This window comes from Arenimonas sp., assembly GCF_035721105.1.
Classification (GTDB): Bacteria; Pseudomonadota; Gammaproteobacteria; order Xanthomonadales; family Xanthomonadaceae; genus Arenimonas.
This window is the reverse complement of sequence record NZ_DASTNG010000017.1, coordinates 1-112,293: the sequence shown is the minus strand read 5'-3', so window position 1 is coordinate 112,293 and position 112,293 is coordinate 1. Positions and strand designations below refer to the sequence as shown.

Annotated in this window: 103 protein-coding genes, 1 pseudogene and 1 riboswitch; of the genes and pseudogenes, 53 read left to right on the top strand and 51 right to left on the bottom strand. The window is 69.9% G+C overall.

All coding sequences use genetic code 11. From position 1 onward, the window contains the following. Window positions 1-148: pseudogene (locus VFQ84_RS02090) on the bottom strand (response regulator); the annotation flags it as partial. A 185-nt stretch (window positions 149-333) separates the two neighbouring features. Here VFQ84_RS02090 and gshB point away from each other — a divergent pair. Then, window positions 334-1,290 carry a glutathione synthase gene (gene gshB / locus VFQ84_RS02085; protein ID WP_325128715.1) on the top strand — a complete coding sequence of 319 codons (957 nt, stop codon included), beginning with the start codon at window positions 334-336 and terminating at the stop codon, window positions 1,288-1,290. 1 nt (window position 1,291) lies between these two features. Beyond that, window positions 1,292-2,152 (top strand): energy transducer TonB, encoded by an 861-nt coding sequence (locus tag VFQ84_RS02080; RefSeq protein ID WP_325128713.1) that lies wholly within the window; start codon window positions 1,292-1,294, stop codon window positions 2,150-2,152. A 36-nt stretch (window positions 2,153-2,188) separates the two neighbouring features. Here VFQ84_RS02080 and VFQ84_RS02075 read toward each other — a convergent pair whose 3' ends face one another. The 5 genes from VFQ84_RS02075 to VFQ84_RS02055 all read right to left on the bottom strand — a co-directional run bounded on the left by VFQ84_RS02075 (window position 2,189) and on the right by VFQ84_RS02055 (window position 6,501). Further along, complete coding sequence (locus VFQ84_RS02075) at window positions 2,189-3,139, bottom strand: aspartate carbamoyltransferase catalytic subunit (RefSeq protein WP_325128711.1); 951 nt, start codon at window positions 3,137-3,139, stop codon at window positions 2,189-2,191. Then, complete coding sequence (gene ruvX / locus VFQ84_RS02070; protein ID WP_325128709.1) at window positions 3,136-3,603, bottom strand: Holliday junction resolvase RuvX; 468 nt, start codon at window positions 3,601-3,603, stop codon at window positions 3,136-3,138. Before ruvX ends, VFQ84_RS02075 begins: the two co-directional genes overlap by 4 nt. Continuing rightward, window positions 3,600-4,163 carry a YqgE/AlgH family protein gene (locus tag VFQ84_RS02065; RefSeq protein WP_325128707.1) on the bottom strand — a complete coding sequence of 188 codons (564 nt, stop codon included), beginning with the start codon at window positions 4,161-4,163 and terminating at the stop codon, window positions 3,600-3,602. Before VFQ84_RS02065 ends, ruvX begins: the two co-directional genes overlap by 4 nt. A gap of 85 nt (window positions 4,164-4,248) precedes the next feature. Then, window positions 4,249-5,379, bottom strand: a complete 1,131-nt coding sequence (locus VFQ84_RS02060; protein WP_325128705.1) for a PilT/PilU family type 4a pilus ATPase — start codon at window positions 5,377-5,379, stop codon at window positions 4,249-4,251. Between the two features lie 84 nt (window positions 5,380-5,463). Next, window positions 5,464-6,501, bottom strand: coding sequence for a type IV pilus twitching motility protein PilT (locus VFQ84_RS02055; protein ID WP_325128703.1), 1,038 nt, complete (start codon window positions 6,499-6,501; stop codon window positions 5,464-5,466). Window positions 6,502-6,599: 98 nt separating this feature from the next. Here VFQ84_RS02055 and VFQ84_RS02050 point away from each other — a divergent pair, with 98 nt between their 5' ends. From VFQ84_RS02050 to VFQ84_RS02025, 6 genes are all read left to right on the top strand, one after another. Continuing rightward, window positions 6,600-7,274 (top strand): YggS family pyridoxal phosphate-dependent enzyme, encoded by a 675-nt coding sequence (locus tag VFQ84_RS02050; RefSeq protein WP_414636986.1) that lies wholly within the window; start codon window positions 6,600-6,602, stop codon window positions 7,272-7,274. A gap of 25 nt (window positions 7,275-7,299) precedes the next feature. Beyond that, on the top strand, window positions 7,300-8,115 hold the full coding sequence (gene proC, locus VFQ84_RS02045) for a pyrroline-5-carboxylate reductase (protein ID WP_325128699.1): 816 nt from the start codon (window positions 7,300-7,302) through the stop codon (window positions 8,113-8,115). Window positions 8,116-8,211: 96 nt separating this feature from the next. Then, the gene (locus VFQ84_RS02040) at window positions 8,212-8,649 is read left to right on the top strand and encodes a DUF4426 domain-containing protein (protein ID WP_325128697.1); all 438 of its coding nucleotides are present in this window, start codon (window positions 8,212-8,214) and stop codon (window positions 8,647-8,649) included. Further along, window positions 8,646-9,329, top strand: coding sequence for a histidine phosphatase family protein (locus VFQ84_RS02035; protein WP_325128695.1), 684 nt, complete (start codon window positions 8,646-8,648; stop codon window positions 9,327-9,329). The genes VFQ84_RS02040 and VFQ84_RS02035 overlap by 4 nt, the downstream gene beginning before the upstream one ends. A 2-nt stretch (window positions 9,330-9,331) precedes the next feature. After that, the gene (locus VFQ84_RS02030; protein ID WP_325128693.1) at window positions 9,332-9,832 is read left to right on the top strand and encodes a metal-dependent hydrolase; all 501 of its coding nucleotides are present in this window, start codon (window positions 9,332-9,334) and stop codon (window positions 9,830-9,832) included. Then, a complete protein-coding gene (locus VFQ84_RS02025; protein ID WP_325128691.1) occupies window positions 9,829-10,872 on the top strand; it encodes a phosphotransferase family protein in 1,044 nt (347 codons plus the stop codon). The genes VFQ84_RS02030 and VFQ84_RS02025 overlap by 4 nt, the downstream gene beginning before the upstream one ends. A 194-nt stretch (window positions 10,873-11,066) precedes the next feature. Here the strand turns inward: VFQ84_RS02025 and VFQ84_RS02020 are convergent, their stop codons facing one another. From VFQ84_RS02020 to VFQ84_RS02005, 4 genes are read right to left on the bottom strand one after another with little or no spacing between them, the layout of a single operon-like run. Further along, complete coding sequence (locus VFQ84_RS02020) at window positions 11,067-11,861, bottom strand: cobalamin-binding protein (RefSeq protein ID WP_325128689.1); 795 nt, start codon at window positions 11,859-11,861, stop codon at window positions 11,067-11,069. Beyond that, on the bottom strand, window positions 11,858-12,451 hold the full coding sequence (pdxH, locus tag VFQ84_RS02015; protein WP_325128687.1) for a pyridoxamine 5'-phosphate oxidase: 594 nt from the start codon (window positions 12,449-12,451) through the stop codon (window positions 11,858-11,860). Before pdxH ends, VFQ84_RS02020 begins: the two co-directional genes overlap by 4 nt. Window positions 12,452-12,509: 58 nt before the next feature. Continuing rightward, window positions 12,510-12,716: a dodecin family protein gene (locus VFQ84_RS02010; protein ID WP_325128685.1), complete on the bottom strand. Its 207-nt coding sequence runs from the start codon at window positions 12,714-12,716 to the stop codon at window positions 12,510-12,512. 37 nt (window positions 12,717-12,753) lie between these two features. Continuing rightward, window positions 12,754-13,569: an NAD-dependent epimerase/dehydratase family protein gene (locus tag VFQ84_RS02005; RefSeq protein WP_325128683.1), complete on the bottom strand. Its 816-nt coding sequence runs from the start codon at window positions 13,567-13,569 to the stop codon at window positions 12,754-12,756. Window positions 13,570-13,649: 80 nt separating this feature from the next. Here VFQ84_RS02005 and VFQ84_RS02000 point away from each other — a divergent pair, with 80 nt between their 5' ends. The 4 genes from VFQ84_RS02000 (at window position 13,650) to hemE (ending at window position 17,021) form a co-directional block, all read left to right on the top strand. Further along, the gene (locus VFQ84_RS02000) at window positions 13,650-14,189 is read left to right on the top strand and encodes a shikimate kinase (RefSeq protein WP_325128681.1); all 540 of its coding nucleotides are present in this window, start codon (window positions 13,650-13,652) and stop codon (window positions 14,187-14,189) included. After that, the gene (gene aroB, locus VFQ84_RS01995) at window positions 14,189-15,265 is read left to right on the top strand and encodes a 3-dehydroquinate synthase (protein ID WP_325128679.1); all 1,077 of its coding nucleotides are present in this window, start codon (window positions 14,189-14,191) and stop codon (window positions 15,263-15,265) included. Before VFQ84_RS02000 ends, aroB begins: the two co-directional genes overlap by 1 nt. 419 nt (window positions 15,266-15,684) lie before the next feature. Next, entirely contained in the window at window positions 15,685-15,939 is a 255-nt protein-coding gene (locus VFQ84_RS01990; protein ID WP_325128676.1) for a WGR domain-containing protein, read from the top strand. An 11-nt stretch (window positions 15,940-15,950) separates the two neighbouring features. Next, a complete protein-coding gene (gene hemE / locus VFQ84_RS01985) occupies window positions 15,951-17,021 on the top strand; it encodes a uroporphyrinogen decarboxylase (protein WP_325128674.1) in 1,071 nt (356 codons plus the stop codon). On the opposite strand, the gene VFQ84_RS01980 is transcribed toward hemE, so the two are convergent. Beyond that, window positions 17,005-18,792: an ATP-binding protein gene (locus VFQ84_RS01980; RefSeq protein WP_325128672.1), complete on the bottom strand. Its 1,788-nt coding sequence runs from the start codon at window positions 18,790-18,792 to the stop codon at window positions 17,005-17,007. The genes hemE and VFQ84_RS01980 overlap by 17 nt on opposite strands. 68 nt (window positions 18,793-18,860) lie before the next feature. Between VFQ84_RS01980 and VFQ84_RS01975 the strand changes: the two genes are divergently transcribed. From VFQ84_RS01975 to VFQ84_RS01965, 3 genes are read left to right on the top strand one after another with little or no spacing between them, the layout of a single operon-like run. Continuing rightward, window positions 18,861-19,544, top strand: coding sequence for a YceI family protein (locus tag VFQ84_RS01975; RefSeq protein ID WP_325128670.1), 684 nt, complete (start codon window positions 18,861-18,863; stop codon window positions 19,542-19,544). Further along, window positions 19,528-20,118, top strand: a complete 591-nt coding sequence (locus tag VFQ84_RS01970) for a cytochrome b (RefSeq protein ID WP_325128667.1) — start codon at window positions 19,528-19,530, stop codon at window positions 20,116-20,118. Before VFQ84_RS01975 ends, VFQ84_RS01970 begins: the two co-directional genes overlap by 17 nt. Window positions 20,119-20,120: 2 nt before the next feature. Then, window positions 20,121-20,666, top strand: a complete 546-nt coding sequence (locus VFQ84_RS01965; RefSeq protein ID WP_325128665.1) for a YceI family protein — start codon at window positions 20,121-20,123, stop codon at window positions 20,664-20,666. 79 nt (window positions 20,667-20,745) lie between these two features. Here the strand turns inward: VFQ84_RS01965 and VFQ84_RS01960 are convergent, their stop codons facing one another. After that, window positions 20,746-20,973, bottom strand: coding sequence for a glutaredoxin family protein (locus tag VFQ84_RS01960; RefSeq protein WP_325128663.1), 228 nt, complete (start codon window positions 20,971-20,973; stop codon window positions 20,746-20,748). 85 nt (window positions 20,974-21,058) lie between these two features. Here VFQ84_RS01960 and VFQ84_RS01955 point away from each other — a divergent pair, with 85 nt between their 5' ends. The 4 genes from VFQ84_RS01955 to VFQ84_RS01940 all read left to right on the top strand — a co-directional run bounded on the left by VFQ84_RS01955 (window position 21,059) and on the right by VFQ84_RS01940 (window position 28,627). Beyond that, the gene (locus VFQ84_RS01955) at window positions 21,059-22,441 is read left to right on the top strand and encodes an L-serine ammonia-lyase (RefSeq protein WP_325128661.1); all 1,383 of its coding nucleotides are present in this window, start codon (window positions 21,059-21,061) and stop codon (window positions 22,439-22,441) included. Between the two features lie 106 nt (window positions 22,442-22,547). After that, window positions 22,548-25,604: a diguanylate cyclase gene (locus tag VFQ84_RS01950; RefSeq protein WP_325128659.1), complete on the top strand. Its 3,057-nt coding sequence runs from the start codon at window positions 22,548-22,550 to the stop codon at window positions 25,602-25,604. A gap of 33 nt (window positions 25,605-25,637) precedes the next feature. Beyond that, on the top strand, window positions 25,638-27,845 hold the full coding sequence (locus VFQ84_RS01945; protein WP_325128657.1) for a putative bifunctional diguanylate cyclase/phosphodiesterase: 2,208 nt from the start codon (window positions 25,638-25,640) through the stop codon (window positions 27,843-27,845). Continuing rightward, entirely contained in the window at window positions 27,842-28,627 is a 786-nt protein-coding gene (locus VFQ84_RS01940; RefSeq protein ID WP_325128655.1) for a M23 family metallopeptidase, read from the top strand. The genes VFQ84_RS01945 and VFQ84_RS01940 overlap by 4 nt, the downstream gene beginning before the upstream one ends. A gap of 173 nt (window positions 28,628-28,800) precedes the next feature. On the opposite strand, the gene VFQ84_RS01935 is transcribed toward VFQ84_RS01940, so the two are convergent. Next, window positions 28,801-31,131 carry a TonB-dependent receptor plug domain-containing protein gene (locus tag VFQ84_RS01935; protein WP_325128653.1) on the bottom strand — a complete coding sequence of 777 codons (2,331 nt, stop codon included), beginning with the start codon at window positions 31,129-31,131 and terminating at the stop codon, window positions 28,801-28,803. A 138-nt stretch (window positions 31,132-31,269) separates the two neighbouring features. Here VFQ84_RS01935 and VFQ84_RS01930 point away from each other — a divergent pair, with 138 nt between their 5' ends. After that, window positions 31,270-32,433, top strand: a complete 1,164-nt coding sequence (locus VFQ84_RS01930; protein ID WP_325128652.1) for a phytase — start codon at window positions 31,270-31,272, stop codon at window positions 32,431-32,433. Window positions 32,434-32,650: 217 nt separating this feature from the next. Here VFQ84_RS01930 and VFQ84_RS01925 read toward each other — a convergent pair whose 3' ends face one another. Genes VFQ84_RS01925 through metX form a run of 3 tightly spaced genes read right to left on the bottom strand, consistent with a single transcriptional unit; the run spans window position 32,651 to window position 36,101 of the window. Continuing rightward, window positions 32,651-33,787 carry a homoserine dehydrogenase gene (locus VFQ84_RS01925; RefSeq protein ID WP_325128650.1) on the bottom strand — a complete coding sequence of 379 codons (1,137 nt, stop codon included), beginning with the start codon at window positions 33,785-33,787 and terminating at the stop codon, window positions 32,651-32,653. Further along, window positions 33,784-34,968 carry a cystathionine gamma-synthase gene (metB, locus tag VFQ84_RS01920; protein ID WP_325128648.1) on the bottom strand — a complete coding sequence of 395 codons (1,185 nt, stop codon included), beginning with the start codon at window positions 34,966-34,968 and terminating at the stop codon, window positions 33,784-33,786. Before metB ends, VFQ84_RS01925 begins: the two co-directional genes overlap by 4 nt. Then, complete coding sequence (gene metX, locus VFQ84_RS01915) at window positions 34,965-36,101, bottom strand: homoserine O-succinyltransferase MetX (protein WP_325128646.1); 1,137 nt, start codon at window positions 36,099-36,101, stop codon at window positions 34,965-34,967. Before metX ends, metB begins: the two co-directional genes overlap by 4 nt. Before the next feature lie 86 nt (window positions 36,102-36,187). Then, a riboswitch (SAM riboswitch) is annotated at window positions 36,188-36,305 on the bottom strand. Between the two features lie 116 nt (window positions 36,306-36,421). Here metX and VFQ84_RS01910 point away from each other — a divergent pair. Next, entirely contained in the window at window positions 36,422-37,537 is a 1,116-nt protein-coding gene (locus tag VFQ84_RS01910) for a phytase (protein WP_325128644.1), read from the top strand. A gap of 559 nt (window positions 37,538-38,096) precedes the next feature. Here VFQ84_RS01910 and VFQ84_RS01905 read toward each other — a convergent pair. Further along, complete coding sequence (locus VFQ84_RS01905; protein ID WP_325128642.1) at window positions 38,097-41,360, bottom strand: autotransporter domain-containing protein; 3,264 nt, start codon at window positions 41,358-41,360, stop codon at window positions 38,097-38,099. A gap of 292 nt (window positions 41,361-41,652) precedes the next feature. Between VFQ84_RS01905 and VFQ84_RS01900 the strand changes: the two genes are divergently transcribed. Next, a complete protein-coding gene (locus VFQ84_RS01900; protein WP_325128640.1) occupies window positions 41,653-43,257 on the top strand; it encodes a peptide chain release factor 3 in 1,605 nt (534 codons plus the stop codon). Continuing rightward, entirely contained in the window at window positions 43,254-43,904 is a 651-nt protein-coding gene (gene trhA, locus VFQ84_RS01895) for a PAQR family membrane homeostasis protein TrhA (protein ID WP_325128638.1), read from the top strand. Before VFQ84_RS01900 ends, trhA begins: the two co-directional genes overlap by 4 nt. A gap of 188 nt (window positions 43,905-44,092) precedes the next feature. Here the strand turns inward: trhA and VFQ84_RS01890 are convergent, their stop codons facing one another. The 3 genes from VFQ84_RS01890 to mtgA all read right to left on the bottom strand — a co-directional run bounded on the left by VFQ84_RS01890 (window position 44,093) and on the right by mtgA (window position 46,393). Next, the gene (locus VFQ84_RS01890; protein WP_325128636.1) at window positions 44,093-44,521 is read right to left on the bottom strand and encodes a CBS domain-containing protein; all 429 of its coding nucleotides are present in this window, start codon (window positions 44,519-44,521) and stop codon (window positions 44,093-44,095) included. 81 nt (window positions 44,522-44,602) lie between these two features. Beyond that, window positions 44,603-45,598 carry a glycosyltransferase family 2 protein gene (locus VFQ84_RS01885; RefSeq protein ID WP_325128634.1) on the bottom strand — a complete coding sequence of 332 codons (996 nt, stop codon included), beginning with the start codon at window positions 45,596-45,598 and terminating at the stop codon, window positions 44,603-44,605. Window positions 45,599-45,682: 84 nt separating this feature from the next. Continuing rightward, window positions 45,683-46,393, bottom strand: coding sequence for a monofunctional biosynthetic peptidoglycan transglycosylase (gene mtgA / locus VFQ84_RS01880; RefSeq protein WP_325128632.1), 711 nt, complete (start codon window positions 46,391-46,393; stop codon window positions 45,683-45,685). Window positions 46,394-46,623: 230 nt separating this feature from the next. Between mtgA and VFQ84_RS01875 the strand changes: the two genes are divergently transcribed. Together VFQ84_RS01875 and VFQ84_RS01870 are read left to right on the top strand one after the other, a co-directional pair. Then, entirely contained in the window at window positions 46,624-47,517 is an 894-nt protein-coding gene (locus VFQ84_RS01875; protein WP_325128630.1) for an Hsp33 family molecular chaperone HslO, read from the top strand. Between the two features lie 244 nt (window positions 47,518-47,761). Next, window positions 47,762-48,748, top strand: a complete 987-nt coding sequence (locus tag VFQ84_RS01870; protein WP_325128628.1) for a hypothetical protein — start codon at window positions 47,762-47,764, stop codon at window positions 48,746-48,748. Window positions 48,749-48,769: 21 nt separating this feature from the next. Here VFQ84_RS01870 and VFQ84_RS01865 read toward each other — a convergent pair whose 3' ends face one another. Beyond that, window positions 48,770-50,155, bottom strand: a complete 1,386-nt coding sequence (locus VFQ84_RS01865; protein ID WP_325128627.1) for an FAD-binding oxidoreductase — start codon at window positions 50,153-50,155, stop codon at window positions 48,770-48,772. Between the two features lie 94 nt (window positions 50,156-50,249). Between VFQ84_RS01865 and serA the strand changes: the two genes are divergently transcribed. Beyond that, window positions 50,250-51,491: a phosphoglycerate dehydrogenase gene (serA, locus tag VFQ84_RS01860; RefSeq protein ID WP_325128625.1), complete on the top strand. Its 1,242-nt coding sequence runs from the start codon at window positions 50,250-50,252 to the stop codon at window positions 51,489-51,491. 82 nt (window positions 51,492-51,573) lie between these two features. Here serA and VFQ84_RS01855 read toward each other — a convergent pair whose 3' ends face one another. From VFQ84_RS01855 to VFQ84_RS01810, 10 genes are all read right to left on the bottom strand, one after another. Further along, window positions 51,574-51,819 (bottom strand): hypothetical protein, encoded by a 246-nt coding sequence (locus VFQ84_RS01855; RefSeq protein WP_325128623.1) that lies wholly within the window; start codon window positions 51,817-51,819, stop codon window positions 51,574-51,576. 79 nt (window positions 51,820-51,898) lie between these two features. Beyond that, complete coding sequence (locus VFQ84_RS01850; protein WP_325128621.1) at window positions 51,899-53,017, bottom strand: glycosyltransferase family 4 protein; 1,119 nt, start codon at window positions 53,015-53,017, stop codon at window positions 51,899-51,901. 28 nt (window positions 53,018-53,045) lie between these two features. After that, window positions 53,046-53,924, bottom strand: a complete 879-nt coding sequence (locus VFQ84_RS01845; RefSeq protein ID WP_325128619.1) for a carbohydrate deacetylase — start codon at window positions 53,922-53,924, stop codon at window positions 53,046-53,048. Continuing rightward, window positions 53,921-55,090 carry an ATP-grasp domain-containing protein gene (locus VFQ84_RS01840; protein ID WP_325128617.1) on the bottom strand — a complete coding sequence of 390 codons (1,170 nt, stop codon included), beginning with the start codon at window positions 55,088-55,090 and terminating at the stop codon, window positions 53,921-53,923. The genes VFQ84_RS01845 and VFQ84_RS01840 overlap by 4 nt, the downstream gene beginning before the upstream one ends. Window positions 55,091-55,107: 17 nt before the next feature. Then, window positions 55,108-56,157 (bottom strand): EpsG family protein, encoded by a 1,050-nt coding sequence (locus tag VFQ84_RS01835; RefSeq protein ID WP_325128615.1) that lies wholly within the window; start codon window positions 56,155-56,157, stop codon window positions 55,108-55,110. Between the two features lie 9 nt (window positions 56,158-56,166). Further along, window positions 56,167-57,276, bottom strand: coding sequence for a glycosyltransferase family 4 protein (locus tag VFQ84_RS01830; protein ID WP_325128613.1), 1,110 nt, complete (start codon window positions 57,274-57,276; stop codon window positions 56,167-56,169). Next, window positions 57,273-58,466 (bottom strand): glycosyltransferase, encoded by a 1,194-nt coding sequence (locus VFQ84_RS01825; RefSeq protein WP_325128611.1) that lies wholly within the window; start codon window positions 58,464-58,466, stop codon window positions 57,273-57,275. Before VFQ84_RS01825 ends, VFQ84_RS01830 begins: the two co-directional genes overlap by 4 nt. Further along, a complete protein-coding gene (locus VFQ84_RS01820) occupies window positions 58,463-59,593 on the bottom strand; it encodes a glycosyltransferase (protein ID WP_325128609.1) in 1,131 nt (376 codons plus the stop codon). The genes VFQ84_RS01825 and VFQ84_RS01820 overlap by 4 nt, the downstream gene beginning before the upstream one ends. 208 nt (window positions 59,594-59,801) lie before the next feature. After that, complete coding sequence (locus VFQ84_RS01815) at window positions 59,802-61,238, bottom strand: oligosaccharide flippase family protein (protein WP_325128608.1); 1,437 nt, start codon at window positions 61,236-61,238, stop codon at window positions 59,802-59,804. 54 nt (window positions 61,239-61,292) lie between these two features. After that, entirely contained in the window at window positions 61,293-63,233 is a 1,941-nt protein-coding gene (locus tag VFQ84_RS01810) for an acyltransferase family protein (RefSeq protein ID WP_325128606.1), read from the bottom strand. A gap of 198 nt (window positions 63,234-63,431) precedes the next feature. Between VFQ84_RS01810 and rfbF the strand changes: the two genes are divergently transcribed. From rfbF to VFQ84_RS01780, 6 genes are read left to right on the top strand one after another with little or no spacing between them, the layout of a single operon-like run. Continuing rightward, window positions 63,432-64,211: a glucose-1-phosphate cytidylyltransferase gene (gene rfbF / locus VFQ84_RS01805; protein WP_325128604.1), complete on the top strand. Its 780-nt coding sequence runs from the start codon at window positions 63,432-63,434 to the stop codon at window positions 64,209-64,211. After that, window positions 64,187-65,299, top strand: coding sequence for a CDP-glucose 4,6-dehydratase (rfbG, locus tag VFQ84_RS01800; protein ID WP_325128601.1), 1,113 nt, complete (start codon window positions 64,187-64,189; stop codon window positions 65,297-65,299). The genes rfbF and rfbG overlap by 25 nt, the downstream gene beginning before the upstream one ends. Further along, window positions 65,280-65,840, top strand: a complete 561-nt coding sequence (rfbC, locus tag VFQ84_RS01795; RefSeq protein WP_325128599.1) for a dTDP-4-dehydrorhamnose 3,5-epimerase — start codon at window positions 65,280-65,282, stop codon at window positions 65,838-65,840. Before rfbG ends, rfbC begins: the two co-directional genes overlap by 20 nt. Window positions 65,841-65,896: 56 nt before the next feature. Beyond that, the gene (locus VFQ84_RS01790; RefSeq protein ID WP_325128597.1) at window positions 65,897-67,030 is read left to right on the top strand and encodes a DegT/DnrJ/EryC1/StrS family aminotransferase; all 1,134 of its coding nucleotides are present in this window, start codon (window positions 65,897-65,899) and stop codon (window positions 67,028-67,030) included. Further along, window positions 67,023-67,709 carry an acetyltransferase gene (locus VFQ84_RS01785; RefSeq protein WP_325128595.1) on the top strand — a complete coding sequence of 229 codons (687 nt, stop codon included), beginning with the start codon at window positions 67,023-67,025 and terminating at the stop codon, window positions 67,707-67,709. The genes VFQ84_RS01790 and VFQ84_RS01785 overlap by 8 nt, the downstream gene beginning before the upstream one ends. Next, window positions 67,706-68,899 (top strand): glycosyltransferase, encoded by a 1,194-nt coding sequence (locus tag VFQ84_RS01780; protein ID WP_325128594.1) that lies wholly within the window; start codon window positions 67,706-67,708, stop codon window positions 68,897-68,899. The genes VFQ84_RS01785 and VFQ84_RS01780 overlap by 4 nt, the downstream gene beginning before the upstream one ends. 112 nt (window positions 68,900-69,011) lie before the next feature. Here VFQ84_RS01780 and VFQ84_RS01775 read toward each other — a convergent pair whose 3' ends face one another. The 11 genes from VFQ84_RS01775 to VFQ84_RS01725 form a co-directional block, all read right to left on the bottom strand. Continuing rightward, window positions 69,012-70,022 (bottom strand): NAD-dependent epimerase, encoded by a 1,011-nt coding sequence (locus tag VFQ84_RS01775; protein ID WP_325128593.1) that lies wholly within the window; start codon window positions 70,020-70,022, stop codon window positions 69,012-69,014. Between the two features lie 2 nt (window positions 70,023-70,024). Next, window positions 70,025-71,302, bottom strand: a complete 1,278-nt coding sequence (tviB, locus tag VFQ84_RS01770; protein WP_325128591.1) for a Vi polysaccharide biosynthesis UDP-N-acetylglucosamine C-6 dehydrogenase TviB — start codon at window positions 71,300-71,302, stop codon at window positions 70,025-70,027. Beyond that, a complete protein-coding gene (locus tag VFQ84_RS01765) occupies window positions 71,289-72,662 on the bottom strand; it encodes an O-antigen ligase family protein (protein ID WP_325128589.1) in 1,374 nt (457 codons plus the stop codon). Before VFQ84_RS01765 ends, tviB begins: the two co-directional genes overlap by 14 nt. Before the next feature lie 165 nt (window positions 72,663-72,827). After that, window positions 72,828-73,277: a hypothetical protein gene (locus VFQ84_RS01760; RefSeq protein ID WP_325128587.1), complete on the bottom strand. Its 450-nt coding sequence runs from the start codon at window positions 73,275-73,277 to the stop codon at window positions 72,828-72,830. A 124-nt stretch (window positions 73,278-73,401) separates the two neighbouring features. After that, window positions 73,402-74,667: a hypothetical protein gene (locus VFQ84_RS01755; protein WP_325128585.1), complete on the bottom strand. Its 1,266-nt coding sequence runs from the start codon at window positions 74,665-74,667 to the stop codon at window positions 73,402-73,404. Continuing rightward, complete coding sequence (locus tag VFQ84_RS01750) at window positions 74,660-76,102, bottom strand: J domain-containing protein (protein ID WP_325128584.1); 1,443 nt, start codon at window positions 76,100-76,102, stop codon at window positions 74,660-74,662. Before VFQ84_RS01750 ends, VFQ84_RS01755 begins: the two co-directional genes overlap by 8 nt. Then, window positions 76,102-78,387, bottom strand: coding sequence for a GumC family protein (locus tag VFQ84_RS01745; RefSeq protein WP_325128582.1), 2,286 nt, complete (start codon window positions 78,385-78,387; stop codon window positions 76,102-76,104). The genes VFQ84_RS01750 and VFQ84_RS01745 overlap by 1 nt, the downstream gene beginning before the upstream one ends. A gap of 27 nt (window positions 78,388-78,414) precedes the next feature. Beyond that, window positions 78,415-79,140, bottom strand: a complete 726-nt coding sequence (locus tag VFQ84_RS01740; protein WP_325128580.1) for a polysaccharide biosynthesis/export family protein — start codon at window positions 79,138-79,140, stop codon at window positions 78,415-78,417. Between the two features lie 28 nt (window positions 79,141-79,168). Further along, window positions 79,169-79,966 (bottom strand): tyrosine-protein phosphatase, encoded by a 798-nt coding sequence (locus VFQ84_RS01735; RefSeq protein WP_325128578.1) that lies wholly within the window; start codon window positions 79,964-79,966, stop codon window positions 79,169-79,171. 13 nt (window positions 79,967-79,979) lie between these two features. Further along, window positions 79,980-81,116: an MraY family glycosyltransferase gene (locus VFQ84_RS01730; RefSeq protein WP_325128576.1), complete on the bottom strand. Its 1,137-nt coding sequence runs from the start codon at window positions 81,114-81,116 to the stop codon at window positions 79,980-79,982. Between the two features lie 86 nt (window positions 81,117-81,202). Then, window positions 81,203-82,717: a mannose-1-phosphate guanylyltransferase/mannose-6-phosphate isomerase gene (locus tag VFQ84_RS01725; RefSeq protein WP_325128574.1), complete on the bottom strand. Its 1,515-nt coding sequence runs from the start codon at window positions 82,715-82,717 to the stop codon at window positions 81,203-81,205. Between the two features lie 393 nt (window positions 82,718-83,110). Between VFQ84_RS01725 and VFQ84_RS01720 the strand changes: the two genes are divergently transcribed. The 3 genes from VFQ84_RS01720 (at window position 83,111) to VFQ84_RS01710 (ending at window position 86,067) form a co-directional block, all read left to right on the top strand. After that, window positions 83,111-84,112, top strand: coding sequence for an aminoglycoside phosphotransferase family protein (locus VFQ84_RS01720; RefSeq protein WP_325128572.1), 1,002 nt, complete (start codon window positions 83,111-83,113; stop codon window positions 84,110-84,112). Next, a complete protein-coding gene (murU, locus tag VFQ84_RS01715; protein ID WP_325128570.1) occupies window positions 84,109-84,813 on the top strand; it encodes an N-acetylmuramate alpha-1-phosphate uridylyltransferase MurU in 705 nt (234 codons plus the stop codon). The genes VFQ84_RS01720 and murU overlap by 4 nt, the downstream gene beginning before the upstream one ends. A gap of 117 nt (window positions 84,814-84,930) precedes the next feature. Then, window positions 84,931-86,067 carry a GGDEF domain-containing protein gene (locus VFQ84_RS01710; protein WP_325128568.1) on the top strand — a complete coding sequence of 379 codons (1,137 nt, stop codon included), beginning with the start codon at window positions 84,931-84,933 and terminating at the stop codon, window positions 86,065-86,067. On the opposite strand, the gene hda is transcribed toward VFQ84_RS01710, so the two are convergent. Genes hda through VFQ84_RS01695 form a run of 3 tightly spaced genes read right to left on the bottom strand, consistent with a single transcriptional unit; the run spans window position 86,064 to window position 89,124 of the window. After that, a complete protein-coding gene (gene hda, locus VFQ84_RS01705; RefSeq protein WP_325128566.1) occupies window positions 86,064-86,762 on the bottom strand; it encodes a DnaA regulatory inactivator Hda in 699 nt (232 codons plus the stop codon). The genes VFQ84_RS01710 and hda overlap by 4 nt on opposite strands. After that, entirely contained in the window at window positions 86,759-87,976 is a 1,218-nt protein-coding gene (locus tag VFQ84_RS01700; protein WP_325128564.1) for an AI-2E family transporter, read from the bottom strand. The genes hda and VFQ84_RS01700 overlap by 4 nt, the downstream gene beginning before the upstream one ends. Continuing rightward, complete coding sequence (locus VFQ84_RS01695; protein WP_325128562.1) at window positions 87,973-89,124, bottom strand: DUF2066 domain-containing protein; 1,152 nt, start codon at window positions 89,122-89,124, stop codon at window positions 87,973-87,975. Before VFQ84_RS01695 ends, VFQ84_RS01700 begins: the two co-directional genes overlap by 4 nt. Window positions 89,125-89,281: 157 nt before the next feature. Here VFQ84_RS01695 and purM point away from each other — a divergent pair, with 157 nt between their 5' ends. The 3 genes from purM to VFQ84_RS01680 all read left to right on the top strand — a co-directional run bounded on the left by purM (window position 89,282) and on the right by VFQ84_RS01680 (window position 91,946). Beyond that, on the top strand, window positions 89,282-90,325 hold the full coding sequence (gene purM / locus VFQ84_RS01690; protein ID WP_325128560.1) for a phosphoribosylformylglycinamidine cyclo-ligase: 1,044 nt from the start codon (window positions 89,282-89,284) through the stop codon (window positions 90,323-90,325). 214 nt (window positions 90,326-90,539) lie between these two features. Continuing rightward, the gene (gene purN, locus VFQ84_RS01685) at window positions 90,540-91,226 is read left to right on the top strand and encodes a phosphoribosylglycinamide formyltransferase (RefSeq protein WP_325128558.1); all 687 of its coding nucleotides are present in this window, start codon (window positions 90,540-90,542) and stop codon (window positions 91,224-91,226) included. 3 nt (window positions 91,227-91,229) lie between these two features. Continuing rightward, on the top strand, window positions 91,230-91,946 hold the full coding sequence (locus VFQ84_RS01680; RefSeq protein ID WP_325128556.1) for a DUF3108 domain-containing protein: 717 nt from the start codon (window positions 91,230-91,232) through the stop codon (window positions 91,944-91,946). A gap of 101 nt (window positions 91,947-92,047) precedes the next feature. Here the strand turns inward: VFQ84_RS01680 and murA are convergent, their stop codons facing one another. Next, complete coding sequence (gene murA, locus VFQ84_RS01675) at window positions 92,048-93,307, bottom strand: UDP-N-acetylglucosamine 1-carboxyvinyltransferase (RefSeq protein WP_325128554.1); 1,260 nt, start codon at window positions 93,305-93,307, stop codon at window positions 92,048-92,050. 4 nt (window positions 93,308-93,311) lie between these two features. Beyond that, a complete protein-coding gene (locus VFQ84_RS01670; RefSeq protein WP_325128552.1) occupies window positions 93,312-93,542 on the bottom strand; it encodes a BolA family protein in 231 nt (76 codons plus the stop codon). A 71-nt stretch (window positions 93,543-93,613) separates the two neighbouring features. On the opposite strand from VFQ84_RS01670, the gene VFQ84_RS01665 reads away from it, so the two are divergent. The 13 genes from VFQ84_RS01665 to ptsP all read left to right on the top strand — a co-directional run bounded on the left by VFQ84_RS01665 (window position 93,614) and on the right by ptsP (window position 103,728). Beyond that, a complete protein-coding gene (locus tag VFQ84_RS01665; RefSeq protein WP_325128550.1) occupies window positions 93,614-94,615 on the top strand; it encodes a KpsF/GutQ family sugar-phosphate isomerase in 1,002 nt (333 codons plus the stop codon). Between the two features lie 7 nt (window positions 94,616-94,622). Then, on the top strand, window positions 94,623-95,162 hold the full coding sequence (locus VFQ84_RS01660) for a KdsC family phosphatase (protein WP_325128548.1): 540 nt from the start codon (window positions 94,623-94,625) through the stop codon (window positions 95,160-95,162). After that, window positions 95,159-95,722, top strand: coding sequence for an LPS export ABC transporter periplasmic protein LptC (lptC, locus tag VFQ84_RS01655; RefSeq protein WP_325128547.1), 564 nt, complete (start codon window positions 95,159-95,161; stop codon window positions 95,720-95,722). Before VFQ84_RS01660 ends, lptC begins: the two co-directional genes overlap by 4 nt. Further along, window positions 95,703-96,197: a lipopolysaccharide transport periplasmic protein LptA gene (lptA, locus tag VFQ84_RS01650; protein ID WP_325128545.1), complete on the top strand. Its 495-nt coding sequence runs from the start codon at window positions 95,703-95,705 to the stop codon at window positions 96,195-96,197. Before lptC ends, lptA begins: the two co-directional genes overlap by 20 nt. Continuing rightward, complete coding sequence (gene lptB, locus VFQ84_RS01645) at window positions 96,197-96,916, top strand: LPS export ABC transporter ATP-binding protein (protein WP_325128543.1); 720 nt, start codon at window positions 96,197-96,199, stop codon at window positions 96,914-96,916. The genes lptA and lptB overlap by 1 nt, the downstream gene beginning before the upstream one ends. Window positions 96,917-96,949: 33 nt before the next feature. Continuing rightward, on the top strand, window positions 96,950-98,383 hold the full coding sequence (locus VFQ84_RS01640) for an RNA polymerase factor sigma-54 (protein WP_325128541.1): 1,434 nt from the start codon (window positions 96,950-96,952) through the stop codon (window positions 98,381-98,383). 132 nt (window positions 98,384-98,515) lie between these two features. Further along, window positions 98,516-98,842: a ribosome hibernation-promoting factor, HPF/YfiA family gene (gene hpf, locus VFQ84_RS01635; protein ID WP_325128539.1), complete on the top strand. Its 327-nt coding sequence runs from the start codon at window positions 98,516-98,518 to the stop codon at window positions 98,840-98,842. Window positions 98,843-98,849: 7 nt separating this feature from the next. Beyond that, complete coding sequence (locus VFQ84_RS01630; RefSeq protein WP_325128537.1) at window positions 98,850-99,323, top strand: PTS sugar transporter subunit IIA; 474 nt, start codon at window positions 98,850-98,852, stop codon at window positions 99,321-99,323. Between the two features lies 1 nt (window position 99,324). After that, window positions 99,325-100,275 (top strand): HPr(Ser) kinase/phosphatase, encoded by a 951-nt coding sequence (gene hprK / locus VFQ84_RS01625; protein ID WP_325128535.1) that lies wholly within the window; start codon window positions 99,325-99,327, stop codon window positions 100,273-100,275. Between the two features lie 23 nt (window positions 100,276-100,298). Further along, the gene (gene rapZ / locus VFQ84_RS01620) at window positions 100,299-101,147 is read left to right on the top strand and encodes an RNase adapter RapZ (RefSeq protein ID WP_325128718.1); all 849 of its coding nucleotides are present in this window, start codon (window positions 100,299-100,301) and stop codon (window positions 101,145-101,147) included. Window positions 101,148-101,361: 214 nt separating this feature from the next. Beyond that, complete coding sequence (locus VFQ84_RS01615) at window positions 101,362-101,754, top strand: PTS sugar transporter subunit IIA (protein ID WP_325128533.1); 393 nt, start codon at window positions 101,362-101,364, stop codon at window positions 101,752-101,754. Continuing rightward, a complete protein-coding gene (locus VFQ84_RS01610; protein ID WP_325128530.1) occupies window positions 101,747-102,016 on the top strand; it encodes an HPr family phosphocarrier protein in 270 nt (89 codons plus the stop codon). Before VFQ84_RS01615 ends, VFQ84_RS01610 begins: the two co-directional genes overlap by 8 nt. Continuing rightward, complete coding sequence (ptsP, locus tag VFQ84_RS01605; RefSeq protein WP_325128528.1) at window positions 102,016-103,728, top strand: phosphoenolpyruvate--protein phosphotransferase; 1,713 nt, start codon at window positions 102,016-102,018, stop codon at window positions 103,726-103,728. Before VFQ84_RS01610 ends, ptsP begins: the two co-directional genes overlap by 1 nt. A gap of 241 nt (window positions 103,729-103,969) precedes the next feature. On the opposite strand, the gene VFQ84_RS01600 is transcribed toward ptsP, so the two are convergent. The 4 genes from VFQ84_RS01600 to VFQ84_RS01585 form a co-directional block, all read right to left on the bottom strand. Continuing rightward, window positions 103,970-104,746 (bottom strand): dienelactone hydrolase family protein, encoded by a 777-nt coding sequence (locus tag VFQ84_RS01600; protein WP_325128526.1) that lies wholly within the window; start codon window positions 104,744-104,746, stop codon window positions 103,970-103,972. Between the two features lie 72 nt (window positions 104,747-104,818). Then, on the bottom strand, window positions 104,819-106,198 hold the full coding sequence (gene murD / locus VFQ84_RS01595; protein WP_325128716.1) for a UDP-N-acetylmuramoyl-L-alanine--D-glutamate ligase: 1,380 nt from the start codon (window positions 106,196-106,198) through the stop codon (window positions 104,819-104,821). Continuing rightward, entirely contained in the window at window positions 106,179-107,615 is a 1,437-nt protein-coding gene (gene murL, locus VFQ84_RS01590) for a UDP-N-acetyl-alpha-D-muramoyl-L-alanyl-L-glutamate epimerase (protein WP_325128524.1), read from the bottom strand. Before murL ends, murD begins: the two co-directional genes overlap by 20 nt. Then, the gene (locus VFQ84_RS01585; RefSeq protein WP_325128522.1) at window positions 107,608-110,229 is read right to left on the bottom strand and encodes a bifunctional aspartate kinase/diaminopimelate decarboxylase; all 2,622 of its coding nucleotides are present in this window, start codon (window positions 110,227-110,229) and stop codon (window positions 107,608-107,610) included. Before VFQ84_RS01585 ends, murL begins: the two co-directional genes overlap by 8 nt. A 117-nt stretch (window positions 110,230-110,346) precedes the next feature. Between VFQ84_RS01585 and VFQ84_RS01580 the strand changes: the two genes are divergently transcribed. Then, window positions 110,347-111,225 carry a PhzF family phenazine biosynthesis protein gene (locus tag VFQ84_RS01580; RefSeq protein ID WP_325128520.1) on the top strand — a complete coding sequence of 293 codons (879 nt, stop codon included), beginning with the start codon at window positions 110,347-110,349 and terminating at the stop codon, window positions 111,223-111,225. Window positions 111,226-111,256: 31 nt separating this feature from the next. Beyond that, on the top strand, window positions 111,257-112,132 hold the full coding sequence (locus tag VFQ84_RS01575) for a PhzF family phenazine biosynthesis protein (protein WP_325128518.1): 876 nt from the start codon (window positions 111,257-111,259) through the stop codon (window positions 112,130-112,132). The last annotated feature ends 161 nt before the right edge of the window (window positions 112,133-112,293 follow it).

Genomic DNA, 112,293 nt, shown 5'->3' with positions numbered 1-112,293 from the left:
CGGCGATCTTGGCCAGGGCCTCGAAGCCGTCCGTCGCCGTCACCACGTCGCAGCCCTCCTTCTTGAGAAGGGTCTCGGCGGTGCGCCGGATGGTCTTGGAATCGTCGATGACCATGACCCGCAAGCCGGCCAGGTGGTTGTCTTCCATCTCACTCCCCATTGCGATGCTTTCCCTGGCAGTGCGCGGCCCCTAGCGGGTTCCGCACATTATTAGCTTATATCCCAGCCGAGGCGGAATGTGTCAAGCACGGCACGGTTCCGGTGTGACCGACCTCACCCTCCCCGGGATGCCCTGATAGTCTAAGGCTCCGCGAGGATGGAGATGCAGCGCCGATGGCACTGGACGTGGCCGTGGTGATGGATCCGATCGGCAGTATCAAGATCGGCAAGGATACAAGCTTTGCGATGATGCTCGAGGCCCGGCGTCGCGGGCACCGGCTGCATTACGTCGCGCCCGGCGGCCTGTCGCTGGACGGCGAGCGGGCCATGGCCCGGATGGCGGCGGCCGAGGTCCGGGACGACCCGGCCGACTGGGTCACCCTGGGCCCGGTCGAGCGCCGCCCGCTGGCGGCCATGGACGTGGTGCTGGTCCGGACCGACCCCCCGTTCGACGCCAACTACTTATATGACACCCACATCCTGGGCCTGGCCCAGGCCGAGGGGGTGCTGGTGGTCAACGACCCCCGGGGCCTGCGGGACCTGAACGAGAAGCTGGGCGCCCTGCTCTTCCCGCAGTGCTGCCCCCCGACCCGGGTCTCCCGGGACGCGGCCGAGCTGCGGGCCTTCGTGGCCGAGCACGGGGACGCCGTGCTCAAGCCGCTGGACGGCATGGGCGGCCGCTCGATCTTCCGGGTCCGCACCGGCGACACCAACCTGAACGTGATCCTGGAAACCCTGACCGACAACGGCCGCAACCTGGCCCTGGCCCAGCGCTACCTGCCGGAGATCAAGGACGGCGACAAGCGCATCCTGCTGGTCGACGGCGAGCCGGTGCCCTACTGCCTGGCCCGCATCCCCCAGGGCGACGAGTTCCGCGGCAACCTGGCCGCCGGCGGCCGCGGCGAGGGCCGTCCGCTGTCGGACCGCGACCGCTGGATCGCCGCCCAGGTCGGCCCCGAGCTCAAGCGCCGGGGCATGCTGTTCGTAGGCCTGGACGTGATCGGCGACTACCTCACCGAGGTCAACGTCACCAGTCCGACCTGCGTGCGCGAGCTCGACGCCCAGTTCGGGCTCAACATCGCCGGCCAGCTGTTCGACGCCATCGAGGCCCGCCGGGCCGGCCGCGGCTGAGATGGCGGCGCCCGTCATCGGCCCGGCCGAGCGGCTCAGCGCCACCCTGGCGCTGAGCCTGGTCGTGTTCGGGGTGCTGGTCCTGGGCGTGGGCTTCGCCCGAGACGCCGCGGCCCCGATCACCCCGACCCTGGACGTGATCCTGACCGAGACCCGCAGCGACGCCGCCCCCGAGGACGCCGACTTCATCGCCCAGGCCAACAACCAGGGCGGCGGCGACAGCGACGTGGCCGAGCGCCCGCGCGAGGAGCAGCTGGCGCCGGTGCCCAAGCCCGAGCCCGGCCTGGCCCCGGAAACCCTGGTCGCCCAGGCCCCGCCGCCCGAGCCCGAGCCGACCCCGCGCGTGCTCACCACGACGGCCGACAGCGACTTCGCCCTGCCCGTCCCCAAGGACCAGCGCGAGACCGAGCCCAGCGCGCTGGCCCCCGGCCGCGAGCTGATCGAGCAAAGCCTGGAGATGGCCCGCCTGGCGGCGGAGATCGAGCGCAAGCAGGAGCTGCGCGCCAAGCGACCCAAGCGCAAGTTCGTCTCGGCCAGCACCCAGGAATACGAGTACGCCAGCTACCTGCGCGCCTGGGTGGTGAAGGTCGAGCGCGTCGGCAACCTCAACTACCCCGACGAGGCCCGCCGCCGCGGCCTGGGCGGCCGGCTGGTGATGACGGTGGCGGTGCGCCGCGACGGCAGCATCGAGGAAATCCTGCTCAACCGCAGCTCCGGGCTGGGCGTGCTGGACCAGGCCGCGATGCGCATCGTGCGCCTGTCCGAACCCTTCCCGCCGCTGCCGCGCACCGACGAGAACATCGACGTGCTGCACATCACCCGCACCTGGCAGTTCCGCAACGGCAGCGTCGCCAGCGAGTAGCCCGCCCGGCCGCGCGTCGGGGCGACGCGCGGGGCCTCAGCTCAGCAGCGCGTCGATCACGGCCATGCGCACCGGCAGGCCGTTGGCCACCTGGGCCAGCACCCGCGACTGCGGGCCATCGGCCACCGCGCCGTCGATCTCGATGCCGCGGTTCATCGGGCCCGGGTGCATCACGATGGCGTCGGGCGCGGCCAGCGCCAGCCGCCGCGGGTCCAGGCCGTAGTCGCGGAAGTAGTCCTCGAGCGAGGCCACCAGGCCCTGCTCCATCCGCTCGCGCTGCAGGCGCAGCATGATCGCGACGTCGACGCCGGCGACCGCATCGTCGAAACGTTCGACCACGCGGCAGCCGCGCAGAGTGTGCGCATCGGGCAGCAGGTTGGCCGGACCGCAGACGCGGATCTCGCCGCAGCCCAGCGCGCGCAGCGCGTGCAGGTCGGAGCGGGCCACGCGCGAATGCAGCAGGTCGCCGGCCACCAGCACCTTCAGCGCGGACAGGTCATGGCCCTTGGCCTGGCGCAGCGTCAGCATGTCCAGCAGGCCCTGGGTCGGGTGCGAGGCGCGGCCGTCGCCGGCGTTGATCACGTGGGTGCCGGGGTTGGCGCCGGCGGCCAGCTCGGCCACCGCGCCATCGCTGGCGTGGCGGATCACGAAGACGTCGACGCCCATCGCTTCGATCGTCTTGAGGGTGTCGAGCGGACTCTCGCCCTTCTTGGTCGACGAGGTGGCGACGTCGAAGTTCAGCACGTCCATGCCCAGGCGGGTCGCCGCCAGCTGGAAGCTGCTGCGGGTGCGGGTGCTGGCTTCGAAGAACAGCGTGCACAGCGTGCGCCCGGCGTGCCGGCCGCGCAGGGCGGTGCCGGCGTGGGCGTGCGGCAGCATCTGGCCGGCGCGCTCGAGCAGGTCGTCGAGCCGGGCGGCCGGAAGGCCGTCGAGGGTCAGCAGGTGGTGGAAGCGGCCGTCGGGCGTGGTCTGCAGGGCGTGGCTCATGGGGTGGCGTCACCGGGTTCGAGGGGCGTGCGGGTGGTCGGGTCGGCCAGCCAGCGTTCGAGGATCACCACGGCGGCGACGGCGTCGAGCTGGTCGGCCTGCGAGCGCTTGCGGGCGCCGGCGGCGCGGCCGGCGGCGAAGCGCTGCGCGGCCTCGATCGAGCTGCGGCCTTCGTCCACCTGCTGCACCGGCAGCGCGTAGCGGCGCGCGAGCTCGCGGGCAAAGCCGCGGGCGCGCTGGCGGGCGGGCTGGTCGCCACCGTCGGCCGGGATCGGGTCGCCGACCACCAGCGCGTCCGGGCGCCAGTCGCGCATCCAGCGGTCGAGCCGGGGCCAGTCCGGGCCGCCGGCGTGCACGTCGAGCACGCCCACCTCGCGGGCGCTGAGCGACACGGTGTTGCCGACGGCCACGCCGATGCGCCTGGCGCCGACGTCGAAGCCAAGCAGGGTGACGGGGCCGGTCATGCGTGGCCCGAGTAGTCGGCCAGGGTGGACAGGTCGACGCCCAGCCGGCGGGCGGCGGCGTGCCAGCGCTCGCCCAGCGGGGTCTCGAACACGATGGCCTGGTCGGCCGGCACGGTCAGCCAGCTGTTCTGGGCCAGCTCGGCCTCGAGCTGGCCGGCCTCCCAGCCGGCGTAACCCAGCGCCACCAGCACCTGGCGCGGACCGCCGCCGCGGGCCAGGGCCTCGAGGATGTCGCGCGAGGTGGTGACCGACAGGCCCGGGGCCACGTGCAGGGTCGACGCCCATTCGCTGTCGTCGCCGTGCAGGACGAAGCCGCGGTCGGGGAACACGGGACCGCCGGCGACGATGGCGCGGTCCGCGAGCGCGCGGTCCCCGGTCGGCAGCTTGAGCTGGTCGAGCAGTTCGCCGACCGTGTAGTCGGCCAGCCGGTTGATGACGATGCCCATGGCGCCGTCGGCGTCGTGCTGGCAGACCAGGGTCACGGACCGCTGGAAATTCGGATCGTCCAGCGCCGGCATCGCTACCAGGAAGTGATCGGCCAGGGACGGGATGCCATGCATGCCGCCATTCTACCGCGCGCAAAAAGGGGTCAGAGTAAATATTTGTTTGAAACAAATATTTACTCTGACCCCTTTTCCGGGCGGGTTACTTGGCTTCGGAGAGCTCGACGCCGTCCAGGCCCTGGGACAGGGTGCGGGCGTCGCCGCCCTGGGCGAGCTTGATCTTGAGGCGGACCTCGTTGGCCGAGTCGGCGAAGCGCAGGGCGTCCTCGTAGCTGATCTCGCCGGCCTGGTAGAGCTCGAACAGCGCCTGGTCGAAGGTCTTCATGCCCAGGTTGGTCGACTCCTTCATGACGTCCTTGATCTTGTGGATCTCGCCGTCGCGGATGTAGTCCTGCACCAGCGGCGTGCCGAGCAGGATCTCCATCGCCACGCGGCGCGACTTGCCGTCCGGGGTCGGGATCAGCTGCTGCGCGACCACGCCCTTGAGGTTCATCGAAAGGTCCATCAGCAGCTGGCTGCGGCGGTCTTCCGGGAAGAAGTTGATGATGCGGTCCATCGCCTGGTTGGCGTTGTTGGCGTGCAGCGTGCACAGCACCAGGTGGCCGGTTTCGGCGAAGGCGATGGCGTGGTCCATGCCCTCGCGGGTGCGCACCTCGCCGATCATGATCACGTCGGGCGCCTGGCGCAGGGTGTTCTTGAGCGCCGCGTCCCAGCTGTCGGTGTCGATGCCGACTTCACGCTGGGTGATGATGCAGCCCTCGTGCTTGTGCACGAACTCGATCGGGTCCTCGATGGTGATGATGTGGCCCGAGGAGTTCATGTTGCGGTAGCCGATCATGGCCGCCAGCGAGGTCGACTTGCCGGTGCCGGTGGCGCCGACGAACAGGATGATGCCGCGCTTGGTCATCGCCAGCGTCTTGATGACGGCCGGCAGGCTCAGCTCTTCGACGGTCGGGATGCGGGTCTCGATGCGACGGAGCACCATGCCGACCTGGTTGCGCTGGTAGAAGCAGGACACGCGGAAGCGGCCGACGCCGGACACGCCGATGGCGAAGTTGCACTCGTGGGTCTTTTCGAACTCCTCGCGCTGCGAGGGGTTCATGACGTTGAGCACCAGGTCGCGCGACTGCTGCGGGGTCAGCGGATTCTGGGTGATGGGCGACAGCTTGCCGTTGACCTTCATCGACGGCGGCACGCCGGCCGTGATGAACAGGTCCGAGGCCTTCTTGTGCGCCATCAGCTTCAGGAAGGAGGTGAAGTCGATGCTGCTCATGCGTGCTCCTGTTCTGCCACCGTGGCCTTGGCCCGGTGGCGGTGCTCATGTGGCGTCCTGCCAGCCCCCCGACCGGCAGCGGCGTCAGTCGAAAAGCTTCTTTTCCTTGGCGTATTCCTTGGCCTGCAGCTTGGTCACCAGGCCGCGCTTGACCATGTCCTGGAGGCACTGGTCGAGGGTCTGCATGCCGTACTGCTGGCCGGTCTGGATCGCCGAGTACATCTGCGCCACCTTGTCCTCGCGGATCAGGTTACGGATGGCGGGGGTGGCGATCATGATCTCGTGCGCCGCGACGCGGCCGCCACCGACCTTCTTGAGCAGCGACTGCGAAATGACCGCGCGCAGCGACTCGGAAAGCATGGAGCGGACCATCGGCTTTTCGCCGGCCGGGAACACGTCGATGATGCGGTCGATGGTCTTGGCCGCCGACGAGGTGTGCAGGGTCGCGAACACCAGGTGGCCGGTCTCCGCGGCGGTCAGCGCCAGGCGGATGGTTTCCAGGTCGCGCATCTCGCCGACCAGGATGTAGTCGGGGTCTTCGCGCAGCGCCGAGCGCAGGGCCTCGTTGAAGCCATGGGTGTCGCGGTGCACTTCGCGCTGGTTGACCAGGCACTTCTGCGAGGTGTGCACGAACTCGATCGGATCCTCGACGGTGAGGATGTGGCCGAATTCGTTCTTGTTCACGCTGTCGACCATGGCCGCCAGGGTGGTGGACTTGCCCGAACCGGTCGGACCGGTCACCAGCACCAGGCCCTGGGGCTGCTGCACCAGTTCACCGAAGATCTTGGGCGCGGCCAGCTCCTCGAGCGTGAGGATCTGGCTGGGAATGGTCCGGAACACGGCGCCGGCGCCGCGGTTCTGGTTGAAGGCGTTGACGCGGAAGCGCGCCAGGCCCGGGATTTCGAAGGAGAAGTCGACCTCGAGGAAGTCCTCGTAGTCGCGGCGCTGCTTGTCCGACATGATGTCGTACACCAGCGCGTGGACCTGCTTGTGGTCCAGGGCCGGGATGTTGATTCGGCGGACGTCACCGTCGACGCGGATCATGGGCGGCAACCCGGCCGACAGATGGAGGTCGGAGGCCTTGTTCTTGACCGAGAATGCCAACAGTTCGGCGATGTCCATTTTCTTGTGTCCCCTCAGCGCATCAAACGGATAGGCGACCGCGCGTCCCCGGGGCAGTATAGCCCTATCCACGAAGGTGAATACCCCCCATGGCAGCGCTGCACCCGACTCTTCACGACGTCCTGCAAACCATTGAAAACGCGGCCTTGCTGGCAGGCCGGCCACGGCAGGTGCAGCTACTGGCCGTGTCCAAGACCCGGCCCGCCCCGGCGGTGCGCGCGCTCGCCGCGGCCGGCCAGCGCGCCTTCGGCGAGAACTACGTCCAGGAAGGCGTCGCCAAGGCCCGCGAGCTGCACGACCTGGGGCTGGAATGGCACCTGATCGGCCACCTGCAGTCGAACAAGTGCCGGGAGGCGGCCGAGTGGTTCGACTGGGTGCAGTCGGTCGACCGCATGAAGCTGGTGGCGGCCCTGGACCAGGCCCGCCCCGCCGACCGCCCACCGCTGAACGTGCTGCTGCAGGTGAACGTGGACGGCGAGGCCGGCAAGTCCGGCTGCCGCCCGGACGAGGTGATGGCCCTGGCGGACGCCGTGGCCGCCGCGCCGCGCCTGCGCCTGCGCGGCCTGATGGCCATCCCGGAGCCGCATCCCGACCCGGCGCACCGCCGCGCCAGCTTCCACCGGCTCCGGCAGCTGCAGGACGCGGTCGCCGCCCGCCACGCCGGCGTCGACACCCTGTCGATGGGCATGAGCGACGACTTCGCGCTGGCCATCGCCGAGGGCGCCACGCTGGTCCGGATCGGCACTGCCCTGTTCGGCCCGCGCGCCCCGTGAACCCCTTACCCGACGGATCTTCCCAATGAACAACCACGCGATCGCATTCATCGGCGGCGGCAACATGGCCCGCAGCCTCATCGGCGGCCTGCTGGCCCAGGGCCGCGCGCCCGAGACCCTGCGCGTGGCCGAGCCGGTCGCGGCCCTGCGCGAGGCGCTGGCCGCCGACTTCGGCGTGCGGGTCCGCGACACCGGCCCCGAAGCCGCCGACGGCGCCGCCACCTGGGTGCTGGCGGTCAAGCCGCAGGTGATGCGCGAGGTCTGTGAAGGCCTGGCCACCCTGGCGCAGATCCATCGCCCGCTGGTGGTGTCGATCGCCGCGGGCATCCCCACCGCAAGGATCGACCAGTGGCTGGGCGGCGGCCAGGCCGTGGTCCGCGCCATGCCCAACACCCCGGCGCTGCTGGGCGCCGGCGCGACCGGTCTGTTCGCCAACGCCACGGTCGGCGCGGGCCAGCGTGAAGAAGCGAACGCGCTGATGCAGGCCGCCGGACTCACCGCCTGGATCGACGACGAGGCGCTGATGGACGCCGTGACCGCCGTCTCCGGCAGCGGCCCGGCCTACGTGTTCCTGCTCGCCGAGGCGATGCAGGCCGCCGGCGAGGCGCAGGGCCTCGCGCCCGACACCGCCCGCACCCTGGTGCTGCAGACCCTGTTGGGCGCGGCGCGCATGCTCAGCGAATCCGGCGAACCGGCCGCCGTGCTGCGCCAGCGCGTCACCTCGCCCGGCGGCACCACCCAGGCCGCGATCGAATCCTTCGAGGCCAACGGGTTCCGCGATCTCGTCGCCCGGGCCATCTCCGCCGCCACCCACCGCGGTCGCCAGCTCGCCGCCGGTTGAGCCAGGTTTCGACGCGGGTGGCGGCCGGGCCGTCCGGAGATGGACGGAGGAGAGGGCGGGCGCGATGATGGGCGCCCACCCCCAGGAGGACTGGCCATGCGCCCGATGACTGCCGTGATCGCCCTGTTTGCGCTGCTGGCCGCCGTGCCGGCGCTGGCCGAGAACTCCCTGCGTGCCGGCGACATCACCGTCCACTTCAACGCCCTGCCCTCGACCACGCTCACGCCGGAAGTGGCGCGCGCGAACGGCATCACCCGCTCCGCCAACCGGGCGCTGGTGAACATCGCCGTGCGCCAGGGCGAGCCCGGGGCCGACCGCGCCGTCCCCGCGACGGTGACGGTGTCGGCCACCAACCTCAACGGCCAGCGGGTCGACCTGCGCATGCGCGAGGTCCGCGAGGGTGAGGCCATCTACTACCTGGGCGAAGCGCGCACCTCGGGCCACGAGACGCTCACCTTCGACCTGTCGGTGACGCCGGAAGGCGCCGACAAGCCGATCCGCACCGTGTTCCGCCAGGAGTTCTTCGGCCAGTGAGCCTGCTGCTGGTACGCCACGGCCAGGCGAGCTACGGCGCCGCCGACTACGACAACCTGTCCGAACGCGGCCACCTGCAGGCGCGCCGCCTGGGCGAGTGGCTGGCGCGCGGCGGCCATCGCTTCCAAGCCGTGGTGGTCGGCGGCATGCGCCGGCACCGCCAGACCGCCGACGGCGTGATCGAGGCCTTCGCCGCGCAGGGGCTGGCGCTGCCCGAACCGGTCGCCGACCCGGGTTTCGCCGAGTTCGACCACGAGGCGGTGTTCAGCACCTGGCTGCGCGAGAACGCGACCCACCCGGTCGCGATCGCCAGCCGCAGCGGCCTGCCGCGCGACGTCGGCGCCATGCTGCAGGCAGCGCTGCTGGCCTGGGCCCGGGACGAACTGCCCGGCCTGCCGGAAAGCTGGGCCGCCTTCGGCGCGCGCGTGCATTCGGCCGGCGAGCGGCTCGAGGCGCTGGCCGGCGATGGCGAGGCGCTGGTGCTCAGCTCCGGCGGGGTGATCTCGCGGCTGGCGCAGATCGCGCTGGACGTGCCCGACCACCGCGCGGTCGAACTCAACCTGGCGCTGCGCAACAGCGCCCTGAGCGAATTCCACCCGCACGCCGGCCGCCTGCGCCTGGGCAGCTGGAACGCGCTGCCGCACCTGCACGGCGCGCGCGAGCTCTGGACCTACTACTGAGCATGCCGTTCACGCCCCTCCACCTCGGGCCGGGCCTGGTCTTCAAGGCGATCGGAGGCCGGCATTTCAGCTTCATGGTGTTCGGCGGCGCGCAGGTGTTGATGGACATCGAGCCGCTGCTGGGCATCGTCAACGGCTGGCCCAGCCTGCACGGCACCACCCACAACCTGGCCGGCGCACTGCTGATCGGCACGCTCGCCGGCGCCATCGGCCGCCCCGTCAGCGAACGCGTGCTGCGCTGGCTGCGCATCGCGCATGCACCGTTCACCTGGCGCGCCTCGTTCCTCGCGGCCTACGCCGGCACTTTTTCACACATCGCACTCGATGCGCTGATGCACGCCGACATGGCGCCGCTCTGGCCACTTCGCGACGGCAACGCCTGGCTCGGCGCGCTGTCGCTCGAGCACCTGCACCTGGCCTGCCTGGCCACGGCGCTGCTGGGCGGCGCGGTGCTTGCCGTGCGCGCCCTCCTCGCCCGTCCGAAAAGCGACCCCCGCCGATGACCGACACCCCACCCCCGGCCGCCACCGACGCGCTGGCCCTGCCCGAAGCCGCGCTCGCCGACTACCTGCAGGCGCAGCTGCCCGGGTTCCGCGGACCGCTCACGGCCACCAAGTTCAAGGGCGGGCAGTCCAACCCGACCTACCGCATCGACGCCGCCAGCGGCACGTACGTGTTGCGCCGCAAGCCGCCCGGCGTGCTGCTGCCGTCGGCGCACGCGGTGGACCGCGAGTTCCGCGTGCTGCAGGCCCTGCACGGCGGCCCGGCGCCGGTGGCGCGGCCGCTGCACCTGTGCACCGACGCGTCGGTGATCGGCGCGATGTTCTACCTGATGGACTTCGTCGACGGCCGCATCTTCTGGGACCCGTCGCTGCCGGACCTGGCGCCCGCCGGGCGCGGCGCGCTCTACGCCGGCATCATCGACGCGATGGCCGCGCTGCACACGATCGACCCGGCGGCGGTGGGCCTGGCCGACTTCGGCAAGCCCGGCAACTACTTCGCCCGCCAGCTGCACCGCTGGACCGAGCAGTACCGCGCCAGCGAGACCGGGCCTATCCCGGCGATGGACGCCCTGATCGCCGCCCTGCCCGCCCGCTGCCCGGCCGACGACGGCAGCGTGGCCCTGGTGCACGGCGACTTCCGCATCGACAACCTGATGTTCGATCCGGTGCAGCCGAAGGTGATCGCCATCGTCGACTGGGAGTTGTCCACGCTGGGCCACCCGCTCGCCGACCTGGGTTACTTCTGCATGGCCCTGCGCCTGCCGCGCAACCCGGCCCTGCCCGGCCTGGCCGGCCTGGACCGCACGGCGCTGGGCATCCCGGACGAGGCGGCGCTGCTGGCGCGCTATTCCGGCCTCACCGGCCGCCCGATCCCGGCCGACTGGCCCTTCGTCCTCGCCTTCAGCTTCTTCCGCCTGGCGGCCATCGCCCAGGGGGTCGCCAAACGCGCCCAACAGGGCAACGCCTCCAGCGACCAGGCGGTCCAGGCGGGGCGCATGACCGCCCTGCTGGCGCAGCTTGGCGTGGACGTCTTGGGCTGACGGGGGGTGGGGGTTTTTAAAATTTGAACGCGGATCAAAGCGGAAACTTCGGATAAGAGCGGATAAAGCGAAATGGGTTTAGTGCGCGCCGAGACTGGAGTCATTGGCCTCGACGCCCACCGTCGCGAAATCGGCGCGCCAAATTAAAAATTCCGCTTTTATCCGAAGTTTCCGCTTTGATCCGCGTTCAAATTTTAAAATCCCGCCCACCCGCGAATCACGGCCGCCATGGCGCGCACGCCGTCGGTGAGGGCGGCGGGGCCGGGTTGGAGGATGAGGGGGGATTTGATTTCGTGCAGGTCGCCGGTGCGGACGGCGGGCACGGTGTCCCAGCCCAGGCGTGAGGCCACCTTCGCGGGCTGGAATTTCTTGCCGCACCAGGAGCCGAACACGATGTCGGGGGCGCGGGCGATGATCTCGTCGTCGTTGGCCAGGATGCGGTGCCTGGCCAGCGACTGCGCCGCCAGTTCGGGGAAGATGTCGTCGCCGCCGGCGATGCGCACCAGTTCGGCCACCCACTGGATGCCGCTGATGCGCGGCTCGTCCCACTCTTCGAAGTAGACCTTCGGGCGGCGCGGCAGGGTCGCGGCTTCGGCGGCGATCACGTCGAGGCCACGACGCAGTGCATCGGAGTAGTCATTCGCCGGGCCGGCGGCGCCCACCAGCGCGCCCAGGCGGCGCACGTAATCGATGATGCCGTCGACGCTGCGGTGGTTGCTGATCCACACCTCGACGCCGCGCCGCACCAGCTCGGCGGCGATGTCGGCCTGGATGTCGGAGAAGCCGACCACGAAGTCGGGCCGCAGCGCCAGGATCTCGTCGATCTTGGCCGACGTGAAGGCGCTGACCTTGGGCTTTTCCTTGCGCGCCTTCGCCGGCCGCACCGTGAAGCCGGAAATCCCGACGATGCGGTCCTGCTCGCCCAGCGCGTACAGGACTTCGGTGGGCTCTTCGGTCAGGCAGACGATGCGGCGCGGGCCGTGGCTCACGGGAACAGCAGCCGCCGGGTCCAATGGCCGTCGACGCGCGCGTAGCTTTGGCGCTCGTGCAGGCGGTACTTGGCGCCGTACCAGAACTCGATGCGCTCGGGCACGACCCGGAACCCGGACCAGTGCGGCGGCCGCGGCACCTCGCCGCCGGCGAACTTCTTCTCGAAGGCGTCGATGCGCGCCTCGAACAGCTCGCGCGAATCGAGCACCTGCGACTGCAGCGAGGCCCAGGCGCCGATCTGGCTGGCGCGCGGCCGCGAGGCGAAGTAGGCGTCGGCCTCGGCCAGGTCCACCGGCTCGACCGTGCCTTCGACCTTCACCTGCACCTGCTCGCGCAGCTGCTTCCACAGGAACAGCAGCGCGGCCTGCGGGTTGGCCGCCAGCTGCTGGCCCTTGCGGCTGTCGTAGTTGGTGTAGAACACGAAGCCGCGGGCATCGAAGGCCTTGAGCAGCACCGTGCGCGCGGAAGGCCGCCCCTGCGCGTCGCAGGTGGCGACCGTCATCGCGGTCGGTTCCGGGTCACCCCCGGCGGTGGCCTCCGCCAGCAGGGTGGCGAAGGTGTCCAGGGCTTCGGCGTACAGGTCGGTCATGCGGGGATCCTCGTTTGCGACATTGTCGCTCCGAAGGCACCCCGCCTGCATCCGCCGGTCAGCTGACGATGAAGCTGACGCGCATGTTCACGCGCCATTCGCTCACCGCGCCGTCGGCGCCGCAGACGACCTTGATGTCGTTGACCCAGGCGCCCTGGATGTTCTTGACGCTCTTGCCGACCTTCTTCAGGCCGGCCTGCACGGCATCCTCGATGCCTTTCTTGGACGAGGAGGACACTTCGATCACCTTGGTGACGGTAGCCATGACGCTCTCCATTCCTGCCCGGTGGCGGGCCGGTCGACTATACGCCCGCCCCGCCGGGGAGGCTGGCGTAGCCGGCGCGGTAGTCGGGGAAGGCCGGGGTCCAGCCGGTGGCGCGCAGGCGGCCGTTGGCCACGCGGCGGCCGGTGGCGGGCCCCGCCGCCCCGGCGGCCAGCGGCGGCAGGCCGTCGCGGGCGCGCAACCAGGCCAGCACGTCCTGCTCCAGGGCCGGCAGGTCGTCATTGCCCAGCAGCAGGCGCGGCGGCGCGGCCAGGTCGAGCAGGTGCGACAGCGCCGCGGCGGCGTCGTCGGCATGGATGCGGTTGGTCCAGCGGCGCGCGCCGGGCTGGTCGCCGCGGGCCTTGCGCAGCAGGGCGCCGCGGCCGGGGCCGTAGATGCCCGAGCAGCGCAGCGTGGTCGCGCCCGGATGCCCGGCCAGCGACTGCTCGGCCTCCAGCAGCACGCGACCGTTGAAGGCCGGTGGCCGCGCCGGCGTGTCCTCGTCGACCCACTCGCCGGCGTCCTCGGCGTAGACGGCGGTGGAGGACACGAACACGACGCGCGCAGGGCGGCAGGCGTCGATCGCCCGGCGCAGGCCGTCGAGGTACAGGGCGCGATAGGCGGCCTCGTCGCGGACGTCGGGCGCGGCGCAAAACACCAGCGCCGCCACGCCGTGCGGCAGGGCCGCCAGGCCGTCGCCGGTGGCCAGGTCGGCGCGCTGCCAGCGAAGCCCGGGCAGCGCCTCGCCGACGCCGCGGCGCAGCGCGACCACCTCGTCGCCGCGCGCGATCCGGCGCCGCGCCAGGCGCAGCCCGACGTCACCCGCGCCGGCGACCACCACCGGTCCGGCGCTCATCGCGGCACCCGCGGCGCAGGGTGGAACGCGGGCATCGGGTTCGACGAAGCATTCATGCCGGGATGCTAGCATCGCGTCCCATGAATCCCGCTCCCAACCTCGTCCTGGTCGGCCCGATGGGCGCCGGCAAGACCTCGATCGGCAAGCGCCTCGCGGTGCGGCTGGGCCTGGTCTTCGTCGACTGCGACCACCGCCTGGAGGAAGTCACCGGCGCCGCGGTGCCGCTGATCTTCGAGTGCGAGGGCGAGGCCGGCTTCCGCGCCCGCGAGACGGCGCTGATCGCCGACCTGATGCGCGGCCAGGGCCAGCTGATCGCCACCGGCGGCGGTGCGGTGCTGGCCGAGGCCAACCGCAAGCGGCTCAGCGAACGCGGCTTCGTGGTCAACCTGCAGGTCAGCGTGGCCCAGCAGATCGAGCGCCTGGGCCGCGACCGCAGCCGGCCGCTGCTGGCGGTGGGCGACAAGCGCGCCAAGCTTGAATCGCTGGCGGTCGAGCGCGGCCCGATCTACCGCGACCTCGCCGACCTGGCCTTCGACGCCGACGGCCTGAGCGTCGCCATCGCCGCCGAGCGCCTGGGCGCCCTGGTCGAACAGCGCTGGCAGCGCACGGAAGCCGCCTGATGGCCGTGCACGAGCTACAAGTCGAACTGGGCGCACGCGCCTACCCGATCCGCATCGGCCGCGGCCTGCTGGATGCGCCCGAGGCGCTGGCCGCGCTGGTCACGGGCCGCCACGCGCTGGTCGTCACCGACGGCAACGTCGCGCCGCACTACCTGGCGCGGGTGCAGGCGGCGCTGGCCGGCAAGACGCTGCAGGTGAAGGTGCTGCCGCCGGGCGAACAGGAGAAGACGCTGGCGCGCTTCAACGAGCTGATCGCCACGCTGGCCGCGATGGGCGCCAGCCGCGACACCACCGTCATCGCCCTGGGCGGCGGCGTGGTCGGCGACCTGGCCGGCTTCGCCGCGGCCTGCTGGATGCGCGGGGTGCGCTTCGTGCAGCTGCCCACCACGCTGCTGGCGATGGTCGATTCCTCGGTCGGCGGCAAGACCGCGGTCGACCTGCCGCAGGGCAAGAACCTGGTCGGCGCCTTCCACCAGCCGGCGGCCGTGCTGGCCGACACCGCCACCCTCGACACCCTGCCCGAGCGCGAGCTCAGCGCCGGGCTGGCCGAGGTGGTGAAGTACGGCGCGATCGCCGATGCCGGGTTCTTCGCCTGGCTCGAGGACAACGCCGAGGCGCTGATGGCGCGCAACCCGGATGCGCTGGCCCACGCCATCGCCACCAGCTGCCGGCACAAGGCCGGCATCGTCGCCCGCGACGAGACCGAGCAGGGCGAGCGGATGCTGCTCAACTTCGGCCACACCTTCGGCCACGCGATCGAGACCGAACAGGCTTACGGCGGCCTGCTCCACGGCGAGGCGATCGCGGTGGGCATGGTGCTGGCGGCGCGACTGTCGGCCGACCGCGGCCGCGCGCCTTGGTCCGACACGGCGCGGCTGGCGGCCCTGCTTGAGCGCTTCGACCTGCCGGTGGCGCTGCCCGCCGGCCTCTCGGCCCAGGCGCTGTTGGCGCACATGGCGCTGGACAAGAAGGCCGTCTCCGGCCGGATCCGCCTGATCCTCTGGGCCGGCCTGGGCCAGGCCGAAGTCGTCCCCGACGTCCCGGCCGCCGAAATCCTCCCCGTCCTCGAAGCCTGACCCCCTCCCCCTCCGCCTCCCCTGTAGGAGCGCCTTCAGGCGCGAATCTTTTGATTCTTTGGCGCCGGACCCGCCTGTCGCGAAGGTCCGCCGTACGCGAGGGTCCTTTCCCGGGCACGCCGTGAACCCATCCATGGGGGCTCATCGAAAACGTCCGTGTTTTCGATGTCCCGGGAAAGGACCCTCGCGCACGGCGGACCGCGTGCCATCCGGGCCGGGCTGTCGAGTACGAAACACGCGCGAGCCCGCGGCCTCCACCCAGTGGAGCAGCGCCTGGAACTTGCCGGACTCCTGGACGTTCATCCCGGCCCGGCGGGCGATCGCCGGGAACGGGCCCGGAGCCAGGAACCGGGAACCAGCGAAGAGCTTCGCGCCTGAAGGCGCTCCTACAGGGGGGCTGCGGGGTAGAATGGGGCCTTATGCGCCTATTGATGCAGCAGAAACCCCTTGCCGGCGAAGCGCCGAAGTACGTCCAGCTGATGCTCCAGCAGGACCTGCTCGGCGGCTGGACGCTGCTGCGCGAAACCGGCCAGATCGGCGGCAAGGCCTCGCTCAAGCGCGAGCAGTACCTCGAGCGCGGCGCCGCCCTGTCCGCGTTCGAGAAAGCCCGCGATGCCCAGGTCCGCAAGGGCTTCCTGGTGATGTTCGCCCAAGGCGCCGACGCGCCCCGTTGACTGGATTTGCCGTGACCCTGAAGAACGATCGTTTCCTGCGCGCGCTGCGGCGCGAACCCGTGGACTGCACGCCCGTGTGGCTGATGCGCCAGGCCGGCCGCTACCTGCCGGAGTACCGCGCCACCCGCGCCCAGGCCGGCAGCTTCATGGGCCTGGCCACGAATCCGGAGCTGGCCTGCGAGGTCACGCTGCAGCCGCTGCGCCGCTACGCGCTCGACGCCGCGATCCTGTTCTCCGACATCCTCACGGTGCCCGATGCGATGGGCCTGGGGCTGTACTTCGCCGATGGCGAGGGTCCGAAGTTCGAGCGCCCGGTGCGCACGCCGGCCGACATCGCCAGGCTCGCGGTGCCCGACATGGGCAGCTCGCTGCGCTACGTCATGGACGCCGTGGCCCTGATCCGCCGCGAGCTCGACGGCAGCGTGCCGCTGATCGGCTTCTCCGGCAGCCCCTGGACGCTGGCCTGCTACATGGTCGAAGGCGGCGGCAGCAAGGATTTCGCCCGCATCAAGTCGATGGCGCTCAACGAGCCCGCCGCACTGCACCGCCTGCTCGAAGTCACCACCGACGCCGTCATCGCCTACCTCGCCGCGCAGCGCGCCGCGGGTGCGCAGGCGCTGCAGGTGTTTGATACCTGGGGCGGCGTGCTGGCCCCGCACGTTTACCGCGAGTTCTCGCTGCGCTACCTGCAGCGCATCGCCGCCGAGCTCCCGCGCGGCGACGGCGCCGAGCGCACGCCGCTGATCCTGTTCGGCAAGGGCAACGCGCCCTACCTCGAGGACCTGGCCGCGACCGGCACCGAAGGCCTGGGCGTGGACTGGACCGTGTCGCTGGGCGAGGCGCGCCGCCGCACCGGCGGCCGCGTCGCCCTGCAGGGCAACCTGGACCCGGCGACGCTGTACGCCTCGCCCGAGGGCATCCGCGCGGAAGTGAAGCGCGCGCTCGACGACTACGCCGCGGCCAACGGGGGCTCGTGCGCGGGCCACGTGTTCAACCTGGGCCACGGCATGTCGCCGGACATGGACCCGGCGCACGTGGGCGTGCTGGTCGACGCGGTGCACGACTTCAGCCGCCAGGCCTGAGCTCCGGCGGTCGCGCCGGGCCCAGCCCGGCAATGGCCAGCGCCAGCAGTTCGCCGGTGACCGGCTTGCGCAGGAAGCCATGCATGCCCGCCGCCCGGGCCTCGGGCTCGGCCTGGGGATCGGCGCGTGCGGTGAGCGCGAGCAGCGGCAGGGTTTCGCCGCGGGTGCGCAGCAGCCGCGCCAGCTGCAGGCCATCGAGGCCGGGCAGGTCCAGGTCGAGCACCGCCACGTCGTAGTGATCCGTCGCCAGTTCGGCCAGCGCGCCCAGCGCGTGCGGCACGTGGCGCACGCGGTGTCCCTGCTGCTGCAGCAGCGCGGCCACGACTTCGGCCACCACCGCATCATCCTCCACCAGCAGCAGGCGCCGGGGCGGCCCCGCGGCAGGCGGCAGCGCGCAGCCTGTCGCCGGTGCCGCGACCGCCGGCAGCGGCAGGCTGACCTGGAAATGCGCGCCCTGCCCCGGCGCGCTGTGCACCGAAATGCCGCCGCCCATCGCCACCGCCAACTCGCGGCAGATCGCCAGCCCCAGCCCGGTGCCGCCGCTGCCGCTGCCGGCGCCGCCCTGCTCGAAGCGCCGGAACAGCCGCGCCTGCTCCTCCGGCCCAAGGCCCGGGCCGTCGTCGTGCACGGACAGCACCAGGCCCTCGGGCTGCCGCGGCTCGACCCGCAGGCGCACCCCGCCCACGTCGCAGAACTTGATGGCGTTGTGACCGAGGTTGAACAGGATCTGCCGCAGCCGGGTGGCGTCGCCGAGCAGCGCCACCGGCAGCCCCGGCGCACAGGCCAGTTCGAAGCGCAGCCCCTTGGCTTCGGCCAGCGGGCGCAGCAGGTCGGCCACTTCGTCCAGCAGCGGCCGCAGCGTGAACGGGGCCAGCGCCAGCTCCAGCCGGCCGGCCTCGATGCGGGCCAGGTCGAGCGCGTCGTTCACCAGCCGCAGCAGGTGCTGGCCGGCGCGCTGGATGGCGGCGACCTGGCCGCGCTGGCGCGGATCCAGCGCCCCGCCCTGCAGCAGCTCGGCCATGCCCAGCACGCCGGTCATCGGCGTGCGGATCTCGTGGCCCAGGGTGGCCAGGAAGCGACTCTTGGCCTCGGAGTGCTGTTCGGCCAGCTGCTGCCGGGCCCGGGTCAGGCGCCAGGCCTCGCGGCGACGATGGCGCGCGCGCAGCTCGCGGCTGGCCAACGCCGCCAGCACCAGCGCCAGCAGGCCGAACAGGGCCAGCGCGTACTGGCCCTGCCACCACGGCGGCTCGACCCAGACCGCGAGGCCCGGCCGCTCGCGCCACGTGCCATCGCGGCCGGCCCAGGCGATGCGCAGCCGGTAGCTGCCGGGCGCCAGGCGCTGGAACAGGCGCTCGCCGAGGGGCTCGGGCTCGATCCAGCCGGGATCGTGGCCCTCGAGCCAGAAGCGGATGCGCGGCGACGTGGGCGACGACGATGGCACCAGCCGCACGCGAACGCGCAGCGCGTCGTCGTCCGGGGCCAGCCGCAGCAGCCGGGCATCGACCGGCAGCGCGTGGACCTTGCCGTCGACCAGCCTCTCCAGCGCGACCACCGCCAGCGCCGCGGGTTCGCGCGCCGCAGATAACGCCGGGGCCACCCCGGGCGCGCGCGGCAACGACGCATCCGGCATCACCGAGGGCGGCACCTCCGTCGCGAGCGCCATCGCCGCGGCCAGCATCGACGCCCCTGCCAGCGCCCGGACGCATCGCACGACGCCGCAGGGCTGCCCGCGACCCGCCTCGCCCTGCGCAACATTGGGTTTCGGGCCCATGCACCCTCCAGTCACCGCGTCGGCCTAGACTACGGCGAGGCCCGCGTCCGGGCTGTAGGAGAACGCCCATGGCGATCGGATCACGATGGCTGCCCGGTGTGCTGATGCTGGCCCTCGCCGGCCCGGCCGGTGCCGCCGCGCGCGAGTACCAGCTGGACCCGGTGCACACGCGCATCGCCTTCCAGGTCGACCACGCCGGACTGTCGCGGGCGATCGGCACGTTTTCCGGCGCCACGGGCACGCTGGTGTTCGACGAGGACGACTGGACCAGCGCCACGCTCGAGGTCGCCATCCCGCTCGAGAGCCTCGACCTCGGCGACGCGCAGTGGCGCGAGCGCGTGCTCGACCGCACCTTCCTCGACGCCGGCGGGCAGCCGGTGGCGCGCTTCGTGTCGACCCGGGTGGAGCCGACCGGCGAGGACCGCGCCCGCGTTTACGGCGACCTGAGCCTGCGCGGACAGACCCACGAGGTCACGCTGGACGTGACGCTGAACGCCCTCAAGCGGCATCCCCTCACCTTCAAGCGCACGGCCGGTTTTTCCGCCACCGGCACGCTGGTGCGCCAGGATTTCGGCATGACATCCTGGGCCCGCCTGGTCGGCGCCGAGGTCACGCTGCAGATCGAAGCCGAAGCCATCCGCGGCCGCGCCGACACCGACACCGACACCGACACCGACGACGACGACGCGACCCGGGCCGACACGCCCGATTCCACCCCCGCACGGGAGAACGACGATGCCGATCAAGAATGACGCCGACCGCTGGGGCTGGATCAGCCTGGGCATCCACTGGCTGACGGTGGTGATGGTGCTGGGCCTGGTGGTGGTCGGTTTCCTGATGCAGGAAATGCCGAACTCGCCGGCCAAGTTCAACCTCTATTCGATGCACAAGATGTTCGGCCTCACGGTGCTGGGGCTGACCGTGCTGCGGCTGCTTTGGCGGCTGTTCGCCGGGACGCCGGCGCCGGTGGCCGGCACGCCGCGCTGGCAGGCGGCCGCGGCCAGCCTCGCCCACGGCGCGCTCTACCTGATCCTGCTGGCGATGCCGGTCAGCGGCTGGCTCTACCACTCGGCCTCGGGCTATCCGCCGCGCAACCTCAGCTGGTTCGGCCTGTTCAAGCTGCCCAGCCTGAGCGATCGCGACGAAGGCCTGCGCGACGCCGCGCTGGCCGCGCACGAGTGGCTGTTCATCGCGCTGGCGGTCATCGTCACGGTGCATGCACTGGCCGCGCTGAAGCATCACTACGTCGATCGCGATCGCACCCTGGCGCGCATGCTGCCCCTGGCCAAGCCCGCGCCCAAACCCCAAGACCCGCCCGGAGCCTGACCATGCGCCTTCCCGTCTTCCTCGCCCTGCTGCTGGCCGCCGCCGGCGCCCACGCCGCCGACTACACCGCCCAGGCCGGTTCGACGCTGGGCTTCGAAGCCCAGTACCAGGGCGAAGCCATCGCCGGCAAATTCGCCCGGTTCACGCCGGCGATCCGCTTCGATCCGGCCAACCTGGCGACCTCGCGCTTCGACGTGCGCATCGACCTGGCCAGCGCCACCACCGGCAACCCCGACTACGACGGCGAACTGCGCGGCCAGTCCTTCCTCGACAGCGTCACCCGGCCCGAGGCCCGCTACGTCGCCACCCGTTTCCGCGCGCTCGGCGGCAACCGCTTCGTGGCCGAAGGCGAACTGACGCTGCGCGGCGTGACCCAGCCCGCGCCGCTCACCTTCACCTGGACCGCCGGCGCCCAGCCGGTGCTGGCGGGCGAAGCGGTGCTCAAGCGCCTGGCCTTCGAGGTCGGCGCCGGCGAGTGGAGCGATCCCGAGGTGATCCGCGACGAAGTGAAGGTCACCACGCGACTGGTGCTCGCGCCTTCGAACTGATTCACGGCCAGTACGCTTCGGGCCTGAAGGCCCTCCTGCAGATGCACCTCTGTAGGAGGGCCTCCAGGCCCGAAGCTTTTCAATCCGCCAGGAACGCGCGCACCGCCTCCGCGCCAAACGGCCACGCCAGCTCCCGGCCCGAATCCTCCCGCCGCAGCACCGGGATGCGTTCGCCGTAGCGCACTTCCAGCGCGGCATCGCCGTCGATCCACACCGATTCGAAGTCGGCCACGCCGGCGGCGGCCAGTGCGTCCCAGGCCAGGTCGCAAAGATGGCAGTCGTCGCGCTGGATCAGGGTCAATCGCATGGCGTGGCCGGCAGTTCGCCGGCGTACAGTCGCTTCGGCGGGATGGCGCATAGAATACGGTCCTTCCCAAGGAACCCGCATCCCCATGGCCGTCAGCGTCTTCGACCTCTTCAAGATCGGCATCGGGCCCTCGTCCTCGCACACGGTCGGGCCGATGCGCGCCGCGGCGCGCTTCACGCGCCACTGGCTGGAGGAAGGCGGGCTGCTGGCGCGCACGACGCGCGTGCGCGCCGAGGTGTTCGGCTCGCTGGCCCTCACCGGCCGCGGCCACGGCACCGACAAGGCCGTGCTGATGGGCCTCGAGGGCCACTGGCCGAACGAGATCGACCCCGACGTCATCCCCGCCGCGCTCGAGCGCATCCGCAAGCAAAAGAAGCTGCAGCTGCTCGGCCGGCACGAGATCGCCTTCGACGAAAAGCACGACCTGGTGATGAACAAACGCCAGAAGCTGCCCTTCCACACCAACGGCATGCGCTTCACCGCCTACGACGCCGCCGGCGACATCCTGGCCACGCGCGACTACTACTCGGTCGGCGGTGGCTTCGTGGTCAACACCGACGAGGCCGCCGAAGACCGCATCGTCGCCGACACCACCGAACTGCCCTACCCGTTCCACTCCGGCGACGAGCTGCTGCAGCGCTGCACCGACAGCGGCCTGGACATGGCCGGCATCATGCTGGCCAATGAAAAGGCCTGGCGCAGCGAGGACGAGATCACCGCCGGCCTGCGCGAGCTGTGGCAGGCCATGCAGGACTGCACCGCGCGCGGCATCCGCGAGAAAGGCACCCTGCCCGGCGGCCTGCACGTGGCGCGCCGCGCGCCGTCGCTGCACGCCGAGCTGGCGTCCAAGCCCGAGGCCGGCATGCGCGACCCGCTCACCGTGCTCGACTGGGTGAACCTGTACGCGCTGGCCGTGAACGAAGAGAACGCCGCCGGCGGCCGCGTCGTCACCGCGCCCACCAACGGCGCCGCCGGCATCATCCCGGCCGTGCTGCACTACTACGACCGTTTCTGCCCGGGCTCGAACGAGAAGGGCGTGTTCACCTTCCTGCTCACCGCCGCGGCCATCGGCATCCTCTACAAGGAAAACGCCTCGATCTCCGGCGCCGAGGTCGGCTGCCAGGGCGAAGTGGGCGTGGCCTGCTCGATGGCCGCCGCCGGCCTGGCCGCCGCCCTCGGCGGCAGCCCGGGCCAGGTCGAGAACGCCGCCGAGATCGGCATGGAGCACAACCTGGGCCTGACCTGCGACCCGATCGGCGGCCTGGTCCAGATCCCCTGCATCGAGCGCAATGCGATGGGCGCGGTGAAGGCCATCAACGCCTCGCGCATGGCCCTGCGCGGCGACGGCAAGCACAAGGTCTCGCTGGACAAGGTCATCAAGACCATGCGCGACACCGGCCGCGACATGCAGGACAAGTACAAGGAAACCAGCCGCGGCGGACTGGCGGTCAACGTCATCGAGTGCTGAGCGACCCGGCCGGAGGGGGACCGGGGTCACGGTGCAGGACATCCGTGCTTGCCGGTGGCGGGGGGTTGGCGCGATAGTCAAAGCCAGCCTGCCGCGGAGTGCCCCCGTGCCGATCTCGCGCCTAGTCCGACCCTGGCTCCTTTGCCTGCTGGCGCTGCTGGCCGCGGGGCGGGCGGTTGCGCTGGACCCCGACAAGGCCTTCCACCACTACGTCCGCAACACCTGGAGCATCGAACAGGGGCTGCCGCAGATCAGCGCCCTGGCCATCGCCCAGGACCGCCAGGGCTACGTGTGGGTGGGCACCCAGTCCGGCCTGGCCCGCTTCGACGGGGTCCGCTTCACCGTCTACACGCCCGACAGCGCGCCCGGCCTGCCCGGCCTGTGGATCCATGACCTGCTGGTGGACCCGGAAAACCGGCTCTGGGTCTCGACCTACCGCGGCGTGGCCGTGCACGAGGCCGGCCGGTTCCGCACCCTCCCGCTGGCGGGGGCCGAGCCCGGCGGCTTCACCGACACCCGCGACCTGGTCCTTACCGATCGCGGCGAACTGCTGGTAGCGGCCCAGACGGGCGTGCTGCGCGTGCAGGACGACACGCTGGTGCTGGCCTATCCGCTGCCGCGCCCGGCCACCGCCCTGCTGGCCAGCGGCGACGACCTGTGGGTCGGGCAGCGCGGCCGGGTGGTGAGGCTGGCGGGCGGCGCCAGCGAGATCATGCCGCTGCCCGCGGGCGACGAGGACACCGTGGTCACCGAGCTGCTGCAGGCCCAGGGCCGGCTGTGGGCGGGCACCAGCGGCGGCCTGTTCTATCGCGAAGGCGACCAGTGGAAGCGGCATGAAGGTGGCGCGCCGCTGTCGCGCGCGCCGATCGAGGCGATGTTCGAGGACCGCGACGGCAACCTGTGGGTCGGCATGGTCGAGGACCTGGCGCGCCTGCGCAACGGCCGCGTGCGCGAGCTGGTCACCGGCGAGGTCGACGCTGCGGCGGTGCGCGCGATGTTCGAGGACCGCGAGGGCAATCTCTGGTTCGGCGGCCAGTGGGAGGGCCTGACCCGCGTGTGGAACGGCTGGACCCGCCGCTACGGCAGCCGCGAAGGCCTCGAAGACCCGGTGCTATGGTCGGTGGCGCGCGGCCCCGACGGCCGGCTCTGGGCCGGCAGCAATTCCGGGCTGAGCGTGATGGAGGGCGGCCGCTTCCGCGAGGTGGTGAGCGGCGACCAGCTGCCGCACCCCAATGCCTACACCCTGCTGCCCGAGGAGGATGCGGTCTGGATCGGCACCCGCCGCGGCCTGGCGGTGCTGCGCGGCGAGCGCCTGGAGCGGCCGAAGGCCTTCAACGCCTTCCGCGGCGCGCAGGTGAACGGCATCCTGCGCGACCACCGCGGCGCGCTGTGGTTCGCCACCAGCCAGGGCCTGTACCGGCAGGCCCGCGACGAGCTGCGCGGCTTCGGCGCGGCCGACGGCCTGCGCGACCCGCGCACCCGCCTGCTGCACGAGACCCGCGACGGCCGCCTGGTGCTGGGCACGCAAAGCGGCCTGTACGAAGTGATCGGCGACCGCATCAAGCCCCTCGGCCTCGACACCGGCCTGGGCCCCGACGTCGACGTCACCGCCATCCACGAACTGGCCGACGGCGAGCTGGTCGTCGGCACGCTGTCCGAGGAAGTCTTCCTGTCGCGCAAGGGCCGCTGGACCCGCTTCGGCGTCGAGCAGGGCATGCCGGTGAACGCGGCCTTCTTCATCACCCACGACCGCCAGGGCTACCTGTGGGTCGCCGGCATCCGCGGCATCCAGCGCATCCGCCTGCGCGAGATGTTCGCCGTGGCCGACGGCGAGGCCGAGCGCGTGCAGGGCGAGATGCTGCTCAACGAGCGCGGCGATCGCCGCGGCGGCCAGAAGGGCGACTGCTGCAACGGCGCCGGCAATGCCAAGGGCTTCCTGTTCGGCGGCGAGCTGTACCTGCCGACCCGCAGCGGCCTGGTGGTGATGTCGACCGAGGGCATCATCAAGAGCGAAGTGGCGCCGCGCACCCTGATCGAGCGCGTGCGGGTCGGGGACGCGTGGCGCGTGGCCGATCCCACCGCCCCGTGGCGACTGGGCCAGGACGACCGCGACCTGAGCTTCGACTTCACCGTGCTCAGCTTCCAGGATCCCAAGAGCGTGGAGCTGCGCTACCGCCTGGTCGGCTACGACGACGACTGGCGCGATCTCGAGGACGTCACCCGCCGCAGCGTGAACTACACCAACCTGCCGCCCGGCTCCTACGTCTTCGAGGCCTACGGCGCCAACAGCGCCGGGGTCTGGAGCCCGGCGCCGGCCCAGCTGGGCTTCCACATCCAGCCGCGCTTCCACGAGACCGGGCTGTTCCAGCTGCTGGTGGCCGGCGTGCTGGCCAGCCTGGTCTACGCCGGCTACCGGCGCCAACAGGGCGCGCACCAGCGCCAGCGCGAATCGCTCGAAGCCCTGGTCAGCCAGCGCACCGAGGCGCTGGAGGTGGCCAACTTCCGGCTCGAGGAGGCCAGCCAGACCGACCCGCTGACCGGCCTGCGCAACCGCCGCTACCTGGCCAACCAGATCCCGGCCGACATCGCCTACTACGACCGCGAAGTCGTGCGCCGCGCCACCCCGGGCGAAGTGATGGTGTTCGCCCTGGTCGACGTGGACCACTTCAAGGCCGTCAACGACCGCTACGGCCACGCCGCCGGCGACCGCGTGCTGCAGCAGTTCGCCCAGGTCCTGGGCCACCTGGTGCGCACCGGCGACTACATCGCGCGCTGGGGCGGCGAGGAGTTCCTGGTCGTGTTCCGACCCATGCCGAACCGGCACCTGCCGATCCTGGGCGAGCGCATCCGCCAGGCCATCGCCAGCCACCGCTTCGACGTCGGCACGGACGAGCCGATCTCGCTCACCTGCTCGATCGGCTTCATCGAATGCCCGCTGTTCCGGGACGCCCGCGGCAGCCTGGGCTGGGAGCAGATGGTGGAGCTGGCCGACCGCGCCCTGTACCACGTGAAGGCCCACGGCCGGAACGGCTGGGCCGCCTACCGGCCCCTGCCCCACGCCGACCTGCCCGGGCTGCTGGCCGCCCTTCAGAACGGCGAGGCCGACCTGCTGGCCTCGGGCAAGTTCGAGCTGCTGGGCTCGGACGGGGTGCGCGCCCCCTAGTCGGGGGCGGGTCCCGCGGCCTATCCTCGGGGCATGCAACAGCACACCCGCCGGATCGGACTGTTCGCCCTCTTGGTGGCGCTGTACGTGGCCGGCGGCGCCTATTCCCACGCACTGATCGACGGCACCGACGAGGTCACGCTGTTCTGGCCCGCCTCGGGCGTGGCGCTGGCGGGCGTGATGCGGTTCGGCGTGCGCTGGGCGGTGTTCGTGCCGATCGGCGGGCTGCTGGTGCACCTGCTGTTCGCGCCGGTGCCGCTCGGTTTCCTGCCCTGGTCGCTGGCCAGCAATTTCATCGGCGTGCTGGTGGGGGCGTCGCTGCTCAAGCGCGCCCAGGGCAACGACCCGCTGACGGTCGACTTCGGCCTGCGGGCGCTGGCCGGCGGCATGGCGATGGCGCTCACCAGCGCCGCCATCGGCACGGTGGGCATGGTGCAGGCCGGCCTGATCCCCCTGGCGGGGCTGCCGGCCGCGGTGGCCACCTGGTTCCTGGGCGACCTGCTGGGCGTGGCCAGCGTGGCGCCGGCGGTGCTGCTGGCGCTGGCCCGCCGCGAACGCCGCCGGGTCGGCGACGGCACCGGCTACGCGGCCGAGCCCGAGCAGCTGCTGTGGAACGTGGTGATGGCCGCCAGCTACCTGCTGATGGCCTGGGTCGGCAGCCTGGGCGGCAACTATGCGCTCGGCCTGGTGGCGCTGCCGCTGGGCGTGCTGGTGTGGAGCGCGCTGCGCTTCCCGCCGCTGCACACGGCGCTGGCGATCGCCGTGACCATGCTGCTGGTGGCCGGCATGGCCGGCATGGCGCTGGCGGGCTACCCGGCGCCGGCGCACACCCGCGACAGCATCAGCCTGCTGTCCTTCCTGATCGCGGTGGCGGCGCTGCCGATGATCCTCTCGTTCGCGATGCACCAGCAGCGCACCGGCGCCGCCCACCTGATCCAGCGCGCCAACACCGACCCGCTGACCGGCCTGGCCAACCGCAACGCCTTCGAGGAGCAGGTGCGCGCCGCACTGGCCGAGCTCGGCGCGCCGCAGATGGCGCTGGCCTACCTGGACCTGGACCACTTCAAGCTGATCAACGACACCGCCAGCCACGTCGCCGGCGACAGCATGATCCGCGGCGTGGCCGGGGTGATCGAGGCGCACCGCCACCGCGGCGACCTGCTGGCCCGCACCGGCGGCGACGAGTTCGCGCTGCTGCTGCGCAACTGCACGCCGATGGTGGCCGAGGACCGCGCCCGCGCCCTGCTGCGCGCCATCGAGGGCTATCGCTGCGGCTGGGACGGGCAGATGCTGGCCACCACCGCCAGCGTCGGCCTGGTGTCCTGCCAGCCCGGCCAGTGCGACTACGCGCAGCTGCTGTCGCAGGCCGATGCCGCCTGCTTCACCGCCAAGGAACAGGGCGGCAACCGGGTCTGCCTGGCCAGCCTCGACGGCGGCGAGCTGCTCGACCGCACCGCCGCGATGAAGTGGGTGGTACGCATCCGCGAGTCGCTCGAGCACCACGCGCTGGAGCTGCACTGCCAGAGCATCGTGCCGCTGCGCGAGGGCCTGCAGGAGGGCCGCCACTTCGAGGTGCTGCTGCGACTGCGCGACCCGCGCACGGGCGAGCTGATGATGCCGGGGCGCTTCATGCCCGCGGCCGAGCGCTTCCACCTGGGCACGCGCATCGACCGCGAGGTGATCGGCCGGACCCTGGACTGGATGGCCACCAACCCGGACGCCGCCGCCACCGTGCATACCTGCGCCATCAACCTCTCGGGCGATGCGCTGATCGACGACGGCTTCATCGGCTACGTGGCCGAACGCCTGCGGCGCGGGAATTTCCCGGGCAGCAAGCTGTGCTTCGAGGTCACCGAAACCAGCGCGGTGCGCGACCTGGCCCGGGCCCAGCGCTTCATCACCGAGATGCGCTCGCTGGGCTGCCGCTTCGCCCTCGATGACTTCGGCACCGGCTTCTGCTCGTTCAACTACGTGCAGGCGCTGGACGTGGACTACTTCAAGATCGACGGCAGCTTCGTGCGCGACATGGACACCTCGCCGCTGTCGCTGGCGGTGGTGCGCTCGATCAACGAGATCGCGCACGTGCTGGGCAAGCACAGCATCGCCGAGCACACCGAGTCCGAAGCCCAGCGCAAGGCGCTGGCCGCGATGGGCGTGGACTATGCGCAGGGCCACGCGGTGGACCGGCCGCTGCCGATCGGCACCTATTTCGCGGCGCCGGCGCGGGGCTTCTGGGAGTGAAGGCCTGGCGCTGGCTGGCCTGCGCCCTGCTGGGCGTCGTCGGCCCCGCCGTCGCGGATGACGACAGCCCGGCCGAGCTGGTGATCGAGCGCCGCGGCCAGGACGTGGTCGCCTACGCCGTGAACCGGCTGGCCGGCCCGGTGGAAGTCGAGCTCAACGCGCTGGAGCTGGTCGACATGGCCAACGACACCGCCCTGCCCCTGCGCCAGGTGCTGCCGCCGCGGGCGCGGGTGCGGCTGGTCCGGCTGACGGCGCTGTCGGCCAATGCCCGGCAGTCGCTGCGCCTGGACGCCACCGCCGGCGAACCGGGCCAGGTCGCGCGCGACGTGGTCTATTCGCTGCCGGTGGACGAGCGCCGCTTCGAGCTGGGCCAGGGCTTCCACGGTGGCTTCAGCCACCAGGACCGCGCCAACCGCTACGCCGTCGACCTGATCGTGCCCGAGGGCACGCCGGTGCTGGCCGCCCGCGCCGGCGTGGTGATGCAGGCCGAGGGCAACTTCCGCGAAGGCGGGGTTGACCCGGCCCTGGCCAACCGCGCCAACCTCATCCGGGTCCTGCACGAGGACGGCAGCATGGCGCTGTACGCCCACCTGCAGCCGGACGGGGTCTTCGTCCGCCCGGGCGACACGGTGTCGCTGGGGCAGGTCATCGGTCGCACCGGCAACACGGGCTACTCCAGCGGGCCGCATCTGCATTTCGCGGTCCAGGTCAATGCTGGGCTGGCCTTGGCCGCCATTCCTTTTCGCATGGTCGGGCCGGCTGGCTTCCTGCCGTTGGAGTAAGAGCGGTTTACACGGATCAGAGCGGAAAAGGCGGATAAGAGCCGATAAGGCTTGAGTGGTTTTCGGCGGTTTTTGGGTGCTGGCGTGGATCAGACCATCTTTTGCTCTATCCGCGTTTATCCGTGTTTATCCGCTTTTATCCGCGTTGAATCAGGCCAGGCACCGCTTCGCGCTCAGAACGAGTAGCGGGCGATCAGCTGGTACACCGGGCCGGCGGATTCGGTCTCGAGTTCGTATTCGTCGTAGTCGCGGTTGGCCTGGTCGATGCCGTTGTCGAACTTGTCGAAGACCTCGTCCTTGCTGGCGTCCAGCAGGTTGGAGCCGGTCAGGCGGACGGAGAGCTTGTCGCCGAAGCGCTTTTCGATGAAGACCTCTAGGTCGGCGCCGTAGGACGTGCGGACTTCCTCGGCCAGGATGCGCAGCTCGGCGTCGCCCTGCTTGCGGTAGCTGGCGCCGAAGGAGGCCGCCAGCGACGGCATGTCGTGGATGAAGCCGAGGTTGTAGACGTAGCGGGCCTGGTTGTTGAAGCGGCGCTCACCGAACGCATCGTCGACCGAGCTGTCGAGCCAGGAATAGTTCACGAACACGCCCGTGTTGGGCAGGCCCAGCGCGGTCAGCGGCGTCGAGGCGTCGAACTCGATGCCGTACACGTAGCCGTCGCCGACGTTGGCCGCGGTGTAGACGAAGCTCTGCGGGTCGAACACCGGATAGCCCGGCGTGGTCTCGTCGGCGCCCGGGTTCTCGTCCAGGAAGTCCTCGACGTCGTCGGCATAGTCATCGAGCGCGGTTTCGTTCGGCACGCCCGTGTTCACCACCTCGATCAGGTCGGTGATGTCGCGGTAGAACAGGTTCACGCCGACGATGCCCTTGCGGCCCAGGCGGCGCTCGAAGCCCAGGTCGATGCCCCAGGCCGTCTCGGGATCGAGCTGCGGGTTGCCCAGGAAATCGTTGTCGCCGTACTCCTCCTCCAGCAGCAGCGGCAGCACGAAGTCGAAGCCCGGGCGGCGCACCGTGCGGCCCAGCGACAGGCTCAGGCGGTCGTCTTCGCCCAGGTTCCAGCGCAGGCTGGCCGAGGGCAGCAGCACCGCATAGTCGTTGTCCTCGCGGTCGCCGTCGGCCGCCACGGCCACGTCGGTGGTTTCGTAGCGCAGGCCGGCCTGCCATTCCAGCACGTCGCCGCCCGAGACCATCAGGTAGGGATCGAGCCGGCGCTCATCGATGCGGCTGGTGCGGCGGTCGAAGTCGGTGAGCGGCGGCAGCGGCTCGCCCTCGACGTCGGTGGCGGATTCGGCGATGCGGATGTCGGCGTCGCGGGACTTGTCCATCGCGTCCAGGCCGAACTCGAAGCGGCTGCCCGCCAGGTCGCGCACGTGCGCCAGCTTCAGCGAGGACTCGGTGTCCTCGACGTCGGTCAGGGTGCGCTCGCCCTCGAACTCGTCGAAGGACGGCGGCGTGTCGTCATCGTCGTAGCCGGTCTCGACCTCGGTGTCGAACTGCTCGTCTTTGAACGCCGCGTACCCGAAGTCGATCTCGGTGCGGCCACCGGCCATGTCGAACTCATAGGCGGCGCCCAGCGCGAGGTTGGTCTGGTCGATCTCGACCACCTGGCGGTTCACGGACAGCAGGTTGTCGCGGGAGGTGCCGGTCGGCGCGTTGTACTCGATGGAGTCCTCGGTCTGGGTACGGTCGGTGAGCACGTACAGGCCGGTGAGCTTGAGCTCGCCGCTGCCGACCTCGCGGGTGTAGGACACGTTGCCCGAGTAGTCGGTGCCGTCGCGGACGTCGGTCTGGTCCTCGCGATTGTCGAAGTCGCCGCCCGGCTCGCTCAGCCGGGTGCTGAACTTGGCCTTCGGATTGTAGCGGCCCTGCACGTTGATGCCGCCCAGCAGCCGCCCGCCGCCGACATCGCCGCTGGCCACGGCGCCGTAGGTCGGCTTCACTTCGCCGTCGTCGAAGCGCAGCGCACCGGCGCGCACGTAGGCACCGTCGAACTCGAAGGCGTCACGCAGCACGATGTTGAGCGCACCGGCGACCGCATCGCCGGAGCGGTTGGCGCTGGGCGCGCGCACGATCTCGATGCGCTCGACCAGCTCGGCCGGGATGCGGTCGACGAAGAAGCTGCGGTCGGCGCCGGCGCCCGGCACCTTCTTGCCGTTGATCAGGATCTGAGTGTAGCCCGGATCCAGGCCGCGCAGCTGGGCGCCGTCGTATTCAAGTACGTCGGAAACGAAGGCCACGCTCGGCACGCGCTTGAGCATGTCGCCCACGGTCAGCGGCTCGAAGCGCTGGAAATACTCGAGGTCGTAGCTCAGGGTCGGGGCGATGTCGGCGCTGCGGTCGCGGTAGATGATCTCGCCCTGCACCACGATGGCGTCGAGTTCGCGCACCGCGCCGTCCGGCGAGAGCGCCGGAGCCGGCGACTGCGCGGCGGCGAGGCCTGCGCTGGCCAGCAGGGCGCCGGCGATGGCCAGCGAGAGTCGGGACGCGATCGGTCGGTTCGTCATTGCCATGGGTTCCCCTGGGATGGATGCGGGGATTTCTACGTGGCGCACGTGGCCGAAATATGACGGATGACGCTGTCATGTCCCTGCCTTGTGACTGCGATACAAGCGTCACCGAACCCTTCCCTTCCCGGAGTCCCGATGCGCCCCGCCCTGCTCCCGCTCGCCCTGCTGCCCCTGCTGATCGCCGCCGCCTGCTCGGCGCCGACGCCCGACGCCGTGCCCACCACCGACGCGGTGCGCGACCGCGAGCCGGACGAGAACGGCGAGGTCGATCCGCTGCTGGCCGGGTCCGGCATCGCCCACGCGGTGGTGCCCGAAGCTTTCCTGAGCGCGATGGTCCCGGCCGACAACATCGACTCTCCGGCCGCGTGGACCGCGCCTGACGGCAGCACCTGGGTGATCGCCACCGCCAAGGAAGGCGACAAGGGCCTGGTGGTCTACGACGGCGACACCGGCGCGACCCTGCGCAGCGTCGGCACCGTCGGGCCGGCGCTGGGACAGTTCAACCGGCCCAACGGCGTGGCGGTCGTGGGCGACCTGCTGTTCGTGGTCGAGCGCGACAACGCCCGGGTGCAGGTGCTGTCCCTGCCCGGCTTCGAGCCGCGGCTGGGCTTCGGCCAGGACGCACTGCAAAAGCCCTACGGGCTGTGGGTACGCGCCCATGCGCCGGACGACCTGGAGGTGCTGGTCAGCGACGCCTACATGGCCGGCCAGGACGCCGGCGACGAAGACATCCTGCCGCCGATGGCCGAGCTGGACCACCGCATCCATCGCTACCGCGTGCGCGGCGACGCCGCCGCCCTGACGGCCGAGCCGACCGGCCCGTTCGGCGCCACCAGCGTGCTGGGCGCGATCCGCATCCCCGAATCGCTGTGGGGCGACGTCGCCAACGACCGCCTGCTGATCGCCGAGGAAGACGTCGCCACCGGCACCGGCTACCGCGAGTACGCGCTGGACGGCCAGTTCAAGGGCCGCTCGATCGGCGTTGGCCGTTTCAAGGCGCAGGCCGAAGGCGTGACGCTCTGGGCCTGCGACGACGGCAGCGGTTACTGGATCGCCACCGACCAGTTCAAGGACCACAGCCTGTTCCACGTCTTCGACCGCGTCACCCTGGACCCGCTGGGCGCCTTCGCCGGCAACACCATCGCCAACACCGACGGCGTGTGGCTGCACCAGGCCGGCACCCGCCGCTTCCCCGCCGGCGTCTTCTATGCCGTACACGACGACATGGGCATCGGCGCCTTCGACTGGCGCGACATCGCCGCCGCCCTCGGACTACAGGAGCAGTGCACGGCGCCTTGATGGCGTAGTGCCGCACTGAACCGAACCTCAGCACACATGAGGTGAAAAGATTTGAACGCGGATAAGAGCGGAAACATCAGATAAGAGCGGATAAAACTCAAGTGGTCCAACGCGCGATCAATCGTCTCGCGCAGGCCCCCTTATTTTCTGCTCTATCGGCCCTTATCCGCCTTTTCCGCTTTGATCCGTGTAACCCGCTCTTCCCCCAATCGAAGCCTCAGCCCACCACCCGCAACAAATCATCCAACAGCGCAGCCGCCGTAACCCCAGCCCCCGCACCGGGCCCCTGGATCTGCAGCGGACGCTCCCGATAGCGGCTGCTCCAAACCGCGACGCGATTGTCGCAGCCGCGACCGACGGCGATCGGATCGTCCGGCGCCAGCGACTCCAGGCCGATCCGGGCGCCGGCGGCGTCGAAGCGCGCGACGTAGCGCAGCACGCGACCGTCGCCGCGGGCCCGGGCGGCGCGTTCGCCGAGTGGACCGTCGAGTCCGCGCAGGGCGGCGTCGACCTCGCCCGCGGCCGCGGCCTGCAGCGCCGGGGTCAGCAGCGAATCCACCCGCACCTCCTCGGACTCCAGCGGGTAGCCGGCCGTGCGCGCCAGGATCAGCAGCTTGCGGCGCACGTCTTCGCCCGAGAGATCGACGCGCGGATCCGGCTCGGCATAGCCCTGGGCCACCGCCGCGCGCACGCGGTCGGAGAAGGCCTCGCGGCCGTCGTAGCCGTCGAACAGCCAGGCCAGCGTGCCCGACAGCACGCCGACGATGGCGCCGATGCGGTCGCCGCCGGCGCGCAGTTGGCGCAGGGTCGCCAGCAGCGGCAGCCCGGCGCCGACGGTGGCGGCGTCGCCGTAGCGGCGCTCGGCGTTCACCAGCTGCGCGATCTCGTGCTGGCGCAGCAGCGGACCGCCCAGGCCCAGCTTGTTCGCACTGACCACGTGCAGGCCCTGGCGCAGCCAGCGCGGATGCCAGGCCGCAAGCTCGGCCGATGCCGTCGCGTCGACGACGATGTCGCCCGGACCGAAGTGCGCGGGCAAGGCGCCGCCGCCGTCGTGGGGTTCGCAGACCGGCAGGGCGGCGGCGCCCGTCGACGACGCGAGGGACGGCGGTGCCGCGCGGGGCCCGTCGCTGCGCGCCAGCGCCTCGGCGCAGGCCGCGGCGGCCAGGCCCGCGGTCGCCTGCAGGCGGCGGCGCGAGGTCGCCACGAACTGCAGCGACAGGCGCGGATCGTTGCGTTCGGCCAGTCGCGCCAGCAGCGCGCGGCCGACGGTACCCACGCCCAGCAGCGCCACGCGTGCCGGCGTCGCTGCCGTGCCGGGTACGGCCGGTGCCAGGGCCTCCCGCGGCCGGTTCACGACAGCACCGCCGGGGACGACACGCGCGCCGCGCGCGCCAGCGCCGCCCCGAGGTCGGCCTCCAGGTCTTCCAGCGCCTCGATGCCGACGGACAGGCGCAAGAGGCCCTCGCCGATGCCGGCGTTCCGGCGCGCCTCGGCCGACATCGCCGCGTGCGTCATCGTGGCCGGATGGGCCACCAGGCTCTCCACGCCGCCCAGCGATTCGGCCAGGGTGACGTGGCGCAAGCCGTCGAGGAAGGCGCGCACCGCCGGCACGCCGCCCGCGAGCTCCAGCGACAGCATCGCGCCGAAGCCGCGCTGCTGTCGCGCGGCCAGCGCGTGGCCCGGGTGCGTGGCCAGGCCGGGATAGTGCACGGCGGCGCAGGCCGGGTGCCGCTGCAGGCGCTCGGCCAGCGCGGCGGCGTTTTCCTGGTGCACGCGCAGGCGCGCGTCCAGGGTGCGCAGGCCGCGCAGGGTCAGGAAACTGTCGAAGGGCGAGCCGGTGAGGCCTAGGGCATTCGCCCACCAGGCCAGGGACTCGTGCCGCGCCGCGTCGCGCGCGACCACCGCGCCACCGACCACGTCGCTGTGGCCGTTGATGTACTTGGTGGTCGAGTGCAGCACGTAGTCGGCGCCGAACTCGATCGGACGCTGCAGCGCCGGCGACAGGAAGGTGTTGTCCACCAGCGCCAGCGCCCCGGCCGCGTGGGCGGCGGCGATGACGGCCTGCAGGTCGGTGATGCGCAGCAGCGGATTCGACGGCGTCTCGATCCAGACCAGCGCGGTTGGCGTCGCCAGTGCGGCGGCCAGCGCCCGCGGGTCGGCCAGGTCGACCAGGGCCAGCGTGAAGCGGCCCTTGCGCGCGAGCGCATCGAACAGCCGCCAGCTGCCGCCGTAGCAGTCATGCGTCACCACCAGCCGGTCGCCCGGCTGCAGCACCGCTTCCAGCACCAGCGTGATCGCGGCCAGGCCGGTGGCGGTGACCACGGCATTGGCGCCGCCCTCGAGCTCGGCCAGCGCCTCGGCCAGCTGGTCGCGGGTCGGGTTGCCGCTGCGGGTGTAGTCGTAGCGGCGCTTGCGGTCGAAGCCGGCGAAACTGAAGTTGCTCGACAGCACCAAGGGCGGCGTGACCGCACCGAAGGCCGTGTCGGCGTCGATGCCGGCGCGCACCGCGACGGTGGCGGGACAGCGCGCGCTCACGCCGCACCGCCTTCGGCCGCGGCCAGGGCTTCGCGCAGCAGCCGCGCGATCGCGGCCTCCTCCTTCAGGAACGCGTCGTGGCCAAAGCGCGAGCGCAACGGCCGCAGCGTGGCCGGCGCACCGAGCGTCTCGACCAGCTGCTGCAGGTCGGCCAGCGGCACCAGGCGGTCATCCTCGACCGCGACCACGGTCGTCGGCACCCGCACGCCGGCGGGATCGACGCGGTGCAGGTCGATCGATTCGGACAGGCGCAGGAAGGCGGTGCTGGTCCAGCGCGCGGCGTAGCGCTGGCCGCAGTGCGCCAGGTAGTCCTCGGCGGCGCAGCGGGCGACGTTGCCCTGCAGCGCGGCCGGTGCATCGAAGCGTTCGCCGAATTCCTCGGGCGTGCGATAGCTGAGCATCGCGAACTGCCGGGCCAGGGCCAGGCCGCGCGACACGCTGCCCTCGCTGCGCCCCAGCGCCACGCACTGGCGCTGCAGCGCGCGCCAGGCGCTGGCGTAGGGATGGGCGCGATGGGCGCCGGAGATTGCGACGAGGCGATCGAGGCGATCGCCGTGCCGCGCCGCGAACTGCAGCCCGACCATCGCCCCGTACGAGGCGCCGACGAAGGCGCGTACCCGGCGCAGTCCGAAGTGATCGAGCACCGCGGCGAAAGCATCGGCCTGGTCAGCACTGTCGATGGGGGCGTCCAGCGCGCCGTCGGCGCCCAGCCAGTCGAGGGCCAGCACGCGGAAGCGGCGGGTATCGATGGCGCGGCCGGGGCCGACCTGCGCGTCCCACCAGCCCGGGGACGCCGCGCCCGCGACGACCTGGCGACCGGCCGAAATGCCGCCCGCCACCACGACCACCGGCGCGCCGGGCGCCCCGTGCCATTCGCCGCGGATCACGACGTGGCGCGGGCCGGCGTGGCGCAGGGGTAGTTCGCAGGGCAGCGTGAAGCCCGTGGCGCCCTGCAGGAGGGGCGTCAGGCCCGAAGCGGTTTCGACGGACGGCTTCGTCGTCAGGGTCGCGGCGAAGAGATTCGGGCCTGAAGGCCCTCCTACAGGGAGGGCCGCGGCGGGGGCGGTGATGGCGCGGACCGCCGGGATGGCGGAAACGGCCGGGGCGCGGCTGGGGGCGGGGTGGACACTCATCGCGGGGCTCCTGGGTGGGTCGGGCACCCAGGGAGGTTCTTGCGGGAAAGCGGCGTCACGTGCCCCGCCGGGGCGGGGAAGCACATGACCCATCTCTCGGCGGACGCGCGGTCCCCGCAGGAATTGGCACCTTCATGCGCGATTGCTCGTGCATGGGTTGCCCCGGCGTCTTCGGGCCTACCCCTCAGCCGGTCTCGATGGGTGTTGCGGGGTGGACTTTGCGCCTCCCTCGCGACCATGTCAATCCCTTCATGCGGATGAAGCGATGGATACGGGGCGGGATGGCCAGCCCGCCGGGGCCCGCCGCATAATCGGTGCCCATGACCACTCCGAACCGCTGGCGCCTCGCCGCCCTGCCCCTGGCCCTGCTCGTCGCCGGCTGCGCCGGCCCCGGGGCCCGTCCCGACAGCTCGTCCGGCCCGCTGCCGGACAAGACCCCGCCGCCGATGGCGCACGTGGCCGAAAGCTTCCTCACCGCGCCGATGCCCGAGCACGAGATCGATTCGGTCGCGGCCTGGAACCTGCCCGACGGCAGCACCTGGCTGATCGCCACCGGCAAGGAAACCAACCAGCTGGTGGTCTACGACGGCAACACCGGCGCGATGCTGCGCACGATCGGCGGCAAGGGCGATGCGCCCGGACAGTTCCTGCGCCCCAACGGCATCGCCGTGTTCGGCGACATCCTGTTCGTGGTCGAGCGCGACAACCACCGCGTGCAGCTGCTGGAGCTGCCCAGCTTCCGGCCGCTGCTGGCCTTCGGCGCCGATGAGCTCAAGAGCCCCTACGGGCTGTGGCTGCACGAGCTCGCCCCGCGGGAGCTGGAGCTGTTCGTCACCGACAGCTTCATGGCCGACTACCGCATCGAGCTGGCGCCGCCGCTGGACCAGCTCGACCAGCGGGTGAAGCGCTACCACGTCGACCTGCGTGGCGCCACGCCGCGCGCCACCCTGGTCGAGCAGTTCGGCGACACCAGCGAGAAAGGCGCGCTGCGCATGGTCGAATCGATCGCCGGTGATCCGGTGAACGACCGCCTGTTGATCGCGGAGGAAGACATCCGCATCGGCACCACCCTGCGCGAGTACCGGATGGACGGCACCTACACCGGCCGCAGCCTGCCGCCCGAGCGCTTCCAGGCCCAGGCCGAAGGCGTCGCGCTGTGGGCCTGCGCCGACGGCAGCGGCTACTGGATCACCGCCGACCAGAATCCCGAGCGCACCGCCTTCCACGTCTTCGACCGGCAGAGCCTGGTGTTCAAGGGCAGCTTCGCCGGCAACCAGGTCGCGGTGACCGACGGCATCTGGCTGCACGCGGTGGGCACCCGGGCGTTCCCCAACGGCGTGCTGTACGTCTCGCACAACGACGAAGGCGCCGGCGCCTTCGACTGGCGCGACATCGCCAAGGCCCTGGCCCTGCGCACCGACTGCACCACGCCCTGAGCCCCGCATAAAACGGTCCCTCACCCCGGTGAAGAGCCGTGGCTTGGCGTCGTTCCTACACCGGCACCACGTCGCAGCGCAGGCCGTTCGATGCCGGATGTCGCACCGACGCTTGCCTCGAACCCACACCCGCCGCCGGGCGGCGAGGACCCCCGATCTGGCCACCTTCCAGGCTCGCGCCGCAGCCACATCCAGTGTCCGAAGGGACACGCAGGCGCTGACGTGCTGGGTCTACGCGCCTCGGCCCGCTTAACCCACCGGATCAGCAGGAAAGATGCCCGGCCTTGGTCCTGATCCCGCACGCGTAAGCATCGGAGCGCGCGGCTGCGGGCCTTCCGTCACGCGCCGGAACCGCTACGCACCGGCGGCGCCGTGGAAGCGAGGGTCACCTCCCGCGAAATAAAGGCTTCACTGAGTGGGAGGTGACCCTCGCTTCCACGGTGACGACGGCGCGAGTCCCGGACTTCGATGCAGCGCCCTTGTTGCGGACCGCGTTGGCGGCCGCCACGAAAAAGGCCCCGGCGGATGCCGGGGCCTTTCTGGTTTGCTTGCGGGGTACTTAGCGGGTGCCGGTGCGGGTCGTGCCCATCGCCGGCGCCGCGGCCGCCGCATCGGAGGCTTCCGACGCCTCGGCCGTCACCGGCGCCGACGGCTGACCGCCGCGCCAGCTCAGCTGCAGGCCCACGCTGTAGCTGCTGCCCACGCCCGAGACGTTCTCGCCGCGGTACAGCAGGCCCAGGCCCCAGCGCGGACCCAGGTCCATATCCACGCCGCCGCCCCAGACCACGGCGTCATCGGCGTAGCTGCGCAGGCGCAGCAGGTAGTCGCTGGCGTTGGGCAGCACCACGTAGTTGATGCCCACGTCGCTCTGGTCCTTGAGCGACTTGCGGTACTCGACCAGCCAGTACGGCCGGATCATGCCCGCGCGGGTGGCCCAGGCGTTGCCACCCTCGGCGCCGATCGACATCGTGCGGCTGTCCACGCGCTGGTCGCTGTAGCTCAGGTCGTAGATGCCCAGGCCGGATTCGCGGTAGGCGTCCAGGTCGGTGCGGCTGGCGTCGAAGCGGCCGTAGCCGGCGACCCGCATCGACTCACCCTGGGCCTCGTGGCCCACGGTCAGCGACACGAAGCGCTGGTCGCCCTCGCGGTCGGCCACGCCGTAGTCGTTCACCAGCGCGCTGTAGCGGCGGATGTCGAAGTCCAGGCGGCCCGCACCCAGCACGCCGTCGACGAAGAAGCGGTCGTTGCGCCACAGGCCGTACACCGACAGCGACTTGTACTTGCCGCCCAGCGACGAGTTGTCGGCATCGAAATCGGCATCGCTGAAGCCGTTGCCGAGCGCAACGCCCATCAGCGCGTTGTCACCGACGCGGCGATCGAGGCCGAAGCTCAGGCCATCGGACTGGAAGCCGAAGGCACTGCTGCCCAGCGACGCGTCGCGGTCACCGAAGGTGATCGCACCGGCGGTCCACCAGCCCCAGCCTTCCGGCAGCGGCAGCGCGTCGCCACCCAGCGCCTGGCCGGCGTTGAGCGACAGGCCCGGGCCGAAGCCATTGCCCATGTTCAGGGCCAGCGCATTGCTCGAGGCATTGTTGCCCGAGCGCACCTGGCGCAGGCGGTCGCGGATGTTGGTCTGCTGGGCGTTGGCGAAGCGCACGCTGGCGTCCACCTGGGCCTGAAGGCCGGCCACCACGCCCGGGTCACGGGTCGGGTCCGGACGCGAATCCACGCGCAGGGTGGTCGTCACCGACGCCGCCGCGTAGTTGGCGGTCTCGGCCTGCGACGCGGTCAGCACGGTGTTGCCCGAACCGGTGATGGTGACGGTGCGGCCGCTCACCGTCGCCACCGCGGCATTCGCGCTGGTGAAGGTGAAGGCACCCGGGCTGGCGCTGGTCGGATCGGCCAGGTCGAAATCGGCCTCGCCGTAGGTCTTGAAGATGTCGTCGATCCACGCCAGGTTCGGCGCGGCCTTGCCCACGGTCAGCACGGTGCTGGCGCTGCCCGCGTTGTAGTTGGCGTCAGCGGCCTGGTTGGCGGTGATCGTGGCCGTACCGGCCGCGACGATGGTGACCGTGTTGCCGCTGACCGTGGCGACGGCCGGGTTCGAGCTGGTGTAGGTGAAGGCACCGGTGCTGTTGCTGGTCGGCGCCGGCAGCGCGAACGCGGCATCGCCGAAGGTGCGGTTGAGCGACGCCACCCAGCCGATGGCCGGCTCGGCCTTGGCGACCGTGAGCGTGGCGGTGGTGCTGCTGGCGGCGTAGTTGCCGTCGGCGGCCTGGTTGGCGGTGAGCGTGGTGACGCCCGCGCCGACCAGGGTCACGGTGTCACCGGCGACGGTGGCCACGGCCGGGTTGGAGCTGGTGTAGGTGAACGCACCGGCGCTGGCCGAAGCCGGCGGCGAGAGCGTGAACGCCGGCTCGCCGAACACGCGGTTGAGGTCGGCGAAGCCCGACAGGCCCGGATCCGCAGTGGCGACGGTGAGCGAGACCGTGGCCGAACCGGCCAGGTGGTTCGCGCCCTCGGGCTGGCTGGCCGTCAGGATCGCGCTGCCGGCACCGGTGATGGTGACGGTGTTGCCGCTGATCGTGGCCACGGCCGGGTTGTTCGAGCTGTAGGTGAAGGCGGCCGGGCTGCTGCTGGTCGGCGCCGGCAGGCTGAAGTCGGCATCGCCAAAGGTCTGGCTGAGCGGCGCGATCCAGGTCACCACCGGCACGGCCTTGGCGACCGTGAGCGTGGCGGTGGTCGAGCCGGCGGTGAAGCCGCCGTCCGCCGCCTGGTTGGCGGTGAGGGTGGTGGTGCCGGCACCCACGAGGGTGACGGTGTCGCCGCTGACCGTGGCCACGGCCGGGTTCGAGCTGGTGTAGCTGAAGGCACCGGCGCTGTCGCTGGTCGGCGGCACCAGCGCGAAGTCGGCATCGCCGAAGGTGCGGTTGATGTCGTTGAAGTTGGACAGGGTCGGCGGACCGACCGGCACGACCGCGTTCGACGGCAGCGACGGCAGGCTGTCGCCGACCGCGTTGATGGCGACGACCGTGAAGGTGTAGCTGGTGCCGTTGGTCAGGCCGGTCACCAGGATCGGGCTGGTGCCGCCGGTGGCGACGACGTTGTCCGGGCTGGAGGTGACGCGGTAGCCGGTGATGGCGGCGCCGCCGTCGGTGGCCGGCGCGGTGAAGCTGACGGTGGCCTGGGTGTTGCCCGCGACCGCGCTGGCGGCGGTTGGCGCGCCCGGCACGGTGGCACCGGCCACGGCGCCGTCGGCGTGGAAGAAGATCCGGCGGAAGGCGTAGATCCCGGAGCCGTTGTTGCCGGTGGTGGAGCCGCAGCGCCAGCCGTTGCTGGTGCTGTTGGCGCCGGTATGGATGCACATGCGCATCGGGTCGGGGTTGACCGAGAAGGTCGGGTCATCGCCGCCGTCGCAGGAGCTGCGGTTGAGCGTGGCGCCGCCCGGCGCGAAGCCCCAGGACCAGGAGCCGTTGAAGTACCAGGCGCTGCCGTTGGCCTCGCGCGCCACGTTGCCGGTGCCGGTGTCGAACATCACGTCCGCCTTGGGCGCCTGCGCCAGCAGCTGGATCGTGTTGTCGTCGTTGGTGCAGGCCATCATCATCTGCGCCTTGTTGCAGGCGGCCGAAATGGTGGCGATCGGGGTGTTGGTGGCGAAGGTCTCGCGGTGGCACTCGGTCCAGCCGCCCCCGGTGATGGTGGTCAGCGGGACATTGTTCTGGGGCCCGACGGGCGCGTAGGTGGCGACCTGGGCGGAGGCGGCTCCGGCCAACAGGAGCCAGGCGGCCAGCAGCCATGGCAAGGCGGTCAATCTAGTGAGCATCGGGGGTCCCCTGGTTTTGATTGGTTTTCGTGGGCCCGGTGCAAGCCGGGCGGGAGGTGCCCATGCAATTGCCGTGCCATCTGGCACCCCCGGCTCGCACCCCCCGAAATCCCCCGGCGAAATCCACTAACGGCGATAGCCCTCGTCACCCGTCCCGGCCCGCACGCCCGCCCGGCATGAACGAGAGTGACCAAAACTGTCACAAATGCCCGGCCCGCCCGGGCCGGGGTGGGCGGCCGGGTATAATCGCGGCCTTCCCTCTTCCAGCCTGCGCCCCGCGCGCGGCCACCCCATGTCCGAACACCTGCGCGAAACCCACCGCCGCCGCACCTTCGCCATCGTCAGCCACCCCGACGCCGGCAAGACCACCCTGACCGAGAAACTGCTGCTGTTCGGCGGCGCGATCCAGATGGCCGGCTCGGTGAAGGGCCGCAAGGCCGCCCGCCACGCCACCTCGGACTGGATGGCGCTGGAGAAGGAGCGCGGCATCTCGGTCACGTCCTCGGTGATGCAGTTCCCCTACGAGGGCCACATCGTAAACCTGCTCGACACCCCCGGCCACGCCGACTTCGGCGAGGACACCTACCGGGTGCTGACCGCGGTGGACAGCGCGCTGATGGTCATCGACGTCGCCAAGGGCGTCGAGGAGCGCACGATCAAGCTGATGGAGGTCTGCCGCCTGCGCGACACGCCGATCATGGGCTTCATCAACAAGCTCGACCGCGAGGGCAAGGAGCCGATCGAGCTGCTGGACGAAATCGAAAGCGTGCTGGGCATCCAGTGCGCGCCCATCACCTGGCCGATCGGCATGGGCCAGCGCCTCAAGGGCGTCGTGCACCTGGTGACGGGCGAAGTGCACCTGTTCGAGCAGGGCCGCAACTTCACCCGCCAGGACTCCACCATCTTCCCGTCCATCGACGCGCCCGGCCTGGCCGAGCGGATCGGCGCGCAGATGCTGGCCGACCTGAAGGACGAGCTGGCGCTGGTGCAGGGCGCTTCGCATCCCTTCGACAAGGCCGACTACCTGGCCGGCAAGCAGGCGCCGGTGTTCTTCGGCTCGGCGGTGAACAACTTCGGCGTGCAGCCGCTGCTCGACTTCTTCGTCGAGCACGCGCCGGGCCCGCAGCCGCGCGCGACCACCTCGCGCGAGATCGCGCCGGAGGAAGAAACCTTCTCCGGCTTCGTGTTCAAGATCCAGGCCAACATGGACCCGCAGCACCGCGACCGCGTCGCCTTCCTGCGCGTGTGCTCGGGCAAGTACGAGGCCGGCATGAAGGCCTTCCACGTGCGCCTGGGCAAGGACGTGAAGCTGGCGAACGCGCTGACCTTCATGGCCAGCGACCGCGAGATCGTCGAGACCGCCTACCCGGGCGACGTGATCGGCCTGCACAACCACGGCACCATTTCGATCGGCGACACCTTCAGCGCGGGCGAGACGCTGGCCTTCACCGGCATCCCCAACTTCGCGCCGGAGCTGTTCCGCCGCGCCCGCCTGCGCGACCCGCTCAAGCTCAAGCAGCTGCAGAAGGGCCTGGCCCAGCTGTCCGAGGAAGGCGCCACCCAGTTCTTCCGGCCGCTGATGAGCAACGACCTGATCCTGGGCGCGGTCGGCACGCTGCAGTTCGACGTGGTGGCCTACCGGCTCAAGGACGAGTATTCGGTGGACGCCAGCTTCGAGCCGATCACCATCACCACCGCGCGCTGGGTGAAGGGCGGCACGCCGAAGAAGCTCGAGGAGTTCCGCGAGAAGAACGCGATGAACCTGGGCCTGGACGCCGCCGGCCAGCTGGTCTACCTGGCGCCCTCGCGCGTGAACCTGCAGCTGACCATGGAGCGCTGGCCCGACCTGGAATTCGCCGCCACCCGCGAACACGCCCAGACCCTCGCCCTCGAATGACCGACTACGAGCACGACCACGAATCGCCGCGCGAGGAGCGCGCCAACGCCATCACCCACGGCATCGGCGCGCTGGCGTCGCTGGTCGGCGGCACGGTGCTCATCACGCTGTCGGCGGCCTTCGGCAACGGCTGGCAGCTGGCCGGCGCCATCGTCTTCAGCATCGCGCTGGTGCTGCTGTATTCGGCCTCGACGCTCTACCACGCCAGCCACGACCGCATCATCAAGGGCCGCTTCAAGGTCTTCGACCACTGCGCGATCTACGTGCTGATCGCTGGCACGTACACGCCCTTCACCCTGGTGGGCCTGCGCGAGGACGGCGGCTGGTGGCTGTTCGCCGCCATCTGGACCTTCGCGGTGGCGGGCGTGGTGTTCAAGCTGTTCTTCACCGGCCGCTTCAAGGGCCTGTCCACCCTGATCTACCTGGGCATGGGCTGGATGGTGGTGCTGGCGATCAAGCCGTTCCTGCGCCAGATCCCGATGGACACCCTGGGCTGGCTGCTCGGCGGCGGCCTGGCCTACACCCTGGGCACGGTCTTCTACATGAGCCGCCGCATCCCCTTCGCCCACGCCATCTGGCACGCCTTCGTCCTGATCGGCAGCGCCTGCCATTTCGTGGCCGTTACCCACCAGGTGGTGGGGGGCTGAGGGGGGCGGGTGGGAAAGGGCTTTTGGACACGGATCAAAGCGGAAAGAGCGGATAAGAGCGGATAAAGCGATAACGATTAAGAAGCCCAGAGCAAAATCCAAAAGGCTTTTGCTCTATCCGCCTTTATCCGCTCTTTCCGCTTTGATCCGTGTCCAAAAGCCCTTTCTACCCCCAACGCCGCGACACCTCAGCTGGCGATGTACTGCTGGAGCTGGGCGATTTCCTGCTGTTGGTCTTCGATGACGGCCTTGACCAGGTCGCCGATGGAAACCATGCCGACCAGGCGGCCGTCGTCGAGGACGGGCAAGTGGCGGATCTTGCGGGCGGTCATGATCTGCATGCAGGTCTGGGCGGTGTCGGTGGGGAGCACCGAGACGACCGGGCTGGACATGATGGCGCCGACCGGCGTTTCAGCCGAGGAGCGGCCCTGCAGGATGACCTTGCGGGCGTAGTCGCGTTCGGTGGCGATGCCGATCAGTTCCTGGCCCTGCATCACCAGGACCGAGCCGATGTGGTTTTCGGCCATCAGGCGGATGACCTCGAGCACCGGCGCTTCGCGCGGCACGGCGATGACGCCGCTACCCTTGTTCTCGAGGATCTGGTTCACGTTGCGCATGGGGCTGCCCTCCGTTGACCTTGCCCCGATCATAGACCCGCCGCCGCCCGCCTGCACCCCACCACCCCTGTAGGAGGGCCTTCAGGCCCGAAGCTCTCCGCCGAAAAGCTTCGGGCCTGAAGGCCCTCCTGCCGGCGCGGCGGCGAAGGGCCGGACATCGCGCACCAGGTAAAGCGGCCGCTGCTTCGCCTCCATGTACAGCCGCCCCAGGTATTCCCCGATGATCCCCAGCGCCACCAGCTGCAGCCCGCCCAGGAACAGCACCACGGTCATCAGGGACGGCCAGCCCTGCACCGGGTCGTCCCAGACCAGGGTGCGGATGATGATCCACACGCCCCAGCCGAAGGCCGCCAGCGCGGTGAACACGCCGATGTAGGTGGCCAGGCGCAGCGGCACCGTGGAGAAGCTGGTGATGCCTTCGAGCGCCAGGTTCCACAGCTTCCAGTAGTTGAACGTGGTGCGGCCGGCCAGGCGCGGCGCGCGCTCATAGGGGAAGGCGACCTGGCGGAAGCCGACCCAGGTGAACAGGCCTTTCATGAAGCGCTGGCGCTCGCGCAGGCCGCGCAGGGCGTCGAGCACCGGGCGCGACATCAGGCGGAAGTCGCCGGTGTCGCGCGGGATGTCGGTGCGCGACAGCCAGGCCATGACCCGGTAGAAGCCGGCGGCGGTGAAGCGCTTGAACCAGGACTCGCCGTCGCGGCGGGTGCGGGTGCCGTAGACCACGTCATGGCCTTCGCGCCACTTCGCCACCAGGGCCGGGATGAGCTCCGGCGGGTCCTGGCCGTCGGCGTCGAGCACCACGGCCGCGTCGGTGTCGACGTGGTCGAGGCCGGCGGTGAGCGCCAGCTCCTTGCCGAAGTTGCGGGCCAGGCGGATCAGGCCCACGCGCGGGTCGGCCGCGGCGAAGGCTTCGAGCAGGGTCCAGGTGTCGTCGCGGCTGCCGTCGTCGACATAGAGCACGCGCGCCGACAGATCGAGGCCGTCGAGCACCTGCAGCAGGCGCGGATGGAACACCGGCAGGGCCGCGTCCTCGTTGTAGGCGGCGATGACGACGGTGAGGGTCTGGGGGGAGCTCATGGCCGCATCATAATCCGCGCGCGCTTGTAGGAGCGCCTTCAGGCGCGAAGCTTTTGGCGAAAAGATTCGCGCCTGAAGGCGCTCCTACAGGGTGGGGTCAAGGTAGGCGGGGCCGCCGAGGTTGCGGGCGTTGCGCTGGATCCAGGCGGCGCGGCGCTGCACGTAGGGTCCCGGGCTGCGCGCGCTGTAGCGCTTGGGGTTGGGCAGCACCGCGGCCAGGCGGGCGCATTCGGCCGCGGTGAGCGCGCTGGCCGGCTTGTTGAAGAAGGCCTGCGCCGCCGCTTCCGCGCCGTACACGCCGTCCCCGAACTCGGCGATGTTCACGTACACCTCCAGGATGCGCTGCTTGGGCCAGGTCAGCTCGATCAGCACCGTGTACCAGGCCTCGAGCGCCTTGCGGAAATAGCCGCCGCCGCTCCAGAGGTAGAGGTTCTTGGCCACCTGCTGGCTGATGGTGCTGCCGCCGCGGACCCGGCCGCCCTCGGCGTTCGACGCGAGCGCCTTGTCGATCGCCTCGAGGTCGAAGCCGTGGTGCTGGGGGAATTTTTGATCCTCGGCCGCCACCACGGATATCGGCAGGTAGGCCGAGATTTCGTCGTAGTCGCGCCATTCCTGCCGTAGGGAAAAGCCCTCCTCGCCCAGGCCATCCACCTGCCGCCACAGCATGAAGGCGCTCGTGGGCGGATCGACGAAGCGCAGCGGCGCCACCTGCAGGAAGGTGACGGACACGAAGACGACAGGCAGCCAGAGCAGGCGGCGCAGCCAGCGGCGAAAGCGGGAAGGTTCGGGAGTCATCGGCCGCGAAGCATGCCATACCCCCGCCCCCCGCCCCGCGAACCTGGCCACCCGCCCCCGCCAACCTCCCCCGCCAACCTCCCCCGCCAACCTCCCCTGCCACCCTCGCCTGCCAACCCTCCCTGTAGGAGCGCCTTCAGGCGCGAAGCTCTTCGCGAAAAGATTCGCGCCTGAAGGCGCTCCTACAAGGGGCAAGGCGTTATTGGGGGTGGCGGGGTAAAATCGCGGTCATGGAAAACCATCCCGACCGCGACACCCTCACCCGCTTCCTGCTCGAACGCTCCGGCATCCGCGGGGTCGTGGTGCACCTGGACCAGGCCTGGACCGAGATCGCCGGCCGCGCCGAATACCCGCCGGCCATCGCCGCCCGGCTGGGCGAGACCTGCGCCGCCGCCGCGCTGTTCACCGGCCACGCCAAGATCGACGGCCGCCTGAGCGTGCAGCTGCGCGGCACCGGCTGCCTGCGCACCCTGTTCGCCGAGTGCACCGCGGCCGGCACCCTGCGCGGCATCGCCCACTTCGAAACCCCCGTGCCCAGCCCGCTGACCCCGCGCGCTTTCGGCCCGGGCTCGCTGATGGCCATCACCATCGAATCCACCCCGCCCGGCGCCCGCGACATGACCCGCTACCAGGGCCTGGTGAGCCTGGACGCCGACAGCCTGGCCGAGGCCTTCGAGGGCTACTTCCAGCAGTCCGAGCAGCTGCCCACCCGGATGCTGCTGGCCACCCAGGCCGAGCGCGCCGCCGGCCTGATCCTGCAGAAGCTGCCCGGCGCCGAGGGCGACATGGACGGCTGGGACCGGGTGAACGCCCTGTTCGAAACCCTTGGCCCGGACGAGCTGGCCAGCCTGCCGGTGGAAACCCTGCTCTGGCGCCTCTTCCACGAGGAAGGCGTGCAGCTGCTCGACCGCCGCCCCCTGGCCTTCGCCTGCAGCTGCTCGCGCGAGCGGGTGGAGGACATGCTGCGCGGCCTGGGCGCCGACGAAGCCCGCGCCAGCCTGGAGGACGGCGTGGCCGAGGTGCACTGCGACTTCTGCGGCCGCGGCTATCGCTTCGAGGCTGAACAGATCGAGGCGTTGTTCAGCTTGGCGGTCCCTGCGCCGGGTTCCACGCGCCTGCAATAGCCCCGCGTCCTGGATAACCCCGCACCCCCACAACGCCTCGCCCTCATCAACGCCGCGCCCCTGTAGGAGCGCCTTCAGGCGCGAAGCTTTTTGGCGAAAAGATTCGCGCCTGAAGGCGCTCCTACAGAGGGGGCTTCCCAGCTGGGGGACGCAAGCGTTAAATTCCTGTAAAATCCGCGTGCCACCCCCCACCCGGGAACTTCCCGGACTGGCAAGGCTCCAAGAGAGCCACCGAGGAATGAACATGAATCCGCTGCTGCGTTCCGCCATCGCCGGTCTGCTCGCCCTGTCGGGCGCGGTCGCGTTTGCGCAGTCGCCCGCGCCGCTGGTGGTTCCCGACCAGGACGACGGCACCACCGCGCTGCCGATCATCCGCAACAACCAGGTCGAAGGCTTCCTGCTGATCGAATCGGGCGCGACCGCCGCCAACCCGGCGCGCAATTCGCTCGACCGCCTGCTGGGCCGCAACGCCACGCCCAGCCTGGGCGCCGGCATGACCTTCCCGCTGGCCAACGGCCGCCGCGTCGGCACCAACCTCTCGCTGGAAACCAATCCCACCGTCGGCCTGCTGTGCAACGGCAACGCGGTGTCGCGCAGCTTCGGCGCGCTGGCCCAGCACTGCATGGTCGCCAACCTGGCGCCCAACCCGACCGCGCCGCTGGCCCTGGCCCGCCCGGGCGTGCGCATGGAAACGCGGCTGGAAGGCAACGACGGCGCCCTCAGCGCCAGCCTCGGCCTGAACCGCTTCAGCCTGCAGTCGCCGCTGGCCCTGCCCGGCACCGCGGCGCTGGACGACGGCAGCGAAAGCCCGCTGATGCTTTCCCTGCGCAGCGCCGACTACCAGCAGGAAGACATCGGCCTGCTGGGCGAACTCAAGATCGGTGAATCCGGCTGGGTCAGCATCGGCGGCACCCTCGCCCGCGCCCGCATCGTGCCGGCCGCGCAGCTGCCCGGCGGCCTGCCGCCCGAGTGGAACACCGGCACGCTCACGATCAGTGGGGGGGTTGGCAACTTCGGTGGGGAAGTGATCGGCCGCGTCATCGAACTGCCGGGCACCAACACCCGCTACAGCGACATGGGCGTCGGCGTCACCTGGCGCGCCCCGTGGCGCGGCCGCCTCAGCCTGGGCGCCGCCAACCTGGCCCCCAGCGGCCAGAACCCGTTCAGCGCTGCCGACGAAGACAACGAAGAAACGCGCGTCCCCTACATCCGCTACGAGCAAGACCTCTGAGCGGCGCCGCCCGCGGGCGGCTCAGTCGAACAGCTTTCCCGGGTTGAGAATGCCGGCCGGATCCATCACGGCCCGGATCCCCCGCATCAGCGCGACCTCCGCCGGCGAACGCGTGCTGCCCAGGTAATCCTTCTTCGCCAGGCCGATGCCGTGCTCGGCCGAGATGCTGCCGCCGTGCGCCTGCAGCAGGTCGGCCAGCAGGCCGGTGACCTGCCCGCACTGGGCCACGAAGTCGGCGTCGGCCACGCCGGCGGGCTGCAGCACGTTGATGTGCAGGTTGCCGTCGCCGATGTGGCCGAACCACACCACCTCGAACTGCGGATAGGCCTCGGCCAGCAGCGCCTGCGCCTGGGCCAGGAAGGCCGGCAGCACGGCGATGCGCACCGAGATGTCGTTCTTGTAGGGCCGGTACGGCGCCAGCGACTCGGTCAGCCCCTCGCGCAGCCGCCACAGCTGCTTCGCCTGCGCCTCGCTGGCCGCCTGCACGCCGTCCACCACCCAGCCCTGCGCCAGGCAGTGTTCGAACGCGGCCAGGCCCGCGGCCTGCTGCGCCTCGTCGGCGGCATCGTATTCGGTGAGCACGTAGTAGGGGTGCACCGCGTCGAAGGGATAGCTGGCGCCGTGCGCGCGCACGTGCCGCAGCCCGACGTCGGTGAGGAATTCGAAGGCCTGCAGGTCCACCCGGGTGCGGAAATGCGCGAACACCTGCATCAGCGCCTCGAACGAAGGCAGCGCCAGCAGCAGGGTCTGCGCCGGCGGCAGCGGCCGGGTGAGCCGCAGCGTGGCTTCCACCACCACGCCCAGCGTGCCCTCGGCGCCGATGGCCAGGTGGCGCAGGTCGTAGCCGCTGGAGTTCTTGACCAGGCCGCGGCCCAGGTCCAGCAGCTCGCCGGTGCCGGTGACCAGCTTCAGGCCGGCCACCCATTCGCGGGTGTTGCCGAAGCGAATGACCCGGATGCCGCCGGCATTGGTGGCGATATTGCCGCCGATGCTGCAGCTGCCGCGCGAGCCGAAGTCGACCGGATAGAGCAGGCCCTGCGCCTGCGCCGCCTCCTGCACCGCCTGCAGCGGCGTGCCGGCCTGCACCGTGAGCTGGCCGTCGACCGGGTCGAAGCCCAGCACCTTGTTCATGCGCTCGAGGCTGAGCACCAGCTCGCCGCGCGCCGCCACCGCGCCGCCCGACAGCCCCGTGCGGCCGCCCGAGGGCACCACCGCCACGCCCTGGGCGCTGGCCCAGCGCATCACCGCCTGCACCTGGGCCACGTCGGCCGGGAAGGCGATGGCCAGCGGCGCCGGCGTCCAGCGCCGGGTCCAGTCGCGGCCGTAGTGCTCCAGGTCGCCGGGCTCGGTGCTGAGCCGCAGGCCGGGCACGGCGGTTTGCAGGGACGTCAGGCGCGGATCGGTCATGGCGGGCAGATCAGGCAGTGAAAGGGATGTTGCGGCGCAGCGAGTCGGGACAGCATAGTGCACCAAGGAATCTTCCTCTGCCCCCTCCCCTCCCATGGCCGCCCTGAAAACCTCATTCCCCCGGCAGGACATCCGCATCCTGCTGCTTGAAGGCGTCAGCCAGACCGCCGTAGACCAACTGCGTGCCGCCGGCTACACCAACATCGACTACCGCGCGAAGTCGCTGCCCGACGCCGAGCTGCGCGCCGCGATCGCCGACGCCCACCTGGTGGGCATCCGCTCGCGCACCCAGCTCAGCGCCGGGGTGCTGGCCGAGGCCCGCCGCCTGATCGCCGTGGGCTGCTTCTGCATCGGCACCAACCAGGTGGACCTGGACGCAGCCCAGGCGGCCGGCATCCCGGTGTTCAACGCGCCCTATTCCAACACCCGCAGCGTGGCCGAGCTGGTGATCGCCGAGGCGATCCTGCTGATGCGCGGCATCCCGCGCAAGAACGCCGAATGCCACCGCGGCGGCTGGAGCAAGACCGCCGAAGGCAGCCACGAAGTGCGCGGCAAGACCCTGGGCATCGTCGGCTACGGCCACATCGGCACCCAGGTGGGCCTGCTGGCGGAAAGCCTGGGCATGCAGGTGGTCTTCCACGACATCGAGACCAAGCTGTCCCTGGGCAACGCCCGCCCCGCCGCCGGCCTGCACGACCTGCTGGCGCAGAGCGACGTGGTGAGCCTGCACGTGCCGGAAACCCCGGCCACCCAGAACCTGATCGGCGCCGACCAGCTGGCGCGCATGAAGCCCGGCGCGCACCTGATCAACGCCTCGCGCGGCACCGTGGTCGAGATCGAGGCCCTGGCCGCGGCCCTGCGCAGCGGCCAGATCGGCGGCGCCGCGGTGGACGTGTTCCCGGTCGAGCCCAAGGGCAGCGACGAGGAATTCGCCTCGCCCCTGCGCGGCATGGACAACGTGATCCTGACCCCGCACGTGGGCGGCAGCACCCTGGAGGCCCAGGACAACATCGGCACCGAAGTGGCGGCCAAGCTGATCCGCTACAGCGACAACGGCAGCACCCTGTCGGCGGTGAACTTCCCCGAAGTGTCCCTGCCCGGCCACGCCGGCAGCCGCCGCATCCTGCACATCCACCGCAACGTGCCGGGCGTGCTGTCGCTGGCCAACGACATCTTCCGCGACCAGGGCATCAACATCGACGGCCAGTACCTGCGCACCGACGCCAAGGTGGGCTACGTGGTGATGGACGTGACGGCGAGCGAACAACAGTCCGACGTCCTGCGAAAGGCCCTCTCGGAAATCCCCGGCACCCTCCGCGTCCGCGTCCTCTACTAACCCCCCCCTGTAGGAGGGCCTTCAGGCCCGAATCTTTTCTCCACAGCCCATCGGGCCTCATGACCTTCCTACAACAACGCCCCTAGCCAACCAACCGCACCCGAAACCCCTGCGCCGCCAACTGCCCCACCAGGTCAACAAACACCGGATCATCCACCCGCACCACGCCGCCAACCTGCAGCGCGGCGAAGTACTCGATCGCCTTGCCCGGGAAGAAGACCTGCAGCGCCTGCAGCGTGCGCCCGGGCTGGTCGGCCAAGTCGTAGTGGTCGAGCAACTCCACCGCCACCGGTGAAGCCGCCGCCGGTGTATCCCCGTAGTCGTCCATGCCGTCGCACCCCTTTCAGGGCGCCAGTCTAGGCACCCCGCACCTCCGGGCCATGAGAAAGATTCACGCCCGTTCCGAGTCAACCTAGCAACTCGCGATAAACAGCCAATGTCGCTTGGCAAACCACACGCTCATCAAATACAGCAATGGCTTTTTCGCGCGCAGCTGCACCCAACGCTTTACCCAACGCAGGGTCGTCTTGAATGCGAGCAATCGCGTTGGCAAGGTGAACTGAGTTCCGGGCAGGAACCAACAAACCATCCAATCCATCAGTGACGACCTCGCGACACCCCGGTACGTCGGTTGTCACGAGGGGCAACGCGCAAGCCGCGGCCTCGATCAAGCTTTTTGGCAAGCCTTCCCGGTAACTCGGTAACACTACGACGTCAACGCTAGAGAAAAGGCCTGGCATGTCGTCGACGTGACCCAGCCACACCAGTAGACCGTCCGAGACCCACGCCCGCACTGTCTCCTCAGGGACCGCCGCGGGGTTTCCCGGATCAGGTGTGCCGGCCAGGAAGAATGTCAGCTCCCTGCCCTGTGATCGCAACAGTCGAATCGCATCAACGAACTCCGCCAAGCCCTTGTCCCACAGCAAACGGGCTGCCACTAGGACCGTCATCGCGGAGCCGGGCTCCCTCGTTCGAACTGACGGGACAAACCGCCGCAGGTCGACCCCCGAGCCGGGAATCAGTCGCACCTGATCGTCGGCAACCAGACTTGCCCGCCTGAACATGGCCACATCATCGGGGTTTTGCAGAACCAACCTCGCGCTAGGTCCACCCAATGCAAGCCGGAGCAAAATGCGCACGGGCAATCGCAGCAGCCTGGCCTTGAGGTCGGTGCTGGTGAACACGTAGCCCATGCCGGCTACCGCATTGACCCGGGCCGGGACGCCCGCCAGCCGGGCCGCCAGGGACCCATAGACCGCGCACTTGATGGTGAAGCTGTGCACCAGCGCGGGGCGCTCGCGGCGGAGCAGCCTGACTAGGTAGACCAACAGCGCGGCCTCCCGTAGAGGATTGAGGCTGCGTCGGTCCATCGGGACGGCCTCCCAGCGGAAGCCCCGGGCGATGAGCTTCTCGCCATAGGGGCCGGGCGGCGAGAGCAGCAGGACGTCGTAGCCGGCGGCCCTCAGGGCTTGCGCCAGGGAGCAGCGGAAGTTGTAGAGGTACCAGTCTGTGTTGGCGAACAGCACTACCTTCCGGTTCGCCCTTGGGGTGACCTCAGGCTGCACCGTCGACTCCCCGCGCACTGGGCCCGAAGGCACTCGCGAAGTTGGCCATGCGAAAGCCGAGCCCGGCGGCCAGCTGATCCAGCCCGGGCTTCGACAGCACCTGCCATTCGGCCGCGCTGACGTGACCGATGCGGGTGAGGCCGCGCACGGCCTCGGCCTCAGGAACGGGGTGCACCATAAGTTCGAACACGCCCTCGCCCGCTGCTTCCAACACGCAGCGGTAGTCGCCCAGCGTCGGCTGCGCCGGGATGGCGCCCAAGTCGAACAGGCTGCCCATGCCCGCGTTCCACTGCACGCGCCCCTGCCACTGACGCACGTTGCGGCGGAGCATGCGGCCCAGCAGCCACTGCCGAAGGGCACGGCCGGCGCTGGGGCGGCTGCCGCCCAGCTTGAGCAGCCAGGGCATGCGGGTGGGAATGCCCTGCGCCTCGCACAGCGCGGCGATGGCGTCGAACACCGCCGGGAAGCCGTGTACGTGCTGGTGGCTGTCGACATGCGTGGGGCGAATGCCCAGCGCCAGGTAGGCCTGGTGCTGGGCGTCGAGCTCGCGCACGAGGTGTTCGCGGCGCACACGACCGGTGAACAGCCCTCGCGCCAACGCGCTCCGCTCGTGGAAATTTCCGTCGGGACCCACCAGGCTGGGCACCGACGACGCGCCTGCCAGCGGCTTGCCCAGCGTGAGGTTGAAATGCAGACCGACGCCCAGTGCCGGATGCGCCTTGGCGATGGCGGCTGCCTCGGCGGCGGCGGGCATGTTCACCATCAGCGTGGTGCTGGTGACCGACCCGGCAAGGTGGGCGTCCAGGATGCCCTGGTTCACGGCCGGGGCCAGCCCGAAATCATCGGCGTTCACGATCAGCGTCTTCATGCAAACCTCTTGAACGCCTTGACCACGTAATGAATCGGCTCCAACAGCGCGGGCTTCGGATCAGCCGCATCGAACACCGGCCAGCAGCGGGCGCGCGTGGGCCCGGCGGCCGCCAGGTCGGGCGCGGGGAACAGGAAGCCGCGACCCTTGAAGGCGTAAAAGGCGGCCGAGACCCAGTCCTTGAGGGCGTAGCGCCACAGCACCCCATTGGACTGGGGCAGATCCGGCGGTGCGGACTGCCCCGTCAGGTCGTTGGCCGCGGCAAGCACAACTCGCTTGCCCGCCGCGTGGCTCAGGTGGAACCACAGGGTGGGCCGCGGGTTGATCTCGATGATCTTGAGCCGACCGTCGCGCGGGTCGCGCTTGAACTCCACGCCGCAGATGCCGCGATAGCCAATGGCCGGCAGGAAACGTTCGCAGATTTCGCGGGTATCGGCGTTGTCTTCGCTGATGACCAGCGACGCCGAGCCGAAGCCAGCCGGGTACTGGCGCAGCTTCCGCGCCGTGAAGCCTTGCCGCAGGCCACCTGCGGAATCCACGTAGCCGGCGAAAAGCGTAATGGACGACTCCGGCCCCGGAATGATCTCCTGGACAAACCATGCGCCCGACTCGTCCGGGATGGCTGCGACGTATTCCTGATATTGCTCGCGCGAGCGCGCCACCAGCACCTTGTGGCCCTTCAGGAAGGCCTTGGCGCGATGGATCAGCACGGGCTTGAGGATGCAGGGAAACGGGATCTCGCCGGCCAGCGCCTGCAGCTTGGCTCGGTCGGCGGCCTGCCAGATGCCCGGCGTTTCCACCCCGTGGCGGGCGCAGAGTGCATGGAAGCGGACTTTGTCGAGAAGGTCCGGCGCGGCCGCCTCGTAGCCGGCGGGGAAGATGAAGGCCGTGCGCAAGACGGCCGAGTTGTCGATCATCCACTCAATGAAGACATCGCTGGTGGCAATCAGCAAGGGCGGCTGCCCGGCGCCAGCCGCATGCGCCAGCAGCCGCGGCAGGAGGTCCTTAAGGTCCTCGATGCGCCAGGTTCCGTCGCGGTTGAAGTGAACGGATGAACGCGCCGTGGCCGGACCGAAATCCACGCCAAGCAGGCGTGCGCCTGCTTTCCCCAGCTCCCTCGCGACATACAGGCCCGTCGGGGACAGGCCCAGGATAACTGCGTGCAAGGCAGAATTTTGCACCATCAGAACAACCAAGAGTCGTAGGGGTTGTAACAAAGGGTGGCATGGCGTGACAGCGTCAGCCAAGACGCGAAGTAGAGGCCATAAATCAGGAACGGCGATGCCATGACCAAGCCGATCGTTCTCCTCCCCGAGATGACGCGGGAAAGACAGATCAAAGCCAGAATGCTCATCGGCATCACGTAGAACACCATGCGGTGCAGCGCCACGCTAGACAGTGCGCCCACCAGGACCAGCGAGAACGTGATCAGGGAGAACAGACGGAGGAGCGGGTAAATCTTGGGATAAGCGGCTTCGATGAGTGCGCGCTTCCACTCGAACAGGAGGAAGGGCAATAGCACCAGATAGTAGCGGAACCACGCCCCCGAGGAAGAATTCTCGCCGTAGATCTGCTGGACATAACGGTCACTGTAGACACTCAGGCGATCTCCAATGAGCCAGGCGACCACGGGCCCCAGAACAATCAGCGCGGCGATCAGGCGCGGCAGGGACACCGCCCTTCCGATCAAGTAGACCAAGGGCAGGAAGATGATTGCCGACGTATGGAACTGTGAGGCAACCAGAATCCAGATAGCCATGGCCAGACGCCTCTTGTCGGCGAACGCTGCGAATGCCAGCAGCAGGAAGCCCAAGGCCAGCGCCTGGCGGATGCCGGACATCCCCAGCTGGATCACGAGTACGGGGAAGCACAATGCGAGGAAGGTCAGCGGCCGCTCTGTCAGCTTGGAAAAACGTGCAAGGCAGAATATGTATATCAGGCCACTAAAGAACAGCAGACCCGTGTAGGGCAGCCCCAGATTCAGAACGAGCAGGCTCAAGAGATGGAATCCCGCCTCGCCCTGCCCGAATATCTCACCCCAGTCGAGGTGGTCCTGCAGCTGCAGGAATCGATTCTCGTAGCCGGTGAAGTCGCATCCCACTTCGTAGCGAGTGGATACAAAAATTGCGAGCGTTAGTGCAAACAAAATGGCCAGCGCACGATGGGAGGACGCCTTCTTGGCACCGAAGGCGAAGAGCGAAGCGATGGCGAAAATCAATATGTAGGGATACATCGACTGGGACTATTCCTTCGATCCACGCTGCAGCGTTTCGAAAATGCCAACCAGTCGTCGCGCCTGGGTGACGGGCGAGAATCTGGACTCGACCTCCGCACGCGCAGCAACGGCGATACGTTGTCGCAACCCGGCGTCGGCAGCCAACATTTCTATTTCGCGGCGCCAATCATCCAAGCTGGAACAAAGAACCCCGGTCCGGCCTGGGTCAATCAGTTCAAGGTTATATCCAATCGCCGAGCAGACGGGCACGACCCCCGCCGCCATGTAGGTCCGGGCTTTGCCCCCAGACTTTCCTTTCGCCCAGTCCTCGGACGGCAAGGGCATCAGGCCAATGTCGAAGCGTTTCAGAGCCTCCAGCTCGCCTTGCAGCGACCAAGGCGCCAGGACCCAAGGTACTCCCTCCATCCTGAAGTCACCGCCACCCATGATCTCGAAGCGCAGCAATGGGTTACGGGCGGCCAGATCGACCAGTACAGGCTCGATAAGCCGCAGGTACTTCACCGTGGAACTGGAGCCGAGCCAACCGATAGTGACCGGCCGGTCGTTGGTGTGCGGCGCGTGGGGCTGGATTCGCACCGTGTCCTCAGCCACCTCGACGGTCACGGCCCGGGCGCCTGACTGCCTGGCCTCGTCGCGGAGCCAGTCGTTGCCGGCGATCACGCAGTGCACGATACCGAACAACTGGCGCACTTTGTCCGCGGAGCGCACCAGGCTGGCCAGCGGGTTGTAGCGGCTGGGCTTGTGGATAAACAGCGCGTCGTCGTAGTCGAACACCAGCGTGGCGCCGCGCCAGCGCAGGAAGCGCTCAATTATCGGCGGACCGAACGGCAGCAGTTCGCGCTGCATGTAGATGATGTCGTATCGGCCATATCCCGCCAGCACGGCCAGCCGCCGCAACACGGCCTTGCCGGTTTCCCACATCTTGCGCAGCGAACGACCCTTCGAAAAACTCAGCTGGTACATGGCCTGCGTCATAAAGCTCTGCACTTGGCAATGCACGCCCAGCGCCTCGAGGTGCGGCAGGTATTGGTAAACGCGGTAGCGGCTGGAAGCGCCCTCCACCGGATAGCGGGTCAGGAATAGCACCCTCAGTCGGCGCAGAGTCTGGCCGCTCATCGGCTCACCTCTAGGCTGCGGTACACCGCCTGGTAGCGGCGGACCCCCTCGTCGAGAGAGAAGTGCACGTGCGCGGAAGCCACGCAACGCGCCGATGCTTCTGGGTCAGCCACCAGCTCAAGCAGGCGGGCCATGCCGGCACGGATGCTTGCCGGGTCGAAATCGGAGATGGCCACGCCCACGCGGTCGGCTTCCAGGATCCCGGCCATGTCGCCCACGCCGGCGTTGGCCAGGCAGGGGATGCCGCAACCCATGAACTCACCCAGCTTGGTGGGCGCGGAAGCCTGCTTGGAGAACACCGGCTTGATGAAGAAGATGCCCGCGTGCATGCGGGCCATCTGCGCGGGGACCTCGGCATGGGTGGCGCCGCGGATTTCCACCGCGTCGAGTGGAACGCCCCCGGCCTGCAGAAGTTCGCGGACGTACGCGTGGTCATTGCGGTTGATGACCAGCAACCTGGCGTCCGGCCGAAGCTCGCGAAGCTGGCGGAAGGCGGTCACCACTTCGTCGAACAAGTACCAGGTGCCGACCGAACCCACGTAGCCGAGCGTCAGCGCGCCCTGCGGTGCGCCCTGCGGCTTGAATCGGGACAGGTCGGCACAGGTGGGGATGACGCTCGCCGGCGGCATGCGCTCGTGCAGGTAGCTGAATTTCGCCAGTTCGTTGAGCCCGGCCTGCGTCAGCGAAACCACGTGGTCGGCCGCCAGCAGGAAGCGGCGCTCGAACCACTTCGCGCCGCGATAAACGCGCCCGTCGCGCGACCAGATGCCGCCATCCACTCGCTCGTCCACCCAAAACCCGCGCATGTCGAACACGTAGCGCACACCCGTCAGGCGTTTGATTATCAGCGCCATCATGGAAGGCACGTAGCTACGGGCGTGCACGACGCCCAGGCCGTGCTTGCGCACCAGACACCAGCCCACGAACGCGCCGCAGAGGATGTCCCAGAACGTGGCCACCAGCGAAAAACGCTTGTGGTAGCGCAGCGGGTGCCAGTGGATGCCGGCGTTGGCCATGCGATTGGCGATGGCTTCGCGCTGGGCAACGTTCGCCCAATCCCCTGGCCGCTCGAAGCTGAGGATGTGCACTGGATGGCCGGCGGCCAGGCGCTCCTGGTAGGCGAGCACCTGGGACTGGCCGAGGGGCTCGAGCATGCCGCTGTAGGAAAGGTAAAGCACCCCGGCGGTCATGCCACGACCTCGGAACGCCAGCCTGGGATCAATATGTCGAGATAGCGCTCTGCAACCACTTCCAGTCCGAAGTCACGGGCACGGGCTCGCAGGGCCTCCCTGTCGATCGGCGCCACCAGCGCCCCCTGCATCGCCTCGGACAACGCCTCGGCGTCACCCACGGGCACCAGCGTTCCGTACCTGCCGCCCTCGAGAATTTCAGAGGGGCCCGCGACACAGTCGGTGCTGACGATGGGAAGCCCGTACTCCATGGCTTCGACAATGACATTGCCAAATCCCTCGTACTCTGACGACAGGATGAACAAATCCGCAGAGGCATACCAAGGGCCGGGATCCTCCACGAATCCGGGCATCAGCACAGCTTCGCCCAAGCCAAGCGCCTGTACCTGGGCCGCCAACGCACCACGTTCGGGACCATCACCTAGGATGCACAGCGTCCCTCGTCCGTGAGCGGCCAACCTGGCGAAAGCATCGATGAGGACGTCTTGCCGCTTCACCCGCTTGAGCGTGCCAACGGTCAAGAATATGGGGCGTGCCGCCGAAACCAGTTGGGGTGGGACGTCCGTTCGCACGCCGGCGTTGCCCAACGCTGCAGGATTGTGAAGCACCGTGAACACCTTCCTCGGCAGGCCCGACGTCAGAGCGAGGTCATCCGCGACGCCTGCCGATACTCCAATTGCGGCATCCAACCGCGGATAAGCCCAACGCTGGCTCGCCGACAGGAACCAGCGATGCAATGCCCCGCGCCGTGCATACGCCAAGGACAGAGGTGAGTGCTCACTACAGATCACGCGGCCACGATAACCCCCAAGGCGCGCGGACAAAGCAGCGACTGCAGTCAACGGCCACATGGCCGCCAGCAGCACACGGGGCGGAGTTGAGCGCAAATACCGCGCGAGCGGCAGTATCGACCTGCGAACCCGGCCGGCATTCAAACTGAACACTGACGCACCTAGGGGCAGTTCCGCCATCAACTCGCCCCGCGCCTGCCTCAATACGAATTCGACCTCGAACCCGCGTGCGATCCAGGCACGGGCCAGACTCACGTGCAGCCTCTCGGCGCCTCCGGGGCGGAGATCGGGAAGCAGGATGGCGATCCTGCGGGAAGGCCGCGCAGCGGGGTTCATTGGGCTGTGCTCAACGTCCGATGGTACAGCCAAGCCGAGAAGCCAGCGGCATGCGTGTTCAGGTCCTCAACGGTCTTCATGGCACCTTCCACGACTGAATCCCAATTATGGCTGCAGCACACGGAAAAATCGCGATCTTCAGGCTATTCACCCAAGGTAAAAATCCGCTATGGGGCCCGGAGCGGACACTATTTGCACTGGGCAGCCCCTACTTTCTGCGACGCAATACAATGTCGATGGATTTCCTCGCATGTGCCGCGAACTGCGGATCAAAACTGCTGACCACCGCCCAGCCGGCGAGTGCAACTACACCGATGGCGATCTTGATCGGCCAATAATCCACCCCGTAGACAGCGAATGCGGTCACCCCGACCAGTGCGAAGCCCCTGATGGCAAAAAGAGTACTGCTTATGCGAGGCAGGTACCCCAGGACGATTCTTCCCGCGACCAGAAACGCGACCATCAGCCCGGCGTGGCTCACCAGATAGGCCAACGCGATACCGATCAGCCCGTAGCGCGCCATGAGGATCTTCACGAGGACCATGTAGCACACGGTCCAGGCAAGCATGATTCCCGCAGACAGGACGAAGTGCTTTCGAGCCAGTATCGCCTGGCCAATGGTCTCGGCCACCAGGCGCAGCACATCCCCGGGCAACAGCACCAAAAGAATGGTCGCCACAGGCAGAAACTCCGCACTGAACAGGATCCGGACGATCAGGTCGCCACCTGCCATCAAGCCGACGATGATCGGCGGCACGATGACCATGTAGAGCGCGATGGCCTTGTCGATCTGGTCGGCAAGCTCTTCCGGCGTCTGCGCCCGGGCGATGGAGGCGAAATAGTATCCGCTCGCGGCGGCGTAAAGACCCCCCAGGTAGACCGACGTCACCTTGAGCGCGACGCTGAACAGCCCGCTTTCCGCGATGCCGAAGTCCGTGATGATCCAGCGTGACACAAGCAATGTCGAAAAGATGGTGAGGACGGCGATGACAAGGCCGTGGATCCCAAAACCCATGTTCATTCGCACTGCCTGCCAGCGAAACGCGGCCAGCCTCGGACGACTCAGGGCCCCGATAGCCACCCGGGCACCCCAGGAGATGAGGACCAGGTACAGGAGATGTAGCGACACCAGCCCGAGCGCTGCGCCGGGGATGCCGAAGGGAACAACCAGGGCGGCGAAGACCGCAACGCTCAGCACATCGGCGGCCATGCGCGCGAACGTCAGCTGCTTAACTGACCGTGTCCCGTTGAGAAGCGATCGATACACAAGACCGGCCACGCCGACGGGAACACCCAGCAGGACCAGCACGACCAGATTGGCCCGCCCGCCCCCGTCGTCAAAGAGCATGTCCGATATCAGCGGCGACAGCAGCATGCCCAGGCCGCTGAAGCCCAGAGAAACAGCCGCGAGAAAGATGAAGGACGACGACAGCTGCGCCCGAATAGCTTCCTCGTCCTCTTCCCGCTGGTGGACGGCAATGTTGCGCGCTATACCATTGGGAACGCCCAGGCTGCTTGCGGTCAAGAACAAGCTGAAGCAGAGCGTCAGCTGATTGACGACACCGACGCCAGCCGGCCCCAGCACCAGCGCCGAGATCTTTCCCTTCAGCACCTGCGTCAGCGAGCCAAGGATGGAGGAGCCCATGAAGGCAGCCAGAGCATGCCCAAATCCGCGCTTCATCAAAGTTGCCCCGTCATGTCAGCGCCGATCCGCGAGGCCGAGGTCTTTCATGAACTCTTTGCCAGCGGGACTGTCGAAAAGCAATGCAGAGCCCTGCGGCGTGAGGTGGCCGTTGTCGCGATAGAGGACCGTATCATTTTGGAACGGGGCGCATTGGCCGTCCGGGCAGATCTGCTGCGCAAGCGATAAGAAGGGCAGATCCAGGGTACGTGCCAGGTCGGCCAGCCGCCGGTCTTCCACCCCAGCTTCGGGGTGGAGCGCGAATTCGCAGCGATCCGGGGCGCCGCCAAAGGCCGCGACACGCAGGAGACACTGGCCGGGATCAAAATCTGCCGGCGGAGGCGGCCCGACGAGGCCGACACGCAGCCCGCTGGCGCGCAGTTCGGCGATCGTGGCGTCAAGATCCGTCAAGACCGCGTCCCGATCTACGCGGGCTTCCCTCGGCATCCGCCGTATCGCTCCCGCGCGGACTCCGAGATCCCGCGAGGTGATGATCACCGTCTCCAGCCGTCCAGCGGCTACCTCTTGTTTCACCCAGGCCGTCACCGCGGCGTTGAACGCGGCGCACTCGACCTCGTAACGGCCCTTCGGGCCGGATTTTGGGCGCATGCGAGGGAAACACGACGGCAGCGCCGCCTGCCGGAACGCGACTTGCGTCGCCTCGAGGCCGTAGGCGAGATGCATCGCATAGCTGTCACCCCATAGCAGAGTCCGGGGGGTATCGCCGGTGGTGCAGTCGGCACTTGTATCCCAGTCGGTCTGACACGTGGGAGACAGGCCATAAGTACCGGCGGCCAAAGTGTCCGAAAGCGCAACGACCTGCGGTGGAAAACGGGTCGGTAGCGGCGACAGCCGAAGTGTCAGCACTACTGCCGTCAGGATGAGGGTGGCCAGGCCGGCCAGTCGGAAGACCCCCGTCCTGGTCAGGTGCGCCCGGTCCCGGAAGGGTTGTTCGACGAACCGCCAGCTGAGCCAACCCAACCCGAAGGACAGGATCGCCAGGACCCAAGCAAGTTCAAGCGTCAGACCCTCGGGCAACCGCAACCGGGCAAAGGTGAACAGCGGCTGGTGGTAAAGATAAGTGGAATAACTGATCAAGCCGACCCCGACCACCGGCCGCCAGGCAAGGCCGCGGCCAACCCAGGTGCCATGGCCCACCGCAATCAGCAACGCGGATCCCGCGACGACCGTCAGCATGTAAGGAAAGGCCGTCTCCACCGACAGCGGATCGTAGAGGACCATCGCGCCCAGGATCAGCGCTGAGGCGATCAGAGCACCTGCCTCCCTGACGGGGCGCGCAATGCCAGTCAGGTAAACCGGACTGATCGTGGCCACCAGCACACCGGCCAGCAGTTCCCATACGCGGAACGGCGTCAGATAGAACGCGGCGGAGCGCATGTGCGTGGACCCCCACGCCATCAGCGCGGCCGACAAGACCAGCGCGATCACGGACATCCACAAAAAGCAGCGCCGCCCGGTCCATCTGTGTGCGAACGCCAGGAAGAGCGGGAAGACCAGGTAATACTGTTCTTCGACCGCCAGACTCCAGAAGTGAATGAAAGGTTTTTGCTCGGCTGCCGCAGCGAAATAGCCAGTTTCTTGGTAGAAAAAGATGTTGGCTACGAAAAAGAGGGCGGCAAGGGCGGAATCGAAAAAGGACTTCAGTTCGCCTTCGAACATCCACGTCAGCGCAAAGGGCACGCACAGCGCGCAAACCACGAACATCGCCGGAAAGATGCGTCGGATGCGGCGTTCGTAGAACCGGGCGATCGAAACGTGCCCGGTCCGGTCGAATTCCGACAGCAGTAGCCTGCAGATCAGGTAGCCCGAGATCACGAAGAAGACGTCTACCCCCAGGAACCCGCCCGGAAGCGCGATTTCGCCATGGAACAGGACAACGGAAACGACGGCGATTGCCCGCAGGCCATCGATGTCCGCACGGTACGCGGTGTCAGCCATGGCACCCCGGACGCGGCGAGGACAGCTTGGAAGGCAAAGGAAGTAGAGCCAATTGGAAGTCCTCAACCCCGAGAAAATATCTAATGAAAGCCACGGCTTGCAATCTTAACCTCAAGCGTCGAACGGCGATAGTTCAGCTAGAATAGGGGGCGGGAAGGTACTCATGGCCAACGCGAACGGTTTCTAAGGAAAGTTACTATGAAAGCAGTCATTCTTGCGGGCGGTCTCGGTACGCGCCTGTCCGAAGAGACCCATCTGAAACCGAAGCCGATGGTTGAGATCGGCAGCCAGCCCATCCTGTGGCACATCATGAAGATGTATTCGCATCACGGGATAAATGACTTCGTCATCTGCTGCGGCTACAAGAGCTACATAATCAAGGAATACTTCATCAATTACGCGGCCCACTTGTCTGATCTGACTGTGGACCTGTCAACCAATGCCGTGACGGTGCATCAGAACATGGCCGAACCCTGGCGTATCACCCTGGTGGAAACCGGGGCCAATACGTTGACCGGTGGCCGGCTGAAGCGCGTGAAGGATCATGTGGGCGACGCGGATGACTTCTGCTTCACCTATGGAGACGGCGTGTCCGACATCGATATCGGCAAGCTGATCGCCTTCCACCGCGCCCACGGCAAACTTGCCACCGTGACGGCCGTCGAGCCGGCAGGCCGCTACGGTGCGCTTCAGTTGGACGGGAGCGCAGTGTCGCGGTTCACCGAAAAGCCCGCCGAGGGCTCCGGCTGGATTAACGGCGGCTTCTTCGTGCTGTCGCCCAAGGTCTTCGACTACATCGAAGGCGACCAGACCAGTTGGGAAGTCGGCCCTCTCGACCGCATCGCCGAGGAAGGCCAGCTCGAAGCCTACAAGCACAAGGGCTTCTGGCAGCCCATGGACACGCTGCGCGACAAGACCATGCTGGAAGGCCTCTGGAACAGCAACCGCGCGCCATGGAAAATCTGGGACAAGCCCTGATGACTGCCTCACCCAGCGAAGGCTTCTGGTCCGGTCGGCGCGTCGTCGTTACCGGGCACACCGGATTCAAGGGGTCATGGCTGTCGCTGTGGCTTCTGACGGCAGGCGCTCGGGTCACAGGCATAGCGCTGGAACCCGAAGGTCGACCGGCCCTGTTCGACCAGCTGGCACTGGCCGATGACATGGACAGCCGGATCGCCGACATCCGCGACCGGGACCGAATGCGGGCCCTGATGGCCGAAGCCGCCCCGGAAGTGGTGTTCCATTTGGCCGCCCAGCCCTTGGTCCTGAAAAGTTATCGCGATCCGCTGGAAACCTGGTCCACCAACGTCATGGGAACCGCCCATGTCTTGGAGGCGGTCCGGCATCTCGAGGCGCCCTGCACCGTAGTCGTCGTGACCACAGACAAGGTCTATGCCAACAGCGAATGGGAATTCGGCTACCGCGAGAACGACCCGCTGGGTGGTCACGATCCCTACAGCGCCTCCAAGGCGGGCACCGAGCTCGCCGCACAAAGCTGGCGCAAGAGCTTCTTCGCCCCGGGCGGCCACGTCAGGCTGGCCACGGCCAGGGCCGGCAACGTGATCGGCGGCGGCGACTGGTCGGAAGACCGGATCGTGCCCGACATCATGCGGGCCCTGGCGCGCAACGAGGACGTCGTGCTGCGCAACCCGGGCGCGGTGCGTCCCTGGCAGCATGTCCTTGATCCGCTCTGGGGGTATCTGTTGCTGGCACAGACCCTGCATCAGGATGCCGCTGCGATCTATCAGGATGCCTTCAATTTCGGTCCCGACCCAGAGGCTGCGCAGACCGTCCAGCGCCTGGTCGAGACAGCCTTGTCTCGCTGGCCCGGCCGCTGGAGTCCGCTGGACCCGTACGCACCGAGACTGCACGAGGCCACCCTGCTGACGCTCGATACCAGCCGTGCCCGCAACCGCCTGGGTTGGGCACCGTGTTGGGGCTTTGCCCGCGCCGTCGCCGAAACCGTCGATTGGTACCAGGTGGCCGCCGGCGCCGATAACGAAGCGATCCGTCGCAAAACACTCGAACAGATTGCGAACTTCAAAAATGAAATACACACCACTTGAAATCCCGAACCTGATCCGGATATCGCTCGAACGCCGTAGCGATGACCGCGGCTTCTTTGCCCGCCTGTTCTGTCGCGCGGAGTTCGCGCAGCAAGAACTGACGGCGGACTGGGCGCAGATCAACAACTCCCTCACGGTGCACAAGGGCACGGTGCGCGGCCTGCATTTCCAGTATCCGCCCTCCAGCGAGGTCAAACTGGTGCGCTGCATCCGGGGCGCGATATTTGACGTTGGTGTCGACCTGCGCGAGGGTTCGCCGACCTTTGGCATGTGGGCGGGAATCGAACTCTCGGCCGAGAACCGCGACATGCTTTATCTGCCGGCTGGCTTTGCCCACGGCTTCCAAGCCCTGACGGACGACAGCGAGATCATCTATTTTAACAGTGCCACCTATGCCCCCGAAATGGAAAGCGGCCTGCGGCACGATGACCCGGATGTCGCCATCCGCTGGCCGCTGCCCGTAACGTCCCTGTCCGCGCGTGACCAGACACTGCAAAGCCTTGCGCAGCTCCGTCCGGTACCCGTTCAGACGCTGTCCTGAACACGATCCGGGTCGAAAACCGACCCTATGTCCAAGCAAGCCATGGAGCTGCTCGAATGTCGTCGCGAATCCTCTATACGAAACCGTCGATCACTGATCTTGAGGTCGAATACGCCACCGATGCCGCGCGCAACGGCTGGGGAGCGCTGTGCTACGACTACATCTACAAGTTAGAGGCGAAGTTCGCTGCCTACGTGGGCACCGAGTTCGCCATCGCCACGTCCAGCTGCACCGGCGCGCTGCACATGGGCATGTCCGCCATCGGAATCGGACCGGGCGACGAGGTCATCCTGGCCGACACCAACTGGATCGCCGCGGCCTCGGTGATCGTACATCTCGGGGCCACGCCGGTCTTTGTCGACATCCTTCCCGACAGCTGGTGCATCGACCCCGACAAGGCCAGAGCCGCGATCACGCCGCGCACCAAGGCGATCATCGCCACCCATCTTTACGGCAACCTGTGCGACATGGATGCCCTACTGGATATCGGCCGCCAGCACGACCTGCCGATCATCGAGGATGCGGCCGAAGCCCTGGGCTCTGCTTGGGGCGCCCGCCAGGCGGGGTCGCGCGGCCTGTTCGGCACGTTCTCGTTTCATGGCACCAAGACCATGACAACCGGCGAGGGGGGCATGTTCGTGACCAGTGACGCGGCACTGAACCACAAGGTGCTAACCCTAAACAACCATGGCCGCGTTCCAGGCGAGACGCATCAGTTCTGGTCCCAGGTGGTCGGCTTCAAGTACAAGATGTCGAACATACAGGCGGCGATCGGATGCGCCCAGATCGAACGGATCGAGGACCTTATCGGGCGAAAGCGCGAAATATTTGCCAAGTACCGGGTCGCCCTCGCACCGATCAGCGCGATCTCGATCAACCCCGAACCCGCCGGAACCATCAATTCAGCATGGATGCCGACGGCCGTCTTCGCCCGCGAAACTGGCGTCACGCGAGAGCTGCTTCTGGCCGAATTCAAGAGCGCCAATGTCGATGCCCGGGTGTTCTTCCACCCGCTGTCAACGATGCCGATGTTCACGCATATGCCTGGCAACGTGGTGGGGCATGACATTGCCGACCGGGCAATCAACTTGCCCAGCTACCACGACATGACGGATGACGATATTTCCCGCGTCGTCAGCGTGCTCAAAGGATGCCTCGACAAGGCGCCCGCGGGCGGCACGCATGACTGAGATAGTCTTCATCGGGGCCAACAACCCGGAAACCGCCCGCATGATGGCTGCCCTGCGGGCGGCCGGCGACACTCGGCGGTTCCTAGGGTTCGTCGACAATGATCCCACCAAGAAGGGAACTATGTTTTGCGGCCTGCCGGTGTTCGGCGGATTCGACATCCTGTCCGACTGGCCCCGTGAACGGCGCTTCATCAACCTGATCACCCGCGACCCCGAAACCCGGCACGAAACTTCGCGCATCGTCACCGACTTGGGCTTCCTTCACGACAGCTTCATCCACCCCGGGATCGATGTCTCGGGCGCGCGGATCGGAGTCGGCGCCTACATCCAGGACGGCGTCATCCTGCAAGCCGCGACGGAGATCGGCGAGAACGCCTGCATCAACGCGGGCTGCGTGATCTCGCACGAGACGCGGATCGGCGCGACCAACTTCATCGCCCCCGGCGTCAAAGTGGCGGGACTGGTCACAACGGGCGAAGGCGTGCTGATCGGCGTGGGCGCCACGGTACTGCCACGCCTCACGCTGGGCGCCTGGTCAGTCGTAGGTGCTGGTGCTGTCGTGACACGCGATGTGCCGGAATACGCCGTCGTCGCGGGCGTTCCCGCCAAGGTCACCCGCATAAAGCCATCCCGCGACGTCCCGCGCGCCCATTCGAACCTGCCAGGAAGCCCGACATGAGCAGGGAGCCTCTTTTCAGCATCTGCGTCCCGTCCCGCGACCGTTTCGAAACCGCCAGCCGCTCCATCAGGTCCATCCTGGATCAGTCTTTCAGGGACTTCGAAATCCTCGTCTCCGACAATTCGGTTCGGGAAGGCGGGCAACTGCTGGCCTGGCTATCCGCGCTTGGTCCCGATCGCGAAAAGGTCCGGATTACCGAAACCGGAGGCAAGCTCGAGATGGACCAGAACTGGGAGGCCTGCAGCCTTCCCGCGCAGGGGCGCTATGTCCTGTTCATGGCCGATCGCTGGCTGATGCGACCCGGCGCCCTCGCCCTGATGGCGGATGTCGTGCAACGGACCGATCCGGACATCTTCTTCTGGCCCGGCCAGAAGTTCGATCATGTGCAGAAAACACATGGCGCCGAAGGCGGCCCGCCGCCGATCCATTGCATCACTGAACGGGCCGAGGACGTATTCACCACTTTCCTTCAGTTCCGCGGCTTCGAAACCAGCAATGTCTACGGTCAGCCCATCCCGAGGGCGCTGAACTCAGGCTACCGCCGCGAGCTGGGCACGCGCGCCCGCGAGATCTGGGGTGAACTGTTCCGTCCGATCTCGCCGGATTACACCTCGGCCATCGCCCTGCTGCTGCTGGCAGAGCGCTGCGTGCGAATCGACGAGATGATGTACCACCCGATCGGCAACAAGAGCAATTTTTCGGACACGACGATAAACGGCCTGGGGCATTACAAGGAAAAATGGCCGGGTTGCGAGAAATGGCGCGGCCTGGAAATCGACGTCGTGTTTCCGACGGTGCTCAACGATATCGAGCGAACCCTGGAAAAATGGCCCGAGCGCGATGTCTGGCTTGCACGCTTTAACGTGGAAAACGCATTGAAATGCGTGATCTGGGAGCTGCATTTCAAGGAGTTCAACGGTAGCCTGCTGGACACCGCCCAGATGCGCCGGGAGGTCTATGCCTTTGCCAAGACCATCGGCTTAGAAGAAGACCAGGTCCAGCGGATTCGCAATTACGACCACGCGAAGCGGCATCGCTTCGTGCCGCTGCGCAAGCTGCTCCGCGCCTGGGGCCTGTATGACAAGGCTCGCAACCTCAACAATGCGGTCCGATACCGCAAGCGCATGAAAATGCGGGAAGAGGTGTATACCCAATCCGACGTCAGGCAGCGCGACATTCTCTTTTCCTGAAAGCCGCCGATCCGCTACCGCCGCGTGCCCATGGGCCCCGGCAAGTCGCCTGATCACCACGAGCATGAGCCTTCGGCAGGAGGCCACGCTGGTCAAACTCGGCAGCAGAGGGTCAACAGGCGGCGTAGTACTCGCGATACCACTCGACGAACCGACGGACACCCTCCTCCACCTGCACCACGGGGGAGTAACCGACGTTTTGGATCAACTCGGAGACATCGGCTTCGGTGTCGGGAACATCGCCGGCCTGCAGCGGCAGCATCTCCATCCGCGCCTTTCGCCCCAGGCAGCCCTCCAATACCTCAATGTAGCGAAGCAGCTCCACCGGCTGCTCGTTGCCGATGTTGAATATCCGGTACGGAATATTGCTGGTGGCGGGGTCCGGCGCCGTGCCATCCCAGGCCGTGTTCGCGGTCGCGGGCTGGCACAGAGTTCGAATCACGCCTTCGACGATGTCGTCCACGAAAGTGAAACTGCGCTTGTGCTTGCCGTGGTTGAACACCTTAATCTGCTCGCCGGCCAGGATGGCCTTGGTGAATAGGAACAGCGCCATGTCCGGCCGACCCCAGGGCCCGTAGACGGTGAAGAAGCGTAGTCCGGTGCAGGGAATGCCATAGAGGTGCGCATAGCTGTGCGCCATCATTTCGTTGGCTTTCTTGGTAGCCGCGTACAGGGTCAACGGGTGCTCGGTCGGCTGGTGTTCGCTGAACGGCATCTTGAGGTTTGCGCCGTATACCGAACTGGTGGACGCGAACACCAGGTGCTCAACTCCGTGATGCCGGCAGCCTTCCAGAATGTGCAGAAATCCGGTGACGTTACTGCTGACGTACACGTGCGGATTCTGGGCGGCGTAACGCACGCCGGCCTGCGCCGCTAGGTTCACCACGCGCTGCGGCTTGTGGGTGGCAAACGCCAGCTCCACCGCTTCGCGATCGGCCAGGTCGGCTTCGATGTGGATGTAGTTCGGGTGGTCCATGAAGCGGGCCAGACGCGCCCTCTTCAGGTTCACGTCGTAGTAGTCGCTCATGTTGTCGAAGCCGACCACTTCGTTGCCGCGCTCGAGCAGCCGCATGGCGAGATGCGAGCCGATGAATCCGGCGGTGCCGGTTACCAGGACCTTCATTGTCAAAGCCTCCCGTCCACCGCATCCCGCGGCAGCACGTACTTCACGTCATAAACCACGCTGCTGGCCTTGCCCAGGGCACGCACGCCCTGCCCGCCCAGCTTGGCGAACTCGGCATGCCCCACGGCCAGCACGATCGCGTCGTATTCACCGCTCTTCGGCGCGCTGATCGGCGTGATGCCGTACTCGTGCTCGGCTTCGGCGGCATCCACCCAAGGGTCGTACACATCCACCTTCGCCTGGAATCCGGCCAGCTCGCCGATGATGTCCACCACGCGGGTGTTGCGCAGGTCGGGGCAGTTCTCCTTGAAAGCGAGGCCCAGCACCAGCACGCGTGCGCCCACCGGGTTGATGCCATTGCCCGCCATCAGCCGCACCACCTGGGCCGCCACGTGGGCGCCCATGCCGTCGTTGATTCGGCGGCCGGCCAGGATCACTTCCGGGTGGTAGCCGATTTCCTGCGCCTTGTGGGTTAGGTAGTAAGGATCGACGCTGATGCAGTGCCCGCCCACCAAGCCCGGGCGGAAGGGCAGGAAGTTCCACTTCGTGCCCGCCGCCTCCAGTACTTCAAGGGTATCTATGCCCAACTTGTTGAAGATCAGCGCCAGCTCGTTGATCAATGCAATGTTGACGTCGCGCTGGGTGTTCTCGATCACCTTGGCGGCCTCGGCCACCTTGATGCTGCTGGCCTTGTGGGTGCCGGCGGTGATGATGCTTCCGTACAGCGCGTCCACGAAGTCGGCCGTCGCCGGCGTCGAGCCCGAGGTCACCTTCAGGATAGTGGTCACCCGGTGCAGCTTGTCGCCCGGATTGATCCGTTCGGGGCTGTAGCCGCAGTGGAAGTCGCGGTTGAACATGAGGCCCGAAGCCTTCTCCAGCAGCGGCACGCAGACCTCTTCGGTGCAGCCGGGATAGACCGTCGACTCGTACACCACCACGTCGCCTTTCTTGAGCACGCTGCCGATGGCCTCGCTGGCCTTGACCAGCGGAGTCAGGTCGGGGCGCTTGGCCGCATCAATGGGCGTCGGCACGGTGACGATGTAGACATTGCAGCCGCGGATGGTGTCCAGCTGGCTGCCGAAGCGCAGCTTGGGACTTCCCGCCAGTTCTTCGGGGGAAACTTCCCGCGTACCGTCGCGTCCAGCTTCCAGTTCGGCCACGCGTTCCGACCGGATGTCATAGCCGACGGTTTCATATCGCTTGCCGAACTCGACCGCCAGCGGCAGGCCGACATAGCCCAGGCCGATCACGGCGATGCGCGTGTCTTCAAGATTCAGCATGGGCCAAGGGAACTCCAGTTCGATGATGGGTGCGGGGGCGCGCCAGCAGCGCCGCAAGCAACCCGGCGCTGGCCAGCAGCGCCGTGGTCCGCAGCGGGTAGTCGCCAAACGAATGCAGGGCCAGCATCAGCAGGCCGATCAGCGAAGCGCGGGTCAGCAACTTTTCCAGCGTTGCCGCGCCACGGCGTCGCCAGTGACGCCACGCGGCGGCGGCGAAGGTGACCAGCAGCGCCATGCCGATCAACAGGGCCGACCCACGGCCATCGAGCCAAAGCTCGGCGTAGTCGTTGTGCGCGTGATTGACGTAGATGTTTTCGACCGAGTCCACGTCATAGGCCTCGAAGGCACGGCGGAACCCGCCCAACCCCGTACCCAGCGGCGCGTGGTGGCCTGCGGCCTCCAGGGTCAGCTGCGTGTACCGGACGCGGGCGTCTTCCATCGGGTCCTGCGAGAAGCTCTGCATCACGCCGAACAGCGCGAACTGCACGCCTAGCAGCAGGCCGACGCCCAGCACCGCCGCCATCAGCCGCCGGGTGCCGCGCTTGTTCCGCATGGCCAGGACGGCCGGCAGACTCAGTGCAATGGCCAGCATGCCGAGCAGGATGCCGGCGCGCGAGCCTACCAAGGCCAACGCCAGGATCAGCAGCGCGGCCAGCGCCACGCCCGCCGTGGCCCACAGCAAGGCATTCCGGCCTTCGTCACGCTGCGTGTTCCACCAGGCCGCGGTACCGATCAGCACGAAGGGCAAGGCCAGGACCAGCTGGCTGGCGAAGTGGTTGCGGTTGGCGAAGAAGCCCACTGCGCTACTGCTGTTTGTCCGGTCGTAGAAATAAAGCACGCTGCCCGCGCCCGACGCCATCTGCGCCACGCCCAGCACGATCGCCACCACGGTCACCGCCACGAAGATCGCCACCAACCGCAGCCGCTGGGTGGCATCGAACTGCAGCACCGCCAGGAACATCGCCACCGCCGGCAGCAGCCAGGCCAGCGCGGTTTCGGTGCCGAAGGGCGTCAGCGTCCAGCGCGTCGTGGGCTCGAGGCCGGCGACCGCCAGCTGTTGGGCGATCTCGGCACGCGCCGGCGGCATCAGCCACAGCGCTTCGGGAATCGGCAGCAGCTGCAGCAGCGGCACCGCCAGGGGAAGTGCGGCGATCCAGGCGATGCGCGGCAGGCGGGCATCGGGCTCGGTTTCACTGCGCCACAGGGTCAGGATGACCAGCCCCGCCGCCAGCGCCTGGCACAGCGCATCGCCCACCGTGCCCTGCCCGCCGCCCAGCACCAGGCACAGCAGCAGCAGTGCGGCAGCCAGCGGCCACTGCAGGTGCGTGCCCAGCGTGCGCGGGCGGGCGGTTGGCATCATGCGTTTCCCCTGTCTGCGGTGCGCGTCCTGCGCGTCGCGAATGCCATGTGATGATAGCGGACTATGCTGCAAAACAAGCCATCGCGCCGCGCTTGAAACTTTCGCCTTGCCCATGAAAAAGGCCGCCCGGGGGCGGCCTTTCTCGCGGTGCGCGGTGCGAACCCGTTACGGGCTGGCGGCCGGCTCCTGGTAGGTGAACTTGACGCCACCGTCCTGCATCATGCCGACGATCACCAAGCCCCAGAAACCATAGACCAGCGGCTCGTACTTGCTGCGGTCGGTGCTGCGGCTGCCCACGGCCTGGGCGTAGCTGGGGCCGATGTTCTGCACGCTGGCCACGGCGCCAGCGCAGGTGGAGGTGGCCGGCACGTCGACCAGCGAGCCCGAGACCAGCGGCAGCACGCAGCCGTCGGCGAAGGTGATTTCGGCGCTGCCGCCTTCCATGACCATGACGCGGTCGCCGGCCAGCAGGGCCTGCGCGTCGGTGGCGGTGATGAATTCGTCGCCCTGGTTGACCAGCACGGTGCCCTGCTGCGCGCTGAGCGTGGCAACGCTGTCGGCAGCAAAGGCCGGGGCGGCGACGAGGGCGGAGAGGATGAGGGCGGTACGGATCATGGTGGTGCTCCCTTGGGGGGCGGGTGAAGCCGATTTGGGTTCTAGGTTAGGCCGATACGGCGGGCCTGGCAACCCTTCACGGGTTTTTTTGCTGAACCGCAGGCTATCGGGTAAATGTTTCAAATCAATTATTTGCGTCGGGCGCCGGGCGCTGCCGAGAAATCTTCAGGGCATCGAACCAGGCCCGGCCGCCGATGCGCTGCTCGGCCGGGATCCGGGCCGGCAGGCGCAGCACCAGCCACTGGGCGCCGCAGTTTTCGGCCGGCACCTCGAACTCGGCTTCGAACGCCCGCCAGGGGCCGTTGCCCATCAGCGGCCGGGTTTCGCCCAGGGCCGGGCCGCCGCTGGCGCAGGTGATGGTCCACACCAGGCCCCGCTCGGTGCGCAGGGTCTCGGGCCGGGCCTGGCCGCTGAAGGTGTAGCGGCCGGGGCCCAAGGCCAGCATCTGGCGCACGTGGGCGAAGGGCACGCGGCGGTCTTCGAAGGCGACCCGCAGGGCCAGCTTGCCGTCGGCGCCCTCGGTGGGCAGGCGGTCCACGCGGGCGCCGGCGATGCGGCCCAGGCGCCAGTGGAAGGCGCCCTGCCCCGGCTCCCATTCGAAGCTGCCGTTGTAAAGGTTGCCCAGGCCCACCAGCCGCTCGGGCGGCAGCTGGCTCACCCAGATCAGGTAGGCCGGGCCCCACTGGCCCTCGCGGCCCAGGCGGTCGACCCAGGCCGACAGCTCGGCCGGGGCCAGGCCGCCGGGGGCCTTGCGCAGGCGGTCGAACAGCGGCGCCACCGCCTCGTAGGACGGCGCCTTCGCGGCCGTGGCCACCAGCAGCCGGCCGCGCCAGGGCGGCAGGGTCGCCAGCCGGTCGGCCAGGGCCTCGTGGGCGCGGGCGTCGCTGGCCAGGCCCAGCAGTTGGGCTTCCAGGCTGGGGAACAGGCCCGGATTCACCCGCAGCAGCAGGTCCAGGTTCTGCATCGCGGCCGGCAGGTCGCCTTCGGCCAGGTGGTAGTCGAGCAGCCAGGCCTGGCTGGACAGGTCGCGCGGGGTGCGCTGCGCGGCCACGGTGAACAGGCGGGCGGCCTGGGCGCGGTCGCCGGCGGCGTCGGCCAGGGTGCCCAGGATGCGGTAGCTGCGGCCGTCCAGCGGGTTGGCGCGCAGGGCGCGGCGGGCGTGGTCGGCGGCGGCCTCGGCCTGGGCCGGGTCGGCGGCCAGGCGCAGGGCCTGGCGGTACAGGGCCTCGGGGTGGTCGCTGCGCCAGGCCAGGGCGCGGGCCGGGTTGGAAATGGCGTAGTGGTCGGCCACGCCGTTCTGCACGGCGCGCCCGCCCAGCAGCACCAGGGCGCCGGTGGCGAGGGCCAGCAGCAGGCGGCGGACGCGGGCGCGCGGCAAGGGCTCAGTCATGGATCACCTGGCTGATCTTCAGTTCGCCGTCTTCGCGGCGCAGGGTGAAGCGGATGGTGCCGCGGGTGGTGCTGCCGGGGAACAGGCGGCCCTCTTTCACCCAGGCCGCGTACTCGGCCAGCACCACGGCGCCGCTGTCGCCGGTGATCCAGCCGTTGGGCTGCAGGTCCAGGCGGCGCTCGCGGGACCGCGCGAACAGCGACTGGTAGTCGTAGACGATGGCGTCGCGCCCGCCGCGGTTGTTGCGCGCGTCGCGGGTGAACAGGCGCATCAGGGCGTTGATGTCGCCCGCCGCGTAGGCCGCGCTGAACTTCGCGAGCACGGCGCGGGCGCTGGCTTCGTCCATCGGCGCTGGCGGGGCCGTGGCCTCGGTCTCCGCTGCCGCCACGCCCTCCCCTGTAGGAGGGCCTTCAGGCCCGAAGCTTTCCGCCGCGACCTGCGGTACCGGCGCCGCTTGCGCGTCGCCGGCCAGCGGCACGGCCGGGGCGGGCGGGCGGGCGGGGTTGGGCGCGGAGATGGCGGGGGAAAGATTCGGGCCTGAAGGCCCTCCTACAGGGGAGGGGGTGGGCGCGGGGATGGCGGGCAGGAGGGGGAGGACGGGCGCGGGGAGCTCGAGGCTGGCGCGGGCGGCGCCGGGGATCGCGGGCGATTCGCGGGGCACGTCGACGGCGGGCAGCTCGACGCGGGCCAGGGTCGGGCGCGCGGCTTTTTGCTGCTGGGCGACCCACAGCAGGGCGACCAGGCTGACGGCGGCCAGGCCCAGGCCGCCCAGCACGAACACCGGCAGGCGGCGGGCGGTGCGGGCGGAGAGGATGGGGGCGGCGTCGGTTTCGCGGGAGATGCGGGCCAGCGCGACCGGGAGTTCGGTCGCGCGCGGGGCGGCGGCCGGGGCCTCGGCGGCGGCGGGCTCAGCGGCGCGCGGCGCGGCGTCGGGCGTGGGCCGGCCGCGGGTGGCGAGCCGGGACCATTCGGCGTCCTGCGCGGCTTCGGCCGCGGACTCGCCGGCGTCGGCCCCGCCCTCCCCCGCCAGCGCGCCGCTGCGGCGAAGCTGCTGCCAGGCGCGGGTGACGCGGTCGGTGTAGACGTTGTCCCAGTCGTCGGCGTTGCGGTCGGGATGCAGCCAGCGGATCAGCCAGCGGTAGTGCTCGCGGATGCGGGCGGCGGGGGCGCCGGGGTTCACGCCCAGCACGCGGTGCGGGTCGGCCCCGGCCGCGAACATCACCTGCTGCACGAAGAACACCGCGGCCTCGGCCACGCGTTCGGGCGATTCGCCGCTGGCCGCGGCGCTGGCCGCGGCCTGGGCGCCGTCGCCCGCGGCCAGGCGCAGCAGTTCGATCAGGTCGTCGGGCAGCGGCCGGTGCGCCGCCATCGCCAGCCGCGCCGGCGCACGGTAGTAGGCCAGGGCCTGCTCCAGTGCATGGCCGGCGCCGGCCATCAGCGGCGTCCCAGTTTCTTGGTCTCTTCCTGGCCGCCGTACGAGTAGTAGTTGTAGGCGCCGTAGCCGTAGCCATAGCCCGCGTGCTTGCTGCTGAACTTGGTGAGCAGCCCGCCCACCACGTGCGCGCGCGCCGCCAGCAGGCGCTTGAGCGCGTTGCGGGCCACGGTGATGCGGGTCTCGCCGGCTTCCACCACCAGCAGGGTGCCGTCGGCCAGGTTGCCCAGGATGGGCGCGTCGGCCAGGCCCATCACCGGCGGACCGTCGATGATCAGCTGGTCGAACTTCTCGCGCGCGATGCTGATCAGGCTCAGCATCTTCGGGCCCATCAGCAGCTCGGCCGGGTTGGGCGGCAGCGGGCCGGTGCTCATGTACATCAGGCCCGGGGTGTCGGTGGCGTGGATCACGTCGGTGGCCTTCACCGCGCCGGCCAGGTAGTTGCTCAGGCCCGCGGTGTTGTCCACGCCCAGCGTGCGGTGCAGCGACGGGTTGCGCAGGTCGGCGTCGATGATCAGGACGCGCTTGCCCAGCTGGGCGAAGTTGCGGGCCAGCGTGAGCGCGGTGGTCGACTTGCCCTCCGACGGCGTCGAGCTGGTGATCAGCAGGCTGCGCGGCACGCCGGTGTCGGTGGCGAACTGCAGCGCGGTGCGCACCGAGCGATACGCTTCGGCGAAGGCCGAGCGCGGATCCTCCAGCGCCTTGGCCGGGGTCATCGGCAGCTTCAGCAGCGGGATCACGCCCAGCACCGACAGGCCCAGCTGCTTCTCGACGTCTTCCGGCGCCTTCAGGGTGTCGTCCAGGTACTCGAAGGCCAGCGCCAGCAGCACGCCCAGCATCAGGCCGGCCAGCAGGCCCAGCGCCAGGTTGCGGGTGAGGCTGGGCTTGAACTTGTAGCCGTTCTGGGCGCGGTCGACGACGCTGATGTTGTTGTTGCTGACGCCGGCGGCGACGCCGATTTCCTTGTAGCGCTGCAGCAGGCCGTCGTAGAGCTCGCGGTTGGTGTCGACTTCGCGCTTGAGGATGTTGTACTGGATCGAGCGGCTCTGCAGGTCCAGCACGTCGGTCTTCACCAGCGTCATCTGCTCGGCCAGCAGGCGCTCCTGCTCCTGCGCGGCCAGGAACTCGGCCTGGATGGCGGCCTTGATGTTGCCGACCTCGGCCGCGATCTGGCGCTCGATCTCGTCGATCTGGCCCTTGAGCTGCACCATCAGCGGATAGCCCGGCTTGTACAGGCGCAGCTTGTCCTGGTAGTCGGCCAGCAGCTTGCCGCGGCTCTCCTGCAGGCCCTTGATGATCGAGGCCTCGCCGATCTCGCCCAGCAGCACCGTGCCGCGCGAGGCCTGGGCTTGGCGCCAGCGCGCCTCGGCCTTGATGCGGTCCTGGCGCGCCTGCGACAGCGCGGCGTTCAGCGAGCCCAGGTCCTGTTCGCTAAGGTTGCCGTTGCTGTCGCCGCTGCCGACGATCTGTTCCTTCTGGGCGAAGGCGACCAGTTCGCGCTCGGAGTCCTCGAGCTTGAGCCGCAGTTCCTGCAGGCGGTCCTCGAGGTAGGTCTTGGCGTAGGCCGAGGAGTCGAAGCGGCGCTCGAGGTTGCTGGCGATGAAGGCTTCCGACAGTGCATTGGCGGCGCGCTGAGAGAACGCCGGGTCCGGGCTGTCGAAGTGCACTCGCACCAGGCGCGAATTGCGCACCGGCTCGATGGTGACGCCGCGCATGATGAAGGCGGTGGCCGCGCCGTCGCGCGAGGCCAGGGCCGCCTCGGAGTCCTCGTCGGCGTCGTCGCCGCCGCCGGAGAACAGCCCGCGCAGCGCCGCCCAGGGCGACGGGGGCGACAGGCGCTCGAGCGTGTCGCCCTCGGCCAGCGACAGCGTCGAGGCGACGCGCTGGGCCAGGGCCCGGCTCTTCAGCAGTTCGTATTGGGTCTGGTAGAAGTCCGCGCCGGCGCCGCCTTCCACCGGCGACACGCCTTCGACGTCGACCACCTTGATGGTGTCGCGCTCGATCTGCAGCGAGGTGGTGGCGCGGTAGATCGGCGTCATCAGCAGCGTGCCGACCAGGGTGGCCACCAGCACGATGCCCAGCGCGCCCAGCACGGTCCAGCGGCGCTTGACCAGGATGCGCCAGTAGCTGAGCAGGTCGATCTCGTCGCTGTCGGCATTGTCCTGCGTGCGCAGGTCCAGGCTCAGCGCCTGGTTGCGGGCGGTGGCCAGGGCCTGGCGCCGCGCTTCATCCTGCGGCGCCGGCAGCTGCGGGCCGCCGGGCCGGCCGGGTTCCATCTCGTTGGACATCAGGTCATTCCCTTGGAAAGCGGCCGGTCAGTAGACGCGGAACAGATTGAAGACCGGGATGGTTTCCAGGATGCGACGCAGGCCGGTCTTGGCGCCGGACTGGTCGATCACCACGATGTCGTCGCCGTAGATCTGCGGGTCGACGGCATCGCCGGCGCGGATTTGCTTGAGGTCGAACACCGCGGCCATCTTCTGGCCGTCGACCACGCGGAAGACCACCACGCCCTGCAGGTTGGCCAGCTCGGACGGCCCGCCGCCCATGGCCAGCGCCTGCAGCAGCGAGGTCTTGCCGGTGATCGGATAGATGCCGGGCTTGGCGATCGCGCCCTCCAGCGTCACCCGCTGGCTGGTGAATTCCTTGACGAACACGCTGACCTGCGGCGACTGCAGGTACTGGTCGGACAGCTTCTGCGCCACCAGCGCCTCGAGCTCCTGCACGGTGTTGCCGCCGGCCTGGACGACGCCGATCAGGGGCAGCGAGATCTGGCCATTGCTGTTCACGCGCACGGTGCGGTTGAGGTCGTTGACCTGGAACACGCTGATCTCGAGCAGGTCCTGCGGGCCGACCCGGTATTCGCTGCTGCCGGTGTAGGCGCCGGAGTCGGCGCGGGTGTCGGGCTCGCCCAGCTCGTCGGTGGCGGTGACGGCCTTGCTGGTGCCCGACCGCACCGACTGGCTGGTCGAGGTGCCGCAGGCCACCAGCAGCGTGGCAAGGAACAGGACAGCGAGGGTCCGGAGGATGGAATGGGTCATGGGGTCTCCTGGGGGCCCGGGCGAAGCATTATGCGGTGCCAAACAGACGCTGCCAAAAACCGGGCCGCGATTCGGCGGCGCGCGGTCGTTCAGGCAAGGGCGGCAGCTGGCCCGGCGGCAGGTCGTCGAGGATGCCCTGCGGGCGGGTCAGCACCATGTGCGTGGCTTCTTCGGCGCCGACGCGGGCGGCCGCGGCCTCGCGGCCCTCGGCCAGCAGCGGCGGGCGCTTGTCGATGTGGTGCGAGTCGGTGGCGAGGATGTGCACCAGGCCTTCGTCGAGCATGCGCTCGGCCCAGTATTTCGGACGGCGGCCGAAGCGGCCGGTGAGGCTGCCGGCGGTGAGCTGCATCCACGCGCCCTGCCGCACCAGGTCGGCGAACACGGTGTAGTGGGTCTCGATCCAGCTCAGGCGCTCGGGATGGGTGATCACCGGCACGATGCCGGCGGCCATCAGGTTGAACACCGATTCGTCGAAGCGCGGCGGCGCCACGTGGTGCGGCGGCTCCAGCAGCAGGTAGCGGCTGCCGTTGATCGTGGGCACGCGGCCGCTGCGGATGCCGCCGGCCAGGTCGGGCGCCAGGTGGGTGTCGGCGCCGGTGCCCAGCTGCAGCGGGATGCCGGCCTCGGCCAGGGCCAGGCGCAGGGCGTCGACCGCGGCCTCGATGCCGGCGCGGTTGTTCTCGTACAGGCCGGGATAGATGTGCGGGGTGCAGGCGGTGAAGGTGATGCCGTCGTCCACGGCGCAGCGCGCCATCGCCAGCGACACGTCCAGCGTGGTCGGGCCGTCGTCGATGCCGGGCAGCAGGTGGCAGTGCAGGTCGATCATCCGGGGGCCTGGGTCAATGGGCTTCCGATTCCGCGGCGTCGGCGCTGGGGCCGGGCCGGCGGGCCTTGCGCCAGCCTGCCAGCCTCGCGACCGCGCGGTCGTAATCGGCGCTGAATGCGTACCAGCCCGCCAGCAACACCAGGAAGGCCAGCACCAGCAGCGGCCGGTACACGCCCAGCTTCAGCGCCACGGCCGCGGCCAGGCCCAGCAGCAGCGAGCCGCCGGCGATGATCGCCACCACGGCCGTGGCCCGGAAGCCGGCGTCGAGCAGCATGTGGTGCATGTGGTGGCGGTCGGCCGCGAAGGGCGAGCGGCCCTGGCGCCAGCGGCGGATCATCAGGGCGACGCAGTCGATCAGCGGCAGCGCCAGCGCCCACGGCCCCAGCACCGGCGACACCGGATGGTCGGGCGCCTGCGACAGCCGCACCGAACCATAGGCAATGGTGAAGCCCAGCAGCATGCTGCCGCCGTTGCCCAGGAAGACCTTGGCCCTCGCCTGCCAGGGGAAGCGCGCGTTCCAGACCAGGAAGCCCAGCACCGCCGCGGCCACCGCCAGCATGCGCTCGACCACCAGCAGGTTGCCCGAGTACAGGCCAAAGGCCGCGAACAGCACCAGCGCCACCACCGACAGGCTGCCGGCCAGGCCGTCGACGCCATCGGCCATGTTCAGCGCATTGATGACGCCGACCACGATGAACACGGTGAACGGCACCGCCAGCAGGCCGATGTTGGCCGCGGCGAAACCAAAGACGTCCTGCAGGTTGGTGGCCATCACGCCGCCGGCCAGGGCCATCAGCAGCGCCGCCACCGACTGGGCGCCGATGCGCCAGGTCCAGCGCAGGTCGTAGTAGTCGTCCAGCTGGCCCACGAGCACCAGCAGCCCGGCACCGCCGATGAAGGCCCAGGTGCGCAGGCTGTTGGTCTGTTCGAACAGCAGGAACCCGGCCACCACCACCAGGTAGATCACCAGCCCGCCCACCACCGGCATCGCGCAGCCGTGGTCCTTGCGGCCGCCGGGGTGGTCGACCAGGCCGAACCGGCGCGCCAGCGGCAGCGCCAGCGGCATCAGCAGGGTGCAGGCGGCGAAGCTGAAGGCGAGCCGCTGCCAGGCCTGGGGTTCGAGCTGGTCGATGAGTTTGAGGTAGTCCATGCGGATGAAAACGCCTTTTTCCTTTTTTCAGGCCACCCGGCCCGGTTCAGGATCGCGTTGATCCAGCAGTTTGCAGCCCGCCTGTGTCAGCCCCGCGTAGGGTCCGGGCCACGGCCATACACGTCCTCGAACCGCACGATGTCATCCTCGCCCAGGTAGCTGCCCGATTGCACCTCGATCAGCTCCAGCGGCACCTTGCCGGGGTTTTCCAGGCGGTGCTTGCTGCCCAGCGGGATGTAGGTGCTCTGGTTCTCGGCCAGCAGGAACACCTTGTCATCGCAGGTGACCCGGGCACTGCCGCTAACCACGATCCAGTGCTCGGCCCGGTGGTGGTGCATCTGCAGGCTCAGCGCCGCCCCCGGCTTGACCACGATGCGCTTGACCTGGAAGCGGTCGCCGCTGTCGATGCCGTCGTAGCTGCCCCAGGGACGATACACCTTGCGGTGCACGCTGGCCTGCGGACGACCCTGAATTTTCAGGGCAGAAACTATCTCCTTGACTTTCTGCACCTGGTCCCGCGCCGCCACCAGCAGCGCATCGTCGGTGTCGACCACGATCACGTCGTCCAGGCCCAGCAGACTGACCAGCCGGCGGCCGCCCCAGGCCAGGGTGTTGCGGCAGTCGATCGCCAGCACGTCGCCGTGGTGGGCATTGCCGTCCGGGTCCTGGTCGGCGATTTCCCACAGCGCCGACCACGAGCCTACATCGCTCCAGCCCACCGAGATCGGCAGCACGGCGGCCTGAGAAGTTTTTTCCATCACCGCGTAATCGATGGAGTCGGCCGGGCAGGCTTCGAACGCGGCCCGGTCCAGGCGCAGGAAGTCGACGTCGCGCGTGGCCCCGGCCAGCGCGGCCCGGGCCGCGGCCAGCATCGCCGGCGCGAACGCCTGCAGTTCGTCCAGGTAGCGCGAGGCCCGGAACAGGAACATGCCCGAGTTCCAGAAGTAGTCGCCGCTGGCGACGTAGGCCTGCGCCGTGGCGAGGTCCGGCTTCTCCACGAACCGTTCCACCGCCCGCACCTCCGCCCGCCCCACCGACTGCCCCTCTGTAGGAGCGCCTTCAGGCGCGAAGCCCTTCGCGGAAAGATTCGCGCCGGAAGGCGCTCCTACAGGGGACGGGGCGGCTTTGATGTAGCCGTAGCCGGTTTCGGGCGCGGCGGGCACCACGCCGAAGGTGACCAGCTGGCCGCCCTCGGCGGCGGGCACCGCGGCCTGCACGGCGGCGCGGAAGCCGGCCTCGTCGCGGATGACGTGGTCCGAGGGCAGCACCAGCAGCAGCGGATCACTGCCGTCGGCCTGGGCCTGCAGGGCCGCGGCGGCGATGGCCGGGGCGGTGTTGCGGCCCACCGGCTCGAGCAGCAGGGCGGCCGGGGTCACGCCGACCTGGCGCAGCTGTTCGGCCACCATGAAGCGGTGCTCCTCGTTCGCCACCACGATCGGCGCCCCCGCGCCCGCCAGCCCGGCCAGGCGCTGCCAGGTCGCCTGCAGCAGCGACTGCTCGCCCACCAGCGGCTGGAACTGCTTGGGATGGGTTTCGCGCGACAGCGGCCAGAGCCGGGTGCCGGAGCCGCCGGAGAGCAGGACGGGGACGATCAGGGACATGGGGGGACCGCGGGTCGGAAGCCTGCCCCCATGATGCCCGCTAGCTCTGGCCCCGAGAACCCTTCCCGTAACCTCGCCAAACGCCCCCCCGGGATTAATCCCGCCCTCCTGTAGGAGCGCCTTCAGGCGCGAATCTTTTCGCGAAGGACTCGGGGATCAACGGAATTCCCGAAAAGCTCCGCCAAAAGCTTCGCGCCTGAAGGCGCTCCTACAGGGAGGGTATCGGGCGACAGGAGGGAGGGTATCGGGCGATAAGAGGGAGGGTATCGGGCGATGGGACGGAGGGTCTCGGGCAATAGGAGGGAGGGTGTCGGGCGACAGGAGGGAGGGTATCGGGCGATGGCAGGGAGTTTGCCGGTGATAACGGGGAGGGTGTCGGGTGATAATCGGGGGATGAGCCTGCCTACCCGCGACGAACTTCGCCTTGAATGGACCCGCCAGGCCCTCGCCGATCCGGGCGCGGGGCTGGAGCGGGCGTCCAACGACGCCAGCTTCCGCAGCTACTGGCGCAGCCATTCGGCCGGCCGCGGCTGGATCGTGATGGACGCACCGCCCGACCGCGAGGACATCCGCCCGTGGCTGGACGTCGCCTCGCGGCTGGCGCGCGCCGGCGTGCACGTGCCCGAGATCCAGGCGGCTGACCCGGTGCGCGGTTTCGTGGTGATGGAAGACCTCGGCGACCGCCTGTTCCTGCCCGAGCTCAACGAGTCCACCGCCGACCGCCTGTACGGGAGCGCGCTCGACGCGCTGCTGGCGATGCAGCTGCGCGCCGACGCCAGCGACCTGCCCGCCTACGACGAGGCGCGCCTGGTCACCGAGATGGAGCTGATGCCCGAGTGGCTGCTCAAGCGCCACCTGGGCTACACGCCCGAATGCGAGGAGTGGGACGTCATCGAGTCGGCCTTCCGCGCGCTGGTGAACAACGCCCGCCTGCAGCCGCAGGTGTTCGTGCACCGCGACTACCACTCGCGCAACCTGCTGGTGACCGAACGCGACAGCCCCGGCGTGATCGACTTCCAGGACGCGGTGCGCGGCCCGGTCACCTACGACCTGGTGTCGCTGCTGCGCGACTGCTACATCGCCTGGCCCGAGGCGCGCGTCAACGCCTGGGTCGAGGACTACCGCCTGCGCCTGGTCGCCGAGGGCCTCACCAGCGTCGATGCCGCCACCTTCCTGCGCGCCTTCGACCTGATGGGCGTGCAGCGGCACCTGAAGGTGCTGGGCATCTTCTGCCGGCTCTGGTACCGCGACGGCAAGGCCGGCTACCTGCAGGACCTGCCGCTGGTGTGGCGCTACACCCGCGAGGTCGGCGCCCGCTATCCGGAAACCGCGCCGCTGGTCGCCCTGCTCGAGCGCGTCCTGGGCCGCACCGACCTGACCCTGCCGCGCGCATGACGCCCGCCACCGGCCCCGCGGCGCTGGTGTTCGCGGCCGGCAAGGGCGAGCGGATGCGGCCGCTGACGGACCACACGCCCAAGCCGCTGCTGCCGGTGCGCGGCAAGCCGCTGATCGAATGGCACCTCGAGCGCCTGGCCGCGGCCGGTGTGCGCGACGTGGTCATCAACATCGCCTGGCTGGCCGCGTGCTTCGCGCCGGCGCTGGGCGACGGCGCGCGCTGGGGCCTGCGGCTGCACTACTCGCACGAGGGCGACGAGCCGCTGGAAACCGGCGGCGGCATGCTGCAGGCACTGGCGCGCCTGGGTGATGCGCCCTTCCTGGCGGTGAACGCCGACATCTGGTGCGACTTCGACTTCGCCACCCTGCCCGCCGCGCCGTCGGGCCTGGCGCACCTGGTGATGGTGGACAACCCCGACCACAACCCGCGCGGCGATTTCGCGCTGGACGCCGACGGCCGGCTGCAGTCCGAGGGCGCGTCGCGGCTCACCTTCGCCGGCATCGGCGTCTACCGGCCGGCGCTGCTGGACGACTGGCGCACGGTGATCGGCGCGGAACCGGGCGCCCGGCTGTCGCCGCCGCGGTTCAAGCTGGCGCCGCTGCTGCGCGCGGCGATGGCACGCGGCCAGGTCACCGGCCAGCACCATCGCGGCGAATGGACCGACGTGGGCACGCCCGAACGCCTGGCCGCGCTCGGTTGATGCCGTTGCCGGGGCCGTGCGCCGCGTCACGGTTCCTGCGCGCCGGGCCCCGGGCTTCATCCGCCGCTCAGTTCCGCGGCGCCCGGCCCGGCTGGCTGCCTTGCGCCCGCCGCGGCAATGACCGCTAATGACCCGGTGCAAAACGCCGCGCCCGCCCTGACCGCACGCTCCCTGCTCCGCCACGCCTTCGAGGGCGAGGTGGCGGGCCTGCCTGCGCACGAGCGGCGCGAACAGTACCGCCGCCAGATCCAGCTGCTGCATGCGGCGATGAGCAACCTGCTGCTGGGCATGACCGTGCTGGCGGCCGTGGTGGCGCTGGCCGAGTCGCTGATCAACGGCGCGCTGTCGGCGCGGCTGGCCTGGCAGGCCGCCGGCGTGGCGGCGCTGGCCGTGATGGCCTGGCGCTACCGGCACGTGGTGTCGATCCGGCGCCGGCGCGTGCTGGGCTCGGTGTTCGGCGCGCTGCTGCTGGCCTGCCTGGCCCTGCCCACGCTGCGCTGGCCGGGCCAGTCACTGCTGCCGATGGCCGTGTTCCTGCTGCTGCCGGTCACCTGGCTGCCGCTGCTGGTGCGTCCGCACATGACCTTCGGTGGACTGGCGGTGGCGACCGCGGTGGTTGGCGCGCTGGCCTGGCAAAGCCCGGCGCCCGCCGGCGAGCTGGGCCTGTTCGCCTTCTACTACGCGCTGGCCACGGCCGCGGGCCTGCTGCTGCGGCGCGCCCGTTCGAACCTGGCCACGCGCCTGGACCGCCGGGTGGAAACGCTGTGGCAGCGCGCGGTCAGCGATCCGCTCACCGGCCTGCTCAACCGCGAGGGCTGGATGAACCTGGCCGGCACCGCGCTGGCCGAGGCGACCGAGGCCGGCCAGGTGCCGGCGGTGCTGTTCATCGACGTCGACTACTTCAAGCGCACCAACGACCAGCACGGCCACCTGGTCGGCGACCAGCTGCTGGTGATGCTGGGCGAAGTGCTGGCGGCGCGCATCGGCACCGGCGAATACTGCGCGCGCCTGGGCGGCGAGGAGTTCGCCTGCCTGCTGCCGGGCGCCAGCCTGGACCACGCGCGGCGCTTCGCCGAAAGGCTGGGCCAGGACTACCGGCTCCGCGCCAGCGAGTTCGGTTCCACGCTCAGCATCGGCATCGCGACCTGGCGGCCGGGCGACGTGCTCAACGACCTGCTCGCCCAGGCCGATGCGGCGCTGTACCAGGCCAAGCGCGAGGGCCGCGACCGGATCGTGGTGGCCAACAGCGTCTAGTTCGCGGCGTCCTGCAGCAGGGTGCGCAGGAAGGGGATGGTGACGCGCCGCTGCGCGGCCAGGCTGGCGCGATCGATGCGCTCGAGCAGGCGGGTCAGGCTGCCCAGGTCGCGATCGACCCGGCGCAGCAGGTAATCGAGCACGGCGTCGTCGAGGTCGAGCCCGCGGCGCGCGCCGCGCTGGCGCAGCACCTCGCGGCGACCGGCGTCGTCCAGCGGCGCCAGCGCCAGCCGCACGCACTGGCCCAGGCGCGTCGCCAGGTCGGGCAGGCCCAGGCCCAGCGCCGCCGGCTGCGCCCGCGCCGCGTACATCACCCCTGCGCCGCTGGCGCGGGCGCGGTTGTGGAAGTGGAACAGCGCTACTTCATCGGCCGCCTGCCCCGCGATCGCCTCCAGGCCGTCCAGGCAGACCAGGGCCGCGCCCTCCTGCGCCGACAGCGCCTGCTCCAGCCGGCCGGCGAAGGCCGGCAGCGGCAGGTAGGCGGCGCGGCGGCCGGCCGCGGTGGCTTCGGCGCAGGCGGCCAACAGCAGGTGGGTCTTGCCGCTGCCGGCCGGGCCCGCGAGGTAGAGCCAGTCGCCGGACGCGCCGCGCGCCCCGGCGCGCACGGCGTCGCGCACGTCCGGCTGGCCGTGGAAGGCGTCGAACTGCTGGTCGGGCGGCGTGCGCAGCGACAGCGGAAGCTGCGGGGTGGTCACGGCGGGTCGCGCGGTTCCCGGGACGGGGCGGTCGGGCCCGGCGCGGGCTCGCCTTCGGCCTTCGGACCAGAGGGCTCGCCGGCGGCGGACGCGTTGGCGGCGGCAGGCTCGGCGGCGGCGTCATCGTCGGCGCCATACAGCTGGCTGGCGGTGTAGCGCGCATGCGCATAACGCAGCACGACCACCAGCACCGCGGCCACCGGCAGCGCCAGCAGCACGCCCAGGAAGCCGAACAGCTGGCCGCCGGCCATGATCGCGAAGATCACCGCCACCGGATGCAGGCCGATCTTGTCGCCCACCAGCCACGGCGTCAGCCAGAAGCTTTCCAGCAGCTGCCCCAGCCCGAACACGCCCAGCACCAGCGCCAGGTGCATCAGGTCGCCGTGCTGCACCAGGGTCGCGATGACCGCCGCGCCGACGCCAACGATGGCGCCCAGGTACGGCACGAAGCTGACCAGGCCGGCGACGATGCCGATCAGGATGCCCAGGTCCACGCCCACCGCACTCAGGCCGACGGCATAGATGGCGCCCAGCGCGATCATCACGCTCAGCTGGCCGCGGATGAAGCCGCCCAGCACCTGGTCGGATTCGTGCGTCAGCCTCGACACCACCGGCTCGACCGGACGCGGCAGCAGGTCGCGCACCTTGCCGAGCATCGCGCCACCGTCGCGCATGAAGTAGAAGGTGACCACCGGGATCAGCGCCAGGTTGGCCATCCAGCCCAGGATCGCCAGGCCCGACTTCGACACGCCGCCGAACACGCTGGCGGCGACGCCGCCCGCTTCCTGCCAGTGCTTTTTCAGCAGTTCGATCAGCTGGCTGGGGTCGATGTAGCCGGCCAGGTCCAGGTTGAAGCGCTGCTCGGCCCAGGGCACCGCGGTGCCGGTGAGCCAGGCGCCGAAGCGCGGCAGCCAGTCGATCAGCTTCGAGACCTGGTTTTCGATCAGCGGGATCAGCAGCAGCACCGCCAGCACGATCACCAGGGTCATCAGCGAGAACACCAGCAGCACGGCCACCGTGCGCGAGCGGCCGCCTTGCTCGAGGCGGCGCACCAGCGGCTCGCCCAGCCAGGCCAGCAGGGCCGAGACCACGAAGGGCGTGAGGATGGGCGCCAGCAGCCACACCAGCAGGCCGACCGCGCCCGCCAGCGCCAGCCACTGCCAGCGGCGGCGGTCGCTGAAGGGATCGGGCGCCTGGGCGACCGGCGCGCTCATGGCAGCAGCCGGTAGACCGGCACGGCCGCGTCGGGGCCGGCCGGGGCCGCGACCAGCACGGTGCCGGCGGCGACGAAGCGGTCGAAGCCCTCGACGCCGACCGCGAGGTCGAGCTCAAGCTCCAGGGCATCGGCTTCGGCGCGCACCACGCGCAGGCCGCGCACCACCGCCAGCGTCTGCAGGTAACCCATGGCGCGGGTGAAGTCGGTGCCGTCGCGCAGGCCGGTGACCTGCACCACCAGCGTGGACGGTTCGCCGGCCTGCAGCGGCACCGCATCGCGGCGGGCAATGGCGTCGGCGGCGCCGTCGGCACCCGAGGCGATCGCGCGCTGCGGGCTGGGATCGCTGAACGACCAGCGGGAAAGCTCCTGGTCGCCGTCGCTGAGGATCCAGTCGGCGCTCCAGCCGGCACCGGCGCGGTACACGCGGCCCAGCAGCTGCACCTGGCCGCCGTAGCGGGCGGTGAGCGGCAGCATCGGCGCCGGGGTCTGGTTCCAGATGGTTTGCACCGCCGCCTGTTCGACCGCGCTGCCGGCCGGCATGCCGAAGCGCAGGCCGCGCTCGAGCCCGCGATCGGCCAGCGGCTTCACCACGCCCAGCTGCTGGGCGTTGACCAGGCGCGCGCCGCGGCCATCGTCGATCGCCAGCCACAGGATCGGGCGCGGCCGGTCGCCGCCCCAGTAGTCCAGGCCGGCGGCCGCGATCAGCGCGTCCACGCCGTTGGGGTCGAAGGCGAAGCTCATGGTGGTCTTGTAGACCGGCACGCCGCCGATGGCCGTGTTGCCCTGCTGATCGCTCGATTCGCTGGCGTCGCTGGTGGTCACGTAGCTCTGGGCATTGGCCAGGGCGCGGCGCACGACCGGGTCGGCGACCGCCTGCGGGTTGCCGGTCAGCTTCACCACCACCTGGGCCAGGGCCCGGGCGGTGGCGGCGCGGCGCTCGCCGGCGCCCTGCGAGATCAGCGTCACCTGGCCCTGGTACAGGCTCAGGTCGCGATCGGCCGGCACCGGACCGGCCGCGGGATCGGCCAGCGGGCCGGCCACGGGCTGCGGCGCGGGCGACTCCACCGGCTGGAACTGGGCGAACACCGCCGCCGGGGCGAGGGCCAGCAGGATCAGCAGGCGGGACATCAGGGGACTCGGGCGCATGGGGGGATTCGCTGGAAACACAGGCTGCATGGTGCCGCATGGGGGGCTGGGGCGTCCAACCGGCGGGCCATGCCGTGCGGGCCTGGCGCAGCGGGACGGGACGGGAAGGGCTCCCGGGGCGAACCCCTTGTTAGAATGCCCCCCTTTCCGCGCCCGGATGCCGCCCGTGACCACCCCCACTCCCCTCACCTACCGCGACGCCGGCGTTGATATCGACGCGGGCAACGAAGTCGTCGAGCGCATCAAGCCGCTGGTCAAGCGCACCTTCCGCCCGGAAGTGATGGGCGGGCTGGGCGGCTTCGGCGCGCTGTTCAACCTCTCGGGCAAGTACCGCGAGCCGGTGCTGGTGAGCGGCACCGACGGCGTCGGCACCAAGCTCAAGCTGGCCCAGCAGCTCAACCGCCACGACACCATCGGCATCGACCTGGTCGGCATGTGCGTGAACGACGTGCTGGTGCAGGGCGCCGAGCCGCTGTTCTTCCTCGACTATTTCGCCACCGGCAAGCTGCACGTCGACACCACGGTCGCCGTGGTCGGCGGCATCGCCAAGGGCTGCGAGCTGGCCGGCTGCGCCCTGATCGGCGGCGAAACCGCCGAGATGCCCGACATGTACCCGCCGGGCGAGTACGACCTGGCCGGCTTCACCGTCGGCGCGGTCGAGAAGTCGAAGCTGCTCGACGGCGCCGCCGTGCGCGCCGGCGACGTGCTGCTGGGCATCGCCTCGTCGGGCCCGCATTCGAACGGTTACTCGCTGGTGCGCCGCATCTACGACCGCGCCGGCCGCCCCGCCGACCTGGACGTCGGCGGCGTGAAGCTGGTGGACGCGCTGATGGCGCCCACCACGATCTACGTGAAGCCGATCCTCGAGCTGCTGGGCAAGCACGCCCTGCACGCCATGGCCCACATCACCGGCGGCGGCCTGACCGAGAACATCATCCGCGTCATCCCCGACGGCCTGGGCCTGGACATCGAGGCCTCGGCCATCGTGCTGCCGCCGGTGTTCGAGTGGCTGCAGCGCGAAGGCGCGGTGTCGCGCGAGGAAATGTGGCGCACCTTCAACTGCGGCGTCGGCTTCGTGCTGGTCCTGGCCCCGGGCGACGTCGCCGCCGTCTCGGCCGACCTCGACCGCCTCGGCCTCGCCCACCGCCCCATCGGCCAGGTCGTCCCCGCACACGGCGACGAGCGCGTCCGCATCGGCTGATCGGGTGGACCGAGGGTTTGCCTCGGAGCGTTTTTTGGCCACGGATTAACACGGATGAACACGGATAAGGCTCGGGAGTGGGACCCGACGTGCGTGGGGTAGCTGGTGAATACCCACGGCGGCGAATCTTCTTTTTTTGCCCTATCCGTGCTCATCTGTGTTCATCCGTGGCAAACGTCGCTCTTCCTCTTAAACCACTGCCAGGGAACTGAACTTGCACCCAGATGGCAAGCCGACGCCGGGCTACAGCATCGCGGTACTGGCCTCGGGGCGCGGGAGCAACCTGCAGGCGCTGATGGACGCGATCGCCGCGGGTTCGCTGCCGGCGCGGATCGCCGGGGTGTTCTCGGACAAGCCCCGCTGCGGCGCCATCGCGATCGCCCGAGCCGCGGGCCTCCCGACGGTCGCGCTGCGGCCGCGCGACTTCGCCGACCGCGACGCCCACGATGAAGCGCTGTTCAGCGCCGTGGCCGCCGTTCAGCCCGATCTCATCGTCTGTGCGGGATACCTACGCATCATCAGCGCCGCATCGGTGCGACGATTCGAGGGCCGCATGATCAATATCCATCCATCGCTGCTGCCGAAGTACCCGGGCCTGGACACCCACGCGCGTGCGCTCGCCGCCGGCGACGCCGCCCATGGCGCCAGCGTGCACGTCGTGGTGCCCGAGCTCGACGCCGGCCCGCTGCTGGCGCAGGCGCGCATCCCGGTGCAGGCGGGCGACGACCCGGCCGCGCTGGCCGCCCGCCTGCTGCCGCGCGAGCACGCCCTGCTGCAGGCCACCGTCACCCTGCTCGCCCTCGGCCGCCTGCGCATCGACCGCGCGCCGGTGACGCTGGACGGCCGCGCCCTGCCGGCGCCGCTGCAGCTGGCCGCCAACCACACGCTGGAAGGAGCCTAGGCCATGCGCATCCCCCGGTTCGCCGCCGCCCTGCTGCTGGCCTTGCCGCTGGCGTCCGTCGCCGACGCGGCGGCACCACCCACCCCGTTCAGCGCCGACTACGAAGTGCTGCAGGACGGCAAGCCGCTGGGCACCGGCCAGATCAGCCTGCGCCGCCGGCCCGACGGTCGCTGGGAAATGACCACCCGCAGCGAAGCCACCAGCGGCCTGGCCGCCGCGGCCGGCGTGCGCCGCACCGAGGTGTCGGTGATCGACTGGTCGGGCGACCGGCCGCGCACCCTGGGTTATGACATGCAGCAGCAGGCGGCCTGGAACAAGCGCCGCGAAACCCTGGCCGTCGACCCGGCGGCCCGCACGGCGCGCGTCACCTACAAGGGCGCCACCCAGGCGCTGCCCTACCAGGACGGCCTGCTCGACCGCCACGCCGTCACCGCCGCCCTGATGTCGGAACTGGCCGCGGGCCGCCGCGGCGACATGGCCTTCCCGGTCGCCGGCCGCCGCGACGTCGCCACCGACCGCTACCGCACCGCCGCCAACGTCCGCCTGCGCACCGCGCTGGGCGTCGAACGCGCCATCCGCGTCGAACGCGTCCGCGACGACGACAGCGGTCGCGTCACCAAGATCTGGTTCGCCCGCAACCGCGGCTGGCTCCCGCTCCGCATCAAGCAATACGAAGCCGACGGCAGCACCCTCGACCTCCGCATCACCGCCGTGCGGTAGCAAAAGCTTTTTTGCCACGGATAAACACAGATAAACACGGATAAAGCGAAAGCGCTTTTTCTCTATCCGTGTTTATCCGTGTTCATCCGTGGCTAAAAAACTCAGCCTGGCAGACGCCGGATCTTCGCGCCAAGGGTGCCGAGCTTTTCCTCGATGTTCTCGTAGCCGCGATCGATGTGGTAGATCCGGTCGACGACGGTTTCGCCGTGGGCGACGAGGCCCGCCAGCACCAGCGAGGCCGAGGCGCGCAGGTCGGTGGCCATGATCGGGGCGCCGGTCATGCGCTCGACGCCGCGGATGATGGCGGTGTTGCCCTCGACCCGGATGTCGGCGCCCAGCCGCTGCAGCTCGTTGAGGTGCATGAAGCGGTTTTCGAAGATGGTCTCGGTGATCACGCCCACGCCCTCGGCCACCGTGTTGAGCGCCGCGAACTGCGCCTGCATGTCGGTCGGGAACGCCGGGTATGGCGCGGTAGTGAGGTTGATCGCCTTCGGGCGGCGGCCGCGCATGTCGACTTCGATCATGTCGTCGCGGGTGTTGATGTGCGCGCCGGATTCCTCCAGCTTCACCAGGATCGCGTCCATGGTGTCGGCGCGCGCGCGCCGGATGGCGACCTTGCCGCCGGTCATCGCGCCGGCCACCAGGAAAGTGCCGGCCTCGATGCGGTCGGGCAGCACGTCGTAGTGGATGCCGTTGAGGCGATCGACGCCGTGCACGACGATGCGGTTGGTGCCGGCGCCCTCGATCTGCGCGCCCATCGCGATCAGGCAGTTGGCCAGGTCGACGACCTCGGGCTCCTGCGCGCAGTTCTCCAGCACCGTGGTGCCCTTGGCCAGCGCGGCGGCCATCAGCACGTTCTCGGTGCCGGTGACGGTGATCATGTCGAACACGTAGCGGCCGCCGCGCAGGCGCTCGGCCCGGGCCTTGATGAAGCCATTCTCGACCGTGACCTCGGCGCCCAGCGCCTGCAGGCCACGGATGTGCTGCTCGACCGGGCGCGAGCCGATGGCGCAGCCGCCGGGCAGCGACACTTCGGCGTGGCCGAAGCGGGCCAGCAGCGGACCCAGCACCAGGATCGAGGCGCGCATGGTCTTCACCAGCTCGTACGGCGCCACGGTGGAGGTGATGAAGCGCGGGTCGGCGGTGATGGTCAGCTTCTCGTCCACCATCAGCTGCACGCCCATCGCGCCCAGCAGCTCCATGGTGGTGGTGACGTCGTGCAGGTGGGGGACGTTGCCGATCGAGATCGGGCCGTCGGCCAGCAGCGTCGCGGCCAGGATCGGCAGCACCGCGTTCTTGGCGCCGGAAATCTGGACTTCGCCGTTCAGCGGCTCGCCGCCCGTAATCACAATCTTCGCCATGGGCTTATCGGTCTTCTTCTGGAGTCAGGGTGCGCAGCGCCAGGGCGTGGATCTCGCCGCCCATGCGTTCGCCCAGGGTGGCGTAGACCAGGCGGTGGCGGGCCAGCGGCAGCTTGCCGCGGAAGGCTTCGCTGACCACGGTGGCCTCGAAATGCACGCCGTCGTCGCCGGTGACGCGGGCTTGGGCGCCGGGCAGGCCGGTTTCGATCAGGTTCTGGATGATGTCGGGGGTCATGGCGGACGGGGGCGCGGCTGGCGCGCAGGCCTTACAATGAGGCCCCGCATCATACCCCCAACACCCCCTGCATGAACGATCCCGCCCAGGCCCCGAAGGTCCACGACGACGCCCTGGTCGCCTCGGGCCGCACCGTCATCGCCGTCGAGGCCCAGGCCCTGGCCGCCCTGCAGGCAAGGATCGGGGCCGAGTTCGCCGCCGCCTGCCGGCTGATGCTGGCCTGCCGGGGCCGGGTGGTCTGCACCGGCATGGGCAAGTCCGGGCACATCGCCAAGAAGATCGCGGCCACCCTGGCCTCCACCGGCACCCCGGCCTTCTTCATGCACCCGGGCGAGGCCAGCCACGGCGACCTGGGCATGGTGACCGACGCCGACCTGGTGCTGGCCCTGTCCAACTCCGGCGAGTCCGACGAGATCCTGGCCATCGTCCCGGCGCTCAAGCGCCAGGGCAACGTGATGGTCAGCATGACCGGCCGGCCGGACTCGAGCCTGGGCCGCCTGGCCGACGTCCACCTCGACGCCAGCGTCCCGGCCGAAGCCTGCCCGCTGGGCCTGGCGCCCACGTCCAGCACCACCGCGGCCCTGGTCCTGGGCGATGCGCTGGCGGTGGCCCTGCTCGAGGCGCGCGGCTTCACCGCCGAGGACTTCGCCCGCTCGCACCCGGCCGGCAGCCTGGGCCGCAAGCTGCTGCTGCACATCCGCGACATCATGCACACCGGCGACGCGGTGCCGACCGTGCCGGCCGACGCCAGCACCACCACCGCCCTGCTCGAGATGACCCGCAAGCGCCTGGGCATGACCGCCGTGGTCGATGCCGACGGCGTGCTGCAGGGCGTGTTCACCGATGGCGACCTGCGCCGCGCGCTCGACGACGAGCACACCGACCTGCACGCCACCCCGGTGTCGAAGCTGATGGGCCGCGCGCCCAAGACCATCGGCGCGGACGCGCTGGCGGTCGAGGCGGCGCACCTGATGGAGGAGTTCAAGATCAGTTCGCTGGTGGTGGTCGATGCCCGGCGACGCGTGGTCGGCGCCCTGAACATTCATGACCTGTTGCGCGCCCGCGTGGTCTGATCCGGCGATGATCCTCTCCCCCAGCGACCTCCGCGCCCGCGCCGCCGGCATCCGCCTGGCCTGCTTCGACGTCGACGGCACGCTCACCGACGGCCGCCTGGTCTATGACGCCGCCGGCAACGAATCCAAGGCTTTCCACGTGCTCGACGGCCAGGGCCTGCGCCTGCTGGAGGACCACGGCATCACCGTGGCCCTGGTCACCGCGCGGGAAAGCGCCGCCGTGCTGGCCCGCGCCCGCGACCTGCGCATCGCCCACGTGCACACCGGCGTGAAGGACAAGTCCGCCACCCTGCGCATGCTCTGCGCGCAGCTGGGCGTGGGCGCCGCCGAGACCGCGCACATGGGCGACGACCTGCCCGACCTGCCGGCGCTGGCGCTGGCCGGCCTGGCTGCGGCCCCGGCCAACGCCCACCCCTGGGTAGCCGAACGCGTGCACCTGGTCACCCGCGCCCGCGGCGGCGAAGGCGCCGTGCGCGAACTGTGCGACCTGCTGCTCGAGGCCCGCGGCCTGCGCGCGGCGGTGCTCGCCCGCTTCGGCGTCGAATGAGCCGGGCCTGGCTCAACGGCGTGCTGGGCGTGCTGGCCGTGGTGCTGGTCAGCGTGGCCGTGTGGCAATGGAACCAGCAGCAGGTGCCGCCGGTGCAGGCGCCCCAGCGCTCGGACTACATCCTGCGCGACTACGAGCTGACCACCCTCGACCAGGCAGGCCGCGAGTCCTTCACGGTGCGCGGCCCCTACCTGCAGCGCGACGTTGGCGGCAAGAGCCTGAGCCTGGTCGAACCCCGCTTCTCCTTCCCGGCCGCCCAGGGCGGCCGCTGGCAGGCGCGGTCCGAGGCGGCCTGGGTCAGCCCGGACGCCGACCAGGTGCACCTGCTGCGCGCGGTCGAAATGGTGGGCCCGCCCTCGGAGACCGGCCAGCGCGTGCGCTTCGCCACCGAGCGCCTGCGGGTGCTGCCGGACGTGGACCGGGCCGACGCCGCCGGGCAAGTGACCGTCACCCACGGCGACTCTATACTCGTGGGCACCGGCCTGGACGTCGACATGCCGTCCAAGCGTTTCCAGCTGCAGAACGACGTCAAAGGACACTATGCGCCCCGCCGCAACTAGCCTGCTGATCCTCTGCCTGGCCGCCACCGGCCCGGCCCTGGCCAAGTCCACGGACCGCAGCCAGCCGATGGACATCGACGCCGATCGCACCGATGCGCTGATGGGCGACGACGCCGTATCCACGCTCGAAGGCAACGTGAAGATCCGCCAGGGCAGCCTGGAGGTCGACGCCGACCGCGCCGAAGTGCACCGCCGCGGCGGCGAGATCGACCGGATCGTACTCACCGGTTCACCCGCACGCCTGCGCCAGGTGTCCGACACGGGCGAACCCATGGACGCCCGGGCACGCCAGGTCGTCTACACGCTCACCAGCGACGTGATGGTGCTCACCGGCGGCGTCGTGATCGAGCAGCCACGCGGCAACCTGCGCGGCGAGACCATCAAGTACGACCTCGCCACCGGCCGCCTCGACGGCGGTGGCGACGGCCAGCGCGTGTCCCTCCGCATCCTGCCCAAGACCGCGCCGGCCAACTGATGCTGACCGCGGCGGGGCTGGCCAAGAGCTACAAGTCGCGCCAGGTCGTGCACGACTTCGGGCTGTCGCTGCGCCCGGGCGAAGTGGTGGGCCTGCTGGGCCCGAACGGCGCCGGCAAGACCACCTGCTTCTACATGATCGTCGGCCTGGTCGCGACCGACACCGGCCAGATCCTGCTCGACGGCAAGGACATCACCGCCCTGCCCATGCACGAACGCGCCCGCCGCGGCCTCGGCTACCTGCCGCAGGAAGCCTCGGTGTTCCGCAAGCTCACCGTGGCCGACAACATCCGCGCCGTGCTGGAACTGCGGCCCGGGCTCGACGCCCGGGCCCGCGACCGCGAGCTGGCGGCCCTGCTCGAAGAGCTGCAGATCACCCACGTCGCCACCCAGCCGGGCGCCAGCCTGTCGGGCGGCGAGCGGCGCCGGGTCGAGATCGCGCGCGCCCTGGCGGCCGCGCCGCGCTTCATGCTGCTCGACGAACCCTTCGCCGGCGTCGACCCGATCTCGGTCGGCGAGATCCAGAAGATCGTCCGCCACCTCAAGCAGCGCGGCATCGGCGTGCTCATCACCGACCACAACGTGCGCGAGACCTTGGGCATTTGCGACCGGGCGTATATCCTCAATGCCGGCCGGGTACTCGCCCAGGGTTCGCCCGATGAGGTCCTGGCCAATGCCGACGTGCGTCGGGTCTACCTGGGCGACTCCTTCCGCCTCTGAGGCCGGCCGCGCGCGGTCCCCCCGCGGAGCGCCATGAAGCCCACCCTCCAGACCCGGCTCGGCCAGCAGCTATCCCTGACGCCCCAGTTGCGCCAGGCGATCCGGCTGCTGCAGCTCTCGGCGATGGAGCTCGAGGCCGAGCTCAACCAGGCGCTGGAATCGAACCCGCTGCTCGAGCGTGAAGAAGACGCCGAGCCGGCCTTCACGCCGCCCGACGGCGACAAGCCCGCCGACGCGCCCTCGGGCGAGGACGCCGGCGACAACCCCGACAGCGGCGACTTCGACCCGGGCGAACAGCCCGACTGGTTCGACCCCAGCGCCGGCGGCAGCGAGCGCCGCGGCAACGGCGACGACGACACCGATGAATTCACCGCCGCCGCGCCCATCGACCTGCACGACCACCTGCTCTGGCAGCTGCAGCTGAGCCACCTGGGCCCGCGCGACATCGCCATCGGCCAGGCCGTGGTCGAAGCCATCAACGACGACGGCTACCTGGAGGGCCCGCTGGCCGACATCCAGGCCGCCCTGCTGCCCGAGATCAAGGCCACCGAGGCCGAGATCGAGACCGTGCTGCACATCGTCCAGCACTTCGACCCGGTGGGCGCCGGCGCCCGCAGCCTGTCCGAGTGCCTGTGCGTGCAGCTGCGCATGCTCAGCGACGACACCCCGGGCCTGGCCCTGGCCCGCGAGGTCTGCGGCCGGCACCTGGACGCGCTGGCCAAGCTGGGCGCCGCCCGGCTGGCGGCCCAGCTGCACCAGCCGGCCGAAGCCATGGACCAGGCCGTGGCCCTGCTGCGCTCGCTCGATCCCAAGCCGGGCGCCCGGATCGGCGCCGGCGAGGCGGAGTACATCGCCCCGGACGTCATCGCCTACCGCCAGGGCGGCGTCTGGAAAGTGGCCCTGGCCCCCGGCAGCCAGCCCCGGCTGGGCATCAACCGCCACTACGAGCGCCTGATCGGCAAGGCCAGCCGCGAGGACGACAGCTACCTGCGCGGCCAGCTGCAGGAGGCCCGCTGGCTGATCAAGAGCCTGGAAACCCGGGCCGACACCCTGACCCGGGTCGCCAAGGCCATCGTCCGCCAGCAGAGCGGCTTCCTGGACCACGGCAGCGTGGCCATGCGCCCGCTGACCCTGCGCGAGGTGGCCGAGGAGCTGGGCCTGCACGAGTCGACGATTTCACGCGCCACCACCCGCAAGTACCTGCGCACCCCCCGGGGCACCTTCGAGTTCAAGCACTTCTTCAGCTCCGGCATCGCCACCGAGCACGGCGGCGCGGCCTCGGCCACGGCCATCCAGGCCATGCTGCGCAAGCTGATCGAGGCCGAGAACCCCCGCGCGCCCCTGTCCGACCAGCGCCTGGCCGAGATCCTCAAGGGCGAGGGCATCCCCGTGGCCCGGCGAACCGTGGCAAAATACCGCGAAGCGATGAACATCTCCGCCTCCAACGAACGGCAGCGCCTGGCCTGAGGCCCCCTCCGATGGTGCATGCCCGTCCACGCCGCCGCGGCGAAAAGTTCCCCACCCCTTTTGACATCGGTCACGGCGCGTTGCCCGTGGCCATGTTTTGCTGTCCGTGACACCCACAGGAGGATCGTGATCATGCGGATCGACATCAGCGGCCACCAGATCGACGTCACCCCCGCCCTGCGCGACTACGTGCAGGACAAGCTGGCGCGCGTCGCGCGCCACTTCGACCATCACCTCGACGTCCGGGTCATCCTTTCGGTCGACAAGCTCGACCAGAAGGCCGAGGCCACGCTCTCGACGCCGGGCAAGACCCTGCACGCCGAGGCCGTCGCGCCCGACATGTACGCCGCCATCGACCTGCTCGCCGACAAGCTCGACCGCCTGGTGATCAAGCAGAAAGAGAAGATGACCGACCACCACCGCGGCGAGTCCGCCGCCCGCTCGGACAGCTTCGGCTGACATCGCCATGCACCTGCTGGACCTGCTCTCCCCGGCCCGCGTCAAGGCCAACGTCACCACCAGCGGCAAGAAGCGCCTGCTGGAACAACTCTCGGCGCTGCTGGCCAATGGCGCCGACGGGGAGAGCGAACGCGGCATCTACGACGGCCTGTGCGGCCGTGAACGACTCGGCAGCACCGGCCTGGGGCACGGCGTGGCGATCCCGCACGGACGCAGCGCCCGCCTGGCCAATGCCACCGGCACCTTCCTGCGGCTGGCCGAACCGGTGGACTTCAACGCCCCGGACGGCCAGCCGGTGGACCTGGTGTTCGCGCTGGTGGTGCCCGAGCATTTCGCCACGCAGCACCTGATGCTGCTGGCCAACCTGGCCGAGATGTTCGGCGACGGCGACTTCCGCCAGCGCCTGCGCCAGGCCCCGGATTCGGCCGCGCTGTACGCGCTGCTGTCGGAGTGGCAGGCCGCGCACCCGGCGGCCGCCTGACATGGCCGACCGCCTGCGCGCCCGCGAGCTGTTCGACGAACTGGGCGAGCGGCTGGAGCTGCGCTGGCAGGCCGGCCAGCGCGGCGAGACGCGGGTGATCGAACGCGGCGAGCACCTCTCGCGGCGGCCGTCGCTGGCCGGCTACCTCAACGTCATCCACCCCAACAAGGTGCAGATCATCGGCTCGGCCGAGCTGGCCTGGCTCGACGGCCTGGACGCGCGCAACCGCTGGGAAGTGCTGCAGAAGATCATGGACGCGCGGCCGCTGGCGATGGTCATCACCCAGAACCAGACCTGCCCCACCGACCTGCGCGACGCGGCCGAGGAATCCGACACCCCGCTGTGGTCGTCGCCGCGCCGCGGCTACGAGCTGCTCAACCTGCTGCAGTACCACCTGGCGCGCGCGCTGGCGCCGCGGGTGACGCTGCACGGCGTGTTCATGGAGATCTATTCGATCGGCGTGCTGATCACGGGCGATTCGGGGCTGGGCAAGAGCGAGCTGGCGCTGGAACTGGTCAGCCGCGGCCATCGCCTGGTCGCCGACGATGCGCCCGAGTTCACCCAGATCGCGCCCGACGTGCTCGACGGCACCTGCCCCGACCTGCTGCAGGACCTGCTGGAAGTGCGCGGCCTGGGCGTGATGAACATCCGCCAGATGTTCGGCGACACCGCGGTGAAGAAGAACAAGTACCTGCGCCTGGTCGTGCACCTGGTGCGCGCCCAGGACCCGTCGGCCGAGGCCATGGCGCGCATCACCGGCGAATCCACCAGCCGCAAGGTGCTGGACCTGGAGGTGCCGGTGGTGGAACTGCCGGTCGCCGCCGGCCGCAACCTGGCCGTGCTGGCCGAGGCCGCCGTGCGCCTGCACCTGCTGCGCAGCAAGGGCATGGATCCGGCCGCGGCCTTCCTGGCCCGGCACAGCGAATTCCTGATGCAGGGCGGCACGCCGTGAGCGACGCGACGCGCCCCCTGCTGATCGTGGTCAGCGGCATGTCCGGCTCGGGCAAGTCGGTGGCGCTCAACACGCTCGAGGACCTCGACTTCTTCTGCACCGACAACCTGCCGGCCGAGCTGCTGCCGCGCTTCGTGCGCTCGGTGGCCAGCGACAACCGCGGCCGGCACCGGCTGGCGGTGGGCATCGACGTGCGCAACCGCTCGCCCGACCTCACCCGCATCCCGGAGTGGCTGTCGGAGGTGGGCGACCTGGGCTTCGACCACAAGCTGGTGTATTTCGACACCCGCGACGAGGTGCTGCTCAAGCGCTATTCCGACACCCGCCGCAAGCATCCGCTGAGCCACGACGGGCTGCCGCTGGCCGACGCCATCCAGCTCGAGCGCAAGCGCATGCGGCCGCTGCAGGCCATCGCCGACCTGGTGATGGACACCTCGGAAATGAACGTGCACCAGATGCGCCGGCAGGTGATCACCGCGCTGGGCGTCGGTGCGCACCAGGGGCTGTCGCTGCTGTTCGAGTCGTTCGCCTACAAGCGCGGGCTGCCGGCCGACGCCGACTTCGTGTTCGATGCGCGCGCCCTGCCCAATCCGCACTGGGACGCCCGGCTGCGGCCGCTTTCGGGCCGCGACGCGGCGGTGCGCGAACACCTGGACCGGGACGCGCTGGTACAGGAGTTCCGCAGCCAGGTCACGACCTTCCTGGACGCCTGGGTGCCGCGCTTCGAGGCCGAGACCCGCAGCTATCTCACCGTCGCATTCGGCTGCACCGGCGGGCGGCATCGCTCGGTCTACCTGGCGGAGTCGCTCGCCCGGCACTACCGCGACCTGGGGCGCGAGGGTGTGGTGACCTTCCACCGGGAACTCGAGTAGGCCTGCGGTTCGGCGTGCTTGGGGGAAAGGGCTTTTTGACGCGGATAAGAGCGGATAAACACGGATAGGGGCGGATAGGGCAAAAGCTTGGGATGGGGCCGCGGCGCTTCCCACTTTTATGGCTTTATCGGCTCTGATCCGTGTTCATCGGCTTTGATCCGTGTTCAAAAGCATTTGATTTCTTTGCCACCCACCGCTCTGGTAATGTTCAAGCATGTCCGTGGGAATCCTGATCGTCAGCCATGAAGGGGTCGGCAGTCCGTTGCTGGGCGCCGCGCGGCGCCTCGTGGGCGCGCTGCCGCTGGCGGTGGAGGCCTTCGACGTGCCGTGGGACGCGGATGCCGACGGCGTGCTGCCGGAGGCCAGCGCCGCGCTGCGCAAGGTCGATGGCGGCGACGGCGTGCTGCTGATGGTGGATCTGTACGGCGCCACGCCCGCGCGCGTGGCGGAACGGCTTTCCCGGCTGGGCACGCCCTGCCACCGCATCAGCGGCCTGTCGCTGCCGATGCTGCTGCGGGCGCTGAACTACCCGGAACAAGCCCTGGACGACCTGGCGCGCACGGCCGCTGCCGGCGCCCGCAACGGCGTGGTGATCGACGATGCTTGAACGCGAACTCAAGGTTGGCAATCGCCTCGGCCTGCACGCACGCGCCGCGGCCAAGCTGGTGCAGGTGCTTTCGGGCTTCGGCTGCCAGGCCACGCTGACCGGCCGCGGTCGCGAGGTCAACGCCAAGTCGATCATGGGCGTGCTGCTGCTGGCCGCCGCACCCGGCGCCGTCCTGGTGCTGCGGGTGGACGGCGAGGACGAGGCGGCGGCGATGGACGCGGCCGCGGCGCTGTTCGAGCGCCGGTTCGACGAGGACGACTGATGCGCCGCGCCCTGCGCGGCCAGCCCGCGGCCCGGGGCATCGCCCTGGGGCGGGTCCGCGTCCGGCACCCGCAGGCACTGGCGGTCGAAGAACAGCGCATCACCGCCGAACAGGTTCCCGATGAAATCCTGCGCCTGCACCGCGCCCTGGACACCGCGCGCGCCGAACTGCACGGCCTGCGCGAGCGGCTGCACGGCGCGCTGGCCCAGGAGGTCGGCGAGTTCCTCGACCTGCACGCCATGATCCTGGACGACCCCGAGCTGCTGCACGGCCTGGACGACCTGGTCAGCACCGGCCGCTATTCCGCCGACTACGCCCTGAAGCTGCAGCGCGACCGCCTGGCTGCGGTGTTCGAGGGCATGCACGACGACTATTTCCGCAGCCGGCGCGAGGACCTCGACCACGTGATCGGCCGCGTCCACGCCGCGCTGCAGCGGCGCTCGGACGACACCACCGCCGGGCTGTCGGGCGAGATCCTGGTCTGCGACGCGGTCGCACCGCAGGAGTTGGCCGAACTGCAGGCCCAGGGCGTGGTCGCCGTGGTCGCGGCCACCGGCAGCCCGCTGTCGCACAGCGCCATCCTCGCCCGCAGCCTGCACCTGCCGCTGGTGCTGGGCGGCGGCGAATTGCTGGCGGTGGCCAACGACGGCAATGCGCTGATGGTTGACGGCGGCACCGGCGAACTGGTGCTAGAGCCCGGCCCCGCCGACCTCAAGCGCTACCACCGCCGCGTAGCCGAGCTCGGCAAGGAGCAGGCCCAGCTCACGCGCCTGCGGCGCCAGCCCACGCGCACCCAGGACGGCATCGGCATCCGCCTCTACGCCAACGCCGAGTCACGCGAGGACGTGGCCGAGGCGCACGCGCTGGGCGCCGACGGCATCGGCCTGTACCGCACCGAATTCCTGTTCCTGCAGCGCCGCGAACTGCCCACCGAGGACGAGCAGTTCCTGGCCTACCGCGACCTGGTGCTGGGCATGGCCGGCCGCGTGGTGACCATCCGTACGCTCGACCTGGGCGCTGACAAGGCCGACCACAGCGGCCTGGCCCTGCGCAGCGAGCCGAACCCGGCGCTGGGCCTGCGCGGCGTGCGGCTGTCGCTGGCGCACGAGGCGCTGTTCCTGACCCAGCTGCGCGCCATCCTGCGCGCCTCGGCCTACGGCCCGGTGCGGGTGCTGGTGCCGATGATCTGCGGCCGCGAGGAGATGCTGGCCGTGGTCGCCCTGCTGGACGCGGCGCGCGCCGCGCTGCTGGCCGAAGGCACGCCCACCGGCCCCTCGGTCGAACTGGGCGCGATGATCGAAGTGCCGGCCGCGGCCCTGGGCCTGCCGGACTTCGTGGACCTGGTCGACTTCGTGTCGGTCGGCACCAACGACCTGGTGCAGTACCTGCTGGCGGTCGACCGCAACCATGAGTCCCTGGGCTCGCTGTACACGCCGCGGCATCCGGCGATGCTGCGGCTGCTCGCCGAGCTGTTCGCCTACGGCCGCCGCAACGGCATCCCGGTGGCGGTCTGCGGCGAAATGGCCGGCGAAGCCGCCAACGTGCCCTTGCTGCTGGCGCTGGGCCTGCGCGAGTTCAGCCTGCATCCCTCGACCCTGCTGGAAGTACGCCGCGCCATCCGCGACGCCGACCACGCCAGCCTCCGCCGCCGCGCGCAATCGCTGCTCCGGGCGCATGACCGGGCGGCGATCGAGAAGTGGCTCGCGAGGTGAGGGGAAGAGCGGTTTTAACACGGATAAGAGCGGATAAAAGACGATAAACACGGATAGGGCAAAAGCAAACTCAATGGGTTTTCGCCGGGCGTGCGGGCTCGCGTCGAACCCCTCCCGCTCCTGCTTTATCCGTGTTTATCGTCTTTTATCCGCTCTTATCCGTGTTAAAAAGCGTTGCTTTTAAAAGACGAACCCCGTCACGAGGACGGGGTTCGGGGCAAGCCGGTCGGTGCGGGAAGCGTCAGTCGCCGAACTTTTCGTCGAAGAACGATTCCATGGCGGCATAGGCGCGCTTGGCGGCCAGGGGCTGGTACTGGCAGCCCGGGCTGTTGGCGTCGGCTTCGGCGAAGCAGTGCACGGCGCCGGCATAGTTCACGAACTGCCAGTCGGCCTTGGCGGCGGTCATTTCCTGCTGGAAGGTGGCGATCTGCTCGGCCGGGACGTAGCCGTCGTCGGCGCCGTTGAGCACCAGCAGGCTGGCCTTGACGTCGCCCGGCTGCGCCGGGATCGAGGTCGAGAGGTTGCCGTGGAAGCTGACCACGCCGGCCACGTCGGCGCCGCTGCGGGCCAGGTCCAGCACCACCGCGCCGCCGAAGCAGAAGCCGATGCCGCCGAGCTGGGCCGCGTCCAGCGGGGTCTTGGCCGACGAGCCCTTGAGCACGTCGAGCGCGGCGTTGATGCGGCCGCGCAGGGCCTCGCGGTCGGCGTAGACGGCACCGGCGGCCTTGCCGGCCTCGTCGGCGTTGGCCGGGCGCACGCCGCGGCCGTACATGTCCACCAGCAGGATCACGTAGTCGTCGGCGGCCAGCTGCTTGGCCTTCTCGACCGCGGCGTCGGTGACGCCCATCCAGTTGGGCACCATCACCAGGCCGGGACGGCGGTCGTCCTCGTCGGCGTCGTAGACCAGGTAGCCGTCGAAGGTGGTGCCGCCGTGGGTCCAGCTGACCGGTTCGGCGACGGGCTTGGCGACGGCGGTGCTGCCGAGGGCCAGCAGGGCAAGGGCAATCAGGGCGCGCATGGGATGTCCTCCGGGGAAAGTGACGGAATGATAGTCCCGGCACCGGTCCGTGGGGTCAGCGCCGCGTGAGCGTCAGGCCACGCCCAGGCCCGGGATGGCGCTGATCTGTTCGGGGTCGAAGCCGGCGGCCTTGGCGAAGTGGCGGCCGCGGGCGACGTAGTCCAGGTAGCGCGGGAAGCTGGGCGCACCGGGCGAGAGCAGCAGCACGCCGTCGGTGCCCAGGGCCTGCAGGCCCAGCTTCACCGCCTCCTCCATCTCGCCGGCCTCGGCCAGCACCATGCGATCGCCCAGCGCCAGCGTGCGCAGCTTCTCGTAAACCCGCGGACCGTTCTGGCCCATCGTGATCACCGCCGCCACCGGCTCGGCGGCGATGCGTTCGACGAACACGCCCCAGTCGAGGCCGCGGTCGTAGCCGCCGACCAGGATCGCCACGCGCCGGCCGCGGAAGCAGTCGAGCGCCGCGATGGACGCATGCGGCGTGGTCGCGATCGAATCGTTCACCGCCTCCACCCCGTTGCGCGTGCCCAGGGTCTGCAGGCGATGCGGCAGCGGCCGGAAGCCGAGCGCCGCGGCCGCCAGCGCCACCGCATCCAGCCCCAGCGCCTCGATCGCCGCCAGCGCGGCGCAAAGGTTCAGGCGATTGTGGCGACCGGGCAGCGGCAGGCTGCGGGCGTCGAGCACCGCGCGCTCGCCGCGGTAGACGCTGCCTTCGCGCAGGTGCCAGCCGTCGCCGTGGTTGAACCAGAGCACGCGCGTGGTCGGCGGCACCTCCAGCTCGACCAGGTGCGGGTCGGCGGCGTTGAACACCGCCACGCGCGGCGCCGCCCGGGTCACCAGCGCCAGCTTGTCGGCGTAGTAGCGCGCCTCGCTGCCGTGCCAGTCCAGGTGTTCCGGGAACAGGTTGAGCACCACCGCGACGTCGATCGCGCCGGCTTCGCCGGTCTGGTAGCTCGAGAGTTCGATCGCCCACACGTCCGGCGGTGGCTGCACGTCCAGCAGCTCCAGCAGCGGCAGGCCGATGTTGCCGGCCAGGGCCGTGCGTTGGCCGGCGGCGCGCAGCAGGTGCGCGATCATCGCCGTGGTGGTGGACTTGCCCTTGGTGCCGGTGACCGCCACCCGCTTGCCGGACACCGGCTCGGCGAACCACAGCCCGCTGCCGCCGATGAAGCGCACCCCGCGCAGCGCGGCATCGGCCGCGGGCGAGGCGTAGGGGCTGATGCCCGGCGACTTGATGACGATCTCGTGCTCGCACAGCGCATCGGCATCGACCGCGATCTCGATCCGCAGCGCGGGGTCCTGCATCTCGCGCAGCGGCTCGGCCTCGTCGGGCGAGCAGAACACGGTCACCGGCTGGCGCGGCAGCCGCCAGCGCAGCGCGGCCAGCGCCGCCCGGCCTTCGCGGCCATAGCCCCAGATCGCGACCCGCTTGCCCTCAAGCTCCGAAATACGCACGCAGCGGCCCCCACAGCTCGCCTGGAATGCCGTGATCATCCGAGGCTTCGAGCAGCGGCGCCAGTCCCCGCGCCTCGGGCGCCAGCTGCGGCCGGATCTCGCGGGCGTAGCGCTTGACCAGCGCGTCCTCGCGCCAGGCCGGGCTGTCGGCCAGGGCGTCCATCGCGGCGCGCGACTCGCGGCCCTCGCCCACGCACTCGAAGGGCTTGTGGTCGCGGAACTCCAGCAGCGCGTCGTAGCCCGGCGCCTGCTCGGGCTCGTCGAGCAGGTTGCGGCCGAAGATGGTCATCAGCCGCGGCTTGGGCATGAACGGCGCCAACGCCAGGAACACGAAGTGGCACTTCGGGCAGACGCCGCACCAGCGCTGCGCCGGGCGCTCGCCCAGGATATGGAAATTGCGGTTGCAGCTCGAGAAATGCTGGTCGTAGCGGTCGAGCCGGGCGAACTGCCGCGCCACCGCCAGCTCCGAGAACGGCCGCAGCAGCGAGTAGTAGTGCAGGTCGGAGGCGACGTGGCCGCGCAGGTGGGCGGCGAAGTCGCGCTCGAAGTCCCAGCCCTTCGACCACTGGTGGTTGACCTCGTCGGTGACGGTGCCGTCCTCGGCGACGATGCGGCTGCCGTAGCTGGCCGAGCGCTCGTTCGAGAACACCACCTGGTCGTGGCCGTGCAGCAGCGCGGCCAGCGCCAGGATGGCGGAATTGACCGCGGTCACCGGGATGTGGCCGTTCAGCGCGCCCTGGCGGTTGAGCTCGAACAGCCGCGGCGACAGCGTGCGGCCGATGTTGAGCAGCGCCAGCCCGGTGCGCTCGGCGCAGGCGCGGATCAGCGGCGAACTGCCGATCCAGCACACGGTCTGGTCGACCCCCAGCGCCCGCAGCGCCTCGATCGACACCAGCGAGTCCTTGCCGCCGCCAATGGCGACGATGGCGTGGCGCTTCAGGCCAACCGCCGGCGGTTCCCCCTGTAGGAGCGCCTTCAGGCGCGAAGCTTTTCGGCGAAGAGCCTTCGCGCCTGAAGGCGCTCCTACAGGGGATACGGGGGATACGGGGAAGTGGATCTTGCCGCGCAAGTGCAGGCCGTTGCGGTAGGCGAACTCGCCCAGGCCGTTCTCGTAGACCGAGGTCAGCAGCGCCGCCGTGTTGGCGTCGATGCCCTCGCCTTCGATCTCGATCCGCGGCGGCACGGCGGCCTTGTAATAGCTGACGCCGGCGATGAGGTGCAGCAGCCGCAGCGCGCGCTGCACGGCGGCGGCGCGCGCGGCATCAAGCGCGAACGGCGCGCCGGGGATGGTGATCACTTCCTCCATCACCGGGCCGTCGTCGAAGGCGTAGCCCAGCCTTGCCTCGCCCGTGGCCGGGTCGAAACGACAGTCGGTGAAGCGGAACGCGCGCACGGCGCGGGGGTCGAACTCAGTCATCGATCACATCCTCCTGCGGCAGTTCGCGCAGGTTGTAGCGGTTGGCCATCACGGCACCGTAGGCGCCGGCGTGGCCGACCAGCAGCACGTCGCCCTCGGCGGTGGCCTCGGGCAGGCGGCGCTGGCGGCCGATCACGTCGCCGGTCTCGCAGATCGGGCCGACGATCTCGCTGGCTTCGCCGGCGGGGTCGTCGAGCCGCGTCAGGTTCACGATCTCGTGCCAGGCGTTGTACAGCGCCGGGCGCAGCAGGGCATTCATGCCGCCGTCGGCGCCGATCCGGCGCAGGCCCTGCTTGCGCGTCACCTGGGTGACGCCCAGCAGCAGCACGCCGCATTCGGCGACCAGGTAGCGGCCGGGTTCAACCCACAGCGCGTAGTGCGGATAAGCGGCCTTCACCTCGGCCAGCGCCGCGGCATAGGCCGCGACGTCGAAGGGTTCGGCCTCCGGATCGTAGGCCACGCCCAGGCCGCCGCCGACGTCGATGAAACCGACCGTGCCGATGCCTTCGGCCAGCGCCGCCAGCTGCGCGTACACGGTGTGCCAGTGGCGCGCGTCGTGGATGCCGCTGCCGATGTGCGCGTGCAGGCCGGTGATGCGGGCGCCGGCGGCGCGCGCAGCCGCCAGGAACTCCGGCAGCGCCTCGGCGGCCAGGCCGAACTTGGCCTCCTTGCCGCCGGTGCGCACCTTCTCGTGGTGGCCGTGGCCGAAGCCCGGATCCAGCCGCAGCACGATGTCGCGGCCCTGGAACAGGTCCGGCCACTGCCGCAGCGGCGTCGCCGAATCGATGGTGACGTGCACGCCCCGCGCCAGTGCGGCGGCGTACTCGTCGCGCGGCGCGAAGCTGGGCGTGAACAGCACGCGGTCCGGCGCCAGGGTCGGCAGCACCCGGTACAGATGCTCCAGCTCGCCGCGCGAGACGCACTCGAAGCCGAAACCCTCGGCCTCCAGCGCCTGCAGCACGGGCGGATGCGGATTGGCCTTGAGCGCGAAGAAGCGGCGGTCGATGGCGGCGACGCCGGCGATCTCGCGGGCGCGCTCGCGCACCGTCGGCAGGTGGTACACGTAGCGCGGCGTACCGGCCTGGGCCTGGTGCAGCAGGCGACCGCGCTGGCGGTGCCACCAGGGCGTGGGCCGCAGCGTCGCCGGCTGGTCGATGCGGCGCCAGCTGGGGCCGAACACCGCCGACTCGTTCACCGGCATCGCGCCCGACTGCGCCAGGAGCGCGTGCAGGCGCGGCAGCATGCCTTCGGCCAGGCCCTCGTCGACGACGAAGGTGAGGTTGAGGTCGTTCGAGGACTGCGAGATCAGGTGCACGCGCTCGCGCCCGAACTCGGCCCAGACGTCGGACAGCTTGTGCAGCATCGAACGCATGCCGCGGCCGACCAGGGTGATGGCGGCGCAGGGCGCGATCACCTTCACCCGGCACACCTGGGCCAGGTCGGCGCAGAGCGCATCGAGCACGTTGGTGCTGACCAGGTTGTCGCTGGGGTCGAGCGAGACGGTGACGTTGGCCTCGGACGAACCGATCAGGTCGATCGACAGGCCGTGCGCCTTGAAGCGCTCGAACACGTCGGACAGGAAGCCGACCTGCTGCCACATGCCGATGGTTTCCATCGACACCAGCACGATGCCGCGGCGCGAGCTGATCGCCTTGACGCCGGGAAGCGTGGTGGCCGAGGAGTCGATGACGGTGCCGGGCATGTCCGGCCGCTCGGTGTCGCGGATCCACAGCGGCACCCGCGCCTCGCGGCAGGGATGGATGCAGCGCGGGTGCAGCACCTTGGCGCCGGTGGTGGCGATTTCCTGCGCCTCCTCGTAGTCCAGGCGCGACAGCAGGCGGGCATCGGGCACGGCGCGCGGGTTGGCGCTGAACATGCCCGGCACGTCGGTCCAGATCTCGACGCGGCGGGCGCCGAGCAGCGCGCCGAAATACGCGGCCGAGGTGTCGGAGCCGCCGCGGCCCAGGATCGCGGTGCCGCCGTCCGGCGCACGGGCGATGAAGCCCTGGGCGATCCGCAGCGACGGTCCCGCGGCGGCGAAGCGCGCGCGCAGGCCGGCGTCACCGGCGTAATCGCAGCTGGCCGAGAGCCGCTTGGCCCAGTCGGTCTGGTTGGGCAGCGGGCGCGCGTGGATCCAGTCGCGCGAATCGGTCCAGCCCACGTCCAGGCCCTGCGAGCGCAGGTAGGCGACGCCGAGCGTGGACGAGAGCAGTTCGCCCTGGGCCAGCAGCTCGGCCTGCCAGTCGAGGCTGCCGGCGGCGCGCCGCGGGTCGTCGCCCAGCGCGCGCAGCGCGGCCAGCCGCTCACCCAGCGCCTGCACCGGATCCAGGCCCAGCTCGACGCAGAACGCCTCGTGGCGCTGCACCAGCGCCGCGAGGCGGGCCGCGGTGGCGGCGGCATCGGCGTGGCCGTCGCAGATTGCCTGCAGTTCGTTGGTCACGCCCGACACGGCCGAGACCACCACCAGCACGCGCGCGCCCTCGTCCTCGGCCCGGCGTTTCATCAGGCGACCAATGGTGTCCCAGCGATGGCGTCGGGACACGCTGGTGCCTCCGAACTTCAGGACGATCCATTCCGGTGCGTCGGCACCGGCGGCGGGCGCGGTTGGGCTCATGGCTCACGGTTTAAGATGACGGGTCGCGGCGCGCGGGCGCGGCGTGCGCCAGTGTAATCGAAGGCGCCGCCGGCACGCGCCGCCGCACGTCCCCTGCCCCAGAACGGAGCTTCCCCCATGCGCCGCCGTGAATTCCTCCAGCTCGATGTCTTCGCCGACCGGCCCGGGGCCGGCAACCCGCTCGCCGTGGTGCTCGATGCCCGCGACCTCGACACCGAGGCCATGCAGGCGTTCGCGAACTGGACCAACCTGTCCGAGACCACCTTCGTGCTGCCGCCGGTCGAGGCCGGCGCCAGCTACCGCGTGCGCATCTTCACCCCGCGGCAGGAGCTGCCCTTCGCCGGCCACCCCAGCATCGGCACCGCCCACGCCGTGCTCGAGGCCGGGCTGGCGCAGCCGGTGGACGGCCAGCTGGTGCAGGAATGCGCCGCCGGCCTGCTGCCGATGACCGTGTCGGGCACGGGCGCCGGCCGCCGCATCGCCGTGCGCGCGCCGCGCGGCCGGCCGCGGCCGCTGCGGGTGCCCTATGAGAACGCGCTGTCGGCGGCGCTGGCGGACCTGCCGCGCGGCGAGCTGGCGCCGGCGCTGGTCGACAACGGCCCGGCCTGGTGGGTGGTGGAGCTGGCCGACGCCGCCGCGGTGCGGGCGATGGTGCCCGACCTCGCGGCCATCGCCGCGCTGACCGGGCTGACCGGCGCGGTCGGCCTGGCCGTGTTCGGCCGCACGCCCGCCGGCCACGACCACGCGCTGGCGGTGCGCGCCTTCTGCCCGGCCGACGGCATCCCCGAGGACCCGGTCACCGGCAGCGCCAACGCCGCCATCGCGGCCTGGATCCACGACAGCGGTGCGCTGCCGGCGATCGGCAGCCGCTACCGGGTCAGCCAGGGCCGCGAGATCGGCCGCGACGGCCGGATCGAGGTCAGCGTCGACAAGGACGGCGAGGCCTGGATCGGCGGCCAGACCCAGACCGTCATCCGCGGCACGCTGGACTGGTAACCTGCACGCCCCCACCCGGGCAGGACGCCCCATGCCGCGCCAGTTCGTACAGCTAGACGTCTTCGCCGCCAAACCCGGCGACGGCAATCCCCTCGCCGTGGTGCTCGACGCCGCCGGCCTCGACGACGCCGCCATGCAGGCGATCGCGCGCTGGACGCGGCTGCCCGAAACCACCTTCGTGCTGCCGCCGTCGACGCCCGGCGCCAGCTACCGGCTGCGCATCTTCAGCCCGCGCCGCGAGGTGCCCTTCGCCGGCCATCCCAGCATCGGCAGCGCGCACGCGGTGCTCGACGCCGGCCTGGCCACGCCGCGCGACGGCCAGCTGGTGCAGGAATGCGCGGTCGGCCTGCTGCCGATCGAGGTGCGTGGCGAAGGCCGCGACCGCCGCCTGGCGGTGCGTGCGCCGAAAGCCCGCGTGCTGGAGATCGGCCAGCCGGACGACCCGCGCCTGTTCTCGGCGCTGGAAGGCTTCACCGCCGGCGCGCTGCCGCCGGTGCTGATGGACGGCGGCCGTCGCTGGTGGCTGGCCGAGCTCAGCGACGAAGCCTCGGTGCGCCGCCTGGTGCCGCGCTGGGAGGCGGTGTCGGCGCTGGCGCGCGACCACGAGGCGATGGGGCTGTGCGTGTTCGCACGCTGCCAGGGCCGCGACTACGACCTGGTGGTGCGCGCGCTGGTCGGCCAGCCCGGCCAGGTCGAGGACGCCGCGTCCGGCGCCGCCAACGCCACCCTGGCCGCGTGGCTGCACGAGCGCCACGCCCTGCCCCGCGCCGACGGCCGCTACGTCGTCAGCCAGGGCCGCGAAGTCGGCCACGACGCGCGGCTGGAGCTGCGCGTGGACGCCGAGGGCGACGTGTGGTCGGGCGGCCAGGTGCAGACCGTGGTGCGCGGCGAGCTCGACTGGGGCTAGTGGTGCTGCCTGTGCGCGCTGGCGCTGGCGCTGGCGCTGCCGCTGACGGCTGACGGCTGATTGCTGACCGCTGATTGCTGACGGCTGATTGCTGATTGTAGGAGCGCCTTCAGGCGCGAATCTTTTCGGCGAAGGGCTTCGCGCCTGAAGGCGCTCCTACA

Bases quoted from the DNA above. Each gene is read 5' to 3' on its own strand.
- VFQ84_RS01730 (WP_325128576.1), bottom strand. From the start codon at position 81,116: ATGGACTACCTCAAACTCATCGACCAGCTCGAACCCCAGGCCTGGCAG.
- VFQ84_RS01575 (WP_325128518.1), top strand. From the start codon at position 111,257: ATGCCGCGCCAGTTCGTACAGCTAGACGTCTTCGCCGCCAAACCCGGC.
- murU (WP_325128570.1), top strand. From the start codon at position 84,109: ATGACGCCCGCCACCGGCCCCGCGGCGCTGGTGTTCGCGGCCGGCAAG.
- VFQ84_RS01980 (WP_325128672.1), bottom strand. From the start codon at position 18,792: ATGGGCCCGAAACCCAATGTTGCGCAGGGCGAGGCGGGTCGCGGGCAG.
- VFQ84_RS01965 (WP_325128665.1), top strand. From the start codon at position 20,121: ATGCGCCTTCCCGTCTTCCTCGCCCTGCTGCTGGCCGCCGCCGGCGCC.
- VFQ84_RS01955 (WP_325128661.1), top strand. From the start codon at position 21,059: ATGGCCGTCAGCGTCTTCGACCTCTTCAAGATCGGCATCGGGCCCTCG.
- VFQ84_RS01610 (WP_325128530.1), top strand. From the start codon at position 101,747: ATGCTTGAACGCGAACTCAAGGTTGGCAATCGCCTCGGCCTGCACGCA.
- VFQ84_RS01585 (WP_325128522.1), bottom strand. From the start codon at position 110,229: ATGAGCCCAACCGCGCCCGCCGCCGGTGCCGACGCACCGGAATGGATC.
- VFQ84_RS01640 (WP_325128541.1), top strand. From the start codon at position 96,950: ATGAAGCCCACCCTCCAGACCCGGCTCGGCCAGCAGCTATCCCTGACG.
- VFQ84_RS02005 (WP_325128683.1), bottom strand. From the start codon at position 13,569: ATGAGCGCCGGACCGGTGGTGGTCGCCGGCGCGGGTGACGTCGGGCTG.
- VFQ84_RS01695 (WP_325128562.1), bottom strand. From the start codon at position 89,124: ATGCGCCCGAGTCCCCTGATGTCCCGCCTGCTGATCCTGCTGGCCCTC.
- VFQ84_RS01870 (WP_325128628.1), top strand. From the start codon at position 47,762: ATGAATCCGCTGCTGCGTTCCGCCATCGCCGGTCTGCTCGCCCTGTCG.
- VFQ84_RS01975 (WP_325128670.1), top strand. From the start codon at position 18,861: ATGGCGATCGGATCACGATGGCTGCCCGGTGTGCTGATGCTGGCCCTC.
- VFQ84_RS02025 (WP_325128691.1), top strand. From the start codon at position 9,829: ATGACCGACACCCCACCCCCGGCCGCCACCGACGCGCTGGCCCTGCCC.
- VFQ84_RS01935 (WP_325128653.1), bottom strand. From the start codon at position 31,131: ATGACGAACCGACCGATCGCGTCCCGACTCTCGCTGGCCATCGCCGGC.
- VFQ84_RS01855 (WP_325128623.1), bottom strand. From the start codon at position 51,819: ATGGACGACTACGGGGATACACCGGCGGCGGCTTCACCGGTGGCGGTG.
- proC (WP_325128699.1), top strand. From the start codon at position 7,300: ATGAACAACCACGCGATCGCATTCATCGGCGGCGGCAACATGGCCCGC.
- VFQ84_RS01765 (WP_325128589.1), bottom strand. From the start codon at position 72,662: ATGATGCCAACCGCCCGCCCGCGCACGCTGGGCACGCACCTGCAGTGG.
- aroB (WP_325128679.1), top strand. From the start codon at position 14,189: ATGGCCGTGCACGAGCTACAAGTCGAACTGGGCGCACGCGCCTACCCG.
- VFQ84_RS01700 (WP_325128564.1), bottom strand. From the start codon at position 87,976: ATGAGCGCGCCGGTCGCCCAGGCGCCCGATCCCTTCAGCGACCGCCGC.
- hpf (WP_325128539.1), top strand. From the start codon at position 98,516: ATGCGGATCGACATCAGCGGCCACCAGATCGACGTCACCCCCGCCCTG.
- lptB (WP_325128543.1), top strand. From the start codon at position 96,197: ATGCTGACCGCGGCGGGGCTGGCCAAGAGCTACAAGTCGCGCCAGGTC.
- VFQ84_RS01970 (WP_325128667.1), top strand. From the start codon at position 19,528: ATGCCGATCAAGAATGACGCCGACCGCTGGGGCTGGATCAGCCTGGGC.
- rfbF (WP_325128604.1), top strand. From the start codon at position 63,432: ATGAAAGCAGTCATTCTTGCGGGCGGTCTCGGTACGCGCCTGTCCGAA.
- VFQ84_RS01630 (WP_325128537.1), top strand. From the start codon at position 98,850: ATGCACCTGCTGGACCTGCTCTCCCCGGCCCGCGTCAAGGCCAACGTC.
- VFQ84_RS02065 (WP_325128707.1), bottom strand. From the start codon at position 4,163: ATGCATGGCATCCCGTCCCTGGCCGATCACTTCCTGGTAGCGATGCCG.
- VFQ84_RS01875 (WP_325128630.1), top strand. From the start codon at position 46,624: ATGGAAAACCATCCCGACCGCGACACCCTCACCCGCTTCCTGCTCGAA.
- VFQ84_RS01615 (WP_325128533.1), top strand. From the start codon at position 101,362: ATGTCCGTGGGAATCCTGATCGTCAGCCATGAAGGGGTCGGCAGTCCG.
- trhA (WP_325128638.1), top strand. From the start codon at position 43,254: ATGACCGACTACGAGCACGACCACGAATCGCCGCGCGAGGAGCGCGCC.
- VFQ84_RS01670 (WP_325128552.1), bottom strand. From the start codon at position 93,542: ATGACCCCCGACATCATCCAGAACCTGATCGAAACCGGCCTGCCCGGC.
- VFQ84_RS01945 (WP_325128657.1), top strand. From the start codon at position 25,638: ATGCAACAGCACACCCGCCGGATCGGACTGTTCGCCCTCTTGGTGGCG.
- VFQ84_RS01790 (WP_325128597.1), top strand. From the start codon at position 65,897: ATGTCGTCGCGAATCCTCTATACGAAACCGTCGATCACTGATCTTGAG.
- VFQ84_RS01890 (WP_325128636.1), bottom strand. From the start codon at position 44,521: ATGCGCAACGTGAACCAGATCCTCGAGAACAAGGGTAGCGGCGTCATC.
- VFQ84_RS01960 (WP_325128663.1), bottom strand. From the start codon at position 20,973: ATGCGATTGACCCTGATCCAGCGCGACGACTGCCATCTTTGCGACCTG.
- pdxH (WP_325128687.1), bottom strand. From the start codon at position 12,451: ATGACCGACCTGTACGCCGAAGCCCTGGACACCTTCGCCACCCTGCTG.
- VFQ84_RS01885 (WP_325128634.1), bottom strand. From the start codon at position 45,598: ATGAGCTCCCCCCAGACCCTCACCGTCGTCATCGCCGCCTACAACGAG.
- VFQ84_RS01580 (WP_325128520.1), top strand. From the start codon at position 110,347: ATGCGCCGCCGTGAATTCCTCCAGCTCGATGTCTTCGCCGACCGGCCC.
- VFQ84_RS01660 (WP_325128548.1), top strand. From the start codon at position 94,623: ATGATCCTCTCCCCCAGCGACCTCCGCGCCCGCGCCGCCGGCATCCGC.
- lptC (WP_325128547.1), top strand. From the start codon at position 95,159: ATGAGCCGGGCCTGGCTCAACGGCGTGCTGGGCGTGCTGGCCGTGGTG.
- VFQ84_RS01775 (WP_325128593.1), bottom strand. From the start codon at position 70,022: ATGAAGGTCCTGGTAACCGGCACCGCCGGATTCATCGGCTCGCATCTC.
- VFQ84_RS01785 (WP_325128595.1), top strand. From the start codon at position 67,023: ATGACTGAGATAGTCTTCATCGGGGCCAACAACCCGGAAACCGCCCGC.
- mtgA (WP_325128632.1), bottom strand. From the start codon at position 46,393: ATGACTCCCGAACCTTCCCGCTTTCGCCGCTGGCTGCGCCGCCTGCTC.
- hprK (WP_325128535.1), top strand. From the start codon at position 99,325: ATGGCCGACCGCCTGCGCGCCCGCGAGCTGTTCGACGAACTGGGCGAG.
- VFQ84_RS01810 (WP_325128606.1), bottom strand. From the start codon at position 63,233: ATGGCTGACACCGCGTACCGTGCGGACATCGATGGCCTGCGGGCAATC.
- VFQ84_RS01905 (WP_325128642.1), bottom strand. From the start codon at position 41,360: ATGCTCACTAGATTGACCGCCTTGCCATGGCTGCTGGCCGCCTGGCTC.
- VFQ84_RS01815 (WP_325128608.1), bottom strand. From the start codon at position 61,238: ATGGGCTCCTCCATCCTTGGCTCGCTGACGCAGGTGCTGAAGGGAAAG.
- VFQ84_RS02080 (WP_325128713.1), top strand. From the start codon at position 1,292: ATGGCGGCGCCCGTCATCGGCCCGGCCGAGCGGCTCAGCGCCACCCTG.
- ruvX (WP_325128709.1), bottom strand. From the start codon at position 3,603: ATGACCGGCCCCGTCACCCTGCTTGGCTTCGACGTCGGCGCCAGGCGC.
- rfbG (WP_325128601.1), top strand. From the start codon at position 64,187: ATGGAAAATCTGGGACAAGCCCTGATGACTGCCTCACCCAGCGAAGGC.
- VFQ84_RS01820 (WP_325128609.1), bottom strand. From the start codon at position 59,593: ATGAACCCCGCTGCGCGGCCTTCCCGCAGGATCGCCATCCTGCTTCCC.
- VFQ84_RS01930 (WP_325128652.1), top strand. From the start codon at position 31,270: ATGCGCCCCGCCCTGCTCCCGCTCGCCCTGCTGCCCCTGCTGATCGCC.
- VFQ84_RS01755 (WP_325128585.1), bottom strand. From the start codon at position 74,667: ATGACTGAGCCCTTGCCGCGCGCCCGCGTCCGCCGCCTGCTGCTGGCC.
- VFQ84_RS01725 (WP_325128574.1), bottom strand. From the start codon at position 82,717: ATGTCCCTGATCGTCCCCGTCCTGCTCTCCGGCGGCTCCGGCACCCGG.
- tviB (WP_325128591.1), bottom strand. From the start codon at position 71,302: ATGCTGAATCTTGAAGACACGCGCATCGCCGTGATCGGCCTGGGCTAT.
- VFQ84_RS01760 (WP_325128587.1), bottom strand. From the start codon at position 73,277: ATGATCCGTACCGCCCTCATCCTCTCCGCCCTCGTCGCCGCCCCGGCC.
- VFQ84_RS02030 (WP_325128693.1), top strand. From the start codon at position 9,332: ATGCCGTTCACGCCCCTCCACCTCGGGCCGGGCCTGGTCTTCAAGGCG.
- VFQ84_RS02060 (WP_325128705.1), bottom strand. From the start codon at position 5,379: ATGAGCAGCATCGACTTCACCTCCTTCCTGAAGCTGATGGCGCACAAG.
- VFQ84_RS01680 (WP_325128556.1), top strand. From the start codon at position 91,230: ATGCGCATCCCCCGGTTCGCCGCCGCCCTGCTGCTGGCCTTGCCGCTG.
- VFQ84_RS01780 (WP_325128594.1), top strand. From the start codon at position 67,706: ATGAGCAGGGAGCCTCTTTTCAGCATCTGCGTCCCGTCCCGCGACCGT.
- VFQ84_RS01865 (WP_325128627.1), bottom strand. From the start codon at position 50,155: ATGACCGATCCGCGCCTGACGTCCCTGCAAACCGCCGTGCCCGGCCTG.
- ptsP (WP_325128528.1), top strand. From the start codon at position 102,016: ATGCGCCGCGCCCTGCGCGGCCAGCCCGCGGCCCGGGGCATCGCCCTG.
- serA (WP_325128625.1), top strand. From the start codon at position 50,250: ATGGCCGCCCTGAAAACCTCATTCCCCCGGCAGGACATCCGCATCCTG.
- VFQ84_RS01720 (WP_325128572.1), top strand. From the start codon at position 83,111: ATGAGCCTGCCTACCCGCGACGAACTTCGCCTTGAATGGACCCGCCAG.
- VFQ84_RS01910 (WP_325128644.1), top strand. From the start codon at position 36,422: ATGACCACTCCGAACCGCTGGCGCCTCGCCGCCCTGCCCCTGGCCCTG.
- VFQ84_RS02055 (WP_325128703.1), bottom strand. From the start codon at position 6,501: ATGGACATCGCCGAACTGTTGGCATTCTCGGTCAAGAACAAGGCCTCC.
- murA (WP_325128554.1), bottom strand. From the start codon at position 93,307: ATGGCGAAGATTGTGATTACGGGCGGCGAGCCGCTGAACGGCGAAGTC.
- VFQ84_RS01735 (WP_325128578.1), bottom strand. From the start codon at position 79,966: ATGATCGACCTGCACTGCCACCTGCTGCCCGGCATCGACGACGGCCCG.
- VFQ84_RS01740 (WP_325128580.1), bottom strand. From the start codon at position 79,140: ATGACCCATTCCATCCTCCGGACCCTCGCTGTCCTGTTCCTTGCCACG.
- lptA (WP_325128545.1), top strand. From the start codon at position 95,703: ATGCGCCCCGCCGCAACTAGCCTGCTGATCCTCTGCCTGGCCGCCACC.
- VFQ84_RS01825 (WP_325128611.1), bottom strand. From the start codon at position 58,466: ATGACCGCCGGGGTGCTTTACCTTTCCTACAGCGGCATGCTCGAGCCC.
- VFQ84_RS02000 (WP_325128681.1), top strand. From the start codon at position 13,650: ATGAATCCCGCTCCCAACCTCGTCCTGGTCGGCCCGATGGGCGCCGGC.
- VFQ84_RS02010 (WP_325128685.1), bottom strand. From the start codon at position 12,716: ATGGCTACCGTCACCAAGGTGATCGAAGTGTCCTCCTCGTCCAAGAAA.
- gshB (WP_325128715.1), top strand. From the start codon at position 334: ATGGCACTGGACGTGGCCGTGGTGATGGATCCGATCGGCAGTATCAAG.
- VFQ84_RS01745 (WP_325128582.1), bottom strand. From the start codon at position 78,387: ATGTCCAACGAGATGGAACCCGGCCGGCCCGGCGGCCCGCAGCTGCCG.
- VFQ84_RS01750 (WP_325128584.1), bottom strand. From the start codon at position 76,102: ATGGCCGGCGCCGGCCATGCACTGGAGCAGGCCCTGGCCTACTACCGT.
- VFQ84_RS01830 (WP_325128613.1), bottom strand. From the start codon at position 57,276: ATGAGCGGCCAGACTCTGCGCCGACTGAGGGTGCTATTCCTGACCCGC.
- VFQ84_RS01710 (WP_325128568.1), top strand. From the start codon at position 84,931: ATGACCGCTAATGACCCGGTGCAAAACGCCGCGCCCGCCCTGACCGCA.
- VFQ84_RS02075 (WP_325128711.1), bottom strand. From the start codon at position 3,139: ATGAGCCACGCCCTGCAGACCACGCCCGACGGCCGCTTCCACCACCTG.
- VFQ84_RS01900 (WP_325128640.1), top strand. From the start codon at position 41,653: ATGTCCGAACACCTGCGCGAAACCCACCGCCGCCGCACCTTCGCCATC.
- rfbC (WP_325128599.1), top strand. From the start codon at position 65,280: ATGAAATACACACCACTTGAAATCCCGAACCTGATCCGGATATCGCTC.
- VFQ84_RS01845 (WP_325128619.1), bottom strand. From the start codon at position 53,924: ATGAAGACGCTGATCGTGAACGCCGATGATTTCGGGCTGGCCCCGGCC.
- VFQ84_RS01665 (WP_325128550.1), top strand. From the start codon at position 93,614: ATGAACGATCCCGCCCAGGCCCCGAAGGTCCACGACGACGCCCTGGTC.
- metX (WP_325128646.1), bottom strand. From the start codon at position 36,101: ATGAGTGTCCACCCCGCCCCCAGCCGCGCCCCGGCCGTTTCCGCCATC.
- murL (WP_325128524.1), bottom strand. From the start codon at position 107,615: ATGACTGAGTTCGACCCCCGCGCCGTGCGCGCGTTCCGCTTCACCGAC.
- VFQ84_RS02040 (WP_325128697.1), top strand. From the start codon at position 8,212: ATGCGCCCGATGACTGCCGTGATCGCCCTGTTTGCGCTGCTGGCCGCC.
- purM (WP_325128560.1), top strand. From the start codon at position 89,282: ATGCCGCCCGTGACCACCCCCACTCCCCTCACCTACCGCGACGCCGGC.
- VFQ84_RS01990 (WP_325128676.1), top strand. From the start codon at position 15,685: ATGCGCCTATTGATGCAGCAGAAACCCCTTGCCGGCGAAGCGCCGAAG.
- VFQ84_RS01600 (WP_325128526.1), bottom strand. From the start codon at position 104,746: ATGCGCGCCCTGATTGCCCTTGCCCTGCTGGCCCTCGGCAGCACCGCC.
- VFQ84_RS01835 (WP_325128615.1), bottom strand. From the start codon at position 56,157: ATGTATCCCTACATATTGATTTTCGCCATCGCTTCGCTCTTCGCCTTC.